Below are 115343 nucleotides of genomic sequence, written 5' to 3'. Positions count from 1 at the left end.
AGATCAATCTGCTGGCCGATGGCGGCTATAACTCCGATTTTTTAAGCGGACCGGCATATAAAAATTTCGGCGCCAGTATTGGTTTTAGCTTTACGCTGCCATTGTATGACGGTGGTCAGCGCAAGATCCAGTACCGTAAGCTGTCGTTAGAAGAGGATACCCGGCGCAGCTACAAAGCGTTTTTCGATACCCAATACCGCCAACAGATTGCCCAGTTAAACCAGCAGATTGATGGTTCTGAAAAGCTGTTAGCCCAGATAGATGAACAAATGAAATACACCGAAAGCCTGGTAAAAGTTGACACCCAACTGCTGCAAACTGGCGATGTGCGGGTAGCCGACCTGGTACTGGCGATTAACAATTATCTTGCTATAAAAAACCTTAAAACACAAACCAATATTAATAAGCTGCAGCTCATTAATCAGCTCAATTACTGGAATAAATAACATGAAATTTAAACATATATACCTGTTTGCAGGCCTTTTAACCTTGCTGTATAGTTGCAAAGGCAACACTCCTGCAGATGATGCCGGCGATGCAGAAACAGCAGCTCAAACGCCCGTAACCGTAACCACGGTTGCCGATAGTGCTATGGTTGATTACATTGACCTTAGCGCCACATCTGTTTTTCAGCAAAAAAATGTTGTTAAGGCAAATGCCAACGGTTATATCCAAAAGGTAAATATCCTGCCGGGGCACTATGTAAATAAAGGCGAGTTTTTATTCAGCATAAAAACCAAGGAAGCGCAAAGCATTGGCAACAGCATCAATGTGCTGGATACTACGTTTAAGTTTTCGGGCGTAAATAAAATAAAAGCTGCCGGCAATGGCTACGTTACCCAACTCAGTCACCAGCAGGGCGATTACGTGCAGGATGGTGAACAACTTGCAGTGATCAGTGACCGCTCAAGCTTTGTATTTGTGATGCAATTGCCTTATGAACTGCGTAGCTATGTAAAAAACAACCAGAACGTACAGCTTGTACTGCCCGGCGGTGAAAAATTGACGGCACAGGTAAGCTCATCAATGCCTGCTGTTGATTCGTTGTCGCAAACCCAGGGCATTGTGCTTAAGGTAAACAGCGCCAATCCCATCCCTGAAAATTTGGTAGCTAAAGCGCGGATCATTAAGTCGATACGCCCGCATACGCTATCACTTCCAAAATCGGCCATACTAAGCAATGAAACACAAACGGAGTTTTGGGTAATGAAGCTGATCAATCCTACTACCGCCGTAAAAACCGCCATAACCAAAGGCATTGAAGCCGGCGGCAGGGTGGAAATTTTAACCCCCAAATTTTCGGCGAATGATAAAATAGTGGTTACAGGTAATTACGGACTGGCAGATACGGCTAAAGTGAAAATTGTAGAGTGATGAAGGAAAACCAGCGCAAAAATTACTTCATAACCCATCGCAAGCCTTTAGGCCTGGTACTTGCCCTGATTATTATGGGCGGTTTGTTTGCTTATTCAAAACTGCAAACTTCGCTTTTTCCTGAAATCACTTTCCCCAAGATCAAAATCATTGCCGACGAGGGCCTGCAGCCGGTAAATAAAATGATGGTTACGGTTACCAAACCGCTGGAAAATGCCATTAAGCAGGTGCCGGATCTGCAACTGGTACGCAGTACTACCAGCAGGGGAAGCTGTGAAATTTCAGCACTGCTCAACTGGAATGCTGATATCGACCTCAGCCAGCAGCGTATCCAGTCGAGCATCGACCAGATCAAGAACGACCTTCCTGCCGATGTAAATATAAGTGTGGCTAAAATGAACCCTTCCATTTTACCGGTAAGCGGTTACACTTTGGAGAGCCATAACCTGTCCCCTATTGAATTAAGGCAGTTAGCTATATACACAGTAAAACCATTCCTTTCGCAGGTTGACGGGGTATCGGAGATCAGGGTGATCGGCGGTAAACTTAAAGAATACTGGCTCACGCTCGATCAGCAAAAAATGACTTCGTTGGGCCTCACACCTGATATTATCAGCAATACGCTTGCTACTACCAATTTTGTAAAATCAGAGGGTTATCTGTCTGATTATAAGCGCATGTACCTCACTGTTACTGATGCTACCATCAATGCCAAAGATCAACTGGAAGACCTTGTGATCAGCAACAACCGCAAAAGAATAGTACGGCTCAAGGATTTTGCAAGCATCCAGGTTAACGAAGGGATTGAGTATACCCGTATCAACGCCAACGGGCATGATGGGGTACTGATAGCTGTAGTAAAGCAGCCCAATGCCAACCTCATTTCGGTTAGTAACGATATGGCCGATAAGATTGACGCGCTGAAAAAACTACTCCCGCGGGGTGTAAGTATACGGCCATATTATGTTCAGGCCGATTTTGTGAACGAGTCGGTTAGGAGCGTGAGTGACAGCCTTTGGGTAGGTTTACTCCTGGCTATTATTGTGGCCGTGATCTTTTTACGATCATTCAAGGCAAGTATAACCATATTGATTACCATCCCGGTTACACTTGGACTTACATTACTTATCCTATACTGGCTTGGCTATACTTTTAATATCATGACGCTGGGTGCTATCGCAGCATCCATAGGGTTAATTATTGACGATGCCATTGTAGTGGTTGAGCAGATCCACAGGGTACACGAAGAACACCCGGACGAGTTGAGCAGCCATTTGGTACGCAAGGCTATTGATTACCTTTTCCCGGCCATGGTGGGCTCATCTATCAGTACTATCGTAATTTTTATTCCGTTTGTTTTGATGACGGGTGTGGCCGGGGCATACTTCAAGGTGCTTACCGATACCATGATCATAACCTTGCTGAGCTCATTCTTTGTAACCTGGATCGGTTTACCGGTAATTTACCTGCTCGTAACGCGTAAGCCTAAATTAAATACAGCAAAAGCCAGCGCAGAAGAAATACACACAGTTAAACAACAAAAGTGGGTTAGTTTCTTTATCCTGCGCCCTTATGTAAGCATTATTATTATTGCCGCGTTGGCTGCCGTAATTGTGATTGTCCCCCCATTGCTGGAGACCGGCTTCCTGCCCGATATGGACGAAGGCGCCATCGTGCTCGACTATAAATCACCTCCGGGAACATCACTGGAAGAAACCGACCGGATGTTGCGCCAGATAGAAAAACAGATCATCAAGCATCCCGATGTAACTGCCTATTCGCGCCGCACGGGTACACAAATGGGCTTTTTTATTACAGAGCCTAACAGCGGTGATTACCTCATCCAACTAAAAAAAGATCGCACCAAAGGCACCGAAGAGGTGATCAGCGATTTGCGCAAAATGGTTGAGGAAACCCAACCCGCGCTGCAGGTTGAGTTTGGCCAGGTGATATCCGACATGCTTGGCGACCTCACCACATCGGCCGAGCCTATCGAGATCAAAGTATTCGGTGATAATCAGCAAACACTACAAAACCTGTCAAGGCAGATAGCCGGGCTGGTTGAAAAAGTAAAAGGCACTGCCGATGTGCTGCCGGGTATTGTTATCGCCGGTCCTTCGGTAAGCATTCAACCTCATTACAGCAAAATCGCACAGTATGGGATTACCGCCGCCGATCTGCAAATGCAGATCCAAACCGCGCTGGAAGGTAATGTGATAGGCAGTTTGCTGGAGAAAGAACAACTTTCACCCATTCGCATGGTTTACCCGGGTAACCGCTCGCTTAACGTGAATGATATCCATAACCTTCACATATTTTTACCAAACGGCAAACTCATCCCTATAACCGAACTGGCCTCGGTTGAGCTAAGGCCTGGCGATGCGGAGATCAACCGCGAAAACCTGCAAAGCATGAATGTAGTAAGCGCCCGGCTGGAAGGCAGCGACCTCGGTACCGTAATAACGGCCATTCAAAAAACCATCCACGATAACGTAAACCTGCCAACAGGCTACCATGTGGAGTACGGAGGAGCCTACGCCCAGCAGCAGCAGTCATTTAAAGAATTGCTTATTATCCTCATAACTGCCTGTTTACTGGTTTTTGGTGTGATATTATTCCTGTTCAGGCAGTTCAGGATAGCACTGCTTATTTTAATGATTGGCATTTTAGGTATCGCCGGTAGCTTCCTGGCCTTATTTATTACCGGTACGCCGCTCAATGTGGGCAGCTATACGGGGTTGATCATGATTGTAGGCATTATTGGTGAAAACGCCATTTTCACCTTCCTGCAGTTTAAGGAAAGCGCCATCGAAAATGAAAATAAAAACATTGATGAGGCTATAACTTTTGCCATCAGTACCCGTTTAAGACCCAAGCTAATGACCGCTTTAGGCGCTATTATAGCACTGATGCCGCTTGCTTTAGGCATAGGTGCCGGGGCTCAATTGCATCAGCCATTAGCCATTGCAGTTATCGGCGGTTTTTTAGCAGCATTGCCATTATTGCTTATTGTTTTACCGGCTATGCTCCGTATATTGTACAGCAAAGGGTTTAGTACCCATTTAAATGAAATTAATGAAAGCCATAACGGTTAACACAGCATTTTTACAGATTCGGGACTTAATTTCATGGCAATAAACACTCCCGAAAAATGAAAAAGCAAATTTTGGCCGTAGCCTTGCTCATAGCAGGTATAGCTCCTCTTAAATTGAACGCGCAAACCTATGCGGCCGATAAAACCATCGCGCTTCCGGGTGACGGTGGTTACGATTACCTGGCTATCGACAAGATCAACCGCAACCTGTATGTATCGCATGGTACTGCTGTAAATGTCATTAACCTGGATACCGAAAATCCGGTTGGCGTTATTGATAACATGAAAGGCGTTCACGGTATAGCCATTGTAAATAAACTTAATCGTGGTTTCATTAGTGATGGCAAGGCAAATGCGGTAGTAGTTTTTGATCTGAAAACTTTTAAAACCATAACTACCATTGCCCTTACCGATGCTAATGGCCCTGACGCTATTATGTATGACCCCTACTCCGACCGCGTGTTTACCTTCAACGGCGAAAGTGATAATTCATCGGTAATTAACCCGGCAACACTTAAACAGGTTGGCACGGTTGCACTTGGCGGCGGCCCCGAATTTGCTGTATCCGACGGTAAAGGTAAAATCTACAATAACCTTGAAGATAAAAGCAGCCTGAATGTTATTGATAGCAAAAGCCTTAAAGTGGTTAAAAACTATCCCCTTGCCCCCTGCGGCGGCCCAACAGGCTTAGCGCTTGATGCCGCTAACCAGAAATTGTTTACCGTTTGCCGCGAAAATAAGGGGGTGAGTGTTGTTGATATCAAAACAGGTAAAGTGACTGCTACCTTGCCAATTGGTGCCGGTGTTGACGCGGTAGCTTATGACCCCGAAACCAAACTGATATTTTGCTCATGCGGCGATGGCACCACTACCATCATCAAACAAAAATCGGCTGATGAATATGAGGTGATCCAAACCCTAAAAACCGCCGAAAGGGCGCGCACCATGGCACTTGATGCCAAAACCCACAAAATTTATTTGAGCGTTGCACAGTTTGAACCCGGCACGCGCAAAACCATTCCCAATACTTTTAAGGTGCTTGTTTTTAAGCGAAATTAACATAAATTGTATATAAAATTTATATGAAATGATCGTGAAGATTTTGGTTATTCCTAATATTACTAATTAATTTTTACAAAAAAATGAACTTTTGCGCACGTTATCGTTATATTTAACGTTTTAACACTATATGATTAAAAAGACTGATTTTGTTTATTCCCAGGAGTCTGAACCTCATCGTATCCGTACAAAAAAAATCTTGAAGGAGTTTCCGCAACTGCGAAAACTTATTGGTAAAAACCCCGCAACCATATGGGCCATTATTGGTTTAGTAGCTTTCCAGGTTGTTTTAGCCTGGTTTGTACGCGACCAGTCATGGTGGATAGTTTTCGGAGCGGCTTATTTGCTTGGCGCTTTTGCCGATCATGCGCTGTTTGTAATGATCCACGAATGTACACACCAGTTGCTGTTTAAAAACCGTAACGCAAACCGTTGGGCATCCATGTTTGCCAATTTACCGCAGATATTGCCAAGCGCTATTTCGTTCGAAAAGTACCACATCAAGCATCATTCTTTCCAGGGTGTACATGAGCTTGACGCCGATTTACCAAACCGCTGGGAAGCAAAACTGATCAGCAATTCATTTTTTGGTAAAGCAATCTGGCTGCTGTTTTTCCCGGTATTTCAATTGTTCCGCCTTTCACGTTTAAGGGAAATCCATCCTTTTGACGGCTGGATCCTGACAAATTGGTTATTACAGGCAGCATTTACAACCGCAATCGCTTATTTCATGGGCTGGCATGCAGTAGCGTTCCTGCTGTTAAGCTTTTCGTTTTCGGTTGGCCTGCACCCGCTGGGCGCCCGCTGGATCCAGGAACATTACCTTACCGTTACCGAAGAACAGGAAACATACAGCTATTATGGCAACCTTAACGCGGTAGCATTTAATGTGGGCTTCCACAATGAGCACCATGATTTCCCTTCTATCCCATGGAATAAACTTCCTGAGATCAGGAAAACTGCCCCCGAATACTATGATACCTTACATTATCATACCTCATGGACAAAGCTATTCTTCCAGTTTTTGTTTGACAGGGAGATCTCGCTGTTTAACCGCATCCTTCGTAAAGACCGCGGTCGTGTAGCGTTAACAGACATTTCAAAACCAGATATCGACCTCACCAAGTCCGAAGCAACAAAGCCGGAGCTTGCAGATGTTGAAAAATAAGAAAATGAGGAAGGGCCTGAAATAAGGCCCTTTTTTGTTGGTAGTACATTGCCGACACCCGCTGCCGCAAGCGTCCCCGCTTGTGGCCCGCGTTTAGGTATACAACCTGATTAGCCTCTCGCATAGCTTAGCATGATACCCACAAGCGAGGACGCTTGCGGTAGCGATGGTTTTAATCTTGTCAACAATTCCATGAGTTTCGGAGCTGGAAATAGGTCTATGCCATTAAAAACGATAATAAAAGACCCAATTTTTAGAGATTCAAAAAACTCTTATTTTCATCAATTAGTTGACGTTGTGGCTTATTTTGCAAGACAGCACTATGAGCCTAATAACTTTATCAAAAAGAGGGGAGCAAGAAGATATTATGAATTAAGGCTACAAAATGTAACAAACAAGTTTGTAACCAGAAGACCAAGCCCTAACAATATAGTGGAGGTATAAGATAAATAAGGGGCTAACTAAAGCCCCGGGTGTATCCTACATTCCTTTACATAACCGTCGATAGGTCTTGCCACTAGGGCGTTTCAGATACGATACAAATATACTCATAATAAGAAGCTTTTTAAATAGTTATTAACACTTATCATTAAAAACAGCCTTTATTTATCAACAAAGACGTGATGATAAACAGTTTCGATTAGTTTTTTATTCCACAACTGACGCGAGTACGCAGCGTTGAGAGAAGCATGGTGTACTCTGACTTTTAAGCAATGGTACCCACAAGCCGGCACCCTTATGGTATCTATGTGTTAACACTAACTTATTAAAAGTACTGATAATTTTATTTCTAATTCAGCTTGTATCACCTCGATTAATTTTCGTATTTTGCTAATAAAATTAGCAAAATGAAATCTATAAGTGTGGCAGCCCAGCTCATGATTTTTAGCCGTTATATCGGTCAGCAAGTTATGATCGTCAGTCTTTTAAACAATAGCGAAGTCAATATTGGCGTCCTTACTGGAGTAAAACATAATGCCATAGCAATTAATATTGACGATGTAATACGCTGGATCCCGCTTTATGATAACTTTAGGCTTTGCGAAATTAAGTTACTTTTAAAACCCTTAAAAAAACTTACGCCTAAGGTTGTTTCCGCAGCAAACGAACTGCCTGTAAAAGCGTTCATTACTCCATATTACCAGCAACTGGGCTATGATATGCCTGTTTTTATTGAACCCGGGCACCCCTGCAATTGCAAATATGTTCAGGAACTTGAACTGGCCGATTACCGCACTCCTAAAGAAATATATCAACAAAATGCTTTATTACATGCCTTTGAATCGGCATAAATGTTTCATGGTACGAATATTGTGTACCATTGCCCTGTTTGGTATATAATTTTCATATAGTCGTAACAAAATCAAATAATTAATGTCAACCTCATACTAATGCGCGTAATTTGCGTTATTGTTTGCAAGAAACAGAATGAGCCGGTCAAAAAAATTAAATATACTCTTACCCATTGTATCCCTGCTTTTCATGGGGGCCTTTGCCAAGCACAGGCTGCTCGACAGGCAGGACATTACAGGCACCCTGAATGATAAAGAGATGGATGAAACGTCGGGTATTGCGGCGTCATCCATTAGTCCCGACACTTACTATGTACATAACGACAGCGGCGATACCAGCCGTTTTTTTGCTATAACAGCCGAAGGCAAACTCAAATCAACCATTTATTTTAAGGGAGACAGCACTCAAAAACTGGGTGTACAGGACTGTGAAGATATTGATGTTGGCCCCGGACCGGAAAAAGGTAAAAGCTACGTTTACCTTGGCGATATAGGCGATAACAATCAAAACAGGCCATATATTACAGTTTACCGCATGGCCGAAAAAAAATCATGGGCTACAGGTGATAAGGCCATTACAAACACACAAGCTGTACGGGCAGATTTTAAATATCCGGATGGCCCTAAAGATGCGGAAACATTGATGATTGACCCGATAGGAAAACAATTGATCATTGTAAGCAAAAGGGGTGATACCGTTGCGGTTTACACCAGTCCGTTAAAATACCAGGCCAATACAACAACAGTATTAACCAAACGCTGCAAATTGTACTTCGCGGGCTTTAAACCTTTTAAATGGATCACAGCCGGCGATATCTCTAAAGACGGGCAGCAGATCCTGCTAAAAAGTTACGACAAAGTTTACTACTGGCGCCGCCAGCATAACGAACCCATATGGGAAACCATGGTACGCAAGCCACGGGAACTTACCTACAAAGTTGAAAAACAGGGCGAGGCGATAGGCTTCCAACCCGATGGTAGAGGCTATTACACTACAAGTGAAGGAATTTTTTCGCCGGTATATCATTACGATGTGCCAAATTGATCTTTAAACTACATCATATAAAAAAGGCCTATATCTATTCGATAAAGGCCTTTTTTGCTATCAACGTCCCATCAGTGTCTCTCGCAGAGGACCCTGATGTATACGCCATGCAGATTGATATATACGCCAGATCAGCTGTTCTAAATACCCGAAACGCGGGTGAACCTCAGGGTCCTCTGCGAGAGACCCTGAGGGGGCATGAAAACCCATCCTAACAATAAAACATCTTTAAAATAAAAAGACCGCATCACTTGATTTGTGATACGGCCTCTTTTCTATAAAGAATCACTTACATTACCCGGATTAGCTTTACGCCATGCGGTGGAATTTTAAAAGTGTATTTGTGGTTAACCGCTATCAGGTATTTCTGTTCCCAAACATCGCGGGCTTTGGTAAAGCCTTTTAACAGCTTGTCATTAGCTTCCAGGTTAACAGTTTGATATTTATCAGATGTGTTAAAGAAACCTATTGCTTTTTCACCTTTGGTAAGCTCTTTTACCCAAATCTGCTGCTCATCTGTTTTAGAAGCCTGTCTTGCACCTTTGCCTAAGGCATCCTGGTCAATGGCCAGTACTTCATCATTCGTTAACAGGCTAAGCGTAAACCTGTCCAGGTGCCCCATATCGCAGCCGATTAACAGCGGCGCAGACAGCAGGCTCCATAAACTGATGTGGGTATACTGCTCATCATAAGTTAAACGGCTATTGTGCAGGCTTGGCCCCCAGCCTACTTTGCCCACAACCAGCATATCCGGATCATTAAAATGTCCCGGACCGGCGTAAGGCGAAGCAGGGTCCTGGCTAAAGCCAATATCGCTCATGCTTCTCCAGGTATCCTGGATATCGCCGGTGGTACGCCAGCTGTTACCGCCGGTTTCGGCGCCCCATTTCCAAACATCGCCCCAGCCGTACTGGCAAAAACTGAACATAATATCGCGGTTTACCTTATTTAAAGAGGTGCGCATTACTTCATATGGTTTCTTAAGCGCGGGCAGGTCCGGATGCGGAGGGGTAACTTCCGAGTAGGAGCACCAGTCGTATTTTAAATAATCAAAACCCCAGTCGGCATAAGTTTTGGCATCCTGGTCTTCATGCTGCCAGCTGCCCAAAAAGCCGCCGCAGGTGCGCGGGCCAGGCGATGAATAAATCCCGGTATGCAGGCCAAGGCTGTGGACATAATCGGTCAGCCCTTTCATATCCGGAAACTTGCTGTTAGCTACGATGGCGCCATCGGCAGCACGGTTTTCTGCTTCCCAGCCATCGTCGATATTGATATAGTTCCAGCCATAAGCACTTAGTTTCTCCGACATTTCTTTAGCCGAGATCTTTACTTTTTCGTCATTAACGCTCAATCCCCAGGCGTTCCAGCTATTCCAGCCAAGGGCCGGGGTAAGGCCGATTTTATCGCCAATGCTAATCGTTAGTGTTTTGGTTTTATTGCCTAAGCTATTGGTAACCGTAAGCGTTACAGGATAATCTCCCTTTTGGCTTACCGCACCCGAAATGATACCGGTTTTAGCATCAAGCGTTAAGCCTGCGGGCAAACCCACGGCTTTATAGGTAAGCGGCTTTTTACCGGTTGCCGGGATCAAATAAAGGAAAGGGTTGCCCGGCCTTGCCCCGTAAACATCGGCTCCGTTAATTTTTGGCCTGGGCGATGGATAAGGTGTAAGCACATAAGGCGTGGTTTCCGTTTTAACAATCTCTTTACCCGATTTTTGGTCTGTAAAAGTATAGGCTATAGTATACGACTTTTTGGCTAACCGGGCTATCACAAACGAATAGGTAAAAGGCTTGCCGGCGGTAAAGTTTACAGGGTTTGTTTTTTCGTAGATCACCGCGCCCGTTTCAGGATCGGTAACTTTAAAAGCCAAAGTACCCTGGTACTGGTACTTATTGGTGGTTACCAATTTGACTGATTTAGCCAGGCTGTTGTTTTCCTGGAAAGTAAAATCGCCATCGGTATTTACTGTAACGTGATCCATTACATCGGCCATGGCAATGGAAAAGTTATCGCCGTAAATACCGCCATCTCCCCCGGTATCATAAATGCGGATGGCCAGCACATTTTCTTTATCCCACAAAATTGCCGGATCTGAAGCCGGGATGCTATAAGTGCGCGGCCCGTAATGGCCATCTTTAATGGTTCCGCTGTGGCCGCCATATTTAGCGATAAGCTTTCCGTTTAAATACACTTCGTCATTATCATCAACACTGGCCAGGCTTAAGCGGAGACTATCCTTTAAATAGGCTTTCTCCTTAAGCGATGAAGGGATCACTACGTGGATACGGTACCAGCCGAAGCCATCGTAATTAGGGTGTCCCTGCGGTTCCCAGGAATGGGCAACATTAATGTTTTGCCAGTTTTGATCGTTAAAAGTTGGGGACGACCATTGGGCAGAATCACCCACAGCAAATTTCCAGCCTTTGTTAAGCTGAACATCCTGTGCCGAAGCGCCCAGATATATACCACCCAACAATAGCAATGCAGTAAAAATTTTCTTCATTATTATAGGTTGTTTAAAAGTGAAAAGCGAAACAGGATTTCGCCCGGTTAGTATGCAGATTTAAAGGTACAATCATTTTGAATAATTGGAAATGTATCATTAACATTTATTTAGAGATAGTCAAAAAATGCTCTTAAAAACAAATGAAAGTAAAAAAGTCAATCCGGTATTATGCACGAGGCTGTTGTAGTACAGTTTTTGCCTGTAAATCAATAGCATCACCGGCAGTAAATTTAATGTACAGTTTACGTTCTGGTTTAATATCGATTTTACATTTACCGGTGAAAACAACAGCTATGAAAAAGACTTTTTTAACCTTAGCCCTTGTAACAGTTTGTATTGCGGTTTGCTTTGCAGCAATTGCCGGAATTGCCGGAAAGTGGGAAGGCAAGCTTGAAACAGAAACCGGTGAAGTTTATCCATTGCTTTATAATTTTCAGATTGATGGGGACAAACTAACCGGAACAGCCAAAACACCTAAAGGTGATATGCCGATTGAAGACGGCAAAATAACCGGCGACAGTTTCAAATTTACCGTAAGCATCGAAGATATCCACATTGCCCATACAGGCAAATTCTATGGCGATTCGGTAGGTGTTGATATTGAAGCCAATGGCTCAAAAGTACATAGCACTTTAAAAAGAGCTCAACAACCTTAATTTCCTGATTTAAGAATTACATGATATTTATATTCCACACCATAAAATATCATATAATCATTTCATCCTATAAATCAAGGTGCTTATATTTATAAACCAAAATTCACATTTATGAAAAAAAAGATTTTTACTACTACCTTATTGGTAAGCTGCTTTATGATATGTCTTGCAGCTATAGCTGATCTTAACGGCAAATGGGCAGGCAAATTAGTTACAAGCGACGGCCAGGAATACCCACTGCTTTATAATTTTAAGGTTGATGGCGATAAACTGACCGGCACAGCCTTAACTCCGGAAGGCGACGTTGACATTAAAGAAGGCAAAACCAATGGTACCGACTTTTCATTTACAGTAGCCACCAGCGGTATCGTGATACCTCATACAGGCAAATTCATGGGCGATTCTGTTAGCGTTGAACTGGATATCAATGGCTCAAAAAGCAGTTCGGTATTGAAAAGACCAGTTGAAAAGAAATAATTTTCAAATATTATCGTCATGCTGAAACAAGTTCAGGATGCCGTATCTTAAATATTAAAAAAAGAAAAACCTTACCCACCAGTAAGGTTTTTCTTTTTTATTAAACTTAAAGGCAATAAAATTGTATATAGTTTAAATTACGGCATATAGGCATCTGCTTAAACTATATCAACAATGAAAAAAGAGTTCCTGGTGATCAGTGCGTTTGTTATTATTACCGCTTTCAGTTTTATTTCGATGGCCGATATCAACGGCAGATGGATTGGTTCGTTAGCGCTTCCGGGCGATGATCATTTTCCCTTAAGCTACACTTTTAAGGTAGACAGCGGCAAACTTACGGGTACAGCTCATGCTCCGCAGGGTGATGTAGCTATTACGGACGGCATGATCAATGGCGATAATTTCTCTTTCAGTATCCCGGTGCCGGGAGGCAGTTCGCCCCATACGGGTAAAGTTTATCAGGATTCTATTGGTATGGACCTGGTTTACAAAGGCCAGCACCTGCATGCTACGCTGAAAAGGGATAAGTCTTAAGTCGAAAGTTCTAAGTCTTTAGTCATAAGTAATGCAGCAATTTTTCAGGTCAAAAGTCAGATTATTGTATGACTTAGAACTTGCGACTATACACTTTGAACTAAATGTTGCTTATTAAACCCACAGGGCGTACCTTTGCGCCATGCTGCAACGTATTACAGCCTATTTACTCATCTTTTCACTGATCACGGTCAATTTCTCGCGTTTTTTTATTTTCGCGGGTTTTGAGCTGAACAGGAATTACATTGCCACCAAGCTTTGCGAAAACAGGAACAAACCCTGGCTGCATTGCAATGGCAAATGCTACTTCGCAAAAAAGATCAAACAGGCAGAGGACAAGCAGGCCAGCGACGAAAGGCAGTCGCAAAAGAGCCTCTTTCAGGAGGTTTATGTCATCAGCTCAACTGATGTAAAATTCCACTCCAGCCTGTTGCAGGTTATTTCAACCCCTTACACCCCCACCGTACCGGCCGATCGTCCGGCTACGATATTCCAGCCTCCGCAGTTAGGATAATCATTTCATTTTTATTGGTTTTTGATTGATGGTATGGTGTGAAAACTATGTCATTGCGCAGCGTGGCAATCGCATGCTTTACAGAGTAAGCTTTTTTATCTTTTGCTATAGGATCGTATCTGCTACGTATGATCGGATTTAAACATTCCGTCATTGCGAGGTACGAAGACAACCGACCGAAGGGAGAATGACGGGTAGAAGACACCTTTGCACTCTCCCCTCAATCAATCCACACCCTACCCTACCATTTTTACACCGGGAAGCAACTCCCGTAATACTACATAATGAAACGATATTTAATCCTATTTATAACTTTTATACTCGTTAAAACCCTGGCCTTCGGCCAAAATATACAAGGCACAGTAACAGATGCCAATACTCACGAAGCCATTGCTGGTGCATCAATTTGCAATGCCGATGCTAAAACTGGCGAAAAACTGGGCATGACTAACGCCAAAGGGCACTTTAGCATCAATGCACAAGGCGTTAACCGGCTTAAATTTGCCATGGTGGGTTACAGCGCGCGCATTATTGAAGTACCTGCCATAAAAGGCCAAAAGCTTGATGTTGCCTTAGAGCCTTCAACTGTAGATCTGCAACCTGTGGTGGTATCCGCCAGCCGCGAAGGCCAGGCCAGGCAGGACGCGCCTATCGCCATCAGTAAAATCAATTCCACCCAAATTAAGGACACCAAAGCCACTGCCCTTTATCAATTGCTGAACAAGGTTGCAGGTGTTTACATGGTGAATTTGGGTAATGAGCAGCATACCATGGCTATTCGTCAGCCTATAACTTACAATGCACTTTACCTGTATATGGAAGATGGCGTACCTATCCGCCCTACGGGCATCTTCAACCATAACTCGCTGTATGAGATCAACATGTCGGGCGTTAAGGATATCGAAGTGATCAAAGGGCCTGCATCATCGCTTTATGGCAGTAACTCCATTGGTGGCGCGGTTAACTTTATTACCCAGGGACCACCTACAGGCTATGCGGGCAATGTTTCTGTTCAGGGCGATAATTACCATTACCGCCGTGTTGATGCCGACGGCGGTTTTACCCAGGGCAAATTTGGTTTGTATGCAGGTGGATATGTAGCCCATCAAACCGATAGCTGGCAGGACTATTCTGATTTTGATAAGTACTCGGCCAATTTTAAAACTACCTATGATTTCAGTGCCAAAACAAAGCTTACCACTTCAGCTGCCTATAATTACCTCAACACCCAAACCCCGGGTAGTTTAGACAGCGCCCGGTTTTATGACCGCAGCTATGGCTCCAACCAACGTTTCACCTATCGCAAGGTAAAATCGTTTCGTGCCGGCACCCGCCTGGATCATCAGTGGAATGACAAGAACAGCACTTTTGTAACGCTCTTTTTCCGCAATAACTCTACAGCGCAATTGCCAAGTTATTATATCTCTGATGTGCGCGATGCAAATGGCGTTTACAAAAGCAGCAACGGCCAGGTAAACGATCAAAAATTCAACAGCTATGGCTTACTGGCACAGCACCGGGTTGATTTTGATTTCCTGCATTCACGGCTGATAGGCGGAGTTTACATGGATAACAGTCCGAGCTCATACTATGCCCAATATCTTGATATCACCAAAGATGTAGCTAACAACTACTACACCGGCTTCAGCAATACCGGCAGGTACATTGATAATTACAAGATCAAGTTGTTCAACACAGCGGCTTATGTCCAGTATGAAGTCAAGCCTACGGAAGCATTAAGAATAGTTGGCGGTTTACGGTACGACAGGGTTCATTACAACTTTAATAATGAGATCCCTGCCGGGCAAACCAAATACAAACAACAGGAGACCAACAATTTCAACATTGTTGCCCCCAAACTGGGCCTTACCTATAACCTGGGTAACAACAAAGGTTTTTATGCCAACTACAGCGTAGGTTTTCAACCGCCGGAAACCGGCGACTTGTACAGCTCACGTCAGCTTACCCAGCTTAAACAGGCCACTTTTGATAATTACGAAGCCGGCGGCTGGTTTTCTGCTTTTAACAAAAAGCTATATTTTGAGCTGAGTGTGTTTGATTTAGAAGGCCATAACGAAATCATTAACCAACTGCTGCCGGATAACACTACCCAGAACCAAAACGCAGGCGCAACACGTCACCGGGGGATTGAATACTCGCTTACTGTGGCCCCGGTTAAAGAGCTTACCTTCAGGTTTAGCGGTACCAATGCCAAACACACCTATGTTGAGTACAGCGAGGTGACCACCAATTACACCACCGGCACCAACACGGTGACCAACTATGATGGCAAACGCATGAACAACGCGCCGGCCTGGATTACCAACTCCGAGCTCAGCTACAAGCCGCAGTACCTTCCCGGTTTCAGGATAGCAACAGAGTGGCAGCACATCAATCAATACTACACCAACCCCGCCAATACCAAAACCTATTCAGGTTATGATATTTACAACCTGCGCCTGGGTTATGAGGTAAAAAGCAGCGTATTAAAAGGCGCGGGCATCTGGTTCAATGTGCTTAATTTAACCAATAAGCTTTACGCTACAACAGTAACCAGCAGCCAGTACGGCGATACTTATAATGCCGCGCCGCCACGCACTTACACCCTGGGCATCAGTTATTCATTTTCAAAATATTGATCAATGGCATCAGCAACAGTAAAAAGCAACTTTTATAAATGGCACCGGGTGCTGGGCTTAACGGCCCTCATCCCGGTGATTTTCTGGACACTGAGCGGGCTTTCACACCCGTTCATGTCAAACTGGTTCAGGCCTTCAATTGCGGAGGAAGTGTTTAAACCGCTACCTCAAAGCCGGATGAAACCGGTACTCAGCATTCAGCAGGTATTGGATAAAAACAATATTTCCGTTATCCGGAACTTCGGACTGGTTAACTTTAATCACAACACCTATTACCAGGTACTGGATAAAGATAGCGTGTACAATTACTACTCAGCCAATGATGGGGTATTGTTAAAAGATGGGGATAAGCTATATGCCACTTATCTGGCCCGCTATTTTACGCAGGATTCGACATCTAACATTAAAAAGATCGATCTGCAAACAACGTTTGATGGGCAATACCAGCCCATCAATCATCTTTTGCCTGTTTGGAAGATCAGCTTTGACCGTCCCGATGGCATGGATATTTATATTGAAACCAGTCAGAGCCGCATGGGTACATTTAACAACAATACGCGCAAGGCTTTCCTTTGGCTGTTTGAACAATTCCATACCTGGCAGTTTTTGGCTGATATCGGCGGCGATACTTTCCGAAATGTAGTATTACTCATCATCATGGTGGTAATGCTGTTCGCCCTCATCAGCGGCTTAACTGTTTATGGTTTAATGTGGAAAAAGTTTAAATCCGTAACTCAAAAGCGAAAAGAAAATGGCGGTGAGGACAAGCGCATCGTTCATCGTTATCACCGGCAGATAGGGCTTATTGTTTCCTTTGTGATGTTTACTTTCGTAATCAGCGGCGCGTTTCACCTTGCCGTAAAACTGAACAATACCGAAACACCAAAGCCTGATTATGGGCAGGTGATCACAAGGAAACGACTGGCTATCTCCAACCTTCAGCTTCCTGTTGCCGATAGTCTCATCAAAAGGATTGCAGTGGTTAACTTTGGTGGTAATACTTATTACCAGGTAACTGATAATAAAAAGCAGATCTCCTACTTTAACACCTTAACCGGCATAGAACAAATTAATGGAGATGAGGATTATGCCCGTTTTTTAAGTACCTATTACCATACCCACCAGGATCCCGACCAGTTTTATGGCAGGGTAAAAGTTAGCCAGGTAAAGCAGTTTGATAACGAGTACGGTTTCATCAACAAACGCCTGCCGGTTGAAAGGGTAAGTTATGCCGACGGCAGCAATTGGTATATTGAAACTACCTCATCAAAACTGGCTGCAAAAGTTGCAGGAATTGACAGGGCCGAAGGGCTTTCTTTTATATTTTTACACAAGTATTTCGGCATGACCTGGGCGGGTAAGGATATCCGCGACATAGTGAGTATGCTGGCCGCCTTAGGTGTGCTGGTAGTATCATTATTCGGGTTGGCCTCATTCATCAAAAACAAATAATCAATGAAAAAAAGCTTTATCATTTTAGCCTTAGCCGGCCTCGCCCTTGGCGCCTGCAACAGTGCGATTAAAAGCACCGGCAAAACCGACACCACCTCAACAGTAAAGAAAAAAGGAAAATACACCTGCACCATGCACCCCGATCTTACATTTGATAAACCCGGCACCTGCCCTAAATGCGGTATGGCCCTGGTTGAAAGGGATACAACGGAGGGTAAGAAATAATCGTTTTATAATTCTGTCTCCGCCCCTTCTTTACAAGGAAACATCGGGGAAACCCCGAAAAAAAAATGGGTAATGATGTATAAAACACATTTTAGAGATGGTGCGGGGGCGCGTTAGTGATAGGAGCGGATACCGGCCTTGTGGCTAATGCCTGTGCAGTATGAGCGTATAGCACGGGCCGCAGGCAACGCCCATATTTATAATATCGATCAAAAAAATATATCTAATAACGAACAACTTACAATCACGTCATTATAAGATAACGAAGCAATCCCAAACCGTACAGAGAAACGTGCATAACCACTCTGCCTCATGGGGATTGCTTCGTAATGACGCTTTTTTGTTTTGCTATCTTGCACACACTGAAAACGTCCTCAATTTCTATCCGTAACAATTACAGCTTCCACCCGTCTCATACTTACAAACAATACAACTTATATCCTGTTATACCCCCTGTTACAAATAAATCACTAATTTTGGCGCTGATGAAAAAGGTGGAAGTATTAAAAATGATTGACCTGGTTGAAGAGATCAAGAAACTTGATGATCTCATACAACAAAGCCGTAAGAAAAAAACTTCTGACTTTGTAATCAACCAGTACGAGGCGAAAAAACTTAAGCTTATTGGTTCAACCATCACTGAACTGGCTTCCGCTCCCATTCAATCCATCGAAAGCTACCAACTTATTCAAAAGATCCTGAATAAGTATTACCCCAACATTTCTGAAGACGCTCTGCTTAATGACGATGACATCAGCAAAATAGCAACCGCTATTTAATTAAAGCTGTTGTTAAAAAGGCGGGTAAATGGATGCCGTTTGCTCCAGCGATTCATCGCCTTTCCAAAACACGGTACCGGGATGAAAATGTTTCCATGAGTGCCAGTATTCCTGGTAGGCCTGAATTTTAGCAAGGCGCTGCCCTTTTTGCGTACCGGTTAAGCACAGGCCGTCCCAATCCCAAACCGAAGCGGTTTCCTCGTCGGTAAGCATGCCTTTATCATCCAGTTTAAAATGAAGGGTTTTACCGCTTACTGATGTATTCCAGGCATGATAGCTGAGGCTGTCCTTTTCAATGCCAATAAGCAGTGAACTTTTGTTCAACTCATCGTTTAGCAGGCGTTTGGCGTACATGTGGCGCCAGTCGTAAGCTTTGGCTTTGCCGTTTATGATCACACCAATTACCCAGCTTTTACGCATCAGGGAATCTTTGTTTTTTATAGTGCTGTCACGGTCGATAGCCTGCACACGGTCGTAGTTTTTCAAGTCGGCATAATCTGCGGTGTATAGCCTGTCGGGTTGTAAAATGAGCGTTTCGGGATGTTTCTGCAACCAGGCCGCGAGGGTTAATTGCTCATAAGGCAGCTCGGTTAATTGTTTTCCTTTTAACGCCCCAACAGCCGCGTTACCGGTTGCCTGGTACCACCAGGTTTTAGTGTTTTCATCTTCAATTATAGCATTGTAGTGCCTTGCTCCTACCAACCTGAAGTTTTGCCTTACTCCGTTTATAACCGGACTGTAAACCCTGCCAGTACGGCACATGGTGCAATAGGTAACCAAAACAGGTTTATTGCCTACATCGTCCTGCAGTTTATGATGATAGCCCAGGTAGATGAGCGGATAAGCTTTGGCGACACCGTTGTTTACAACACCTACTACCAGGTAGCTTAACGGCACCCTGTTTTTCAATCCATTGGCAAAAACAGCTTTTGTGGTTTCTTTAAACATGGTTTCTGCCTTATACATATAATCGGTTATGTAAAAGCTGCCTATACAAAGCACAAAAACAGCGGCTTTAACAGCCTTTTGTTTAAAAGTATTTTTAGCATAGAATTTAAATAAGTACCAAACAATGAATAGCAAGCCAATCAAACGCAGCGGCATGATCACCTTTTCGAGATAGTAACACAGGGTTATGGCATTCAGATCCTGGCTGCCCGGAAATGGCATGAGCAGGTAAGCATGAACAAGGCCGGGCAACACCAATAAAATGATACCTATCCAGAATATTTTAGCACTGTTCCATCTCATGCTTATTCAATAAATCCTCGGCATTGGGCTGTTACCTCAATAAGTTTATAATTGGTTTATAATTTCCTAATTTATAAAAATTTACATATTACAAAAAATTATCGTCCAAATAAAAACGATCAGTCATTATTGCTTTTTTCCATTCTCCACGCTTTTGATCTCTTCCTTGCGGTCTTTCTTAAAGTCAAAGCTGTTAAATTCCGGCGTTTGCGGCAGGTCAATGGTATAACTTGTCAACGTTTCAACTTCAATGGTGATATCATCTGCAAGCAAATCAATGATATGGCCGCCACCGGTTTTATCATCAGATAAAAAATGAAAATGGTAGCCGCTGATATGAGCTCCTTCCATCAGTGCAGGGATCTTAAAACCCATGAGATCGCCTTTAATGTTCTTAAAATCAAAAAAATGCTGCCTGTCAAGCATCGCCGCCAAGGGCAAATAAGGTTTATCAACCGGCGGGAAAGCCCTTGTTTTAACCATACTAAAATTTCCTTTGATGTGGATAGCGTAGATCCCGTTCTGGTTGGTTAAGATACTGTCCAGGTAGCTAAACAGTGCCGACTTGGATAAAGGCTTATTACACTTATATGTTTTTTCGGCATGAAAAAAGCAAACCACGGCATAAGGGGTTTTGCCGGTATCGGCAAGTTGGGTTGTTTTACCCGTTGACTGGGTTTGATAAAGTTTGCCGTTAAACACCATGAGCTCACCATCAAGCCTGCCCGGGGCGCCCAAACCAAAATCGCCATGTTGTTTTAATTGTTTATACGGATAATAGGAGTCATACAAGCCGCCGATAAAACCTGCCGCGTAACCTGCGCTGAATAAATTTTTATCAACTACTTTTTGTTGTGCCGATGTTTTAAGGCTTGTAAAGATCATTAAGAGCGAAAAGCATCTCAGGCATAAATTTTTCATGGAGGGAACATGTTTTTAAAGCCATAAAAGTAGTTCAAAAATTACTCCGGCATCTAACAAAGCCCGTTAAATTTTACTTTGCCCTTACGGGCATAAGAATTACAGGCCTTAAATTTGTTTAAACATTTAAAATAGAAATGATGAAAGTAGAAATATGGTCGGATGTGATGTGCCCGTTTTGTTATATAGGCAAACGGAGGTTCGAGGAAGCACTGGCCGGCTTTGAAGGCAAAGAACAAATTGAGATAGAATGGAAAAGCTTCCAGCTAAATCCCGATCTTAAAACCAATCCCAATATCAGCATTAACCAGTACCTGGCCGATATAAAAGGATGGACGCTTGACCATGCCGAACAGATGAACGAGCATGTTACCCAAATGGCGGCGCAAGCCGGCCTTACCTATAATTTCAGCAAATCGGTTGTGGCTAATAGTTTTAACGCGCACAGGTTAGCTCATCTGGCCAAAAAACATGGATTGGGAGACGCTGCCGAAGAAGCTTTGTTCAGGGCATATTTTACTGAAGGCCGTAATATTGATGATACCGAAACCCTTATTGAAATAGGTAAGTCGATTGGCCTGAACGCTGAAGAAATTAAACAAACGCTTGAAAGCGGCACCTACGCCGACGATGTAAAACATGATATTGCCGAAGCTCAATATTTAGGAGTGCGTGGTGTTCCGTTTTTTGTTATGAACCGCAAATATGCCGTATCAGGGGCACAGGAAGTGGCCGTATTTAAAGATACCCTTGCAAAAGCCTTTACCGGCTGGCAGGAAGAAAACCCCAAACCAGCATTTGATACAATCGAAGGCGAATCATGCAGCCCCGATGGCGACTGTAAATAATTGAAAAAATTGTAAACTTTTCTTAACATTATTTGTATCAAATAGTTTTTCTCCTACGTACAAAGAGCTAAAATACTTATATTTAAACCGTTAAAACCATAAACTATCACTCTTTGTATATATGAAAAAAATTTACTGTAAAGTAATTACCCTTCTTTTAATAGCAGCTTCGGTAAGTAGCTGCAAACTTGACCCTCCGCTCGGGCCGGATAAAGAAACAAAAGCAATTGCCGTTGTCCCTACCACAAATACAGGTACAGGAACCGGAACGGGGACGGGTACGGGGACGGGGACGGGGACAGGCACCGGAACGGGGACGGGGACGGGGACGGGGACGGGTACAGGAACGGGTACAGGTACAGGTACAGGTACAGGCACCGGAACGGGAACGGGAACTGGTACAGGTACCGGTACAGGAACTGGAACGGGCACAGCTGACGACGGTTCTGATTACCCGGCTGCCGCACAGGGTACTATTTCGTATAAAGTTGATGGCGGTGCCACTGTTGTAAAAAATGGCCCTACTCTTATTTCACTCGATCCGAATATTCTTTCAGATAAAGGATCGACCATGATATCGTATTTTAATATTAACAACACCTCAGATGTTTTTGATTTATCAGCCGGCACCCTTTCGGCAGGTACTTATGATATTTTAACTATGGCAGGTGAGATAGATGGAAACTTTGTGAGCGGAAAAGTTAAATTCACTACCTTGAATCATTCAAGTAATATGAAGGGAAATGCTATAGGTACTTTTAAGGCACAATTTAAAAACTTCAGTACAGGGACAACACATACGGTTGTGGGTTCATTTAATGTAAAAGGCTAACGGCCAGATAAACCAAAGGTAATTAAGAAGCGGTCATTTTTAACCTTCCAGAAGGTAAGATGACCGCTTCCGCGTTTTAGACAGCTTTAATTCACCCAAAAGTAAAAAACGATTTAGCTATTAAAATTACAATTAATTGCCTTATATTTGTGCTCATAAATACATAGTGTCAATTTGACACTATTATAATATTTTTTAACGTGATCAACTTACCCGATTCAAAAAATGCCATTAACAAACTAACGCTCCGCATTGCCGTGGGTGCTATGTTTTTTATGGCGGGGTTAAGTTTCTCCAGCTGGGCATCGCGTATTGCTACTGTTCAGCAGAATTTAGGTTTATCAGATGCCGGTTTGGGTGCCGTGTTATTTGCCCTGCCTGTAGGCCTTATGTGTTCCCTGCCTTTTTCGGGCTGGATCATCACCAAAATAGGCAGTAAAAAACTCGTTATCGCCGCGCTATTGGTTTACGCTGCCGCGTTGGTAAGTTTAGGCCTCGCACAAAATACGTTTCAGCTTATCATCTGCCTGCTATGCTTCGGCTTTGCAAGCAATTCTGTAAACATTGCGGTAAACACGCAGGCAGTAGCTACCGAGCAGCTTTACCAAAGGCCTATCATGGCCTTTTTTCACGGACTGTGGAGCCTGGCCGGTTTTACCGGGGCAGGTATAGGCACGTTCATGATAGCCAACGGCATTATCCCTTTTCATCATTTTTCGTTAATGCTGATCGTGATAGCGATTGGCGTGGCCGTAGCTGCCCGTTACCTGAAAGATGATAAAGTAACCGACTCCGGGCCTGTGTTTGTAATGCCTGATAAATCGCTCATCAAATTAGGTATCATAGCCTTTTGTTCGATGATTTGCGAAGGCGCCATGTTCGACTGGAGCGTGATCTACTTCAAAAAAGTGGTATTGGCCCCCGAGGCGTTGGTTGGCATAGGCTTTACTACATTCATGTTCACCATGGCAGGCGGCCGTTTTGTGGCCGATTGGTTTGCTCACAAATTTGGCTTAAAACGCACTTTGCAGGTTAGCGGATCACTGACCGCTACAGGCCTGTTAATAGCGGTAGCTTTCCCTTATGTTTATACAGCCATGGCCGGTTTTTTACTGGTTGGTGCAGGTGTATCATCTGTAGTACCAATGGTATACAGCGCTGCCGGTAAATCAAAAACCATGTCGCCGGGCGTTGCACTGGCTGCAGTATCAACTATTGGTTTTATGGGCTTTTTAGTCGGTCCGCCGGTTATCGGTTTTATAGCAGGAATTGCTACCCTCAGGGCCTCTTTTATCCTAATAGCCTGTATGGGAATTTCGGTAGTAGTGGTATCAACAATGGCCAAAATTGATTCGGATAATGCCAAAGAGGAATTACCTAACGAAACAACAACCGTTGATTTTAGCCCTCCTGTTCCAAATCCGCAGCAGCAGGATTAAGCAGGTATTCAAACTGCTCGTACCCGTTGTGAAAAATAAACTTCAGCCTTTCCTTCGGTAAATTAATATCCAAAGCCATCAGCGCAAGTGTTTCAGGGAGGTTATCCCTTATCAGTTTAAGATCCGTAACATGCGGCATTTCCACAAAAATATCATCCCCCTGCGGCTTGATCTCCCAACCATTTAAATGAGCGTTTTTCAATGTGCTTATCCATTTTTGCTGATAGTTATTCATAATATCCGGTTTCATTGATAAATGTTTTATGGCTGGGTTTTGTTTTAAATGTATGTAATCGACAGGCGGGGAAATCGCGTTTAAAATAATTCGATTTGTTTTACTAATCTCATACTGAAAAATTTCTACACAAATGCTTTGCAGCGCTCCACAATTAATCGAATTACACGAATCTTAAATTGATTCAATTCGTGTAATTCGATTAATCCGTAAAAATTAGTGTGAAAATTTTTCATTTATTGTTTTTCAATCCGCATGTGGTTAAAAGCGATTTCCCTGAATCGACAGATCATCTCACCCAAAAATCAAACTTAATTCCTTATTTTAGGCATCTATGAAACAAAGCTACCCTATTGATAAAATCACGCAGCCGGTAAGCAAATTCATAAACCAGGAACATACCGGCGGCATAGTGCTTTTTATCAGCGTGATCGTGGCCATCATATGGGTAAACTCGCCTTTTCAGCACAGTTACCACCAACTTTGGGAACTCAAACTATCGCTCGGTTTTGATAAATATGTTTTAAACCATCCCCTGCACCTTTGGATCAACGACGGCCTTATGGCTTTATTTTTCTTTGTGATAGGCCTCGAGTTAAAACGCGAGTTCATGGCCGGCGAACTATCCTCTGTAAAAAAAGCTTCATTACCAATGTTTGCCGCGTTGGGCGGAATGCTGGTGCCCGCTTTCATCTTTTTCCTTTTTAATACAGGTAAGCCATCGGCCCATGGCTGGGGAATTCCGATGGCTACAGATATAGCCTTCGCGCTGGCTTTACTGTCTATGGCGGGCAAACATATTCCATCCTCTGTAAAAGTTTTCCTATCAGCATTGGCCGTTGCCGATGACCTTGGCGCTGTTTTAGTTATTGCTCTTTTTTACAGCAGCCACATAGCGCTTGTACCGCTTACCATTGGGGTTTGGCTGTTGGTACTTTTACTTATCGGCAATAAAATGGGGATCAGGAGTACAGCTTTTTATTTGATCATAGGCTTCGCTGTTTGGATAGCTTTTTTACTTTCGGGCGTCCACGCAACTATTGCGGGTGTATTGGTGGCTTTTACTATTCCTGCCCGTACCCGCATCAGCGAGATCAGTTACACCCAATCTGTAAAGCAATACCTTACCGATTTTGAAAATGAGCAGCCAAACAACAGCACGCTTATAACGCCCGAACAGCACCACATTATTGATAAAATAAAAAAGCTGAGCCTTGACGCCGAAACACCGCTGCAAAAAATTGAACACACCCTGCATCCCTGGGTAGCTTTCGTCATCATGCCGCTTTTTGCTTTGGCTAATGCCGGGATTATTATTAGCCATGACTTTTTCTCGTCACTGGCCAACCCTGTTAGCATGGGTGTGGCTATAGGCCTGCTTGCCGGCAAGTTTACAGGTGTATTGCTCTTTACCTGGCTCATGGTAAAATTTGGCGCACAATTACCCGCAGGCTCATCATGGAAACAAATGACAGGTGTGGCCTTGCTTGCAGGCGTAGGTTTTACCATGTCCCTTTTTATATCGGCATTAGCCTTTGAGCATGCCGAAATGATTGACCAGGCCAAATATGGGATCCTGTTAGCGTCTTTGCTGGCCGGGATATCGGGGGTAGCTGTTTTAAGCAAAAAGCCGAAGGCTTAAAGCATAAAGCCAAAATGAATGTATTATCCACCTCCTCTATGAACCATGAACTATCATCCATGAACCGCAGGGCTACTGCTTCCAATTTGGCTTACCATAAATTCCCAGTGGCGTTATGCGGTTTTGGAAAATGGTTTGCGGGTTGTTATAAAACTTTATAAAATCACCGGCGCTGGGTTGGCCGGGGTATGGCACGTAATAATGATGATCGTTTCCGTTGCGCCAGGCCATTACGTAGGATACTTTATGCTTAGCAAGGGTTTGCAGTAATATATCCGTCCACCAGTTGGGCATGGGGACACCTTCATAGCCGGTTTCGGGCAGGCATGTTATTTTATGGTGTTTTACAGCGATGCCATCAACAATGGCAAGGCGTTGATCCAGCTTAGCTTGAAAACGCTCAACGCTTTGCATACAATAATTATCAAAGCCTATAAAATCCGCGTAAGCATCGCCGGGATAGCGTTCCAAAAACTCATCTTCCGATTCAAAATCAGCCGCCGAATATACGATGAGCAAGTTATGCAGCTTCTTTTTATCCCGCAGGTATTCGATAGTAAAACGCCACAGGGCTTTAAATTCATCGGGGGTACAGGTGTTTTTGCACCACCAAAACCAATTGCCCGTAAGTTCATGAAATGGCCGGAACAATATCGGGATAGCCTCGCCTTCCGGGCCTTTCATATCAGCTAAATAATGGGCCGCACGATCAAGACACTCAACATATACATTATGAAACGCGCCGCCGGGGATAAGATCTTTTACAGTATGCTGCGTGGTATCCCAGGCGGTTTTGCCATTGGCAGGGTTATCCATATGCCAGCAAAATGTATTGATGCCGCCGCGCGCGTAAACGTCCTTAACAAACTGCTTCTGCTGTTCAAAGGCGATTCCGTTAATATCGTGAATGCTGTCGTGCTCAATCCTGGCCAAATCCCAGCCATACAGGGCCGGGTATGATCCGGTAACACTCTTAACATCTGAGCGGCCTGGTTCATTACGCCATCCCACACCATAAGCCGGGTCATCGTGGTGACCAAATATTACCCCCACGTTAAGCAGCCGCTGCATACTGTAAAAAAGCTGCCGGGTTTCGGTTGTGACGTGTTTATCGGCAGGTTCAAACAGCTGCGCCATAGCGATTGAGCTATGGATCAGCAGGTATAAAACAGCAATCCTTCTAAAAAATTTCATCATAATCAATGCCGCTAAGCTAACCCATTCGAAGCCTTGCTTTATCGCCAATTTATCGGGCCTATACGCCTGATAATTTCAATACACGCACGGCTGTTATGATAGGGGCATTTCCAAAGCCCTGCTTTGTCCTCGCCGGGCATGATGCTGCCATCGGCCCTAACGCCCCAAACCCATTCACCATGCTGTTTATCCAGTATTTTATCTTTTATAAAAGCCCAGTTTTTAAGGGCCAAATGAAAGTATTTATCACTACCGCTAACCTGCCAGGCGTTGTAAAAACCTACCATAGCCTCGGCCTGTACCCACCAGTGTTTTTCTTTGATGAGATGATCATCCGCCGGTTCATATTCATACCATAAGCCACCATCAACATCTAAACCCTGTATAGTTGCTTCTGCTATCGTGATGCAAGTGCTCCTGACCTTCTCGATCATTTCCTGATTACCAATAACTTCAGCAGCCTCCAGTAAAAGCCATGTAGCTTCAATATCATGCCCATACGATATGGTTTCCGCCCGGCGGTTCCAATCCTCATCAAAAAACAGCAAGAGGTGCCCGGTTCCAGCATCAATAAAATGATCAAAAAAATTATTGATCAGGGTTTCAATCTGCTGTTTAAGTCCCTCATCGGCCCAGATGCGGTACAGATTGGTATAAGCTTCCAGTAGGTGCAGATGGGTGTTCATGGTCTTTTTCTCGTTGGCATCCTTAGCGCTTAGCCTAAGATCATCGAGAGGGTTCCATTCACGCGTGAAAGCTTCAAGGTAACCGGTCTTATCCTGATCGTAGCTTTTATCAACCAAAAGATGATAGAGGCCGATGGCTTCCTGCTTTACCCTTTCCGATTTCGAAGCTATATGATATTCGCTCAGCGCGTAAATGGTAAAGGCATGGGCATATACCTGTTTTTTAGTATCCGGCATATCGCCTTTGTAATCAACCGACCAATACACACCGCCAAACTCATCATCAACAAAATGAGCTTTGATATAATCATAGGCCCGCTTAGCTGCCTGTAAATAAGCTTCATCAGGATTTTGATTGTAAGCAGCGGAGAAACTCCACAGGATGCGCGCGTTTAAGACCGAACCTTTGGGAGCACCGGGAGTAACCTGGTTATCATGGTTGATCTTGCCCCAATAACCTCCGTTTACTTCATCTACAGTATAATTAAGCCAATAGTTGAGGATATTTTCCAGCTCACCTGTTAGCTCATTGCTGAAGATAGCAAGCTGATGATTTGAAACAGTATTTGATAGTTGAAGCATGTTTAAAATCTCTTTTCAGGCGCCGGCTCCCTGTAATTGGCTTAAAGCTTTATTTTTATCAATAATATTGTACACTGCCTGTACCGATGAGGCCGAACGCAAACCATCAGCCGGTGTGTTCATGGCATAGTCTATCAGCTTACCAATTGTAGTAGTGGCTACATGCATGCGGGTATCCGAGGACGCATAATAAACATAAACCGACCCGTTATCATCAGCTATCCAGCCATTACAGAACACTACATTTGATACATCGCCGATCCGCTCCTCACCTACCGGGGCCAAAAAATAACCTGCCGGTTGGTAAAGTACCTTAGTAAGGTCATGAAGGTCGGTCATAAACATGTACAACACATAACGTAAACCGGCAGCTGTATTGCGTACGCCATGCGCCAGGTGCAGCCAGCCTTTTTCCGTTTTGATTGGCGCCGGGCCCTGGCCATTCTTGGCTTCGTAAACGGTATGGTAGCTTTTATTGTGAATGATAGTTTCATGGTCAACAACCGCGTTCTCCATAGTATCGCACAAGCCAAAACCTATTCCACCGCCGGTCCCTGCGCTTATAAAACCATCCTGCGGACGGGTGTACAAGGCATACTTACCATCAACAAACTCGGGGTGTAATACCACGTTGCGCTGCTGGGGCGAGTTGGTTTTCAAATCGGGCAGGCGCTCCCATTTTACCAGGTCCCTGGTACGCGCGATACCGCAAGCCGCTATCGCCATCGACTGATCATATGACGGAGCTTCGGGGTCACGGCGTTCGGTACAAAACAGGCCATAGATCCAGCCATCTTCATGCTCGGTAAGGCGCATATCGTACACATTGGTATCGGGTTCATCGGCTTGGGGCAGCTCAACCGGATAATCCCAAAATTTAAAACCATTGATCCCATCAGCACTTTCGGCCACAGCGAAAAACGATTTCCGATCGGCGCCTTCAACCCTTGCTACCATCAGGTATTTGCCGTTAAACTTTATAGCGCCGGCATTAAAAACGGCGTTAATACCAAAACGTTCCATTAAATGAGGGTTGGTTTTAGCATCAAGATCATACCGCCACTCAAGCGGGGTATGGGCGGCAGTAAGCACAGGATATTTAAACCGGCAAAAAATACCGTTGCCTGTTTCCTCAACCTGGTTTTGCCGGTTAATCAATTGCGCTTGTTCGGCCTGTAGTTGAATGAGTCTTTGGTTAAATTCCTGCGTCATATAGTTTTCTATCAATAGTCCTTTAATTTATTCCACCACGTTTTTTTCAGTATGGTGATAGTTACCACCAGTATAGCTACGGTAACTATAAGCGATGTTTTTTGTGCCAGTATCAGGTACATGGGCAGTATGGTAAGGCAGCATTGTGTAATAGTGCCTATAACCACGTTGAACATGTTTAGCTTAAAGTTTTTGTTGGGCACAAATGATGGATCTTTCTCCATTACCAAAGCCTTGACAGGCCCCCAAAAGCCCCACGGCCTTACGGTGGTATAAAACGACCGCAACACGGTCATATCCGTTGGCGCTGTAGCGTACGAGCCGATAACCGAGCCCCCCAGCGAGATGGTAAACAGCACCGGGAACCAGTACAACAGTTGGACCGAAGGGATAATAAGCGAGAATATCATGGCTGACAAAATCCCCGAGAGCATCCCGTAAAAAAAACCGTTGGCATTAAAGCGCCACCAATGCCATTTAAGCACGTTACTGGCTATATAACCGCCATAAAGTGCCGATACTATCCATTGCAGCACACTGTTCACATCCTTTACAAAAAAGCCGAGTATCACGCCTACCGCTACCACAAAAACGCCTACCAGGTAGTTGGCGGTGATGATTTTCTTGGTAGATGCCTTTGGGTTGATGTATTTGAGGTAAATATCATTCACAATATAAGCCTGCGCCGCGTTCATGGTACCGCTAAAAGTGCTCATGAAAGCCCCAAGCAAACCGGCCAGCAGCAAGCCAACCAAACCAACGGGCAAAAAGTTGTTGATCACGGCCGGCAGGATGCGTTCAAAATCAATAGCCCCTTTGGCGTCTTTCAAATCCATTTGGTGATAAAAAAGTACACCCAGGATAGTTAAACTCACAATAAGCGAATAACGGATAGGCAGCAGGATGATATTTACAAAGCCGCTCATTTTGCTGGCCTCTTCGGGCGAGCGGGTGGAGAGGATCTTTTGCATATCATAATTAGGCGCGGGCCCGGCCACCGCCGCGAAGAGGCCTTTAAAAGTCATCATCATAAAAAACAGGCCGAACAGCGAATAACCATCTTCTTTGATTTTGTTATTTACCTCGTTGATGATCCCCATCCAGCTAAGGCCAAGATTTTTACCAAAAAAAGGGCTATACCAGCCATCGGGCACATTGAGGTGGTTGCCGCTGAGTTTGCCTGCAGCTATGAAACTGATCCACACGCAGGCTATCGTCATGATGCCGTACTTGATCATATCGCCCAGTACAATACTGTGCATACCGCCTATGATAGAGTAAAACATGGCAAACAACGTAAATATGATCCCGTATACATGCGGTACATACTGAGGCGCCACGCTGAAAGGCACATAAGCTTTAACCAAATCCCAGGGGATAAATATTTCAATGAACTTGCCCAAACCAATAAACCCATAAGCCAGGAAACCAAAACAGCTTAACAGCGCGAAAGCGATAACTACCACATTTGACCCCGTTACCCCCGGACCGGTTTTACCGAAGCGGGTTGCCAGCCATTCGGCCCCGGTAGCGGCGTTTGACCGACGCAGCCAGCGCGACAGGTACATCATTAAAAACACCTGGTTAAATACCGGCCATAACCAGGGGATCCAGATACTTTTCATGCCATAAACAAAGCAGAGGCTTACCATCCACATGGTACCGCTGATGTCGAACATATCGGAGGCATCGCTTAAACCCAGTTTATACCAGGGTAAAGATTTGCCGCCCAGCATATAGCTTTCCTTATTTTCGCGGGCCTTTTTACGGTACCATAAACCAATAAAAATGGTGCTCAGCAGGTATAAAACTATAATGGCAACATCAAGTAAGTGTAACTTCATCTTGTCTGATTTTGTCTGAACCGGAATTTTTTGAATTAAATAATTGTCAGAATACTACAATCCTGGTTTAAAAATGGCCAAATACAATAAATTCGACGAATTCATAAATTCCAAAAATTCGAGTTCAGACACCTAACTGTCATTACTCAAAAATGAATTTATTATCAGCAACTTTATAATACTTTTTTAACCTTATATTTAACTTTATCGATAGGCTGATACATTTTTAACCAGCCATAAAGCCAAATAAATACCAGTTAAATAAATACGCGGTTTCCGGTATAGGTTTCCCTGAATTCTTTGGGAATACACATTTTTTTACGCTTAAAGATCCTGTTGAAATTGGAGATATTGTTAAAGCCGCATTTATAGGCAATTTCGGCTACCGTGGTTGTAGAGTCAATAAGCATCCTGGAAGCATGTCCAAGCCTGATCTCGTTCAAACTGTCAATAAAGGTTTTGCCCGTGCGCTTTTTGATAAACCTGCTAAATGAAGCCTCGGGCATATTGGCAATTTTAGCTACTTCGGCAAGGGTGATTTGCTTGTTATAGTTAATATTCATGTGCTCAAACACTTTTTCGATGCGGCGACTGTTGTAGTAAAACTTCTCATTTGTAAAGCTTGGATCCGACAGCATTTTCATATTGCGGGAAATTGACAGGTCATGAAGAATGGACAGAAGTTCCAATACGGAGTCAAAACCACTCTTTTTATCCAATTGCATAATCCTGTCTTTAAGCGCGTAAATGGTTTCCGATGAGAAAGAAATCCCCCTTTGCGAGCGCTCGAGCATGCTTTTTACAAAACTTAACTGATTTCGTTTCAGAAACTTTTCATCAAACAGATCTTTATGAAACTGGATGGTAACCTCGGTTATATCTTCGCTTTGACATTGGTGCGTAAACCAGGCATGGTATAAGTTTGGGCCTATCAGCGCCAGCTCTACTTCTTCAATAACCTCAATATGGCCACCCACTACCCTTTTGGCCCCTTTGGCGTTGATAATTAAATTAAGCTCGTATTCGTCATGATAATGAAGCGGAAAATCAAATTTCTTTTTTACCCTCGAAAAAATAGTAAAACAATCACTTGGCGTTAGCGGAGTTATCTCCCGCATTACATTACTTGTAGTCATAAAATCCCAAAAAATAAGTTTACTAATTAATGATACTAATTTAACACTTTTATACTTTCAAAATGTCAATTAAACAATTAATTATTAATTTTCGTTACCTCATTGTGTATTATGCCCCTTACAGCACCGTAACCAATTAAAATGTGCCTGTAGGTTTAACGTTAGTTATATGGCAAAATCAAAGTTCGCCCGAGTTAATATCAAGCCATGGAAACTCAAATGAATTTGGCAGCGAGTTTTAAAAAATGCCCGGCAGTACAGTATAATATAAGGCAACTTATCAAAATTTTACACTTCATTAACTAATATTTTAGGGGCTGTACTGCGCTATATAAATTTTAACTTTTAGGTTTGCAGACAAATTGGTTTAAACATTTAACCCAAACGGTCAAAGGTTTATTTAGCCGTAATTTAATCTGTCATTAATACTGTATTGATAATTTGCCGGCAGAGATTTTGGCCGGCCTTTTGCTACAGCATTTTATAATTGATTTAGCATCAAATGTACTTTTAATGCACGGGCAAGATATAATACTTTTTTTTCATTATTTAGTTTTAAATTACCAAAAACGTTTAAATTACTACTGTAAACACTCAAAATAAAGCATCGATACCTAATACTTTTATGTCATTTTATCAATTAAACAAACTCTTTTTAAAACGATTTAAAAAGTTACCCAAAGTATCTTAAATGAAATAAACCACGGTACAGCAAACAAACACCTGCGGGTTTTGTAGAGTTACCATACGCATACACAAGTACATTTTTAATGGGCAATACGCAAAGCATAACCAGGCATACAAACAAAAGATTCGTGAAGCTTAGACAAAGCCTGAGCGACTTTTTTTTAACGCTTTACCGGATAAACCAGTTTATCATCCGTTTTTTTAAAGAAGCTTTTGTACCACCTTTTGAACTTAAGGAAGTTATACGCCAGTGTTATGAAGTAGGCGTACGTTCATTTACCCTGATATCGGTTACGGGCTTTATTGTGGGAGTTATATTTACCAAGCAATCAAGGCCTTCATTATCACAATTTGGCGCCGAATCGTGGTTGCCTTCGCTGGTATCTATAGCCATTATGCGTGCGCTTGCGCCATTGGTTACCGCACTTATAGCATCCGGAAAAGTAGGCTCAAGCATTGGCGCCGAGCTGGGATCCATGCGCGTTACCGAGCAGATAGACGCGATGGAAGTATCGGGCACCAAACCATTTAAATACCTGGTATGTACCCGCGTACTGGCTACCACGCTTACTATTCCAATTTTATCAACCTATACAGGCTTTGTGGCTTTATTTGGTGGGTATTTAAATGTAACCATGAACGAAGGCACCACCTGGACAACTTTTATACAGGAAGTTTTTGAGCCGCTAACCTTTACCGATTTTGTGGCATCGCTTATAAAATCAATTGTATTTGGCTTTACCATTGGCATTGTGGGCTGCTACCAGGGCTATAACTCCAATAAAGGAACCGAAGGCGTAGGTAAAGCAGCAAACGGCGCGGTAATTACCGCTATGTTCCTGGTGTTTATTGAAGAAGTTATTATTGTACAGATAACCGGCTGGTTCCGCTAATTTATGGAGGTATGAAAAAGGCAGCAGTACAGACAGATCATAATAACCCGGTTATCAGCATCAGGGGCTTAAAAAAAGCTTTCCAGGATTATGCCGTGCTCCGCGGTATCGACCTTGACCTTTACCAGGGCGAAAACCTTGTGGTGCTTGGCCGCTCAGGCACAGGTAAGTCGGTACTGATCAAGATCATATCGGGCCTGCTTAAACCCGATGAGGGTATGGTAAAAGTATTTGGCCAGGATATCGCTCATATTACCGAAGATGACTTACAGAAATTACGCATCCGTATAGGCTTTTCGTTTCAGAACAGCGCTTTGTACGATAGTATGACCGTGCGTAAAAACCTGGAGTTCCCGTTGGTGCGTAACAAACGTAACCTTACCCGCGGTGAGATCAATACCGCGGTTGAAACGGTGCTTGACGCGGTTGGACTTTCGCAAACCATTAACCAGATGCCATCCGAGCTTTCGGGCGGGCAGCGTAAGCGTATAGGCATTGCCCGCACGCTGATCCTGAACCCCGAGGTTATGCTGTATGATGAACCCACTGCCGGCCTCGACCCTATCACCTGTATCGAAATCAATGACCTGATTAACGAGGTGCAGCAGCGGTACAATACATCATCCATCATCATAACACATGACCTGACCTGCGCCAAGCAAACCGGCGACAGGATAGCCATGCTCTTAGACGGACAGTTTCAGCGCACCGGCACTTTCGACGAGGTGTTTAACACCACCGATAGCCGGGTGAAACCATTTTACGATTACAACTTTATTGAATAACAACAATTAGATAAGATATACCATTATCATGGATCCAGCAGAAAAAAGAAAATCGATCATAGTAGGCATATTCCTGGCACTTGGGCTCATATTGTTTATATTGGGGGTATTTACCCTGGGCGGCCAGCAAAAAGCCTTTGTTAAAAATATAAAGTTAAGCGCTGTATTTACCGATGTTGCCGGTTTAAAGAAAGGTAACGCCATTTGGTTTTCGGGCGTTAAGGTTGGTACTATCAGCAATATCAAATTTATCGGCCCGTCAGAGGTCCAGGTGTATATGAATGTTGATGAGGCTACACAGCAATACATCCGCCGCAACGCGATGGCCAAAATAGGATCAGACGGTTTGATAGGTAATAAAATTATTGTGATAGAAGGCGGAACCGCACAGGCACCGGTAATTGAAGATGGTGACGTACTGCAATCCGAAAAAATGCTCTCGACCGATGACATGCTTAAAACCCTGCAGGATAATAACCAAAACCTATTGGCCATTACTAATGATTTTAAATTATTAAGCCACAACATATTGCAGGGCAAAGGTACTGTTGGCGCGTTATTAGCCGACAGCACCATGGCCATACAACTACGAGGTGCTATGCGCAACCTGCAGGCCACCACCCAAAGCGCGGCTTTAATGGCGGTGCAGCTCGACAAGTTTAGCCGTAAAATGAACACCAAAGGCGGCCTTGCCGATAAAATGCTTACGGATACAGCTACCTTTGCTCAAATTAAACAGGCTGTAGGCCAACTGCAGCAAACTGCAGCCAATGCTTCAACGCTTACCAGCAATCTTACCAGGGCAAGTAACAAGCTTAACACTACCGATAATGCATTGGGCGTATTATTGAACGATCCCAAAGCGGCGGTGCAAACACAATCGGCCATTAATAACCTGCAGGCAGCATCTATCAAATTAAATGATGACCTGGAAGCCGTTCAGCATAACTTTTTCCTGAGAGGTTTTTTCAAGAAGAAAGAAAAAGCAAAAGCTGATAGTTTGAAGGGGAAACAGTAATTACTTAAAAACTTATTTCTATCTCCTTTTTGAGTAACTCGTGCCGTTGTTGGTGCTCTCACCAACAACTTTTTGTCTGTTTTATCTCTAATAATCACGAAATCACCATTTGCTATCCACGTAGTAATTGAGCGGCGCGGGAGTTGTTGGTGACAACACCAACAACGGCGAGAATTGCGAATCTCCCATGGAAGGGGAGACTTATAAATATTCAAGTCCCTCTCCCCCGGAGAGGGATTTAGGGTGAGGTTAAAAAAATGCGTTCCGTATCTCACCCCGGAACGCAATCTCGACAACATCTCATTGATATCGATCAACTAAACCAGGTTAAATCTCAGCCTGTACTTTATTATACACGCATATCGTGCCATTGTTTTAAATAATTAAAAACCAATATCTTAAGCAAAAACCAATTCACTCCAACTGTCTGATTTTGCACATATCATGTTCAATTACGGTCATATAATTGGTTAACGCTGGTCTTTCCCATTTTTAAATTTTATTTTCACTTTACCTCTTAATCAACTACCAGGGAAACATGACAGACAGTTTACCATATGAAACAGAAATAAATAAAACGGTTAATATCAATGCCCCGGTTTCAAAGGTGTGGGATGCCATGACAAATCCGGCATTAATTAAGCTATGGATGTCTGATTCTGCAATTGATGTGATATCCGAATGGCAGGTTGGAAGCCCAATAATTTTCCGGGGGGATCTGCACTGGACAAGTTTTGAAAACAAGGGCACTATCCGGCAATTCGACCCCGAAAAGGTTTTTCAATATAATTATTGTAGTTCGCTTTCAAACCTGCCTGATATACCTGAAAATTACACAGAAGTCCGCTTTGTATTAACCCCCATTGAAGATAAAACAATGGTTATATTAACCTTAAATAATTTTCCGGACGAAATAATTTACAAGCATGTTAATTTTTACTGGAATGTAACACTTGCTATATTAAAAAAACTGTGTGAACAATTATAAATTTAATACCAAAGCTCATGCTTTATGCTTTTTGCGTTCTGCGTTCTGCTTTCAGCTTTAATTTCAACTTATGGAAAACGACTATCTAACCAGTGTAAAAAAGCAGTTTGCTTATTACAAATCCCTCGGCGAAAAAACGTTTGAACAACTTACCGACGAACAATTATATTGGCAATACAACCCAGAATCAAACAGCATTGCCATGATCGTGAAGCACATGGCAGGCAATATGATCTCCCGATGGACTGATATTTTCACTACTGACGGCGAAAAACCCACCCGTAACCGGGAAGCTGAATTTACCCCTTCCACCCCCAACCGCCAAACAATTACCGAAACCTGGGAACAGGGATGGCAATGCCTTTTTGATACGCTTGATAAACTAACCGCCGAAGATCTCGATAAGATCATCTATATCCGCAACCAGGGCCATACGGTTATGGAAGCGATAAACCGGCAGCTGGCCCATTACCCTTACCACGTTGGCCAGATCGTTTTTTTAGGTAAGATGCTTTGCAATGAAAACTGGCATTCGTTATCTATCCCCAGAGGGCAGTCTGAAAATTACAATGCTGATAAATTTGCTCAGGAAAAGCGAAAGGTTCATTTTACGGATGAGAAATAGCTTATTCAACCCATGAATTAAAAACACGTTTTCTGGGCTGTTAAAACGACATTTTTGAATGTAGAGACGCATAATTGCGTCTCCTGCTTGCAATTTACGCTACCTGATGCGCTTTTGAAATCGGCCTGTCCTCTGAGAGACGCAATTATGCGTCTCTACAAAATTCATTTTTAAACAATTCCCGGCATCTCACGCTTGAAATCGCAGTTTTAAACATTTTCCAAATAAATTTCCGCAACCGATTAATTGCGTTTATATTTGCAATCAAACGGTTGCAAAAAAGATTTTATGAGAAGAGATGTATTTCAGGCCATTGCCGATCCTACCCGCAGGGCCATTATTAGTTTGCTTGCTTTGCAGGCTATGACACCCAATGCCATTGCCGAACATTTTCAAAGCAGCAGGCAAGCCGTATCCAAGCATATCCAAATCCTGAGCGAATGCCAGCTGGTTAATCAAAAACAAACCGGCCGCGAAATTTATTATCATTTTAACGCTCAAAAAATGAAAGAAGTGGATGTTTGGATGGACCAGTTCCGCGCCCTGTGGGAAACCCGTTTTAGCCAGTTAGATAACGTGTTACAAAACCTAAAAAACAAACAGTCATGAAAAATAACGAAGCTGTATTCACTAAAGACCTGCAAAACAAAAGGCTTAATGTGGTAAGAACTTTTGACGCGCCACTCAATTTAGTATGGCAGGCATGGACCGAAAGTGAGATCCTTGACCAATGGTGGGCACCTCATCCCTATCGTACCGAAACCAAAACCCAGGATTTTAGGGAAGGCGGTTACTGGCTATACCAGATGGTTGGCCCGGAGCATACCGAACATCCAACATGGTGCAAGGAAGAGTATAAAACCATTGTAGTCCCGCAAAAAATTGCCAATGCTGTTTCCTTTTGTGATGAAAATGCGGTAACCAATACCAATTTCCCTGTTATGAACTGGGAGAAGAATTTTACCGATAAGGGTGAGCATACTACCGTTAACATCGATATCTATTTTGATAAAGTGGAAGATATGCAAACCATTGTTGGTATGGGCTTCCAGGAAGGCTTCGCTGCCGGCTTAAGCAACCTTGATCATTACCTGAGCACAGCTTTCAAGATCAGGAAAGACCTGAAACCGGGCAATTCTGCAAGGGTTACCACCTATTTAAACTTCCCGGGGAACACTGAAGAGGCTTTAACCTTTTACAAAGAGGTTTTTAAGGGCGAGTTTACAGGTAAAAAACTTACGCGGTTCAGCGATATAGAGTTGCCGGCTGAGGTCCGGATGAACGAAGCTGATAAAAAATTGATCATCCACGGCGAACTTACCATTATGGGCGGCCACGTACTGATGGCTACCGACGCGCCGGAGAGTATGGGCTTTAAACTGCAGACCGGCAATAATATGCACATCAATGTTGAACCCGAAAGCCGCGAAGAAACCGAGCGCCTGTTCAATGAACTTTCGGCCGGTGGTGTGGTTACCATGCCATTGAGCGATATGTTCTTTGGGGCATACTTCGCAGAGTTTACTGATAAGTATGGAATTAACTGGATGTTGAATTATCAGAACGTCTGAACAGGGATTTGGGGGGATTTTTGGATTAGTGGGATTTTAATTGCGATTTTAATATAGCTTAACGTCCCATCAGGGTCTCTCGCAGAGGACTCTCTACTTGCGCTCGTTTGCAACGAGCGCTTAACGTGGCTTAGCGATTGCATCGCAACTCGCATTACAAATGCGGAACCATATTAAGCACTCATCACAGATGAGCGCAGGTAGAACTTAATTTAATAAATTCGGGTTCAGACAATTTCTCAAATCTCCTATCTCACATTTCATATCAAAATCCTATCTTTGCCCATGCAAGAAAAAATCCTCATTCTTGACTTTGGCTCGCAATTCACCCAACTTATAGCGCGCCGTGTCAGGGAGCTCAATATTTATTGTGAGATCCACCCCTTCAATCATTATCCCGAAATTGACAGCACTGTAAAAGGTATCATCCTTTCCGGCAGTCCTTATTCTGTAAGGCAGGAAGATGCGCCTCATTTCGAGTTTGAAAAATTCCACACCACACGCCCTATTTTAGGTGTTTGCTACGGTGCGCAGTATGTTGCTCATTTTCATGGCGGCGAGGTATTACCATCAAGCACCCGTGAATATGGTCGCGCCAATCTGGAATATATTAAACAAGATAATCCATTGTTTAAGGATGTTCCTGGTGGCTCACAGGTGTGGATGTCACACGGCGATACCATTGCAACCATTGGCGATAACTTTGAGGTAATTGCAAGTACCGATAGCGTTAAAGTTGCCGCTTACCAGGTTAGCGGTACCCAAACTTACGGCATCCAATTTCATCCTGAAGTTACCCACAGTATTGATGGTAAACAATTGCTGCAAAACTTTTTGGTTGACATTTGCGGTTGCAAACAAGACTGGACACCTGATTCATTCATCGAAACCACAGTTGCCGCTCTGCGCGAAAAACTGGGCGATGATAAGGTAGTACTTGGTTTATCAGGCGGTGTTGATTCATCGGTTGCCGCAGTGTTATTGCATCATGCCATCGGTAAAAACCTGCACTGTATATTTGTTGATAACGGCCTTTTGCGTAAGGATGAATTTGAGCAGGTGCTTGATTCATACCAGCACATGGGTTTAAACATAAAAGGCATCGACGCCAAACAACGTTTTTATGACGCGCTTGCCGGCTTAACCGATCCTGAAAAGAAACGTAAAGCTATCGGCCGGATGTTCATCGAAGTATTTGATGATGCCGCGCATGAGGTACAGGATGTGAAATGGCTTGGCCAGGGCACAATCTATCCCGACGTTATCGAGTCGGTATCAGTAAAAGGCCCTTCAGCTACCATCAAGTCGCACCACAACGTTGGCGGTCTGCCTGATTTTATGAAACTTAAAGTAGTTGAGCCACTTAACACTTTGTTTAAAGACGAAGTAAGGAAAGTAGGTAAAGCTTTAGGTATCGACCGTAATATTTTAGGTCGCCACCCTTTCCCGGGCCCGGGCCTGGCTATCAGGATTTTGGGAGACATCACGCCTGAAAAAGTAGCGATATTACAGGAAGCTGATGCAATTTATATAAACAATTTACGTGCTGCCGGGGTTTACGATAAAGTTTGGCAGGCCGGCGCTATATTTTTACCGGTACAGTCGGTAGGCGTAATGGGCGATGAGCGTACTTACGAAAACGTGATCTGTCTCCGTGCTGTTGAATCAGTTGACGGGATGACCGCCGACTGGTGCCATTTACCGTACGACTTGCTGGCCAAGATCAGCAACGAGATCATCAACAACGTAAAAGGAATTAACCGGGTAGTATATGATATCAGTTCAAAACCGCCGGCCACCATTGAGTGGGAATAAGTGGTTACCGTTTTTTTGTATAGCCTTGCTGCTGGCCGCGTGTTCACCCAAAACGCGGCCGGTAGCAACTACTATAAAAAAACCGACTGACACCGAAAAAAAGCCCGATAATACCTCCGAAAAACCGATCAAAGCCCCGGAGCAAAAGGTAGCTACTATAGCCATGGTCCTGCCTTTGAATCTTGAGCATTTAAATCCAGCTCAAAAATATAGCCCTATACAATTAAGCCAGGCCAATATCGCTGTTGAATATTACCAGGGATTTAAACTCGCCCTCGATTCGCTTACTGCTTACGGAAATAATTATAAGCTGCAGATCTTTGATTCAAAGGATGAGGCTATGCAGGCACATGATCTGGCTTTAAACGCGTTTGTACGTTCAAGCGATCTGATAGTCGGCCCGGTTTTCCCGGACGGTGTAAAAGCGTTTTCAGGCGCACTGTCTTATTCAAAGGGACCAATTTTATCTCCCTTATCGCCTGCCAATCCAAGCACAATTAAAAGCAAAAATTTAATCACTGCTATTCCGCCGCTTGAATATCACGCATGGGGCGCTGCCGAATACATTAACAGAACGGTTAAGCCTAAAAAAATCTTTATTCTGCGTTCGGGCTTTAACCAGGAAAATGATTACGCTGTTAATTTTAAAAAGGCTATCGACAGCTTAAGCAAAAAGAAGGTAAAGGTCACCAACGTATATGTTATACGGGGCAAACTGAGTAGCCTGCTGCCGCAGCTATCAAAAACCGAAAAAAATGTGTTTGTGATCCCTGCAACCGATCAGGCATTTTTAGGTGTAACCCTCCGGTCGTTAGATACATTGAACAAACATTACCCGGTTATGGTGTTTGGGCACCCGAGTTGGGAGAAGTTTAGCTTCCTGAAAGCGCAACTTTTACAGCGCCTGAACACGCATATCACTTCAACCGAAAAAATCAATTACAAAGCCGGGGCTACAATAACATTTTTACGTAACTATAGGCGGGCTTATCACGTTGAACCGACCGAATACGCCATTAAGGGTTTTGATGAAGGGCTATACTTTGGCAGGCAACTTTTTGCCGATAAAGGATTAGCTTCAATTGAGGGAACCGATTTTACCGGCCTGCATAACAGTTTTCATTTTATAAAAAAGCCGGGGCTGGGCTGGATCAACACCCACGTAAATATATTAATGTACACTAACTTTGAGCTAAAACAGGTAGAATGAAGGCCATAAACCAGCTTAAAACGTTTCAGCGAATTTTGGGTGAATACCCTGCCGATACGCCACTAAGTAAATTTTTACCCGGCTTTTACCGGCAAAACAAACAAATGGGCTCAACCGACAGGCGGGTAGCCAACCGGTTAGTATACAATTACTTTCGCCTGGGCAGGGCATTGCCTGATGTTTCTGAAGATGAGCGGCTGCTGGTTGCCGAATTTTTATGCAATACCCAAACCAACTCTTACCTGCAACACTTCAAACCGGAGTGGGCTGTATGTGTTGGTTTTAGTGACGATGATAAACTGGCCCTTGTAAAAACCGCCTACCCTGATTTTAAACTGGCAGATGTTTTCCCATGGAGCAGCCAGCTTTCAGAAGGGATTGATAAAGAAGCTTTTCTGAAATCATTTTTTTGTCAGCCCGATCTGTTTATCCGCGTGCGCAACGGTTATGATCATTTGGTAAAAGCCGAACTAACCAAAGCCCAGGTTGTATTTAAAGACGAAGGTAATGGCTGTTATTCGCTGCCAAATGGTACACGCCTCGAAACCATATTTCCTAAACAACACTGGTTTGAGGTGCAGGATTATTCATCGCAACAAACAGGTAATTACTTTAAACCACAGCGCTGGGATAGCTGGTGGGATGCATGCGCGGCATCGGGCGGTAAATCGCTATTACTGCATGAGGATGAGCCTAATATTAAACTGGTTGTATCCGATATCCGCGAATCTATCCTGGCTAACCTTGATGAGCGCTTTCAATTGGCCGGATTAACCAAATACCAGAAAAAAGCCCTCGACCTTACCCAAAACATTGATTCGGTGATGCATGATTATGCATTCGACGGGATCATCCTTGATGCCCCCTGCAGTGGCTCGGGCACCTGGGGACGTACTCCTGAAATGATAGCCCAGTTTGATGTGCATAAGATTGAGTTTTTCCAAAAGCTACAAAAAAGCATCGCCCAAAACGTGGTTAAATATCTTAAACCCGGTAAGCCACTCATCTATATCACCTGCTCTGCCTTTAAAGGCGAAAATGAAGATGTGGTTGACTACCTGGTAAACGAGCTTGGTTTAAAACTGGAAGAGAAAGCGGTATTAAAAGGCTATGAGCGTAAGGCGGATACCATGTTTGTGGCAAGGCTGACCCCCCCGGCCCCCTAAAGGGGGAGATCCCACTACACTGTCCAGCCAGTCAATGTCAATAAAACATTTTTTCATCGCTCTTTATTTGGCTGGGCGACAGCAAAAATCAGCAAAATGCTTTTTCAAGCTCCCCCTTTAGGGGGTTGGGGGGCTACAAATGCGTATTACTCCTGAAAAGCTTAATGGCTATAGCCAATAAAATAATCCCGAATGCTTTACGCAATACGCTCAAACCTATCGGCCCAAGCAACCTTTCCAGCCACTTTACGTTCTTAAGTACCAAATAAACCACAAGTGTGTTTAACACAATACCCACAAGTATATTCTGCGTCTGATATTGCGATTTCAAAGATAACAGCGTGGTCATGGTACCAGCGCCTGCAATAAGCGGGAAAGCCAGTGGTACGATGGACGCAGCCTGTGGTAATTCCTCTTTAAAAAAGTCGACACCTAAAATCATTTCCATGGCTATAATGAAGATCACCAGCGAGCCTGCGATAGCAAATGAAGAAATATCCAGACCTATTACAGCAAGCAGTTCATCTCCTATAAAAAGGAAGGTCACCATAAGCACAAGCACGGCTATACTGGCCTTTTCCGATTCGATGTGACCTACACGCTGCCTAAGCTGAATAATGACTGGTATGGCGCCCAAAATATCAATAATAGCAAAAAGGATCATCGTAACCGAAATGATCTCCTTAAAAATAAATGGGTGCGGCATGGTCTCTTAAATTTATTCTTTTTTCTTTAACCGGATACTTAATAGCAACGCAGCTAAAATATAGCATGAAGATAAGAAGAAAATAGCATGTACCGATAGCAAAGCTGCAAAGCCGGCCGTAACCGGACCAAGGGTTTGCCCTATGGAAGCATACGACTGGTTGATGCCCAATATTTTGCCTTGTTCTTTATGGTCAATATGATCGGCAATTATTGCGTTGAGCATAGGATTACGCAGACCGTTGAACAGGCCATAAATACAGATACCTATAACAAAAGGAATAAAATGATTGGTGAGCCCGGTTACAAACATCGCCGCAAGGCAAAGAAAAGTAGAGAGCAAAAGGATCATTGATTTAGATGAAAACCATTTGGTGAACAGCGGCACACAAAGCTGCATAATAATACCGCTCACGCCGAAACCTGCGTACAGAATACCGATCTGTGTAGGGTTGATCTTCAATACATCAACAGTAAAAGTTTGAAATGCGATAATCATGGTAAACTGCGCCATGGTGAGCATAAAGCCTGTAAATACGGCCGTGCCAATAACCGGCCGTTTAAGTGTAGTTATCAGCGAGGTAAACGAAAATTTAGTTTTTTCTGAATTCTTTTTTGTTTTATCAGGCGGGTTGGTTTCCTTTAAAAAGAACAGGCTGCAAAGTGTGCCTATAAGTGAAATGCCAGCCGCAAAAAAGAAAGGTACCTGCATACCGTACCTGTTCAGGAAGCCGCCCACGGCCGGCCCAATCACAAAGCCAAAGCCAAAGGCAGAACTTAGTATACCGAACCTTTTTGCCCTATTATCCGGCCTTGCCGTATCCGATACCATGGCCTGTGCCACAGAAACGTTTCCTCCTGTTAGCCCGTCCAAAATCCGGGCTGCAAAAAGCATGATCATACTCCTCGCTTCGGCAAACAGAATAAAGGAAATACAGGTACCTGCCAGGCTGATCACCAGCAAAGGCTTCCTCCCCCATTTATCAGACAGGGAACCCAACACCGGCGTGGCAAAAAACTGAGCTATTGAAAAGGAGGCTGTTAAAACGCCTAATGTTTCGCCGGTAACGCCAAAGGTTTTACCGTATGAGTAAAGTATCGGTACAATGATGCCGAACCCCAGGGAGTTGATGATACACACAAATACTAATACCCACAGGTTTTTATCCCCCTTCATGAAGCGGTTCTATTGGTTTACTGGTATAAAAAGAGAATGTAACAAAAAAGGTTCTGAAAATTCAGAACCTTTTTTGTTTATGATAACATTGTTATGATTACTCAACAAATTTAGGGTTGATAGGGTTATTAGCACCTTCAACTTTACCATGGCGTACATGTGAACGTTTGATACTGTAACCAAAGTAAACGGCAAAACCAATCAGTAACCAAACAATAAGCCTTGCCCAGTTTTCCCAGCCTTCGCTGGCAATCATACACAGACATATGAGGGCGCCAAGCGGGCAAACTATCATATAAGCCGGAGTTTTGAACGGGCGTTCAATGCCAGGGTCGGTTCTCCTTAAAATAAAGATACCAATACATACAAGCACAAAAGCAAACAGTGTTCCTATACTCACCATATCCCCTACATATTTATCAGGAATAAAACCGGCAAACAATGACACAAACACAAAGAATAACCATTGCGATTTGTAAGGCGTACGGAATTTAGGGTGCAGCTTTGAGAATACTTTAGGGATCAAACCATCGGTGCTCATAGTATAAAATACACGGGTCTGGCCCATCAGCATCACCAAGATTACCGAAGAGAAACCTGCAAGTATCGATACAGTAACAAATGAAGCCAACCATCCATAACCAGGCATAGCGGTTTTGATAGCGTAACTTACTGAAGCTTCTTTACCCTGGATCAGGAAATCTTTGTATGATACTAAACCTGTTAACACATGCGAAAACAGAATATAAAGTGCAGTACAAAACACTAACGATATCAAAATACCTTTTGGCATGTCTCTCTGTGGGTTCTTAGCTTCCTGAGCAGCAGTTGAAACTGCATCAAAACCAATAAAGGCGAAAAACACAACGCTTGCTCCGCGTAATACGCCAAGCCATCCATGGTTAAAGGTATCGGCATAGTCAACTACTCCGGCACTCACTTTAATTTTTCCTGCATCGGCAGGGATAGTATATGGGGTATGGAAAGCCGGGTTAATAAAGTGCCAGCCTAAACCAATGATCATCAATACAATGGCAACTTTTACAATTACGATGATATTATTCACAACTGCCGATTCTGCAGTACCACGAATCAATAACAGCGTTAACAGGAACAGGATCAGAATAGCCGGCAGGTTAACGATACCTCTTGTACCCATTTCGGCGGCGTACATACCTGCAGTGGTATTTGAGACTTCCATAAACGAGTGCGACCATGCGTATGGTATATGCACGTTAAAGAAAGTGGTTAAAAATTCATTAAAATACTGCGACCAGCCAATTGCAACTGTAGCGGCACCAAGCGCGTATTCAAGTACTAAATCCCAGCCAATGATCCAGGCAATAAACTCGCCCATGGTAGCGTAAGAGTAGGTATAAGCAGATCCTGCGATGGGGATCATACTGGCAAATTCTGCGTAGCATAATCCGGCCAGGGCGCAACCGGCGGCTGCTATAAGGAAAGAGATGGTAACTGCAGGGCCGGCATGTTCACCTGCCGCAGCTGCCGTACGAACGAAAATACCGGCACCTATAATTGCGCCGATACCGAGTGCTATAAGTGAGCCAACGCCTAAGGTTCTCTTGAGCGACTTCTCCGTCTCTGCCGAAGCAGCCATTAGTTGAGCAATCGGTTTCTTAATAAATAATTTCATTTTAAATTAGTAAGATCAGTCAAAAATTAAAAATTTACATTTCCCCAAACGTACTTAAATTTATTGAAAACATAAAGCGCCGAATGAAACAACAGTTAAGTATTAATTATCAAAATATTAAACTGTTAAATGCTATTAAATCTATAGAGAATCGGATTTTAAAGCTGAATGCAGAACGCCTAAAGTTCAAATCAAATAAACCGGCAAATCTCACAGCGAACTGCTGCTCACTGCAAACTGCTACTCAAGCAAAATGCTACTGCTCCCCTTCCCGTTTCACCAGCAACACTTCATCATTATCTAATAACAGGTAGCCGTACTCATAATTAAAAAAATAGGTCGACCCGGTTTTGGTTTGATAGATACTGGTAATATGGTCGAAATCAAAACCTTTTGCAGTAAGCTTTTTTCGGGTTGTTTTGGTTTTGCCCGTGGGATTCAGTTCTTCCAGCACACGGCGGTTACGGCGCAGAATATTATTGATATTACGCACCAGGTTATAGCTGTTACTGTTAAGCTGATTGTTATAATTATTGCGGCACAGATCATTACAAAACTTTTTGTCCGCACGGCCTTGTAACGGCGTACCGCAATCTAAACAAACTCGTTCCTGGTTCATAATGATAAAGGTAAAGATTATTCTATCCGTTTGCAAACGCTTGCAAACGGATACTATCGACTATAAACGGTTAATATCCGGTTAACTCTTTTGACTTGCCTCACCTTTGTATTGTTGATTCAAACAAACATTAAGCAATAAATATTAAAACTATGAACTCATTAAGAAACAGTGTACGCCTTGTAGGCAACTTAGGTATGGACCCGGAAGTAAAAGTATTCGACAGTAATAAAAAGATGGTACGCCTGTCCATAGCCACCAACGAAAGTTATAAAAACGATAAAGGCGAGAAAATAACCGATACCCAGTGGCATAACCTGGTTTTTTGGGGCCCGCAAGCCAAACTTGCCGAAGACCTGCTTAAAAAAGGTGATGAAGTTGCTGTAGAAGGTAAACTGGCCAATCGTAATTACACCGACAAAGATGGCATTAAACGCTACGTATCTGAGGTAATAGTTAACGAATTTTTAAAAGTGGGCGTTAAAGGCTGAAAAGCAAAGGGCGAGGCGCCTAAGACTACCGGGCATTGGCGGGTAAAGCCTGTGAACGCGGTTGGTTTGGTATCTCCAAAGGATGAATAATCCCAAGTTTCCTATACGACAGGACAACGTCATGGCTTGTTCTTATAAGAACGTATAGGAAACTTATTTTTGTTATTACTTTGATGTTCTTTGTCGTCAAATACGTCAATGGAATTCTTTCAAACACTTAGTCTTGCTGATTATGATTAGATTTACTTAGCTATCTTGAACCATGAAAGAAATTCGACTATATGGAGTAATGATGGAAGCCCATAGACTCTTCCATATAAATAAGCACTTATCAGATTGGGATTTAAGCCCTGTTGAAGGAAAAGGGCTGTATGTAAGGGGAAACGAAAATTATGGACATATTGAAATCAAAATCTACAAATCATTGGAGTACGATACCAAGATGATTTGGAATCTAAACAGTGACCAATTACCTGATGAATGGGGAGCCAAAGAGGCGGTTGAACATGCATTACGTTTTTTTATAAGTTACCTTGAAGGTATAAGAGGAGAAGACATCCCATTAATTTTTGAAGTTATTGGAGGAAGCTATCACCCCGTTGAATCAAAAGCCCGAAACTATACAACCGCCACAATATATGCTATTGTAGATTGTTTTGCGAAAAACGTTATTGAATTCAGAAGTCACCGACTGATTAAGAAAAACATATATTAAAGCGCAAGCATCTTCGCTTGAATTACAAACCACGTAAGCATAGACCCTCAATTAAAGGTATCGATCAAACGCAGAGGCTTAATCCCGAGGGTATGCGGGCGCAGATATCGTCTAAAAACGAATAACAACAAATAGTAATTAAATACTTAACGCTTGATACATGTTAAAGTTATATAAAAAAGATGCCGGGGTGATAAACTATTGGGAGACCTGGGATAAAGATGATAAAACAGGATTGATTCACTGGGGAATTGTTGGCGAAGTAGGGCAAAATGAAGAAATAGATTCAAGCTTGCTAACAAGCTTTCGAAAAAAAATCCAAACGATCATAAACAAAAAAATAGACGAAGGTTATAGACACGTTGATATAGATGACCACTACACACTTTTAATCGAATATATGATTGAAGGTATGGGGACTCCAGAAGACATTGAAAAAAGAACAAGACTTCAAAACAAAATGGACGAGGTTTTAGGATGGACAGGTCTTGGACATTGTGACGGCGGAAGTACTGGTGGCGGAACAATGGAAGTTTGCTGTTTAGTAATAGATTTTGACTTAGCTAAGACTGTAATTGAAGTAGCCTTGCAAAATACGGAATTTGCAAATTACGTTCGGATTTATGACGAAAACGAATGATAATGGCAATTAAGAAGAGCATTTGTTTAATCAGGATATAATATATAACTTACACATCAGCCTCAGAAGCCTTAATATACGCCGTTCTTTCCACAATGGAGTGTATAACTCCGTCAAGTTGCTGCGATGTTGTATCAATATGCCCGATGATCTCTTTATTGAGCGGGTTTTGAAGATCTTCATTATCAAACAAATTAACTAAACCTAAGATAGTTGCAACTGGTTTGCGCAACTCGTGCGAGCTGATATTGGCTATGGTTTGCAGCCTGTGATTTTGTTCACGTATACTATCTTCGGTCTTTTTGCTTTCTATCAGTACTCTCAGAATATTTACAGTACGCTCAATAATACTCAACTCGTCATCATTTGGCTCACGTACAGTATGGTAATAAATACCAAACACGGCCAAAACTTTGGTATTTTTTGAACTCATTACCGGCGATGACCAGCAAGCCTTAAGACCATAGGGTTTAACAAGATAAACATAATCAGCCCAAAGGGGATCGTTTTCAATATCGCTTACAATAACCTGCTTGCGGTGAAATGCCGAGGTACCGCATGACCCTACATTTGGCCCTATTGGCAAACCTTCCAGTTGGTTACTGTAAGCCTGTGGCAACCGCGGGCCTGCAAGCGTATACAATTTTTCCTGTGCGTCATCAACTTCCAAAACAGAACAAATCATATCCGGAAAGATTCTTTCAATTCCGGTAAGTAATTCAACAGCCAATTGTGCAAGGGTATATTGTGCTGTTGCATTTACCTCCAATACTCGTTTTTCGAGTTCCAATACCCTTTCCTGCCTTTTAATTTCTGTTATATCACGTATAAAAATAGCCAGATAGTCCTGATATGGATATATATTGATGCGAAGCCAACTGTTTGAATATGCATTTAAATATTGTACCTGTATTGATTTTTTGCAGGTTAATGAAAGTTGAAACTCACTCTCTACCCTTTCAGTTAAACCAAGACTTTTAATCTGCATAAAATTGGCCTGATCAAGTTGGGTTAAGCTAAGGTTAGTCATGGCCTGGAAAGCCGGATTAAAGGAAATTATATTCCAGTTGGCATCAAGTACAATAAAACCTTCATTAAGGCTTTGGATGGTATGCTGAACAATATCATCTCCCGATTGGCCTATCATACCGGCCAGCGTATTACCGCTCGAATAAATCAGGTTATCATCCTCATTCAATATCACCGACCAGATAATGCTAAAGTAACACCCGTCTTTTGCTTTAATACGGCTTTGGTAACCAACTAATTTTTTATTAAGCAGAAGGCTGTCCTGTGATTCTGCCTGGCGTTCTTTATCTGCCGGATGGCATAGCGCTGCGATATTTATGCCTGTTAATTCATCATCGCTATAGTTAAGGATGTTACGAAAAGCATGGTTGGTATGCATGATCACGCCATTCATATCCATGACAAAAAAAATATCTTTTGAATGAGTAAAGAGTGACGTAAACCTTGTGTCCATACGCGGCAGGTATAACATAGTTATAATAACTAAGTTATAAAAAATGTTTGCAATATTATCTAATATTTCAAGGGGTACTTGCTGCTACGGGTATTATTTTTCCGTTAAAAAATTTGCTCCCGGTTAAGGCAAAATCAGCGATATATTTACCCATTTCAAACGCCATTACAGGCGATTGATAACCCGGAAAAGCCTGTTCCAGCATCTCGGTTTGTGCCGATCCTAAAGCCAGGCAATTTACTTTGATCCCTTGTTCGGTTAACTCCTGTGCTAAACATTCGGTTAGCGTATGCAATGCTGATTTACTTGCTGAGTAAGCCGCCAGGCCCGGAAATTTAGCGCTCCCCTGAAATCCTCCCATGCTGCCAATATTAACAATGTGCGAGCCCGCAGGCATTAAAGGAAGCAATGCCTGGATAGCACGTACATGACCAATAAAATTGCTTTGCAACATCTCTACAAAATCCGACTCGAGTAATTCGGCAAATGGCTTATTGATAAGCACACCTGCATTGTTGATTAAAATATCAACCCGATTATCAAAATTTGATGCGATGAACTGCTGCAAACCTTCATAATCATCATGCACTATATCAAATTTTAAAGCAAACAACTGGCAATCGGGGTTTAACCCATGTGCTATCTCCAGCAAACGTTCCAGTTTATCCTGTGAGCGGGCCAGGGCTATTACCTTATGGCTGCCCGAAAGTATTAGTTCAATTACGGCTTCAAAGCCCACGCCGCTACTGGCGCCGGTTATTATGATGTTCATATGCCCCCTAACCCCCTAAAGGGGGAATGATTATTTATTATTAATTTCATTTCCCGCGCGTCCTTGCCTCGTTCTTCAGAATGACGCGTGATTTATCCTCTAAGATGATAAATCAACGCCAAACTACCAATTTTTGCTCAACCGGGTGCTTAATCAGGTAAAAGCCGTCGCTGATGAGCTTACCATATTCAGGCTCGCTACGGCCCTTTTCTTCAAGAAAATGCTTGATTTCGGCTGCTAACACTGGGTCTACACCTTCATGGTCAAGTATTTCCAGTATCTCGAGGGCACAAAGCCAGTCGTCATGATGGTCTTTTTGCAGTTGCTGCCATACATTGCCTAAAAAGCCATAATCACCATGGTTAATGCGGCAATTTCGTACCTGCAGGTAAAGCTTGTGCAATTCTTTGGTTTTATAATCATGCCGGGCGTGATGGGTTTCTGTTTTAGATTTATAAACAATGGTTTCATAAGCTTCCCTGTCGGCCGCGCCACAAAATACCGAAATGATCTCTTCGCCAACGGCCATGTCATAAACGCCCCAGGCCGGATCAAACAACACCGTTCCATTATCATCAGTAACGGTTACGTTATCAAAAGTGACCAGGCAGATTTTGCCATCCTCCGAAAGGATATTTTTAATAATGCCTTTTACGGTGATCCCGCTTTCAAAATGCAGTTCGGTTCCCAGCCCTTTTATCATACCCGCTGCTTTAAGATCATCCTCCGAAAAATCCTCCAAAGGTGTATTGTGATAGCCTTTCAATTTACCAACCGGCGAGCTGAAACCATCTTTATGATAATCTTTACCATGGCCTCTTAACTGTTTATTGCTCAGGGCCAGCGCGGTGGGGCCGGTGGTTTTTATAAAATAAGGTTTGCCGCCTGCATCTGTCTTAAAATCGGTAATGTTACCCGAAACCTGCAAGCCCGAACTGTAAACAGCCGTACAGATGTTCTTACTTTCAACAGCCTTACTTAATCCGTAAGCACCACCTTTTCTGAAAGCCATGGTATTGGCAAACTCTTCCAGCACGCTGATCAGGTTTTGAAAATCGGGGGTTACAAAAAGCTGGGGCTGTGGCTTGGTGATATCATAAGGATATTTAACAGCGTCAATAGTATACCATAGCTTTTGAACATCTTTATTCATACAGGTTGAACTTTCACCGATAGATGAAAGCAAGCCCGCGCCGTAGATTTTTGGGTGCTCCAGCGTTCCAATCAGGCCGTACTCAACCGTCCACCAGTGCAGGCGGCTCAGGAGGGCCATTTCCGATGGTTCGCCCATGTTTTCCTGGCAATAAGTTACCAGCTCTTCGGCTTTAAGTATTTCCTGTTCATCAGCATCAGGCATTTCTTTTAATATCGATAGTGCGCGGATAGCCTCATAAAGCTCAAAATCCTGTGCCGAAAACATCGCTTTAGCCCCTATCGATCCAAAATAACTCAGGTATTCATGGTAATCCTTGTCGGCAATTATGGGCGCATGCCCTGCCGATTCATGAATGATATCGGGCGCCGGGGTGTATTCAATATGTTTTAACTGGCGTATATCAGCGGCGATAACCAGCACCCGGTACGCCTGATACTCCATAAAGGCCGCCGGCGGGATAAAGCCGTCGACCGTAACAGCACCCCAGCCAATTTTGCCGAGAGCATCATTCATCTCCTGTAAATTGGGAATATGTTCAATAGTTAAACCTGCTTTTTGCAGGCCGGGAATGTACGGGTAGTAAGCGACATCCTTTAGATAACTATAATTTTGGCGCATGACATAGCGCCACACCGCATGATCGATAGGCGTATAATGCTCGTAGTGCTGGTCGACTATAAATTGTTTTAAATGACCGGGCAATGCCGCAACCTGCGGATTATTAAAATCATTAAAATGGCTCATTGATAACTGGCGATTTATAATACAACGCCAAGTTTAGCAGATGGTTGCCATGAAAACAAGTTTCAGTTTATTATTCTGAAATTAAAATAACAGCAAAATATTATTCTTCTATTGGATGATTTTCCAATTTTGGTTCTTCGCCTTTTTTAAGGCCAGCCTCAAGTCGTTTAGGAATAAGCACATAATATACACCTAATAAAGCTACAATAATTGAGATGAGATAAAATCCAAAGCTCAGGTACACAGCCATATCTTCGGCCAGGTTAAACTGCCGGGCCAGTGTAAGGAACAGCGCGTCGCGGATACCGCCGCCGCCCAAACTAAATGGAATAATTGCCGCTAACGACGAGAAAAGAAACGATAGCAGATACGGAGCAAACTTACCGTTGAAATCCTGCGCAAGCAGTAAACAAATAATGGTAAGCAATTGCATGCTTTGTACACCTATGGCTTTTAAATGTGCCTGTATAAAGTTGTGGGTGTATTCTTTAAAAAATTTACGGGCTACGGCGTAATAGATCACAGAACCAACCGATACTATACCAAGCGGCCAGGCCAGGTGATAGGGAAAACTCGGTATTAAAACAACCAGCCCCACTACAATGGCGCCTATCGCCCAAAAACCGCTAAGCCTGTCAAACAGGATGGCCCAGAACACTTTTTTTGTAGGTAAATGATAGCGTTTGTGCAACAGGTAAATTTTGTAACCATCGCCGCCGATACCGCCGGGCAATAGCACATTATAGCACAGGCCAAGAAAATACAGGCGGAGGTTAAAGCGCCAGTCTAACCGTAAACCAATGGATTTGAAATAGCTTAATAACCGCCATGATGAAAAAAACATCGACCCGATATAACAAGCAATAGCGGCAGCTAACCAGGCCCGGTCGGCATGGAGTAAGCGATATTTAATTTTAGCAAACGGCACCTTACTGAATACATAGTAAAGCAAGCCACCGGTTACTACTATGATAAGGATTACTTTTATAACGCCCCAAAGCTTACCTTTCCAGGTTTTGTGTTCGGCACCTTCGTCAATGAGATCTTCTGTTTGTGTCATTCGGCTGCAAAGCTATGTTATTTTTTTATTTCGATGTATCGGATAGTCAATTAACAAAAAAACTTCATTTTGTTTTCAGGAAACATTAAAACCAGTAAATCAGGTTATTATTTCAGGGAGGGAGCAATGTAAAATGGCAAAGGCAATCTCACACCAGTGTAATCGTACTTTCAACTGAGTGTAATCATAATATTAAATGGGTGAAATCCTTGTTACAAAGTGTTATTTTTGCGCAAATTTTTTGGAGATGAGTAAAGTAAAAGTTGGTTTAGTACAAATGAGCTGTACTGCTGATAAAGAGCAGAACCTACAGAAAGCAATTGTTAAAGTAAGGGAAGCGGCTGCTAAAGGCGCGCAAATAGTTTGTTTACAGGAACTTTTCACCTCGCTTTACTTTTGCGATGAAGAAGATTACAATAATTTTAAGCTGGCCGAAGCTATTCCCGGCCCGTCAACTGATGAGCTTTCAAAAGTTGCTGCCGAGCTTAACGTGGTGATCATTGCTTCATTGTTTGAAAAACGTGCTCAGGGTGTTTACCATAACACCACCGCTGTGCTTGATGCCGACGGAAGCTATTTAGGCAAATATCGAAAAATGCATATTCCTGATGATCCGGGCTTTTACGAAAAATTTTACTTCACTCCCGGCGATTTAGGTTACAAAGTATTTAACACCAAATTTGCCCGTGTAGGTGTACTGATCTGCTGGGACCAATGGTACCCTGAAGCTGCACGTATCACTGCCTTAATGGGTGCCGATATATTATTTTACCCAACCGCTATTGGCTGGGCTACCACTCAAGACGAAGCTACCAACGTTGAGCAATACAACGCATGGCAAACCATTCAACGTTCGCACGCTGTAGCTAACGGCGTACACGTAGTAAGTGTTAACCGTGTAGGCGAAGAAGCCGGTGTTAAGTTCTGGGGCGGTTCGTTCTTTGCAAATCCGTTCGGTGCTATTATTCACCAAACATCACACGATCAGGAAGAAGTTATAGTACAGGAGCTTGATCTGGATAAATCGGATTACTACCGCAGCCATTGGCCGTTTTTGAGGGATCGTCGCATAGATTCTTATCAGCCGATAACAAAGAGACTTTTAGATGAGGATTAATTTTTTAGTCCGAAAGTCAGCAAGTCCGGGAGTCCGAAAGAAAGAGTTTATATGAGTTTTAAGTTTGAAAAGTTAGTAGTATGGCAAAAAGCTGTCGATCTGTCGGCCGACATCCATGACCTAACCAAAACTTTTCCAAAAAGTGAGTTGTTTATTTTAACATCTCAGATAAAACGGGCTGCGGATTCTGTTTCATTAAATATTGCTGAAGGCTCGACCGGTCAATCAAATGCTGAGTTTAATAAATTTGTCGGTTATGCTTTACGGTCGGATATTGAAGTTGTAGGATGTCTTTATTTAGCACAAAAGCGGAATTTGATATCTGATGAAAATTTTGCAAAACTATATCAGCAATGCGAAGAAATTTTAGCAATGTTGAATGGTTTGCGTAACTCTCTAAAATAATCAATTATTAAATGTCATCCTTAAAAGATATATCAACTAAGTCCTCACTTACGGACTTACAGACTTTCGGACTTTCGGACTCGCCTTTGGCGCAGGGCTTTTCTTTTCCCGCCGAGTGGGCCAAACATACGGCTACCTGGCTTAGCTGGCCTCACAAAGAGGCATCATGGCCGGGCAAGATCGATACCATTTACGCGCCTTACATTGAGTTTATAAAGATTGTTACCGAAGGCGAACTGGTACGTATCAACGTGGTTAATGAGGATATGAAAGCCTCCGTAATTTTCCAGCTGCAAAACGCTGGGGTTGATCTTAACAAAATAGATATCTTTGAATTCCCGACCAATGATGCCTGGTGCCGCGACCACGGTCCGGCGTTTTTGATCAACCCGACTACAAGTCAAAAAGCTATCGTAGACTGGGGTTATAACGCATGGGGCGGCAAATACCCCCCATTTGATCTGGATGACGTAATCCCTACCAAAATAGGTAACCACTTTGGTTTGCCGATATTTAATCCCGGCATAGTAATGGAAGGCGGCTCGGTCGACTTTAACGGCAAAGGCACTATTTTAACTACCACTGCCTGCCTGCTCAACAAAAACCGCAACCCGCAGCTTAACCAGCAGCAGATTGAAAGCTACCTGCAAAACTATTACGGCGCAGAGCAGATCCTTTGGCTGGGCGATGGAATTGTTGGCGATGATACCGACGGCCATATCGACGACATCACCCGCTTTGTAAATGAAGATACCGTAGTTACCGTTGTGGAGGAAGATAAGAACGATGAAAACTATCACCTGCTACAGGAAAACCTCGAAACGCTGAAAACCATGCGCCTGCTTAACGGCAAACAACTTAACATTATTGAGCTGCCAATGCCCGACGCGGTAATTTATGAAGACACCCGCTTACCGGCCTCTTACGCTAATTTTTATATAGCTAACTCGGCCGTGATTGTGCCTACTTACCGTTCAAAGAACGATGATAAAGCGCTTGATATATTAACCAAATGCTTTTCCGACCGCAAGGTTGTAGGCATTGACAGTACCGACATTATCTGGGGCCTCGGCAGTTTCCACTGCCTCAGCCAGCAGGAACCGGAATAAAAACCTCACCCTGCCCTCTCCAAAGGAGAGGGTTCTTTTTTAATCAAAAAATGTCATTTCCTTTAGATTAGCTTCAACAAAATAATAAGGGTTATTATTATTGTTGAAGCTTTCTTTTTGCTTCTTTTTCTTTGTTAATAACCTTAGATTTTGTGGATAAAGTTAACAGCGGTAAAGGCGCATTATTGTCATTTCCAGGCTTGTAGGCCTATCGTTCGATTTACTCCTTTACCGCTTGTTTTAAACTGTGGCATCAAATAGAAATTAGAGTTTACGAGGCTCATTAGTAAGGAATTGATGTAGTTTAAAACATGTTAACTGTTTACTAACATAAACAGGGTAAAGATATGGAATTTGAATTTTTCATTGGCATCGATGTGTCCAAAAACGAATTGGACTTTGCTGTCCAGCAAGGCAGCCGGTTTTTATTCCACCAGGAAATTGCTAACGCTCCGGCAGCAATCAATACATTTCTCAAGGAGTTGGGAAAGCTTCTTGGGTTCAGCCTAAGCAAAGCTATTTTCTGCATGGAGCATACTGGTATTTATAACAACCATGCTTTGGCTTGCCTACATAAAAAGAAGGCACACATTTGCTTAGAAGCAGCTACCCAGATCAAGAACTCATTAGGGAATATCCGGGGCAAGAATGACAAGGTAGATGCCATGCGCATCGCCTGGTATGCTTATAAGGAGCGGGAAGGACTGCGTTTATGGGAGCCTAAGCGCGAAGCTGTGCAGCAACTTGCCCATCTTGCAGCTACCCGGTTACGGTTAATAACTGTTAAAAAACAGTTGAAAGTGCCACTAAAAGAGCATGTATCTTTTAGTACCAGCAAAACCAGCAAGCAGAACATACAAGCCTGTAGCCATTCCTTAAAGGCGATCGAAGGGGACATAGCCAGGACAGAGCGGGCTATTGAGGAAATTATTAAAGCGGACAAAGAATTAACCCGGATATTCAAACTGGCAACTTCAGTAAGTGGCATTGGCAAAGTAACCGCCGTACAGGTCATTGTTACTACCAATGAATTCAAGGATATTAGCGACCCTAAAAAGTTCGCTTGCTATTCAGGCGTAGCACCGTTTACAGATGACTCCGGTAAGCTTATTAAAAAGGCAAGGGTATCGCATATGGCCAACAAAAAAGTCAAAACGCTCCTACATCTTGCCGCTATAGTTGCCATACAGCATAACCAAGATCTAAAACGCTTTTACGAACGTAAGGTATTGCAGGAGAAAAAGAATAAAATGAGTGTCATTAATGCAGTTAGGAACAAACTCATATTACGCCTTTTCGCCTGCGTCAACCAAAACAGACCTTACGAAAAAAATTATCAAAAATTAGTTGCTTAAATCATAGAAATCGATAGAGCTGCGCAGGTGCGGGCAATGGCGCGAAAGAGAAATCTTATGCGCCATATATCTCACAGCAAGGTGTATAAGATTTCTCCTCACACCACCCCATGCCCCCACCGGTTCGTCGAAATGACAATTTGATTTTTGAATAAGAACCTACTCCTTCTTTTCTTGCTTCTGTGATCTTGACTTCTTGACTCTACCTTTCACCGCCTTTATCCCCTACTTTACCGACATCTCCCCTTACATCGCCAACAATTGATTGACCCGCCTGCCCTGTTGCTGTAGTTTTGGGTAACATTAAAACTTAAAGCGATGAACAACGATATAATAAACACCGAAAACAAAAGAAATGGCAAAATCATGTTAGGAATAATTTTACTGGCCGCCGGTGGTTTATTTCTGATAGATCAGCTCAATGCCTTCCTTATTCCCGACTGGCTTTTTAGCTGGCCAATGTGGTTCATAGCCTGGGGCGCTTACATGGGTGCCAAACATGACTTTAAAAAACCATCATGGATCTTTATGATACTGTTAGGCATCATATTCCTGGTAAATGATAACGTTTATAACGCCGACCGCATAACCTGGCCAATTGCATTGATGCTGCTTGGTACCTGGATAGCCATCAAACCGGCCAAACAAACCGACCGGGACTTCTGGGAAAAGAACGAAAAAGCTAAACAACACTTCGACTTTGAACAACCCAAAACCGAAGCTTAAACTCAATCATCCATCATATATCAAAGCCGGGGCATTTTTAAAAAGCTCCGGCTTTTTGTTTGTCCTCCCATCGATTTAAAAATATTATAAGTCGACATAAAACCATGGCATTTTAAAAAGTCCCTTTTTCTCCATTACACGCACCGTTGAGCCAACACTTGTATGGTAATAAAAAGATTTGGGAACTATAATATATTCCGCTTCGTGATGATCCCCCCAACTATCTATCCGGATATGATAATTAGTTGCATGCTTATAGGAGATAAATTTATCGGTTACAGTTGTAGAATAGATTTGAGCACTTGACTTATCAAAAGAACAATTAACATTGGCTACTACCCCTATAGCATAAGCTGCTGAAAATATAATCATTAGTAAAAATTGCCCGATACGTGAACTATATGTGTTATTAAATCCTTTCACTGCTAATACTCCGAGAATAACTGAACCTAAAATCAGACTTGGAACAGTTAATTTATCATAGTTAGTTATGTGATAATAATTCAGAGATTTTAAAACCAATAATAATACTCCGAGATATAAGCCCGGCATTACATTGTTATAAGCGCTGTTTCTTTTAGAAATTAATGTTACAAGCCCCTTACTGAAATAAATAATCGAAATACCAATTAAAGGAAAAACCAATAATATTGCATCAGCCGCGCTGGTATCCCTCAGAAAAAACAAGAACAATACAAAAAGTACAAACCCAACAAAGTTGTATATCCCCGATAACCGTGTTATTGCTTTAAACTTGTCTGTCCTCTCCCCTTCGCTATATCCCAAATTAGCATTATTTATTATATCATTTTTCTCCTTTTCGTAATCTTCTTTATTTAAATCCTTAAGATTAGTGCGCAACCAAGAGGTTAGGTTATTAAGATTCCCGATGCTTGAATAGTCGCGAATTTTTATTTTGGAATAGCCTGCTTCTACAGGCTCAATAACAATTACCTTATTGTTAATCCTGAAACCTTTAATATCAGCACGCAAAAGCTCTTTGGTACCAAATACGGTCGTTCTTACAATACTGTAATCAGATATTATAAGCTTACTTTTAAATTGGTTTATTAATGTTACCACACCTCCCGTTCCAAATACAACGGGGAATATAATAAGTCCATTAGTCGGTTTAGTTAGCAGGAATAATGAAAAAACAATTGCTGATGTCCCCATTGCTCCATAAAAAATTCGCCAGTATAGCGATATAGTGTATTCCTGTTTCATTTTTTAATATGATAAAGTTTAGTATGGTTATTTACTGATAAAAAACCGTCACAACATACAAATTTTTATTTTTGCCGGATGTTAAAAAATCAACCGCAACTTTTTCACCGCCAAAACATCCCCACTCACCGATTTCTTTAAATACATCGCCAGTTTTTGTTTGGCTCAACTATAATGTTACCTTAGTTTTGGATATGATTTTAATTTGCAGATAATACAATGAACAACGATATAGAACATCCAAAAGATCCCAACAAAGGCAAATCTGTTGCCGGGATCATTTTACTTGCTGTAGGCAGCATACTGCTGCTTCAGCAATTCCGAATTTTTTTCATACCCGCTCATCTTTCCCTGTGGCCTTTATGGCTTATTTTCTGGGGGATATACATAGGTGCAAAGCATAATTACAAAAAAGCATCGTGGGTATTGCTGGTAGCTTTAGGTACTGTATTCCTGATCACCCAAAACATTAACAACTCCGATCGGATAGTGGGTCCCTTAGCTGTAATTGGATTTGGTATGTGGCTGATATTAAGGCGCAACAAACATTTTGATCCGCAGCAATGGAAAAACGATTTCAAAGGAGAAAAATGGACCAACTGGGATAAAAAAGAGCCGTTTCAATTTGAGAAAGCCGAAACTGTTGACTATACCGTAAAAGAAGAAGGCGCCGAGATCCCCCCGGTTGATCCTTACGCTCAAAAACAGCAGCAATACAACACCAAATATTCCGGCGACGATTATATCGATACCGTATCCATCTTTGGCGGGGTTAACAAAACTATTCTTTCCAAGCAATTTCGCGGCGGCGATATCGTAAACATATTTGGCGGTGCCGAACTTGATTTTACACAGGCAGATATTAACGGCCGTATTATCATAGACATTACCCAAATCTTCGGCGGCACCAAAATTATTGTGCCATCAAACTGGCAGGTAGTATCTGACCTGGCGGCGGTTTTTGCCAGTGTTGATGATAAGCGCATCAGGAGCACCGCAAGTGTAGGCAGCGAGAAGGTGCTGGTACTTAAAGGGGTATCCATATTTGCGGGTGTAGATATCCGCAGTTATTAATTAATCAAGGCAGCTAATTACGAAAAGCATAAAAACATGAACTGGTACGTAGCAAAATTAGTTTTCAGGGTGATAAGCGGGGATGGTGACCATCAGGCGCAATTTGATGAGCAATTAAGATTGATCAGCGCAGATAATGAACTGGTGGCTTATGAAAAAGCTAACCGGATTGGTCACGCCAACCAGGATAGCTTCAAGAATATTGAAAAGCAAACCGTTAAATGGCAATTTATTGATGTAGCCGAGCTTAACCAGCTTGGTGAACTTACCGACGGCGCCGAATTGTATTACAACATACATGAAACACCCGATGCCGACCTGTACATTGCCTGGGCGCATCATAAGTCGGCCTTATTGGGCATCAGAAATTAAAACTTAAACCACAGAAAGCAACCTGTTTTGGAAGTTCCATCAATACAAACATCAAAACTATATGCGGCATTTGTAATATGCGGCCTGGTTTGGGCTGCGTTACAAACATATATCATTCATAGTTTTGGTTTTTTATGGTTCACCGCCGCAACAGATGGCCTGTTGAGCGCTGTATTGCTTTCATGTGCCTGCTGGCTTATCAACAATAACTTACGCTACTACCAGCCGGGTAAGGGCAGCTATATTAACCTGTTTATCTGGTGCGTTGCACTCGCGGGGATCTGCACCGCCGGTTGCCGTTACCTGTTACCGCTCATTAACAGCGACACGATTTACACCGGTTTCCTGGCCCAGTCGTTAACCATCCGCTTTTTTACCGACTTTTTAGCCATCGGATGGATGGCCATGATCAGCTTACTGTGGTTTTCACAGCTCGACCAGAAAGAAACCCTGAAACGCAAAACCGAAGCCGAGCAGTTGGCCCGCGAGGCCGAATTATATAATTTGAGGCAGCAACTACAGCCCCACTTCCTGTTTAACAGCTTAAATTCCATCAACGCGCTTATTGGCTTTAAACCAGATGAGGCCCGCAGGATGATCCACCAGTTATCCGACTTTTTGCGCGGAACACTTAAAAAGGACGATCAGCTGCAGGTTAGCCTTACCGAGGAATTGGCACATCTTAATTTATACCTCGATATAGAAAAAGTACGCTTTGGCCACCGTTTACAAACCGAAATAAGCTGCGACCCCAAATGCGGAAGTGCCATATTACCATCCATGCTGTTACAGCCTTTGGTTGAAAATGCCATTAAATTTGGCCTGTACGACACCATAGGCGAAGTTACAGTGAGCATTCGCGGTGAAATTGAGGATGGCTACCTGAACTTAATGGTACAGAACCCTTACGATCCGCAAACATCTAAACCAAAAAAAGGTACAGGTTTTGGTTTGCGGGGAGTGCAACGGCGATTATATTTGCTGTATGCCCGCAATGATTTAATGGAAACCCATGCGAGCGATGATCTGTACACTACCATTATAAAAATACCGCAACTATGAAGCGAGCTTTAATTATTGATGATGAACCTTTAGCCCGCATGGTTGTAAGGGAATACCTGCTTGATTTTAAAGACATTGAACTGATACAGGAATGCAACGACGGCTTTGAAGGCCTCAAAGCCATTCAGCAGCATCAGCCCGACCTGGTCTTTTTAGATATCCAGATGCCCAAAATTACCGGCTTCGAAATGCTTGAACTGGTTGAACAGCCCCCTGCCGTAATATTTGCTACCGCATTTGACGAATACGCCATCAAAGCTTTTGAAGCCCACGCGGTTGATTATTTATTAAAACCCTTCAGCAAAGAACGGTTTAATAAAGCGGTTGAAAAATTCCTGGCTTCAGCCACGCCAAAACCTGCTGTTAAACAAACGGAAGAGTTGCTGGAAACTGCCGCTACCCAGTCGCCCGCCCAGCATGAGCGTATTGTGGTTAAAACCGGCACCAAGGTAAAGATCATCCCCGTTGCCGATGTTGAGTATTTGCAGGCTGATGATGATTATGTAAGTGTGATCACCAAAGAAGGCTCGTACCTCAAAAACAAAACCATGAGTTTTTTTGAGCAAACCCTTGATCCTAATCATTTTGTTCGTGTTCATCGTTCCTACATCGTAGCCATACAACAAATCACCCGTATCGACCCATACGAAAAAGACGCACACCTGGCCATCCTGAAATCAGGCGCTAAAATCCCGGTAAGTAAAACAGGGTATGTGAAGTTGAAGCAGGTGTTGGGGATATAGAACCAACTGCTTATAACAAAAAAATGTCATTGCGAGGAGGGACGACGAAGCAATCGCATGCTATACAGAGCGGCTATGCATCCGTGCGATTGCCGCGCTGCGCTCGCAATGACATGGAGATTATAACCTGCATTTTTTGCCAATAAAAAATCGTCCTTCCCACATAATTTCCTTCCAACAATTCCGTTAACTATAATTATAGTTAAAAACCTAACCAATGCCTAAACCAATTACGTTGTTGTTGCTGATTCTATTATTAGCACTTCACAAAACCGAAATCCCCGACAGCAAACGGGCCACCGATGTACGTCTTAAAATATGGCCTAAACTTCAAAAAGAGCTTAAAGATAAAGGCATTGCCCCCTATGGCTCAGTGTACCTCCGTATCATTAAAGACATCAGTGTACTTGAAGTATGGGTAAAATCGGCTAATAAATACCAGCTCTTTAAAACTTATGACGTATGCACCTATTCAGGCGGGTTAGGTACCAAAACCCGCAGCGGCGACGGTAAAAGCCCGGAAGGCTTATATACCATAGAGCCCAAACAACTTAACCCGGTAAGCAACTATTACCTGGCTATTAATGTAGGCTATCCTAATGCCATTGATAAAGCTAAAGGTTATACCGGCAGCGCCATCATGGTACATGGGCACTGTGCTTCTATAGGTTGCTATGCCATGACCGATGCCCGGATAGAAGAAATTTATACCCTGGTTTACGAGGCATTTGTAGCAGGCCAAAAGCAAGTCCGTGTTGATATTTTCCCTTTCCGGATGGATGATGCAAACTTAAAGCGCTATGCGGCTTACAAACAGGATGCCTTTTGGCGCAACCTCAAACCGGCTTACGAATTATTTGAAAAACGACAGCTACCAGTTGATTATCATCTTAAAGGGAAGGAATACGCATATTACCGTTGATTTTTTTGATTATGCGGATGGGGCTCAAATATTTAGCTTGTGATCGGTGTTATCACCAGAAGTATTCGAAAGATTTTTAATTCCCTCGCTTTTTCTATTTCTTCCGAACACTTCTGGCGTTAACACACGCTTAATGTCAATCCGAACAAGTATCTGCACATCCTCCGGGAGAGGAAATTTCGGCCACCAGGCATAACATGGAGACTTTATTTACAAAGTTTACATTTTTATTTACAATCCTGGTTCTTCTGACAGTAAGGTATCAAAGTAATTTCGCTGGATCAACTTTGATATGATATGAAAAATAAAAGAAACGTTCTGTCCTGCCTGATTATACTGCTGGCAGGAGTAATTTATTTCCCCGCACAGGCCCGGCAAAAGCATGCCGAAAACGTAACCCCTTTCGCCGGACCTAACCGAATCACCCGTAATATCATACAAGATAAAAAAGGCAACATTTGGATTGCTGCATTTGATGGTATTTTTCGGTACGATGGGAAATCCTTTACCAATATCACAAGTAAAGTGAGTTCGGCCCGTTTTTTTTCTGTTTTAGAAGATAAGAAGGGCAACTTGTGGTTTGGCTCTATCGGTTCAGGTGTTTACCGTTACGACGGGAAATCCTTTCGTAATTTTACAATAAAGGATGGCCTTCTCAATAATGATGTGGTAAGTATTTATGAAGATAAAAAAGGCAGCATCTGGTTTGGCGTTTGGGGTGGAGCAAGCCGGTATGACGGAATATCATTTCGGAATTATATCATAAACGGATATGGGATGAATGAAGACCCAACAGGGAAAACATTTCCGGATAGGGCACCTCATGAAGTTAATTCAATTATTGAAGACAGAACGGGCAAGCTTTGGTTTGCAACAAGAGGCAACACCTTTGTGTACGACGGTAAAATATTTAACGTTTTCAGCCGTAATGGCAAACCTTTTACCAATGTTCGTTCTGTAATGGAAGATAAAAAGGGCAATATCTGGCTCGCCGGCAGCGATGGACTGTGGCGCTACAATGGTAGGTCATTTACCAATTTCACCCGGAAATTTGCTGGTTATGTTTACGAAGATAAAAAAGGAAACATTTGGACGAGTTCAGAAAGTGCTGATAACCCCAACAGGATACTTTCTGGTTTTAGCGCTAATACAGCGGCCTGGGCGCTTTCCCGTTACGATGAAAAATCCTTGTCTGATAAAAAGCCATCAGTAACCGAAATAACTAATAAGCCAATGGTTTTTGGGATTTTAGAAGATGATAAAGGAAATATTTGGTTTGGTGCTATAGGTGGAGTGTACCGGTATGATGGAAATACTATAACAGACTTTAAAGGGATGTAGCTGATGATCCGTCCTACACTGGCAGAAGAAAACATATTCAGCTATCATTCCATCAGCAACGCCATCAAAGCCTCTTCAACCCGCTCTTCTTCAAGCAATTGCTTAGCTTTCAAATGTAATTGCAACTCACGGGTCTGGCTGTCGCCGATGGTGGCATCAAGTACTTCTTTTATCTCCGGGGTAAGCGCAAAGGCTTCGATAGCTTCATCGTCGGGTATAGCTTCGAGGTTACCCAATTGCCCGAGGTTGTTACCTGTAAGGATCCTTGAGTTACGGATAGCATAAGGCAGTGCATCAACACCTATACCCATTTTGGTATTGGGTTTGGCTACTTTAAACAGGTTATCTTTAGTAACCCGGCAATACCAGTCGCCGCCAAGCCGGGCAACCAGGTCCATTTTGGCCTGGTTTATTTTGCCATCCGCGTCTAAAACGGCATCATTAATGTGCATCATCTTGATTTCGGCAAGCACAAGATTGCCGGCGCCATTGCCTTGTCCCAATTCAACAACCTCCTTAACTACACATTCCATTTGCACATATGATTCAGCCACGCGTGGCGGTTTTACCAATTGCGATGGCACAGGTGTTAAACCCGATTTAATAAACTCATTAACGCCCTGCGGATATTCCACACTTGAAAGCGAGGTTTGCTGCACCATATCATAATTAACAATATTGATCACGCATTCGGGCACTTCCCTGATATTTTCGAGCGTGTGTTTGGTGGTATTGTCCCTCACCCGGCGCGATGGCGAAAAAATACATATGGGCGGATTAACGCTGAAAATATTAAAGTAACTAAAAGGGCTCAGGTTTACATTCCCGGCCTTGTCAACTGTAGAGGCCAGGCAAATAGGCCGGGGCGCTATTGCAAAATTCAGGTAGCTTTGCAGTTGAACGGGAGAAAGATCGGATATGTTAATGGTTGGCATGGAGGTTGTATCATGATTTCATGTCATTGCGAGGAGGAACGACGCAGCAATCTCGTAGCCAATGCACGACGAACATGCATTGGCTACGAGATTGCCGCGCTTCGCTCGCAATGACATTTTTTTTTATTTTCTTACTTCTTTAACTTCAAGATCGAAAAATTACTATCCGCTTTTTCTATAATATTCCCCAGCATCCCTAAACCGGTAACCTCCATTTCAACCAGATCACCCGGCTGCAGCCATTGTGGTTCATAATCGGCATTATTAAGTACGCCGGTGCCATTCAGTTCAAGAAAACAGCCTGTACCAACCGTTCCTGAGCCAATTACATCACCCGGTAATACATCGCATCCATAGGCAGCACGCTCAATGATCTCGGCAAAGGTCCAGTCCATATCGGCCATATTACCTGCCGATACCTGTTTGCCGTTCACCACGCATTTCATCTCCAGGTTATAGGCATTCCCTGTATGACCAGGTTTTGCAGGTACTTTATATTGCTCCAGTTCGTCGGGCGTTACCAGCCAGGGACCAATCACCGTCGAAAAATCCTTACCCTTTGCCGGGCCAAGGTTCAGCAGCATTTCTTCCATTTGCAGGGTGCGGGCGCTCATATCATTCATGATCATATATCCCGCTATAAAACTATCGGCTTCGGCAGCTGTAATGTTACGTCCTTTTTTATTAAGCACCACCGCCACTTCCAGCTCAAAATCAAGCTTTTGAAAATGATCGGGCATACATTCAATTTCGCCGGGGCCCTGTACAGCGTTATGGTTAGTGAAATAAAATATAGGATACTGATCAAACTCGGGTATCATATCCAGCTTACGGTTACGCCTTGCCGAAGCCACATGCTGACGGAACGCATAACCATCGCGGCATGATGTTGGGTGCGGCACCGGGGCCATCAGCTCAAAAAACAGTTCCTCTTTAGCCTCTATCTTTCCCGACCGGATTTCTTCATTAACCCGCGCCGCGTGTTCCATCAATTCGGGCCCTCCCCATAAAAATTCGTTCATGTTATCAGGGATCAGCTTATCGCAGGAGTTTAAATTGTAGATGTGGCCATTAACAAAAACGCCAAGATGTTCGCGATCTTCGGTTTTATAGGATACTAATTTCATAGAGTAGCTTAATTGGTATAATCAAAGCTAATGATTTTGGTTGAGGGTTTGTTAGATGAATGGTTGATTATTGGAGAGTGAATGGTTGATTAAGTTGATTAGGTGAGTGGTTGCTTGAATAGTTGCGGTTTATGAGGTTGATTAGGTTAGAGGTTACAACTTTCGGGCACCGATCCGCTGGAGCCGATCGGTAACTGTTTCACGGCCTCTGGCCGACGAGATGATGTATACAGGCCAGAGGCCTGGGGATATTGCCACTCGGCTGGGGCCAAGCGGCGGCGTAAATTTCTACAAACCAAACCACTCACCTAATCAACTTAATCAACCATTCACCAAATCCAACCATCCCTACCTAAATTTGCATCCTAAATATAATCCCCCTAACTTAGTATCATGTTACGCGTACAAATGCATTTCCTGTTTTCATTGGGGTTAACCTCCATGAGCGATGCGTCATCCTTCAGGGATGCTGTGCTTGCCAAGATCGTGCTGGCGCAATACTAATTCATCTGTTTTTTGTTGAAAGGTTTTAATGTTGCAAGGTTGGATATTACCTTAAGCTAAGTAGGCGTACGTGTAATTCTGTCTAAACAACGCCCATTAAACTCCTTTCATCAAAACCATCTTCATTTGCTTCTGTTCAATAAATAATAAAGTTTTAATCAGGTAAAACAAACCTTGCAACATTAAAACCTTACAACCAATTAACATTATAAGCCATGCCTCTATATCATAGTTTAGGATCAATTCCGCCTAAGCGGCATACGCAATTCCGTAAGCCCGATGGTAGTTTATATGCCGAAGAGCTGGTGTCAACCGAAGGTTTTTCAAGCCTTTATTCGCTGGTATACCACGCCTACCCGCCCACCATTGTAAAAACCCTTGGCGAGCCATACAGCGTAGAGCCCAAAATAGCACGCGAAAAACACCTGAAGCATACCAGTTTGATAGGGTTTAACATACAACCCGAAGATGATTACCTGCAAAGCCGCAAACCGGTACTGGTAAACAGCGATCTGCATATTTCGCTGGCAGCACCGCGCAAAAGTATGACCGACTATTTTTACAAGAACAGCCAGGCCGATGAGGTAGTTTTCATTCACGAAGGCACAGGCACTTTAAAAACCGGCTTCGGCAATATCAAGTTCCAATACGGCGATTATTTGGTGATCCCCCGTGGCACCATTTACCAGATGGAGTTTGACGGCATGGCTAACCGGCTTTTCATTGTGGAAAGCTTTAGCCCTATCCGGCCGCCAAAACGCTACCGCAACCAATATGGTCAATTGATGGAACATTCTCCTTATTGTGAGCGTGATATCAAACTACCGGCCGATCTGAAAACTTATGATGAACATGGCGATTTCAAGATCCTGATCAAAAAGCAAGGCCTCATTTATCCTTATATCTATGGCACCCATCCTTTTGATTTTATAGGCTGGGATGGTTTCCATTACCCATGGGCATTATCCATCCATGATTTTGAACCCATAACCGGGCGCTTACACCAGCCACCACCGGTACACCAAACCTTTGAGGGTAATAACTTTGTAATCTGCTCCTTTGTGCCTCGCAAGTTTGATTACCATCCGTTGTCTATCCCTGCACCTTATAACCACAGCAATGTAGACAGCGACGAGGTTTTGTACTATGTAGATGGCGATTTCATGAGCCGCAAAAGCGTAGTAAAAGGGCAAATCACCCTGCATCCGGGCGGCATCCCTCATGGCCCGCATCCCGGCTCGGTCGAAAAATCAATAGGCAAAGAATCAACAGATGAGCTGGCGGTGATGATCGACCCGTTCAGGCCGCTGATGCTAACTGAGGATGCCATCAGGATAGAGGATGAAAATTATTATAAAAGCTGGCAATATTAACTACTAATACCATGTCATTGCGAGCGTAGCGCGGCAATCGCACGGAGGCGTATTCGCCCTGTATAGCATGCGATTGCTTCGTCGTTCCTCCTCGCAATGACATATTTAATTCAATTAAAATGACTACTCAAACTTTAGATAAACAACCAACCACAACCGATTTCCTGCCCCTTAACGGCACCGATTATGTGGAATTTTATGTTGGCAACGCCAAACAGGCTGCCCATTACTATAAAAGTGCTTTCGGTTTTCAAAACCTGGCTTATGCCGGCCCCGAAACCGGGGTGCGCGACAGGGCATCATACGTATTACAACAAGGCAAAATCAGGATTGTGCTTACCACTCCCCTGCACTCTGATCACCCTATTGCCGATCATGTTAAAAAACATGGCGATGGCGTAAAAGTATTGGCCCTTTGGGTTGACGACGCCTATGATGCCTTTGAGCAAACCACCAAACGAGGTGCCCAGCCATACCAGCAACCGCAAACCCTGACTGATGAAAACGGCGAAGTACGTACCAGCGGCATTAAATTATACGGCGAAACCGTGCATATGTTCATTGAACGTAAAAACTACAAAGGCTTGTTTTTACCGGGATATCAAAAGCTGGAAAATAATTACAACCCGGCAGATACCGGCCTACTATATGTTGACCATTGCGTGGGCAACGTGGGCTGGCATAAAATGAACGAATGGGTTAACTTTTATGAAGAGGTTTTAGGCTTCCGCAATATCCTCACCTTTGATGATAAAATGATCTCTACTGAGTATTCGGCTTTGATGAGCAAGGTGATGAGCAACGGGAACGGCTATGTAAAATTCCCGATCAATGAACCTGCCGAGGGTAAAAAGAAATCACAGATTGAAGAATACCTTGAATTTTATGAGGATGAAGGTGTACAGCACCTGGCCCTTGCAACGCATGATATTGTAGCCACCGTTACCGAGCTGCAGAATCGTGGCGTTGAGTTCTTAACCGTGCCTTCAACCTATTATGATGACCTGATCGACCGCGTTGGCCACATTGATGAAGACCTTGAGCCATTAAAACGCTTAGGTATATTGGTCGATCGTGATGACGAAGGATACCTGTTGCAGATCTTCACCAAGCCTGTTGAAGACCGGCCAACCCTGTTCTTTGAAATTATTCAGCGCAAGGGTGCCAAATCATTCGGTGCCGGTAATTTTAAAGCCCTATTTGAGGCCATTGAACGTGAGCAGGAAGCGAGAGGAAATCTTTGATTTCGGATTTCGGAATTTCGATTTCGGATTTTTAATATTGAAATTATGATTTGAAGCCGGGCATTGCCCGGCTTTTTTTTATTTTAGGAGATGAATAAATACCTACCTTTCCTGTTTCTTTTATTGAGTACATCTGCCTTTGCACAAAAGAGCTTAAGCGCCAAAGGCGATAGCTTATACGAGGCGAAGAATTTTGTTCAAGCCGGAAATTGCTACTTACAGTCGGCTAAAAAAGTCGAATTTAAGGCTTCAGCTACCAACGATTACTACAATGCCGCCTGCTGCTATGCACTTTCAGGTAAGGCCGATAGCGCAATGAAGATATTGAAATTAGCTATTAATAGCGGCTATAAAAACGCAGCACACCTCATAACAGATTCCGACCTGAATTCACTGCATCAAATGGCTGAATGGCGACCGCTGCTTAGTTCGGTAGAAAAACAACCCAAGGGATTTACCAACGATCCTCTAAAAGCCAGACTTGTAACCAGCGACATTAAAAACTTTTGGGCGGCTTATGACCGCGCTCAGAAAGACACTGCAAACCGCCGTAATATTTACAAACAATACTATATTGATCCCGGATCAGTGGGCTTGCAGGATTATTTTGCCATCAAAGTTGTGCACATGAAAAACTTTGTAAAAGGTCATGATAAAAAGTCAAAGTTTTATGCTGCTATCCGCAAAAATACTTATACAGTTGACGAGCAAAAACCGCAGATGACGGCATCGTTTGTAAAACTAAAAGAGCTCTACCCTGAGGCCAAATTTCCTGATGTATATTTCGTCATCGGCGCTTTTTCATCTGGCGGCACATCAACGGATAATGGCTTACTCATTGGCCTTGACCAGGCAGTGCGTACGCCGGATATACCGATAGATGAACTTACACTTTGGGAAAACAATAACTTCGGCAAACTTGACTACCTTCCAAACCTCGTAGCGCACGAACTTATCCACTTTAACCAGGATGGTATGTTAGACGGAGATACTACTTTACTTAAGGCTGTTTTGGTTGAAGGTATGGCCGACTTTTTAGGTGAACTGATATCAGGACACACTGCAAATGAACGCCTTCATATATGGGCAAAAGGCCGCGAAAAACAAATATGGGCCGATTTTGAAAAGGAGATGTATTTAAAGCGGGCTTATAACTGGATAGCCAATTCCAACCAGGAAACGGCCGACAAACCCGCCGACTTGGGTTATTGGGTGGGTTACCAAATCTGCAAGGGCTATTATGACAACAACACGGATAAAAAGCAGGCTATTTATGATATGCTGAATATAAAAGATTATAAAGCTTTTTATAAAAAAAGTGGCTTGAATAAAAAGTTTGGTAATTAACATACCACCATTCGAAGCCGGACGCTTGCCCGGCCTTTTATTTGCCGGCATTATTTATATTTGATATAACCAATAATCACTTTTATGAAGAAAGCTTTACTTATCATTACTGCTATTGCATTAAGCTTTAACTGCTTAGCTCAGAATACTGCTGCTTCAAAACCTGTGTACGATGCTGTCCTGGCCAAAAAGCTTGGGGCTGATGATTACGGCATGAAAAAATATGTGATGGCCTTTTTAAAAGAAGGGCCAACACAACTCAAAGATTCGGCGGCTAACATGCAGCTGCAGATGGCGCACCTTAAAAACATTGGCCGGCTTGCTGCCGAGGGTAAGTTAGTTGTGGCCGGTCCGTTTCTGGATAACCAACCCTTACGTGGAATCTTTATTTTTAATGTAGAAACCGTAGAAGAAGCCCAAAAACTTACTGAAACAGATCCGGCCATCAAAGCAGGAACTTTAGTTATGGAGCTGCACCCTTTTTATTGCAGCGCGGCGCTGATGCAGGTAGTGCCGATTCACAACACCCTCCAAAAGAAAAGCATGACCAATTAAATGGATGACGTACTATTTGTACTTGAACAGCTTAAAGAAAAAGCTGATGCTGCGTACTTAAAAGGCATGGCCCGTTTTGGTATTGATAATTCGAGGGCCTTAGGGGTAAAATTGCCGGAGATCCGCAAACTGGCTAAGATCATTAAAAAAGATCATGAGCTGGCTTTAGCACTTTGGGATACGCAAATACATGAAGCCCGGATACTGGCCTCCATGATAGCCGATCCTAAACAGGTTACCCCCGAACTAATGGACAGCTGGACCGGCGACTTTTATTCATGGGATATCTGCGACCAGGTTTGCGGTAACCTTTTTGACCGCACCCCATTTGCCATTGATAAAGCTGTTGAATATAGCAGTCATGAGCAGGAATTTGTAAAACGTGCCGGTTTCGTTTTAATGGCCGAATATGCAGTTCATAATAAAACGGCGCCCGACGAAATATTTACAAACCTGTTTCCTATTATGGAGCGGGAAGCCTGGGATAACCGGAACTTTGTTAAAAAAGCTATTAACTGGGCTTTACGCCAAATGGGCAAACGGAATAATATATTAAAAGTTAAAGCCATTAACACTGCACAAAATATATATAACCAACCCAGCAAATCGGCCAAATGGATTGCAAAAAACGCGCTTGATGAACTAATAAGAAAATAATGATTTAATATTTTCTACAAAGTTAAATCACCGGCAAATTGCCTGTAAAATAGGACATTATAAAACCCAATAATAGTTCGCCCATATTTACTAAACTGGTGGCCGCAATTTTTTACAATTCAATTACATCAAACAATTTTATGAAGGATACCTTCATTTTTTTAACACAAAAATGAAGTGTGAGCATATTTTTGTAAAATATCACTTCAATTAAGAGTAGATATGGCCAAATATTCTTCAAGCCGTAAATACCAGTAAAAGAATACATTATAAAGTATCAAAAATATTATATTTGAAGCAGGCCAAATGTGGAATAAATGATTGATAAGAAGCCACGGCCATACAACTGATGGTTATAAATTATAAAAACTTCAAATCATGGCACATGTTTTAGTCATATGCACGTGTCAAAAACAAGTTGAATTAGTGAACAGATTGTTGATATGAGTTTTTTTGAAAAGGGCAAACTTTCCGGCGATGATGCACATCTTACCCCTTTGATCAATGATCTGGATACGGGGATCTGGAAGTACAATTTCAATACAAGGGAAGTAAAATGGTCAACAGGCTTCTATACGCTGTTAGGTTATCAAGTCAATGAAATTGAATGTGATGCTTATACTTTTTTTGAACATCTGCTTTACCACGGCGATAAACCGTTTTTTTTCAACGCCATTAACAACAGGGTAGCGGAAGACACACCACCGCTCCAACTACGTTTTTTAACAAAAAAAAACGGGTACCAGTGGTTTGAAACAACTATCAGGAAACTGGACGACGAGCATGGCAGTATAGTTTACGGTTCGCTTGTAAACATCAACCGTTACAAACAAGACGACTTATTATCGGCACATAACCAAATCACCAATGATGATGCCTTTAAAACAGCACGGTTAGGCATCTGGGAAATTGACTCTCAAAACATCAATACCATTGTGCTGTCAAAACAAGTATATGACTTATTTGATCTTCAAAATCATTTAAAACTGAGCGTTGAAGAGTTTATTAGTTTTTTTGAGCCTCCGTACCGGCCTGTTTTACAAAATGCGATTAACCATACTGTTGAAGACAGCAGGCCCTTTGATATTGAGTTGCTTTTACGTTCGGCCAAAAACAATATGTTATGGCTAAAAGTAAAGGCTGTACCTGTGATTGATCACCTGGGTACATGCACATCAGTAAAAGGGGTTATCCAGGATATCGACAGCGAAAAAAGAAAGTTGCTGAAACTTGAACAGTCGATAAATTTACTGACCGACCAAAACCGCCGCCTGCAAAACTTCGCGTACATTGTTTCACATAATCTTCGTTCGCATACGGGCAACCTCCAATTTATGGTAAACCTGTTTGAACAAACCGAAACCACTGAAGAACGGGAGGAGATCTTTTCGCATATTAAAACCATCAGCGACAGCCTGGATCTGACCATCGAACACATCAACGAAATAGTTAAGATTCAAACCGAAATTACCAAAGAGCGAAAGGTGGTTGAGTTGGAACCCATGTTCAAAAACATTTGCTCGGCGTTAAAAAATAATATTGAAACCATAAACGCCCATGTTGAAGGTGACTTTACGCAATGCCGCGAGATCAGTTATATACCGGCTTACATGGAAAGTATTTTACAAAACCTGCTTACCAACTCCTTAAAATACAGTCACCCCGACAGGCAGCCCGTTATAAAATGCTATACCTTAACAGAAGGGAAACATATTTATCTCATTTTTGAAGATAACGGCCTTGGTATTGATCTTGACCGTTATGGCGATAAGATTTTTGGCATGTACAAAACATTTCATCAAAATACGGATGCCAAAGGCATTGGCTTATTTATAACCCGTAACCAGATTGAAGCATTAGGCGGAAGCATTAAAGTTGACAGTACAGTAAACGTTGGCACAAAATTTACTATCAGACTGGTATAATTAAAATTACCAAGAGATGATTGCAGAGCGAAGTCCGGCTAACACCTGGATTGTGGATGATGATAGTATTTACGTTTACGGCCTTAAAAAATTAATAAGCATAAAGGAACTGAATACCCAATTGAGCCATTTTGTAAATGGAGAAGAAGCCATTTGCGCATTGAAAAAAGCAAACGAAGACCATAACCTACCCGATGTAATATTACTGGATATTAATATGCCGGTTATGGATGGATGGGAGTTTATGCATGAATTTGCGAAAATAAAACCCCGAACGGGGAAAAAGATCGCTGTTTATATGGTGAGTTCATCAGTTGATCTTAACGATATCCACCGGGCTAAAAATATTTCTGAAGTTTCTGACTATCTGTTCAAACCTGTAAGAATAAATCAGTTAAAAGAGGTTTTTGACAACGTTTAACCGCAAGTCACCGAGCAAGAAAAAAAATACGGAACCTAAAAGGCTCCGTATTTATTATTGCTTCATTAACACCGAAGTAGAAATAAAGTATTGGGAGGTATCTTTAAATGTAAGCTGAACTTTTCCGCCTACATTGCTCACCACGCCGTATGAAACAGATTTATTGGACAAAGTAAACTTTATCCGGTTACCGCTTTGCACCCAGGAACCCGACGCAGATGCCCCCTTTTGCCCAATAATAGTGTAACTATTATCAGTCCTTGAAACATAACAATCTTCAGCGCCTACATAAGCGGCTGTCCATGTGCCATCACCTTTCAGGTTAGTTTGGTTATCACTTATGCATGGAGACACAACGTTTGTATAGGTATCTGCGTGACCGGTGGTGATGTTTATATTCGTTTCTGATATCAGCGAATACTTACCTGCATAAGCATTTACAGGTTCACCCTTTTCTTTTTTGCAAGCATTACCCGCAAGTAATACGACTATGGCCAGGCTTAAAAAATATATTTGTTTTTTCATAAACGCAGGAAACAACCGTATGCTGTTATTCAATATAGCTTTCCAGTATTTTAAAGCCGCCTGTTGTTTCCAACTCAACTTTATCGATGCTTTTTGGTAACAGGATACATTCGCCCATTTTAACCGCGTATGCCTGGTTGTTATATTTTACAGTATAACCGCCTTCAACACAAACATGGATCACAAATGAATCAAGCGCCGAATAGTCTTTCGATGTACTTTCGTCAAAATCGAGCACATTGGTAGTAAAATAAGGGCAGGTAACCAGTTTTACAGTTTCGTTCTTTTTAGGTTCGTATTGGGTTTTATATTCGGGATAATGCTTGTAATCAATAGCGGCAAGAGCTTCTTCGGTATGTAACTCACGTTTATTGCCTTTATCATCAACACGGTCAAAATCGTAAATACGATAAGTAATATCAGATGTTTGCTGAATTTCGGCAATCAATAAACCTTTGCCAATAGTATGCACCCTGCCTGCGGGTAAAAAGAAAACATCATCAGCTACTGCATCCTCTTTGTTAAGGATATCCATGATATGACCGCTGTTTAAAGCATCGACATATTTTTGCTCGGTCATTTCCTGGTTAAAACCGGTAATCAGTGTCGACCCCGGATCGGCTTCAATGATATACCACATTTCGGTTTTACCAAATGAGTTATGGCGTACTTTGGCCAGCTTGTCATCGGGGTGTACCTGTACCGAAAGATCATCATTGGCATCAATAAATTTCACCAATAAGGGGAAGATGTTGCCGAAGTGATCATAAACCTTTTTACCAACCAGCTCATCTTTGTATTGCTCTAATAAGTCGGCCAGTGATTCACCTTCCAAAGCGCCCGAAGCTACAACCGAAACATCAGATTTTACGCCTGATATTTCCCAGGTTTCGCCGCAGTTGGGCAGGCTGCCAAAATCTTTATGCAAATAGGTTTTTATCTTTTGACCGCCCCATATCTTGTCTTTATATATGGTTTTAAATTTTAATGGATATAATGCCGACATAGTGTTATGTATTTTTGCCCGCTAAGTTAGGAGTTAAATAGAAAATTGAAAACGCTAAATTGGTTTACTCAGCTTAATGTGTAACAAAAAAGCCCATACGATGATGTATGAGCTTTTTCTTATTTAAATCGCCTGTCAATTATTTACCTAAGCGTTTTTTCAGGTTCTCGTCAATTGCAGCCAAAAACTCTTCGGTGTACAGGTAATCGGTACCGTGCTCCACTTTTGGTTTAATGGTAATGGCCAAATCCTTGGTCATTTTGCCGCTTTCAACGGTTTCAATACAAACTTCTTCCAAAGCCTTGCAGAAATTGATCAGTTCTGTGTTCTTATCCAAGATGCCACGGAATTCCAAACCTCTTGTCCAGGCAAAAATAGATGCAATTGGATTTGTCGAGGTTGGCTTACCTGCCTGGTGATCACGATAGTGACGGGTTACAGTACCGTGGGCAGCTTCAGCTTCCATTACAGTACCATCAGGAGTAACCAGGGTTGAGGTCATTAAACCTAATGAACCAAAGCCTTGTGCTACAGTATCTGACTGTACGTCGCCATCGTAGTTTTTACAAGCCCAAACAAAGTTACCGTTCCATTTAAGGGCCGATGCAACCATGTCGTCAATTAAGCGGTGCTCATACGTGATACCGGCTGCTTCAAACTTTTGTTTGTAATCATTTTGATAGATCTCTTCAAAAATATCTTTGAAGCGGCCATCATATTTTTTAAGGATGGTATTTTTGGTTGAAAGGTATAAAGGCCAGCCTTTCATTAAAGCCTGGTTAAAGCAGGCATGCGCAAACCCTTTGATAGACTCATCGGTGTTGTACATCGTCAATGCAACACCATCGCCTTTAAAGTTAAATACCTCGTATGATTGCTCGGGGCCGCCATCTTCAGGAGTAAACTTAACGGTTAATTTACCTTTGCCTTTGGTTAAGAAATCGGTAGCACGGTACTGGTCGCCAAACGCGTGACGGCCAATGCAGATAGGCGCAGTCCAGTTAGGTACCAGGCGGGGTACATTGGACATAACAATAGGCTCACGAAAAACAGTGCCGTCCAATATGTTACGGATAGTACCGTTTGGCGATTTCCACATTTGTTTTAACCCAAACTCTTTCACCCTTGCTTCGTCGGGCGTAATAGTAGCACATTTAATACCAACGCCGTATTGTTTAATTGCGTTAGCTGCGTCAATAGTTACCTGGTCGTCGGTTTGGTCGCGGTACTCTATACCCAGATCGTAATATTTAATATCAAGATCAAGGTACGGGGTAATCAATTTGTCTTTAATGAATTTCCAGATTATTCGGGTCATTTCATCGCCATCCAGTTCAACTACCGGATTCTCTACTTTTATTTTTGACATGCCTGATGTGGTTTTTGTTATACAAACGGCCCAAATATATAAAATTGACTTTATCAATTTTATCAAATAACGCAATGAAAAATTATAGATTTCGTTATAATGACAATTATTAACACCGGCATTGTTGTTTTTATAAACTTTGGTGCTATTTTTATAAAATAAAACGCTTACCATAAAACAAGCTCCTTTTATACAGGTGCTGCCGTTTATTTATGATAAAATCCATACTAAAAATCTCCATTATAATCCTGCTGTGTTCTGTATCTTTTTTAGCTAAAGCCCAAATAGGCTTTGATTATGCACAATATGACGTTGGCTTTGCCGCAGGTATCAACCAGGCCAGTTCTACCGATGTGCAAACCCTAAAAACAACACCTTCTATAAATCTTAACTTTACTTACAATCAAGGCCCGTTTGTAAATTATGTATTTAATGTGGAGGTAGGCCGTTTAAAAGGCGGTTCGCCGGCTACAAGTACACAAAGGCAATTTGAAAACCATTTCAGTGCTTACTCTTTCAGGGTGCAGGTACAGGCAGGCGAATTAATTGATTACTCAAGAAGTGCTGTAGCCAATGCTTTTAAAAACCTTTACCTGTCATCGGGCTTAGGATACATTAATAATAATGTTGTAGACAGAACACAAGATGCGCTTTTATTGGAGCAGGGTCGGGAATTACCATACGAACGCAAAACAAATGAAATATTTATACCACTAAGGCTGGGTTATGAGTTTAAGCTGTTTAACAGTTACAATCAGCCTGCAGTTAAAATTGACCTCGGTTACCAGTACAATTTTATTATGGGCGATAATCTTGACGCCTACGTTGCCGGCGCGCATAACGATGCATACTCGCAGGTTACTTTAGGTTTTAAATTTGCCATTGGTGGTGTTACATCTTACCGGAAACAGATCCATTATTAAGCTTAGGCTAAATCTTTTTTGATTGATTTGCTTTTTGGCAGGATTTTTACTGCGTATATTTATATAATAAAAGCACAAACCTATGAACTACGATCAAATAGACGATGCAGGTTTCAATGATGATCTGCCTGATCGCGACGAAAACCTGAAAGATGAACTGGGCGAAACCATTGATAAGGAAGACCTGAGTTATAACCCGGACGATAATAGCTACGAATACGATGTAAAAAGTGATGACCCGGATTATGACCATCCCGACCCGTATCATACTGCCGCAAAAAACGGCGAGGATTTTAACTCCACCTATGACGAGGCAAACCCTTACGATGTAGACGGCGAATTTGACGAAGACCGTTCGCTTGAAACCGATGTAGATGAATTGGGAATGCACATTGACAACGGAGAAAGTGTTGAGATTGATCCCGTTGATGCCGCCCTTTCTCACACTCCCGAAGACGACCGCGATGACCTTGACGAAGAGGGATACCCCAAAAATGACAGGGAACCCCTGAGATAATTTATTAACTGCTGAGTTGTGGGTTTTTAATTAAGCCCGCAGCTCAGCATTCAAAACCCGGTTAATCAAAATCAAGATTAAACCGGCTTTTCAATTCCAGCAACTGCGGGTTGCGGGCTGCCATATGCTGAAACTTTTCGGGCGCGGTATAAGGCTTACGTACTACCTTTTGTTCGTCAACCCGGGCATTTACCTCGATAGTAAAATTTTTAAGTGTACTGCGCAGATAATTCAACATAACGGGCTTTTCATCCCTGAAAATATTTTCCTGCACCATATTGCCTACTATTACTTCAAAAACATAGGGCTTTAGCATGCGCGGCGCACCCGCTGTAAGAACGGTTAGCAAAGTTTTTTTACCCTCTTTTTTTGCGAATGCAGCAAAATCACTCCAGCATTGCAAAAAGGCGTCAATGGTAAAATCCTCTTTATCCTCTCCTTTTAAATATGGGTCCTCTTCTTCAAGCAATTCTTCCTGCGTTTTAACTTCACCGGTTAATGAAGGGGTGAGCGTACTTCGCAAAGGCATTACTATCTTAGGCTTTTCAGCAGGCGATGTTATTGTTTCTTTTACCTGTACAGATGGCCTTACAACCTCTTTTGGTGGGGCACTGTATACCGGTGCGGCTTCGCTCACTATAGGTACAGCAGGGCTTGCCTGCGCTCCGTTAACAGGCGTTACTGTTGAGGTATCAGGTTTTTTTTTTAGTCCCCCGTCGGTCGCGGAAGTTACAGTGAGTGGTGTGGTTGCCAGGTTAAACACCGATGGCAGGTGGCACATCTTGAGTAATGCCAATTCAACCTGGAGCCGTTGATTTTTGCTGAGCTTATAACTAATATCGCACTGGTTGGCAATATTCATGGCCGAGAGCAAAAACGACACCGATGCCTGCTGCGATTGCTGCAGGTATTTTGTTTTAATGCCTTCACTCACCTCAAGCAGCTTTAATGTCGATTGATCCTTCCCCACCAGCAGATTTCTGAAATGTTCAGAAAGCCCGGCTATAAAATGCGCGCCATCAAACCCGCGCGAAAGGATCTCGTCAAAAAACAATAATACTTTAGCGGTATCTTCCTTAAGCAGGCTCCCGGTTATATTAAAATAATAATCGTAATCAAGTATGTTCAGGTTATCGATAACCGAGCGATAAGTAACTTTGCCGCCAGAGAAGCTTACAATCTGATCAAACATCGAAAGCGCGTCGCGCAAACCACCATCGGCTTTCTGGGCTATGATATGCAGGCCGTCGGGCTCATAACCTATGCTTTCCTTGCCGGCAATTGATGCCAGGTGGTTGGCCATATCCTCAACCCTGATGCGGTTAAAATCAAAGATCTGGCAGCGCGAAAGAATGGTTGGCAGGATCTTATGCTTTTCGGTAGTAGCCAATATAAATATGGCATAATGAGGCGGTTCCTCCAATGTTTTCAGGAACGCATTAAAAGCGGCCTGCGACAGCATGTGCACCTCATCAATAATATAAACCTTGTAACGTGCCGCCTGGGGCGGGATCCGTACCTGCTCAATCAAACTGCGGATATCATCGACAGAGTTGTTTGAAGCAGCGTCAAGCTCATGAACATTAAAAGAGTTTCCGTTTTCAAAAGCCTTGCATGAAGCGCATTCGCCACAGGCTTCGCCATTGGGCTGCAAATTGGTACAGTTAATGGTTTTAGCCAGGATCCGTGCACAGGTAGTTTTACCCACACCACGCGGACCACAAAACAAAAATGCCTGTGCCAGCTGGTTATTTTTTATAGCGTTTTTGAGCGTATTGGTTATATGCTGCTGACCAACAACGGTTTCAAAAGTAGCCGGGCGATACTTACGGGCCGAAACAATGAAATTATCCACAAGTGCTAAGGTAGTGAGAAATTAGATTTGGTGAAAGAGCGGTTTTGCTAATTTTTTTACACACCGGCATCGATAACAATTATTACAAAAAGGTTTTTGAAACTTTCAGGATAACACCAAAGGAATTGTACAATAACCCGCCCCTGTCATAACCTATATCATAACCTATCTTGTAGCCCTTATTAAGCGGCCTGACACCCTCAAGATAAGCGGAAAACTGGTTAACCTGTTTAAACACCCCGTATAAACCAGGGGCTACAACATTACCTCCCGAGCCCATAAAACTATTGTTACCTGTGCTATAGTTACCTTTGTTTATTGAATACGAAAGTTTAGCCGTATAAAACCATTTATAAATATAAAGCTGTGATGCAGCGTGAAACACTGTAACCCTGTTATTGATAAAATATTCGTTCGGTGAAGATGGTAGATTGTCCCGGCCTTCTTGCCGGGTTGTAATAAATGGCGAACCGAGACCTACTGCTTTATATGACCAGCCCTGCGCATATTCATAATTATTGTAATAGTTTTCATATCCTGAATTTGTTCGTTTAGCGCCAAGAGCACCCGCCTGGTTAGCCGTGTAAAGCACCTCAAAAACTATTTTTTTCCAATAAAAATTCCCGTTATCAGGCTTGTTGTTGGTTATACTTAAACCATTTAACCCATCGGCAATGTTTGCAAGCGATGAAAGCGCCCCTTTATCATATAAGTTTTGACGATAAAGCAAAACATTAACACCATCAAACCGATATTCGGCCCCCACATCTAATGACCCTAAATGATTACCGACTTTTGAATGATGATAAACCTGCCCTATTAATACATGCCATAACGTTTCTGATCCGGTTAAGCGGTAATTGGGAAAAATGTCCTTTTCATCGCCCCATAGCGCTTCATGGTTGAAACCCAGTTGCAGCTTAAAACGCCAACCAGGCATACCTATACGTGTATATAACCAGTTTTCAAGATAATATGCTTTTGAATTGTTGACCTGGGCATGCCTGTAAGATATATCAACATTACCAATATAACCTATTGCCAGGTTAGCTTTAACAGCAAATAACTTACCTAAAACAGGTATACTATAATACTGCGGTATGCCTATTGATATTTTGGGTACGCCCAGCGCATTGCCCGAAACCGAGAATGCCCCTGAAGAAAGGGTGGAATCGGCCAAACCCACAATATCCTTTGAACGGCCAGCTTTCAATTCAAAAATACCGGCGTGGGCCTTTACAAATCCCTCAACTAAAATAAACTTGCTATTATTTCCGGCATTTCCTCTACCTTCAAAGGATGCGGCCCAGTCGTAAGTTTTTGTTGTATCATAATCTTTCCGAATTTTTCCGATTAAACTACCGGACCCACCCGATAACGGAATACTGCCAAACTGATTTGCCCTTAACCAAAATGGCACTGAATTATTGGTAGTGACAATACCCTGGGCCTCCAGGCTAATATGCACATCCTGATTTTGTGCTTTTGCTAAAAAAAAAGATAATAATATCGGCAATAAGACGACTAATTTTTTCATAACAGACAGTTTCGGCTAACGATTAATTTCAAATAACAAAAAATGATAATTTATTAAAAATAATATTATTTTTTTATTAAAATCACATCAATAATACTATTGCTAATACAAAAACAATCGTAATGTAGCAAATAAATTACATTATTCGCATTTTAACTTCAAATTAAATTTAACTACCCGTTTAAGTCAATGAAACTCAGGTCGAAAAAAATTAAATCTTGGAGAAAAAAATAGACACAAAAGAGCCTGCGTTATGATTACTACGCAATTTTGATTTAACTCAGCTCAGGGAACAAGCTGCTCTGATCACCTTTTAAGGCAACAACGGAAAATAAACAGGAATAAGCAAAAAAGGAACTTAATATGTCGCGGTCAAACAAACAAGACTTAACCACATAATATATTAAATATCATCATCAGGCAAATGATCATCATCTTCGGGGTCAGGCTCACCGATACTGCCATCAACCTGTATTTCATGCAGATCTTCTTTATCCTCAAGGATATCATCAAAATCTTCATCTTCCTGGTCGTCCCAGTCGCCTTCAAGGGGATCATCCCCTCCGCCATACATTAAGATCTCATCGAAAGTAAGCGGATTGCTTGTTCCTTTTTCGGCTTGAATAGTTGCGGGTTGCATAGCTTATGAGTTTTTAAGTAAAACCATAAGCTATGCCATAAGTTTTAGAAAAAATATTGTTTTTATCAATACAATCTCTCCCCTGTTTACAGAATATCTATCGATACTATTTCCTTTACCGTATAATACCCCTTGGCTTGCGGCAGATACACTTCCAGGTCCTTCCAGGTTATCTGCAGTTTTTTACCGGCAAGTTTAGCCGGTGAAGCATCTATAAATTTCTCAGACCCGGGAAACTGCCTGAGCCAGATAAATGATTTTTCGGCAGCCGCCTTATCTGTTATAACAATATAATTGAATCCTTTTGTATCAATCCGTTTAAATACGCCGGTAGTAACTTGCGCGCCGGTACCCTCAGCATCGTCATCCTTTCCCATTTTCATGGCCAGCTGCATAAAAGATCCACATTTTTGCTTCATCAGGTTTTTACCGATCTCCACGCCTACTTTACTCATTGCCGGTTCATCGGTTACCTCAACATTTTGCTCTTTGGCTACATCCATCAGCAAGTCGGCATGGTTTTCAAAGCACTTTTCAAAAGCATCATTGGCAGCTTGTTTGGTAGATATCTTTGCCACGTCAATTTTGGACAGTTCCTTACAAAGCGAATCAAGCAGGCGTTGCTGCGCGGGCCCTATTGTTTGTGCTTTTATTGCACCGGTTGTTGTTATAAAAAATGCGATAAAAAGGAGCAGGTTCTTTTTCATAATATTAATTTGGCTGCTAATATAGCACTGCCGGGCTAATTTGCTGTTACACACGTAGCATTTCATTTAAAAACATTTGATTGTTTCAATAATTACCCCTACATTTGCAGCCCCGTTATAGCGGGTAAATAATTAAAAATCAAGTATAATGCAACAGTACGAAATCGTGATCGTTCTAACCCCGTTGCTTTCAGAAGAGACTGCTAAAGAGGCAAATGCCAAATACAGCAAAATTCTTACTGATGGCGGAGCCGAAATTGTCCAGGAGGATAATTGGGGTTTGAGAAAATTAGCGTACCCAATCCAAAAGAAAACTACAGGGTACTATCACTTAACTGAATTTAAGGCTCCGGGTGAATTAATTAACAAATTGGAGATAGAGTTAAGGCGCGATGAGCGTGTTTTGCGTTTCCTGACCATTGCTTTGGATAAACATGCCATTGCTTACAATGACAAAAAACGCAGCGGTGCTTTTAACAAAAAACCAGCAGCTAAAGCAGAGGAGGCAGCAAACTAATGGCTAACGAACAAATTAAATACGTTACCGCTCCAAAAGTGGAGGATAACCGTAAAAAATACTGCCGTTTCAAAAAGAACGGTATCAAGTATATTGATTACAAAGACGCAAACTTTTTATTAAAGTTCATTAACGACCAAGGTAAAGTATTACCACGCCGTTTAACCGGTACTTCATTAAAGTTTCAGCGTAAAGTGGCACAGGCTGTTAAACGCGCACGCCACATCGGTTTATTACCTTACGTTACAGATTCATTAAAATAATAGGAGATTTAAGAAATGGAAGTTATTTTAAAACAAGATGTAAAAAACCTGGGTGATAAAGACGATATCGTAAATGTGAAACCAGGTTATGGCCGTAACTACCTTTTACCAAAAGGCTACGCCATATTAGCTACTGAAAGCGCACGTAAAGTTTTAGCCGAAAACCTTAAACAAGCTCAATTTAAGCAAGAAAAAATCCGCAAGGATGCTGATGCTATTGCAGCTCGTTTAGAAGGTGTTAAACTTAACATTGGTGCTAAAGCCGGCGAAACAGGCAAAATCTTCGGTGCTATCAACACTATCCAAATTGCTGATGCATTGAAAAAAGAAGGTTTTGAAGTTGACCGTCGTCGTATCACTTTTGATCAGGAGCCAAAATTTGTTGGTGAATACGTAGCCAACATCAACCTGCACAAAGAAGTTAAAGTACAGGTTCCGTTTGAAGTAGTAGCGGAATAATTATATTTCGGAATTCGGATTTAAGATTTCGGATTTTGAAAAACTTAAAAGGTGTTTTGTTAATTCAAAACACCTTTTTTTTATGATTAGAATTAAATAAAAACAAATTCGAAATCGAAAACTCGAAATCCGAAATCAAGAATATTTATTTCGGATTTCTGGAAAAAATTTAGAATTTTAGAGGGTGTTTTGCTAAAGCGAGGCACCCTCTTCTTTTATCAGGAAATATTTTATAACTGTGTTCAAATTCTTCGGCAAAAACAACCAAAAATCAACGTCGGGCAAACGGAATTCAAAATCGGATTCAAAGTTTTATGGCATCCCTAAATTGATATTCAGGATTTTTAAACTGATATTCATCCTGTTTTTTGGGTTAAGCCTTTTGGGTGTAATTGGTTACCGTTTTATAAACCCTCCTTTTACCTGGTTAATGATCGAACGCGGCTTCCAGCGTAAATCGGCAGGTAAGGAATGGAAGATAGATAAAAAATGGAAAGATTTTGACGAGATCTCCGACAATATGAAACGCGCCGCCGTTGCCGCCGAAGACCAGACCTTTTTAGAGCACCACGGCTTCGATTTTAACGCCATCGAAAAAGCTATCGAAAAAAACTCGCACAGCAAAAAACTAATTGGCGGCAGTACCATATCACAGCAGGTAGCCAAAAATGTTTTCCTTTGGGAAGGCCGTTCCATACTCCGTAAAGGTATCGAAGCTTATTTTACCATATTAATAGAAACCTTTTGGAGCAAAAAACGCATCATGGAGGTTTACCTGAACGAGATTGAAATGGGCGATGGCATATACGGTGTTGAGGCTGCTTCGCAGGCTTATTTTCACAAACCGGCCTCCGATTTAACCCGGCAGGAAGCTGCCGCCATAGCGGTGATTTTCCCAAGCCCGCTAAAATGGTCGGCCACCAACCCAACCAAATATTTAAAGCACAGGCAATACCTCATTATGAAAAATATGAAAAGGCTGGGGCCGCTGGATTTTTAGTCCCCTGCCCCCTAAAGGGGGAATGAAAATCCCTCTCCCGGTATTCCTTTTTTATTTCAGCAACGCTGTAACCTTTTGTAAATTAAGACTATCTTAACTTATATAACCACACGCCATGTTGAAACAAAGTATCAAGACCAGCCTCTGTCTGCTTGCTTTTATCTTTTTCGCAAACATTGCTGCCGCGCAGGTTAAAAGCGACACCCCCGCCCCTTTTACGGACAAAGACATGGTGCAATGGGACTATCACTCAACAGTTATTGACGAAGATTATACCATCTATGTACACTTCCCTCCGGGATACGATACCACAAAAACTAAATACCCGGTGTTGTACATGACTGATGGCGACTGGAACATGACCGTTGCCATGAACTGTTTCAACATGCTCCGGCAGGATTATGAAACCACCGAAGCACTCATTGTAGGCATTGGTTACGGCAACCGCCCAAACCAGCGCAGCCGCGACCTGAACCCCTCAACCGGCGGACCAAAGTTCATATCATTTATTGAGCAGGAAGTAATTCCTTTTATACAAAGCAAGTACCGTGTAACCGATAATAAAGCCTTATATGGCTATTCGTTTGGAGGTATGTTCACTACTATGGTATTGTTTGAGCATCCCAACCTGTTTAACATGATTTTCATAGGCGCTCCGGGCAACAGCGGCAGTGAACTGATCCCTTCGGCTAAAAAATACTTTGCCAATAATCATGACATTAACTGCAGGGTGTTTTTAGGCGTAGGTTCTTTTGAGCTCTTAACCAGCAAAAACATTCAGGATTTTAAAATCTACATGGAAAACCAGCATTGTAAAGGGCTTGATATTGCTACCGCGATCACCCCAAATGCCGGGCATGGGGCAGCATTGGCGCAAGTAATGCAAAACGCAATAAAATTTGCTTATTGCAAACAGCATAAGGCTATTAATATACCTGCAAAGCAATTGGAACAATATGCAGGTAATTACCAGATAGCAGGCGATAAAAAAAACAAATTCAAGACTTATGTTGCTGAAGGCAAACTATACTTCGTCCAAAATGATGCAATACCAATGGTAATTGTACCATATGCAAAAGCGTCGTTCTTTATGTATGAAAATGAACGGGCCGATATTACTTTCCATACAGAAGGCAACAAAATTTACATGGTGTTCAGCTTTCCAAATGAAAAACCAACCCGGCTGGATAAAATAAACTAAACCTATTCCGCACCGTCCAGGAGTGCCGTTAAATCTGGATGATACACAGGAGTCAAGAACTCGGTGACGGTAAATTCAGCAAGTTTATGCTTGTAAAAGGGATCTTCGGTAATGATCTTCTCTATTTGCTCCCTTGAGCCCGCAAAGGCCAGGATAGCTCCACCCGTGCGCGGCACCTTAGGCCCCCAAACAACAAATACCTTTTCATCATAATATTTATTAAGATGCTTCAGATGGACCTCCATATAAGCATCAATCTCTTCAAGAGGGGCGATATACTTAAGATCGATGAAAAACATAAGCGTTAAGTTTAATATTCGGTATTTGGAATTTATTTGTACTTCCAGTGCCTTGATTTACCCTCAGCAAGCCACTCAGCGGCGGTTTCCATACGCTTAAGGCGGGTAGCCTCGGTTTTGGCTTCGGTTATCCATTCAATATACTCTTTTTTCTGCGAGTAGCTGAATTGGTTAAGGTTTAACCAGGCTTGCGGATGAGCTTCTAAAAATTTCACGAAGTAGTCAGGTACTACCAGCTCGTCGCGTTGGGCGGGCGACTTTTTTTGGGAAGCCGGCCTGGGTTTATTATCTTCATTTAGGGCCATCGCCTGCTGTATAAACTCTATAAGTACTTCCTTTGGAGGAAGGTCATCAATACTGGTTAGGCGACCGAAGCTACCTGCAGCCTGATCGGCCAGGCTCAACACCTTTTGTGGATCGTATAATAGCGATGCCTTCCAAAAACCAAATGAGCAATGTTGCTTAAAAGCGGCCATATTGCAAACCACACCTTTATAATCAAAAAAAGGCATGCTCCATTTCATGGTTTCAATTATCATAGGCGAGGCTTCATGCACCACAGCTCTCAGATAGTTTAAAATTGGCTTTGCAAATTCGGGTGATTTTTCGATGTAGGCATCAATCCGGTTATCATAGTGTTCCATAATTAAAGTTAGCGATTACAACAGCTCCGGCAAAATTGATTTAAATACGCCCCGCCAAACCAGGCAGGGACAAGCTCCTACAAAAAAACCCGCTTCAAAAGAAGCGGGTCTTAAAAAATGTATCAATCATCCCTCCCCTTCAGGGGTCGGGGCATCGCTTACGAATCTATCTTAGCATATTTAGCGTTGCGCTCAATGAACTCGCGGCGTGGGGCAACTTCATCCCCCATCAACATACTGAAGGTATGGTCGCACTCGGCGGCGTTTTCAATGGTAGCACGTTTAAGGGTACGGGTTTCGGGGTTCATGGTTGTTTCCCAAAGCTGAATATCGTTCATCTCACCCAAACCTTTGTAGCGTTGCACGTGCACGCTGTCTTCCTTGCCGGCACCTTTAAGGCGCTGGATAGCGGCATCGCGCTGTACATCATTCCAGCAGTATTCATACTCCTTACCTTTTTTAACCTGGTAAAGCGGCGGCGAAGCAATATATACGTAGCCGGCCTCAACCAGCTCCTTCATGTAACGGAAGAAGAAAGTAAGGATCAGCGTGGTAATGTGCGAACCGTCCACGTCGGCATCCGTCATGATGATGATTTTATGGTAACGGAGCTTGGTTAAGTTAAGGGCTTTATCATCTTCAGGCGTACCGCGGCTTACGCCCAAACCGGTAAACATGTTCTTGATCTCTTCGTTTTCGTAAATCTTGTGCTCCATGGCTTTCTCCACGTTCAGGATCTTACCACGCAATGGTAAAATAGCCTGGTACTCGCGGTTACGGCCTTGTTTAGCGGTACCACCCGCCGAATCGCCTTCGACAAGGAATAACTCACAAAGGGTTGGGTCGCTATTGGCACAATCAGACAGTTTACCCGGTAATCCCGAGCCTGTCATCACACTCTTGCGCTGTACCATTTCACGCGCTTTACGGGCGGCGGCACGGGCGGTAGCGGCAAGGATCACTTTATTTACAATAAGGCGTGCTTCTTTAGGATTTTCTTCAAGGTAATTACCTAAAATTTCACCAACGGCCACGTCAACAGCACCCATTACCTCATTGTTACCCAGTTTGGTTTTGGTTTGGCCTTCAAACTGCGGCTCGGCCACTTTTACCGAAACTACTGCAGTTAAACCTTCGCGGAAGTCGTCGCCGCTAATCTCAACTTTTACGTTTTTCAGTAAACCTTCCTTATCAGCATAAGCTTTTAAAGTACGGGTTAAACCGCGACGGAAACCTGCTACGTGGGTACCACCTTCAATAGTATTGATGTTATTTACGTACGAGAAAACGTTCTCGCTGTAGGTGTCATTGTATTGCAGCGCAAGCTCAACCGGAATGCCGCCTTTATTACCATCTACATAAATAGGTTCAGGGATGATCGGCGTACGGGTGCCGTCCAAAAATTTAACAAACTCACGCAAACCACCCTGTGAGAAAAACTCTTCTGAACGGAAAGTACCATCCTCTAAAGTTTCGCGCTCATCAGTTAAGCTCAGGCGAATGCCTTTATTAAGGAACGAAAGCTCGCGCAAACGGCCAGCCAGGGTATCGTATTTATACTCGGTAGTGGTAGTAAAAATCTCCGGATCGGGCTGAAATGTTTGGATTGTACCGGTTTTATCAGATACACCTATCTCCTTTACATCAAACATGGGCTTACCACGCTCATACTCCTGGGTAAAGATTTTGCCTTCACGGTGAACAACAGTAGCAACATGGGTTGACAGTGCGTTAACGCAACTTACACCTACACCGTGCAAACCACCCGATACCTTGTAGGTATCCTTGTCAAATTTACCACCGGCGTGTAAAACAGTCATTACAATTTCAAGCGCCGATTTACCTTCTTTTGTATTGATACCAGTAGGGATACCACGACCGTTATCTGATACGGTTATGGAATTGCCAACATGTATAGTAACTTTTATATCATCGCAATAACCGGCAAGGGCTTCGTCGATAGAGTTATCAACCACTTCATATACAAGGTGGTGCAAACCTTTAACACCTGTATCGCCAATGTACATCGACGGACGCTTGCGCACCGCCTCTAAACCTTCTAAAACCTGTATGTTATCTGCTGAATAATTGGATTTATCCTGAATTTCTTCGCTCATATTTATTTAATGAAACAATCTTCAAAATTACAAAAAATACCCCAAATTAACGATTATTTGTGGATAAAAGTACAGTTGTGGAGAGTTGTCTGAATCAGGATTTGCAGGATTTTAGAATTGTCAGAATACTTTGTCTAAACTCGAGTTTTATAGAATTTAAAGGATTTATAGAATTTGTTGTATTTCCAACCCCGGCAATGCATTAATAATTTTAAAGAATCCAGTTCATAAGTTCCGAAATCAAAAATCCGATATTCAAAATCATTAATGGCGTTGCCTGCGGCCGGGCTATCCGCTCATACACCTGCAGGCATTACCCTCAGGCCGGTATCCGCTACTATCCCTCCTATGTTTACATCTAATATTATTGTAATGATTTTATGAGTGAAAAGAGTGAGAGCACAGCAATCCCAAACAGCCTTGAGCATGTTGAGCGTTAGATATAGCCTCACTCCTTTACTTTTTTGAGTTTGAACAGAATGTAAGGAATACGACCAGGCAGTATATCCAGGATAACCAACAGGAGGAAAAACGAAGAAAGGTTTTCACTTATAACAGTTAAAAACTTTGATCAATGGCAAGCAGATTATTAAAACAAGTAGTAGGTATTGATGTGGCTCAAAAAGAGCTGGTGGTTTCTATCGGCAAGATGGATGAGCAGGCAGTTATAACAGTTTATGCGAACAAGATTTTTCCAAACAATGAAAAAGGATTTGCAAACCTGGAAGTATGGATAAACAAGCAAAGCATCCCCCAATATCCATTAAGATATGTAATGGAGGCCACAGGTGTATACCACGAGCGCCTTGCTTATTATCTGGCCGGCAAAGGGTATGCTGTAAGTATTGTCATGCCCAACAAGATCTCGAACTTCTTCAAGACACTGGAGATCAAAACAATTACCGATAAATCAATGTCTTTTGCCATAGCCATGTTCGGACTTGAAAAGAAACTGGATAACTGGGTACAACCCAAAAGGGTGTTCAGGACCCTGCGGCAGATAACCCGTGAAAGAGAACAACTTATTGCAGAAAGAACCATGATCAAGAACCAGCTACATGCTGAACAGTCCGAAGCTTTTCCGGGGGAAGATACTATCCGCAGAATGATGGACAGGATAAAGATGATTGGTGAACAACTTAAAGAAATACTTACTGAGATTAGAACAGCTGTAGCACAGGACAAACATTTAAAACAAACACTGGCTACCATTACCACTATTCCTGGAGTCGGCTTATTAACGGCCACTGTGATCATAGCCGAAACAAACGGCTTTGAGCTGATCAGGAGTAAAAAGCAGCTGACCAGTTACGCCGGGCTGGATGTCAGGGAAAAAGAATCCGGCTCATCCGTTAAGGGCAAACCCAAGATATCTAAAAGGGGGAACAAGCATTTACGAAAAGCCATGCACTTACCTGCATTAGCGGCCATAAGACATTCAGAAAGATATAAAGCTATATTTGTCCGGATCGTATCCCGAAATAGCGTGAAAATGAAAGCTACTGTAGCAGTACAAAGAAAATTATTGGAGATGGTATACACTATATACAAAACCAACAAACCATTCGAAAAACACTACCTTCAACAGAATGCACACATATCCGAAAATAGTTAGAGCAGTCGCTTCAATTGAAGGACTGCCCTAAACAGGCTAACATAAAGCTGCCTAAGACTCAAAAATAAAAAATAACTTTTGCATATCAACACAGAATCTAACGCAAATTTACAGACCATAAAAACCTTTGAGACAAACCAACCTTTGCGGCATTAGCGCCTTAGCGTGAAAAAAATCTTCGTTTTCAAATAACGGACTGCCGCAACAAACATCATCTGCACATTCGCGTATCTGAAATCTGCACATCTGATTATCTGCACATCCGATTAGGATACTTGCAATGAAAGATTATCTTTGTCAAAATTTTATAATAATTTTCAGATTGACAGAATGAAAACCAGTGCTTCAGTTTTAACCAAACTTACTTTAGGATTAGCAATTGCAGGTAGCGTTGCGGCCTGTACTCAAAATAAAACCGCCGATAAGCCGGCTGCTGCAACCACAGCAACTCCTGATAAAGAAACTATTGTTTATGTAAACTCTGATTCTTTATTAAACAAGTACGATTACTTTAAGGATATGTCAAAACGCCTTGAAGAAAAAGGAAAAGCATCACAAACCGATCTGCAAAACCGCGGTCAGGCTTTTCAGCGCCAGGTTGCCGAATACCAGAAAAATCAGGCTACCATGCCGGCTGATCAACGCCAGGCTACCGAGCAACAGTTACAGCGTAAACAACAGGAATTACAAGGTTACTCTCAAAATGCAGGTGCCGAATTCCAAAACGAGCAAGCCTCTGAAAATGCTAAACTGTATGATAAAATTGCCGACTTTGTAAAAGGTTATGCAAAAGAAAAAGGCTACAAACTGGTGTTAACCTATTCAAAAGCCAATCCAACCGTATTGTATGGTGATCCATCGTTAGATGTTACCGTTGACGTTGCCAAACGCCTTAACGAAGCTTACGCTAAAGACAAAAAATAATATACGATTTGAAAATTTGATGATGTAGTAATTTGAAAATTACAAGTCATTTTCAAATATCCAAATTGACACATTTTCAAATTAAAACCTCAACTTCGGTTGAGGTTTTTTAATTTAGGACAATATGGAAAATACGGCACACGAAAAATTTATGCGCATAGCCATTGAGTTGGCCGAAGACAATGTAAAGCGCGGAATGGGCGGGCCTTTTGGGGCCGTAATAGTTAAGGACGGCATGATCATAGCCCGCAGCGCCAACCGTGTTGTGCCCACTAATGACCCTACCGCACACGCCGAAGTCTCGGTGATCCGTCTGGCCTGCCAGGAACTGGGAACCTATAATTTATCAGGCTGCGAAATTTATACCAGCTGCGAGCCCTGCCCCATGTGCCTGGGTGCCATTTACTGGGCCCGTATCGATAAAATTTATTACGCCAATACCAAAGCCGATGCGGCCGCGATAGGTTTCGACGATCATTTTATTTATGATGAACTGGGCTGCACCATGGAAAAACGCAAGCTCCCTTTTGTCCAAATCCTTCGTGATGAAGCGCTAACTGCTTTTAAGCTTTGGGAAACAACCGAACATAAAGATCATTATTAAATCACCCCTCTAAACGGCGTAGCCCTCATGAGCACTAAAAACAAATTAATTGCGAATAATCTCCCCTAAAGGGGAGACTTTTATAATACATTACCCGGCTTTCAGAAGCCCTCTCCCTTTAGGGGAGGGTTGGGTGGGGCTATTCCTCTTCTTTTTCTTCAAAAAAATTATCTTTCAGGTCATCAATCTCGCGCCTGTCGGCCTTAGTGGGGCGGCCCGTGCCACGATCACGCTTAAGTATCGGGGCATGGAACATTGATTTAAAGGCCTGGGTTTGTTCAACAGGGGTTATATCCTCGTAAAAATTGACAGCCGTTTTGGCGTCTACCCGGTTTTCCAACAAGCCGGTTACTTTTACAACCTTGCGTTCAATGCCTTTTGCTACCTGGTAAACATCGCCAATTTTCACCTCGTATGACGGCTTGATGTTTTTACCATCCAGCTTGATGCGGCCGGCCTTACAGGCATCAGAAGCCAGTGTACGGGTTTTAAACACGCGGATGGCCCACAGGTATTTATCTATTCTCAGTTTCTCTTTTTCGGCCATAATATTCAATTGCTTTCATACCGATTAGCCGGTCGGCCGGCTAAATTACCAATATCATTTTACGTACAAATAAAAGCATCCCTGTTCGGGAGATGCTTTATAGCTGAAACGCAACTTGCCGCGCCGCTATCCCGGCGGTGGTATAAGTATAAAGCCTCAAATTTACAGCTTTTAAAACGGCTTTGCCAGAGATTATTGTAGTTATCAAAAACCTGTTATGATCCGGTACTTTTTATAGCTTACTTGGGCAGGTCTTTTTTAATGAACTTATGATAAAGGTATTCGGCATAACCAACGCTAACATAATCCGGAAATTTCCAGTGTGGATAATAGCGCCTTTGGATGTATTTGAGTAAACTAAAAAACAAAACGCTTAAGATAAGCAGCAGTGCCACCGAAAGCAAAATAACTGCAAATAGTACTAAAGGGGTCATATTGGGAATAATTTGTTAACAGCAATAAATTAAAAGGTTAAAACAATTATACCAATATTCAGCTAAGCTAACAGATTGATATAATAAGCAGTTATACGATAAGTAAAGTGCTAATGTTTACTGTTTTATAAACTTATTTACCAGCAAACACTAACAAATAACAATAAATAAACGCTCTTTTAAAATCAAGTTATTTACCCAAAAATCCTATTATACCAACCCCGGAATTATACCTATAAGCGCCCGTTGAAATAAAAAAAAGTAAGCCTCCCCGACACTCGCTGTCCGGAAGGCTTTTGACACCTAATTAGTTTAAACGTTGGTTTCCGTTTATGTAAAATTAAAGTTTCCTTAATGTATTTTTATGCAGTATTAACTAATTGTCCGCATATTGTATAAATGTGTAATATCAAACACATAAAGGCCCAAATACTATACGCAACTTGTTATTATACTCAAAGCTTTCGCAAAGAATCCATAATACTTTGTCAAGGCCTTTTCTGCATTAGTTGCAATTAATCTTTCAACTCCCGCCGCTCTTTCATCACATTCAATCTTTTAAAACATATTTCCTTAAAAATCCTTTAATTTGCCAAAAGTTTAATTTCACCAATGCAAGATCTTAAAAAACTGATTGAAGAGGCCTGGGAAGACAGGAACCTGCTGAACTATAATGAATACACCAACGCCATTGAAACCGTTATTGACCGTTTGGACAAAGGCGAGATCCGTGTGGCCGAACCCATTGGCACACGCTGGCATGTAAATGAGTGGATTAAAAAGGCGGTTGTTTTGTATTTCCCAACCAGGCAGATGGAAGAAATTAAAACCGGCCCTTTTGTTTTTCATGACAAAATGAAACTCAAAACGGATTACAAGCAAACCGGCGTTCGCGTGGTACCTCATGGTATTGCCCGCTACGGTGCCCACCTGGCTAAGGGTGTTATCATGATGCCATCGTACGTAAACATTGGTGCTTATGTTGATGAAGGCACCATGGTTGATACCTGGGCTACTGTAGGTTCATGTGCGCAGATTGGCAAACATGTACACTTAAGCGGTGGTGTTGGTATCGGTGGTGTGCTGGAGCCTCTGCAAGCCGCCCCGGTTATTATAGAAGATAACTGCTTTATTGGTTCACGTGCCATTGTTGTTGAGGGCGTACATGTTGAACATGAAGCTGTATTAGGTGCAAACGTGGTATTAACCGCATCAACCAAAATCATTGATGTTACCCACAGCACCCCGGTTGAATATAAAGGCCGCGTACCTGCCCGCTCGGTGGTAATTCCGGGTTCATACACCAAAAAGTTTGCTGCCGGCGAATACCAGGTGCCTTGCGCCCTCATCATCGGTACCCGTAAGGAATCAACCGATAAAAAAACGTCATTAAATGACGCCCTGCGTGAAAACAACGTAGCGGTATAATTATAGATATGAGATATCAGATGTGAGATATGAGATTTTGCATGGTAAAGATTCCGGCAATACCTTTATTTCACATCTGCTATATTCCTCTGAGAATGCAGCATTTCTCACGTCTCATATCTCACATCTCATATCTAAAACATGAAGATAGGATACGATGCTAAACGGGCTTTTTACAATAATACCGGCTTAGGTAATTACAGCCGCTGGTTAATTAAAGGCATAGCGTCGCTCAATCTATCCAACCTTTTATATTTATATACGCCAAAGGCCAAAGCTAATCCACGGCTTAATTTTATTGGCGATTATCCCAGCATTCGCACAGTTACCCCAAAAAGCAAATGGTTCACTTCATGGTGGCGTAGTAAAGGAATTATCAAAGATTTAAAACGTGATGGTATTGAAGTGTACCATGGTTTAAGTCACGAGTTGCCTTCGGGAATCGAACATACCGGCATTAAGTCGGTTGTCACCATGCATGACCTCATCTTCATGCGTTATCCGAAACATTTTGGTGCAGTTAATTACCGTATTTACCTCGCTAAGGTTAAACATGCCTGCCGCGTCACGGATCAAATTATCGCCATAAGCCAAAAAACCAAGGATGACCTTGTCGACCTGCTCAGCATCGCCCCCCAAAAAATAGAAGTTATTTACCAGGGATGTGACCCTTCATTTGCAATTGAACAAACCGCCGCGCAAAAATCGGCTGTAAAAGAAAAATATAAGCTGCCCAACCGCTTTATTTTGAGTGTTGGCACTATTGAGGAACGCAAAAACCTGCTGTTAACCGTTAAGGCTCTAAAAAACATCAATGACATACCACTGGTGGTAATTGGCAAAGAAACCAAATACACAGAATTGGTTAAAACGTATATAACAGCTAATAACTTAAACCACCGGGTAATATTTCTAAAAGACGTTACCTTTGCAGAGCTACCTGCTGTTTATCAGCTGGCATCAGTATTTGTTTATCCATCACGATACGAAGGATTTGGTATACCGGTGTTAGAAGCTTTAAACTGTGGCACGCCGGTTATAGCAGCAACAGGCTCCTGCCTTGAAGAAGCAGGCGGGCCGGGCAGCCTTTATGTGAACCCTGATGATGATGCCGGTCTTGCCGAAAAACTAAACCAGGTGCTTAGTGATGATGGCTTAAGGCAAACCATGATAACCAAAGGCCGCGCTCACGCAGCTAATTTTACCGATGATAAACTAAGCCGGCAATTAATGCAGCTTTACCAAAATATTTTTAACCATGCTTAGAGACGAAGTAGCCAAGGCTTTTAAAATTGTACAAGAGGGTGGCATCATCCTTTACCCTACCGATACCATTTGGGGCATAGGCTGTGACGCCACCAATACCGAAGCCATTCAAAAGATCTATCGCCTAAAACAGCGCGATGAGGCCAAAAGCATGATCATTTTGCTGGATACTGAAAACAAGCTCGAAAGCTATATTAGCGAAGTAAACCCGCTGGCCTTTGAACTGATTGAATACGCCGAAAACCCCTTAACACTGGTAATGCCGGGCGCCAAAAACATTTCTCCGGCATTAATTGCTGCTGATGGCAGTGTGGGGATCAGGGTTGTAAAAGACACCCCTTTTTGCCAGCAATTGATCCAGCGTTTACGCAAACCTTTGGTGTCTACCTCCGCCAATATCAGTGGCAAGCCCTCGCCGCAATATTTTTCGCAGATAGACCAGGAAATTATTGACGGTGTTGATTACGTTGTTGATTTGGAGCAGCATAGCAAAGAGATCAAAACACCATCAACCATCATGAGGTTGGCCCCTGATGGCAGGTTTGAGTTTTTGCGTCGTTAACGAGTGATTAGTTAAAAAGGTATTTTTGAAGATATGTTTTAACAGAAACATTTTTATAAAATCTTTTGTTTACCCCCCTTACATATTCAATATACTGACTATCAATTGTTTAAATCAAAATAACTAAAATTGTGTTAACCCTGTTAACCCCCTGTCGTGCAGAAAGCCGGAAGTATGAGGTCCAAAGTCTGAAGTCTGAAAGTTTTGTTTATTAAGTGGGAAAATACTTAGGACTTAAGACTTTCGACTTTACCGGGGCATTTTACCAATTAATCTTACCTTTGTACCCTTATTAGCGTTTTTAAGCATCAAACTATGCAACAACACCTCAGGCATCCCGTATTTTCTGTTATATCCCGTTTAGCGGGCGAACAAAATGTACAGGCCTATGCTATAGGTGGTTTTGTGCGCGATATTTTCCTGAACCGCCCGTCGAAGGATATTGATATCGTAATTATTGGCAACGGGATAGCCTTTGCCGAAGTTGTTGCCAATACACTTAAAGTTAAACTGGCGGTTTATAAAAACTTCGGTACTGCCTCGCTCAAATACCGCGATCTGGAGATAGAGTTTGTTGGCGCCCGCAAAGAATCATACCGCCGCGACTCGCGCAAGCCAATTGTGGAGAACGGCACTTTGGAAGATGACCAGAAACGCCGCGATTTTACCATCAACGCGCTGGCCATTTCCCTCCACCCGGATACTTTTGGCGAGTTGCTTGATCCCTTTAACGGCATTGCCGACCTGCAAAACAAGCTGATCCGCACACCGCTTAATCCTAACGAAACATTTTCTGATGATCCGCTGCGCATGATGCGGGCCATCAGGTTTGCTACCCAGCTTAATTTCAGGATTGATGATATCGCTGTTGAAGCCATTAAAACCACTGCCGACAGGATCAACATCATATCGCAGGAGCGCATTACCGATGAACTGAACAAGATCATCCTGTCGCCGGTACCATCAATCGGCTTTAATTATTTGTTTGATACCGGGCTGCTGCATAAGATCTTCCCGCAAATGGTAGCCCTTTACGGGGTTGACTATGTAGATGGCAAAGGCCATAAGGATAACTTTTACCATACCCTTCAGGTACTTGACAACATCTGCGAAACTACTGACGACCTATGGTTACGCTGGGCTGCTATACTGCATGACATAGCCAAACCCGCCACCAAACGTTTTGAGCCCGGCCACGGCTGGACTTTTCATGGTCATGAAGACCGGGGCGCACGCATGGTGCCCAAGATCTTCACCCAGCTTAAGCTGCCGCTTAATGAAAAAATGAAGCAGGTTCAAAAGTTGGTGCAGCTGCATTTAAGGCCCATCGTACTTTCACAATCCATAGTTACCGATTCGGCAGTGAGGCGTTTGCTTTTTGAGGCAGGAGACGATATTGAAGCACTCATGTTGTTGTGTAAAGCAGACATCACCACCAAAAATGAATATAAGGTTAAAAAATATCGTAACAATTTTGAGCTTGTTCAACAAAAATTAAAAGACGTTGAGGAGCGCGACAGCATCCGTAACTGGCAGCCGCCGGTTACCGGTAACGATATCATGACCATGTTTGGTATAAAAGAAGGCAGGGAAGTAGGAATAATCAAAAATCAGATCCGCGAAGCCATATTGGAAGGCGAAATTCCTAACAATCGGGAGGCCGCGTTAAGCTTTACAATAAGCAAGGGCCTTGAAATTGGCTTAAAAGTTGTGACTACCCCAAATTAAATTAAAACATTATTATTTTTGTCCAAAATCTACAATAAGCAATGGCAGTATACAGGTTCAGGGTTACTTTTGAAGACTACGATGACGTTACGAGAGAAATTGATGTAAAATCAAATCAAACTTTCGAAGATCTTCACCGCGCAATTCATCAGTCAACCGGTTATAATCCGGAATTTCCTTCATCATTTTATATCAGCAATGATCAGTGGACTAAAGGTGAAGAAATAACTTACCTGCCTAACCAAAGGCGTATTGACCGTGGTGTATCATTAATGAATAAAGTAAAGCTGTTGAGTTTTATTGATGATCCGCACCAAAAATTTTACTATACATTCAATTTCGACCGCCCATTTGATTTTCATGTGGAACTGATGAAGATCATTTTAGATGAAACACCGGGCACTACTTACCCTGCCGTTGTAAAATCAGTTGGCGAAGCGCCTAAACAATTTGGCAATGCATTTAATGCTACCGTTTTACCGCCTGTTACCGAAGACTTCGACTTTTTGAACGAAATGGCCTTTAACCCGGAGGATGCCGAAGATTTTTCGGAAGTTACAGATACCGATGATCTGCCGGAAGAAAAACACAGCGGCGGCGAAGAAGAAGAGGAGGAAGATGAATTCGGCAATGAATTTAGCGATGACGAAGGCTTTGATGATGATGAAAGGCCTGGCCGCGGCGGTAGCGACGATTATTAATCACAAAAAACGAGTATATAAATTATATACTCGTTTTTTATGTTAGGCCGCCTCACTTGTTTTGTTACTTTAACCAGCTCATAATAATTTACCCCATTTATCAATGAATAACAAAAATTACTATGCCATAATTATGGCCGGAGGAATTGGAAGCCGCTTTTGGCCGATAAGCCGTACATCGCACCCCAAACAGTTTATAGATATACTCGGTACCGGTAAAACCTTAATACAAAATACCTACGAACGTTTCCTGAAAGTTTGCCCCAAAGAAAATATTTACGTTGTTACTAACGAAAACTACACCAAACTGGTAAAACAACAATTGCCAGATATGGAGGATCAGCAGATCCTTACCGAACCGGTAATGCGAAACACCGCACCTTGTGTTGCCTATGGCTGTTTTAAAATTGAAAGTCTTAACCCCGATGCTGCCATTGTTGTAGCCCCTTCTGATCAGCAGATCCTGGATGAGGATGCTTTTGTTGCCGCTATCGAAAAATCATTGCAAACCGCCGCTTCAAATGATTATCTGATAACCCTGGGCATTAAACCGTCAAGGCCCGATACCGGTTACGGATATATCCAATATACTGATAACGTTATCAATGATGAGTTTCATAAAGTAAAAACCTTTACCGAGAAACCAACCCTTGAAATAGCTAAAACCTTTATTCAAAGCGGCGACTTTTTATGGAACGCCGGCATCTTTGTTTGGTCGGCCAAAACTATTGTTAAGGCCTTTAATCAGTACCTGCCCGAAATGCACGAGATTTTTGCTGATGCGAAGCCGGTGTACAATTCGGATAAAGAGAAACCTCACGTTCACAATGTATACCAGCAATGCGTTAATATCTCGATAGATTACGGCATTATGGAAAAAGCAGATAATGTATATGTATTACCTTCGGATTTTGGGTGGAGCGATCTGGGTACCTGGGCATCAATATATGACCTTGCCGAAAAGGATTATGTAGGTAATGCCGTTATCCCTGCCGAAAAAGTGATCATGTATGACTCTTCAAACTGTATGGTAAACGTGCCGGGCGAAAAACTGGTAATATTGCAGGGGCTGCATGATTATATCGTAGTAGAATCGAACAACTCCCTGCTCATTTGCCCCCGCGACCAGGAACAGAACATCAAGCAGGTTGTGGCCGATGTAAAGAACAAGTTCGGGACGAAGTATATTTAGTTACCGACATTTTTGATATGAGTAAAGCTTAGGCTTATGAACATGACGCAGGGTAATAAAACCCTCATTGTAGTTGCCGGCCCCACTGCAGTAGGGAAAACAGCTGCAGCTATTAAGTTGGCGCAGCATTTCAATACTGTGGTGGTTTCTGCCGATTCGAGACAATTTTTCAGGGAGATGAGTATTGGTACTGCCAAACCTGATGAAAGCGAGTTGGCTGCGGCCAAACACTACTTTATCAATTCGCACTCCATATCCGAAAGTTTTTCTGTTGGCGATTTTGAAAAACAGGGGCTTGCGCTTTTAGATGAACTTTTTAAAGTACATGATAAGGTGATCCTGGCTGGAGGATCAGGTTTGTACATTAAAGCTATTTGTGAAGGCTTTGATGACTTGCCCGTAGCCGATATTTCAGTCCGTGAAAAACTAAACCAACAACTGGAAAGGGAAGGAATTACTACATTACAAAAACAACTACAACAGGTCGACCCGGATTATTACACCCAGGTCGACCTTAATAATCCTCAGCGTATCATCAGGGCGTTGGAAGTATTTGAAACCTCAGGTAAACCATTTTCATCTTACCGCAACGCTACTGTAAATAAAAGACCTTTTAATATTATCAAACTGGCACTTGATATGCCCCGCGAAAAACTATATGAGCGTATAAACCTTCGCGTCGATCTGATGGTTAAACAAGGCCTTATTCAAGAAGTAAAAAGCCTCCTGCCCTACCGGGAGCTTAATGCTTTAAATACAGTAGGCTATTCTGAGCTGTTTGATCATTTTGATGGCAAGACCAGCCTTGACGAAGCGCTTTTACTTATAAAACAAAATACCAGGCGCTTCGCCAAAAGGCAGCTTACCTGGTTCAGAAAAGATAAAGATTTTGTTTGGTTTGATGCCGGTGTTCCCGATGTTATTGACCAGATGGTCAAAGCCATTGAAACTGCCTCATAATTATTTTATTGCGGCAGCAGGCTTTGCAAATATTTGCCGTAACCACTTTTGATATACTTGTTAACTAACAGCCGCAATTGATCGTCATTGATAAACCCACGGCGGTAAGCAACCTCCTCAATACACCCGATTTTTGTTGACTGGCGTTTTTCGATCACGCGCACATATTCGGTAGCATCGCTCAATGAATCAAACGTACCCGTATCTAACCAGGCTGTTCCCTTATCCATAACGCCAACATGCAGGTTACCCTGTTCAAGGTAAAACTTGTTAACATCGGTAATTTCATACTCACCGCGGGGTGAGGGTTCAAGATCTTTAGCTATTTGAATTACCGAATTATCATAAAAATAAAGACCGGGTACTGCAAATTTCGATTTTGGCTGCAAAGGTTTCTCCTCAATTGACAAGGCCCTGAATTCGGCATCAAACTCAACCACACCGTAACGTTCAGGATCGGCCACATGATAGGCAAAAATAGCTGCGCCATCTACATCATTAAAACTGCGGATCAATTCGTTAAATCCGGTACCATAAAATATATTATCGCCCAATATCAAAGCTACTTTATCATCGCCTATAAATTGCTCGCCAATAACAAAAGCCTGGGCGAGTCCGTTAGGCTTTTCCTGTATAGCATATTCAAATTTACAGCCTAACTCTGTACCATCGCCCAACAACCGCTTAAAACCGGGATTATCTTCGGCTGTAGTAATGATCAGAATTTCTTTGATATCCGCCTGCATCAAAACCGATAGCGGGTAGTATATCATAGGCTTATCATAAATAGGCATCAGTTGTTTACTGATTGCCCTGGTTATAGGATAAAGCCGGGTGCCTGACCCTCCTGCTAAAATAATGCCTTTCATATTTGATTATACTAAGTTTTAAGTAAACGTCCCAAAGTTAGTATATAATAATGCTTCCGTAATATCAGGGCCCATTATTATACTGTTGAACAATGCTATCAGGTATAAAGTTGGTATTTATTGTTCAATATGCAAACTTATATTTTATCTGATTATTTTGAACATAAACCATGTATCAGGCAACAAGCCTTTTTCAAAAGCAAAATCCATTTAATCCCCTCAACATTAGCATAAAATTGTTATTATTGCAGTTTGAACGTTAAAAACTACTATTTAGGTGGATTTAGCGGATTTTCATTGTTAACATGCATAAATATTATCTTACTCATCTGCAGGAATTAGAATCAGAGGCCATTTACGTTATCAGGGAAGTGGTTGCACAATTTGATCGTCCTGCCATCCTGTTTTCGGGCGGGAAAGACTCTATTGTTGTAACACACCTGGCAAAAAAGGCATTCTGGCCCGCTAAAATCCCGATGCCCCTAATCCATATTGATACCGGTCACAACTTTCCTGAAACTATGGAGTTTAGGGATAAGCTGGTTGAAAACCTTGGCGTACAACTTATTGTTGGCTCAGTTCAGGAATCAATTAACAAAGGCCGCGCAGTTGAGGAAAGCGGTATCAACGCCAGCCGAAACGAGTTGCAGATAGTAACCCTGCTTGATACCATCGAAAGCAACAAAATAGATGCCGCTATCGGCGGTGCGCGCCGTGATGAAGAAAAGGCCCGTGCTAAAGAACGTTTCTTCAGTCACCGCGATGAGTTTGGCCAGTGGGATCCTAAAAACCAACGTCCCGAGCTCTGGAATATCTTTAACGGCCGCAAACGCATGGGCGAACACTTCCGTGTGTTCCCGATCAGTAACTGGACCGAAATGGATATCTGGAACTACATTCTGCAGGAAAATATAGCTATACCTTCATTATACTTTGCACACCAGCGTAACGCTGTTTACCGCGATAATACCTGGCTGCCTGCTTCAGAGTTCTTACAGCTTAGGGAGGGTGAAACTATCGAAAACAAACTCATGCGTTTTCGTACACTGGGCGATATCACCATCACCGGCGGCATCGAATCAGACGCCGATACGCTGGAGAAGATAGTTGCTGAAGTATCAGCAACCCGCAGCACCGAACGCGGTAACCGAAGTGACGATAAACGCTCGGATACATCAATGGAAGACAGGAAAAAACAAGGTTATTTTTAAATTTGATTCAATGAGCCTTCAGGCAGTCAAGCCCGGAGCAAAACATACCACCACAATGGAATTATTACGTTTTACTACAGCAGGTAGTGTTGACGATGGGAAAAGCACCCTTATAGGGCGCTTGCTATACGATTCGAAATCCATCTTTGAAGACCAGATGGAGGCTGTAAAACAATCGAGCGAACGAAAAGGGCTTCAGCATGTTGATCTTTCATTATTAACTGATGGTTTACGTTCGGAGCGCGAGCAGGGCATTACCATTGACGTGGCCTACCGCTATTTTGCCACGCCCAAACGTAAATTTATTATAGCCGATACCCCCGGCCATATCCAGTATACCCGCAACATGGTTACCGGCGCTTCAACAGCAAACCTTGCCCTGGTACTTATTGATGCCCGCAAAGGCGTGGTTGAGCAAACCTGCCGCCACTCATTTATTGCATCACTATTAAAAATACCACACATTATTGTTTGTGTAAACAAAATGGATTTGGTTGATTACAGCGAAGAGGCTTTTAACAAAGTAGTTGAACAATATGAAGCTTTTGCAGCAAAAATTGATGTCACCGATATCCGTTTTGTACCTATCAGTGCTTTAGCTGGTGACAATGTGGTTAACGATTCGGAAAACATGCCATGGTACAAAGGCGAAAGCCTGTTACATACCCTGGAGACTATCCATATTGCCAGTGATGAAAACCACTCTGATGCCCGCTTCCCGGTGCAAACAGTGATCCGTCCTCATGCGGATGAATATCATGATTACCGCGGTTATGCCGGCCGGATAGCAGGCGGCATTTTCAGGCCCGGCGATAAGATCACTGTATTGCCGTCAGGGCTAACATCGGCTATAAAATCTATCGATACCTATTCGGGTCCGGTTGAGGAAGCTTTTGCACCAATGTCGGTTTCCATTACTTTGGAGGATGATATTGATGTAAGCCGCGGCGATATGATTGTAAAAGATGACAGCGAACCGCAGGTGAGCCAGGACCTTGACGCCATGATTTGCTGGATGGCAACCCGCAGCCCGCGCCCAGGTGCTAAATATCATCTCAAAACCACCACCCGCGAGGTAATGTCGATCATTAAGGAAGTTTATTATAAACTGGATATCAATACGCTTGAAAAACAGGAAGAAAATACTGATATTAAGATGAACGAAATGGTGAAGATCCGTTTACGCACTACTCAACCCGTAGTGTTTGACGAGTATCGCAAAAACCGTATTACCGGCTCATTGATCCTGGTTGATGAATCAACTAATGAAACGGTAGCAGCAGGGACATTCCTGTAAGCTATTTGGGGAAAAACTAAAAATGCCAGGTTTGTAAGAAAAGCCTGGCATTTTATTTTTTTTAAACTCATTGTTTATTGTGCGGCAGCCAATTTTTTAATACAAGCTTTTAAGCTGTCGCGCCAGTAAGGGATCTCTATATTAAACGTAGCTTTGATCTTAGCCTTATCCAGTACCGAATATGCCGGTCGTTGCGCATTCGTTGGATATTCTGATGTGCGTATTGGGAGTACTTTAACATCAGTACATGAAATATCAAAGATGCCTTTGGCAAAGTCATACCATGACGTTACCCCTTCATTGCTATAATGATAAATGCCATATGCTTTTTTGCCAGCTGTTATGATAGTTAAAATTGCTTCTGCCAGGTCAATAGCATATGTGGGGGTGCCCACCTGGTCTGCAATCACCTTAAGCTCATCACGTTCGGCCCCAAGCCTTAGCATGGTTTTTACAAAATTGTTGCCATACTCGGAGTATAGCCAGCTGGTACGAATTGTATAGTGTTCATCAAGGATTTCCGCAATTGCCTGTTCACCCTCCAGTTTGGTAAGGCCATATACACTGATAGGCTCAGCAATGGCATCTTCTGTGAGTGGCAATGCCACATCGCCCTTAAAAATGAAATCAGTTGAGATCTGAACAAGGGTAGCACCATATGCTTTACAATGCCTGGCAAGATTTGCGGCCCCTGTTTTATTGATCGCCCGGGCCAGGTCAACTTCGTCTTCCGCTTTATCAACAGCGGTATAAGCAGCGCAATTGATAGCAAACGTTGGTTTATATTTTTCAAAAACAATATCGAGCAAATCGTCCCGCAAAATGTCTGCCTCATCTTCGGGCAGGAAATGGATATAATCTATTTTCCTGTCGGCTGCCACTTTCTTTAAGCAGTTACCCAATTGTCCTGATGCTCCAAATACGATGATATTTTGCATTTTTTAGAAGTGTTATTTTTTGATTAAACCAGGATAAAAATTAGAACCCAAAATCAGGAGCATCCTTTAAAAAGGGCAGTTCAAGGTCTTTGTCCGATACCAGCACATCGCTCCCGCTGAGCTGCCAGTCAATATTTAAATCAGGATCGGCATAATGCAGACCACTTTCTGACTCTTTGTTATAGTAGTTATCACATTTATACTGGAATACAGCTTCATCGCTCAATACAATAAAGCCATGGGCAAATCCACGGGGAATAAAAAATTGCTCGTTATTCTGTTCGGTTAAATGCACTCCATGATATTGCCCATAAGTTGCCGATCCCTTGCGCAGGTCGACAGCTACGTCTAATACTTCGCCTTTGGTTACCCTAACCAACTTAGCTTGCGAAAACCGACCTTTTTGCAAGTGCAGGCCACGTAATACACCTTTCGTTGAATAGGATTGATTATCCTGTACAAAATTGACATTGAAGCCCGTAGCATCAGCAAACCGCTGTTGATTAAACGATTCAAAAAAATAACCGCGGTCATCATTAAAAATACGTGGTTTTATTAATAAACATCCCTCAAGCGGGGTTGGTATTATAGTCATACAATATATTAAGATAACTAAAACCGGATTGCGTACCGTTTTCTATTAACGAAGATAAGGCAAAATACGTTACAGAACCCAACGGCATATATAAAAATAAGTAGTATACTTTATTAACGGACCGAAATACAAACAGTTGGCTGCTATATTATTAATGCATTGAACACCTAAGAAAGAGCTGCCAACAGCCGGCCTAATAAATCATTTATTAGGGGTTTTAAACACCAGAAGCCGGCGAAAACCGGCTTCTGGTGTTTAAGTATGACATAAATTACTTATCGTTGAGCAATCAATTCACCCTTGCTTAAAAAGTCAGCGTATGCTAATGCAATACCATCTTCAAGCTTGGTGTGATATTTCCATCCTGCATTTGCCAGTTTTGTAACATCCATTAGCTTTCTGGGTGTACCATCTGGTTTAGAAATATCGAAATTAATTTCGCCCTCATAACCAGTTACTTTTTTTACAAGCTCTGCAAGCTCTTTTATAGTTACATCTTCGCCAGTTCCTATATTAACGAGCCCCGGCTCATTATAGTTCTGCATCAAATAATAGCATGCTTCGGCGAGATCATCAGCAAATAAAAATTCGCGTTTGGGTGTGCCGGTACCCCATATAGTTACCACCGGCACCTGCTGCTCCTTAGCTTCGTGAAAACGACGGATCAAAGCAGGCAAAACATGAGAGTTTTGAGGATGATAATTATCATTATAACCGTACAAGTTGGTAGGCATAGCCGATATATAATTACAGCCATATTGAGCACGATAAGCATCGCACATTTTTATGCCTGCAATTTTGGCTATCGCATATGGTTCATTAGTTTCCTCAAGCGGACCAGTCAACAAGTAATCCTCTTTTAAAGGCTGAGGCGCCAATTTTGGATAGATACAGCTTGAACCCAAAAACATCAGTTTCTTTACCCCATTTAAATACGAGTTATGAATGATATTATTTTGAATTTCCAGATTATCGTATAAAAATTCGGCTCTGTAAGTATTGTTAGCAACAATACCACCAACTTTCGCAGCTGCAAGAAAAACATAATCGGGCTTTTCCTGCCTAAAGAATTCGGATACAGCAACCTGGTCACGAAGGTCGAGTTCTGACGATGAACGCGTTACAAAATTCGTAAAACCCTCACGTTGTAGTTTACGAAAAATTGCGGAACCAACCATGCCACGATGACCAGCTATATATATCTTTGCGTCCTTTTCCATCATAGTTTATTCAAATTGGTTTTTGATAGCATAGCCAGAATCCTTCAATAACTTTTCTCTTCTGAACAGGTCAACGTCGGCTGCAACCATTTCGCTAACAAGTCCTTTCAAGTCGTATTTAGGTTCCCAGCCCAACAATTTCTTTGATTTTGCGGGGTCACCAATCAGTAGATCTACTTCGGTTGGACGGAAATACTTAGCATCAACAGCAACTACTTCCTTACCTATTTCAACCTGAAAATCAGGATTGTTACAGCTAACAACACTTCCAACTTCATTAATCCCCTCGCCTTTAAACTCAACTGTGATACCAACTTCGGCAAAAGCAAGTCTTACAAACTCGCGAACACGAGTAGTTACACCGGTAGCAATCACATAATCAGTAGGTTCATCCTGTTGTAATATTAGGTACATAGCTTCTACATAATCTTTAGCATGTCCCCAATCGCGCTGAGCATCAAGATTACCCAAATACAATTTGTCTTGCAATCCCATTGCTATTTTGGCTGTGGCACGTGTTATTTTACGAGTTACAAAGGTTTCGCCACGCAAGGGACTTTCGTGGTTAAACAATATACCGTTGCAAGCGTAAATGCCATAAGCCTCACGATAATTTACTGTTATCCAATAAGCATACATTTTTGCCACTGCGTATGGTGAACGGGGATAAAATGGTGTGGTTTCAGATTGAGGAACAGCCTGCACTAAACCATACAGTTCAGAAGTAGATGCTTGATATATTTTTGTCTTTTTTTCAAGGCCTAAGATACGAATAGCTTCAAGTAACCTTAAAGTTCCAATGCCATCGGCATTAGCTGTATACTCAGGCGTATCAAAACTAACTTTCACGTGCGACATAGCACCTAAGTTGTATATCTCATCTGGCTGAACTTGCTGGATTATACGAATAAGATTAGTGCTATCACTCAAATCACCGTAATGAAGTGTTAACCTTATTTCGCTATCGTGCGGATCTTGATAAAGATGGTCAATCCTATCTGTATTAAACAATGAACTACGGCGTTTTATACCATGAACTTCATATCCTTTTGAAAATAAGAGTTCCGTTAAATAAGCACCGTCCTGACCGGTTATCCCCGTAATTAAAGCTACTTTTGACATATTGAATGTAATGAATATAGATTAGATGTTTCTATTGAAATTTTATTTTACCAAACCGATTATTGCGCCTTTCATACAATTAAGCCCGAAAACTTTCGAAGATATTAAAAAAAATCTTTTTTTTTAGAAAATTCAATAATTAACTCTTTTTTATCAACGGCTCTACACTTTTACATTATGTATACATAATTATCCAAAATTACCTTTTCTTAAACACATATTTATCTTCACAAGGCCCAAACGGTATGTGTGTAAATACGGCCCTGGTAATAACGCTGGGCGCTATATCATCACCACAAACAAAATCACCAATGCTTTTATCAAAGTCTTCCGCATTGTTCAAAATTGGATAACCACTAAATGCTTCTCCGAAGTTTTTAGCTCTAGAACCGGGGATTACAAGGTCAACAAATAATTTGAATTGCTGTTCGTCGCTAAGATTCAGCACATCAGTAAGGTTTACACGTGGATACTCCTCCATGACACCACCATACGATGCATTGTAGATCTTTTTATTATGCTTATCAAAAAACTTACGCCCAGCAATAAAGTAGTCGAGCATATCGTCAAGCGTAGGATTACGGTAAGCCATTCCTTTACCATCGTACCTTGGGTCAAAGTGATTAGGATCATCATCTTTCTTGCCTACCCAGTCCCGCTCATTTATTTTTGATACGTTTCGTTTCGCAAAAGTCATATCTACCCCAAGCATATAGATTTCTTCAAAACCTAAATAAGCCAATATTTGTAATCCGCCATTTACAACTGTTTTGTTTATGCCACATTTGGGTAAATCAAGTGAGTACTCCGGCTCATCCATATTTAACCAATGGATCTTCGGTGTTTCATCGAGATATTTTTTGAAATTTACATTTGATGGATGTAAGTCGGGGAAAAAAGCGTAATCAACAGCCGGCAAAATTTCCTCATTGATATCCTTGTAAATTTCCTTGAGCTTCAGATCGTCGGTAACCATATAAAAATTAGGTTTCCAATTGAGACGTTCATATAACAAATTAACGCGGTTAAAGCACATAGTATATTCACCTTTTAATAAATGTAAAGGTGTTTTATTAATACTTGGTCCTGCGCCTATAATAAAAACTCGCTGACCTTTATATTTATCTTTCAGCGACTTCCACTTTTCAATATTTACCGTATCTGTTTTCTGAAATAACCGTTTAAGCTTAACAATACTATATTTAATTAAACGCGTGGAAAATACCTTGAAGCCATCTGTAGCGATAATAGTTTTTCCCTTTTTGATTAAACTTTGCATCCTTATAAAATCTATGATCTGCTATTGGTATCAATTGTTGCAAAAACGGTTACAGCGCCACCATTACCATCTTCAACAAACAGTGGGGCAACTATAACCTGGTTAATTTTATTATTGGTCGCTAATAAAGCCATGTCTTCTATCACCAATAAAAATTTTTTATCGTCTTCGGGACACAAGAAGGCCCTATGACTAATTCGCCCTTCAGGTCTGAAATTCCATGACGTTAAAGATATAAAATCAAACCCTACACACCTAAGTGCTGGAAACTTATCCCTAAAGTAATCAGCAAGTTCCGCAGCCAATCCAGGGCTATCATTCCAATACTTATTTTCTGTACGATAATTTTCATAGCCTGTTCGTATCAATAACAATTCTACATTGATATCAATAAGCTCTTCAACTTTCTTTAAATCGTTAATTCCAATTAATACACCATTGGTACAAGGTATATCAACCAAAGACACTACGTTATAAAAGAAATCACCGGCAGGAATATCCTGGATCTTTTTTCCTGTTTCCGAGAAGTGATTGGGCGAATCAATGTGAGTGCCTATATGATTGTTTGAAAATATCCAACACGAACTATTAGCAGTGTCACCTTTTTTTATTGACGAGTTATCCCTTATAATTATCCGGTCTTTATTTCCGTATGACGGGGTACTTTGTGAAATGAGGTGCGAAAGTCGGAGAATCATAGGGTATATTTAAAACTTTGAGGTCTACTCACGATATCAGATAGCAACTTTTATAGTTATTTTCTTAATAAATTCCGGCTCGTTAATATAATGTTGAGGACCATGTCCGTCCTCAGGGAACATGATCGCAAATATGCCGTTACCGATATCAACATAAGTACCCTGGCTTGATGGATCTTTATAGAAGGTACGGTCATGCTCTTCGCTATACGGAATATTTACATTCATACCTTCAATTGGCGACCATTTAACCCTTTCAAGGCCCCTTATAGGATATTGAATGTCAATAACGTGCTTATGAGCTTCATATCCCCTTTCAAAGTTTTCAACGGTATTATATTCGCTAACAATCGCTTTTACGTTATCGTTAATTTTATAAACACCAACTTCAATATCCGGGGTGGCATTTTGTAAATATTGAAGACCAGCATATATATCCTCAGAAATGCCTTTATATGTATCAATATTCTTTAATTTATCAACTATCATTGTATAATTAGTTTAATTCGTTTGTAAAATACTCGTTTAGCCATCCAATAAATTGTTCATCCATCGGCCTTAAATCTTTGAATATTTTGCCGTAACCTTTATTAAGGATCAAGCCCAATGTTTTACCTACGTTCTTTTTGTCTTTGCTTAATGCTACCGTAAATTTATCAAGCGAGATATCAGTAATAGAAGTTCCCTCCCATACTTGTTTTAATAACTCCCTTATGTTTTGACGCACCGAATTATCAATGTATCCAAGCTTTACTGATACAAAATTGGCCATATCCATACCGTAACTTACAGCAATTCCGTGAGGTATCCGATAATTAGTTAATGATTCGATAGCATGCCCGAATGAATGCCCGTAATTAAATACAAGGCGTTCGTTTTTGTCAAATTCATCCCGCTCAATGTAGCCTTTCTTTATTTCCAGGCTTCTGTTAATGATACCGGCTAAAACTTTTTTATCTGTTAGGGCCTGCGCATATTCATTTTTAAACCTTGTAAAATCCTCTTCGCCTGATACAATAAAATAATGACACATCTCGCCCATCCCTGATTTTAGATCCCAGGTTGAAAGCGTATCCAAAAACTGGAGGTTAATAAATATCTGATTGGGTGGATAAAAGCCTCCCAGCTGATTTTTGTATTGATTAAAATTGATAGAAGTTTTACTTCCGATACAACTATCGCCCTGGGCAAGTAATGACGTAGGGAAGAAGTACCAGTCAACACCACGGTACATGATTGATGCTATAAATGCTGTAGCATCCTGGGTTATACCTCCGCCTATGGCTACCAACCTGTGGTTTTTTCTGAAACCATTATCTATCAGGTTTTCAATTATAGGCATTACCCCCTGGTAGCTTTTAACACTTTCGGAAGCATCAATACCAATGTGCCAATACAAATCAAGTACAGGCTGAAGCAGATCTTTATACAGTTCCTTTATTTTGTTATCAATAATAATTACGTCGCCCTCTTTAAGTTCATGAAGCAATACAGCTTGTGTATCATCAATAAACTGTACGCCATAATCATGAACAATCGATTTAATTTTAAAATTATACATTGGTATATCCTCCGTCAACAATTATATTTTGACCTGTTAAATAAGTATTTAAATTGCTGCTTAAAAAAAGTACAACATTGGCAATTTCTACAGGTTGAGCCATCCTGTTCATGGGGATAACTTCTGTTAGTTTCTTCAAATCCTCGGCCGAATTTGTAGTAGCTGTAAGCTCTGTAAGCGTAAAACCGGGCCCAACTGCATTTACCAGGATATCATATTTACCTAATTCAATAGCCAATGTTTTAGTAAGTCCGACAATGGCATTTTTATTCGCAGTGTAAACAGAACGCCCTGGTCTGGTAATAGCACTCCAGATAGAGGTGATATTAACAATACGGCCGTAACAGTTTTTTTTCATCAGTTTACTAACTTCCCGGCAAAGCACGTACGGCCCTTTTACGTTAACATTATGCAGTAAATCAAAATCAGCATCCGTAGTGTCTACATTGAGTGCAACCTTATTGATCCCTGCATTATTTATAAGCACATCTATCCTATCCAATTCATTTAGCCTTAACAAAAATTGCTCAACCGACTCAACCTTGGCGAAATCAAGTTGTAAATAGCTGATCCGATCAATGGTATTTTCATTATTTAACCGCTCAATTTCGACAGCGTTGGTTCCTGTTAAGATTACGGAGCAACCGGCCTCCAGAAAGCGTTCGGCTATAGCACTACCTATACCCCTTGTACCACCAGTTATGAGCGCTACTTTACCGGTTAAATCAATCTTTATGTTAGATATGCCATCCATACAGAATGATTAGTTAGCAGTAAGTGCTAAAAATTCCTCGTCGGTTGAAAGGTAGTTTACGATTATATGATTTAATATCATATGCACATCTTCAATCGGGCC

Annotated in this window: 114 protein-coding genes (2 of these 114 cut by a window edge); 70 read left to right on the top strand and 44 right to left on the bottom strand. The window is 42.3% G+C overall.

Features of this window, described 5'->3' with window-relative positions; all coding sequences use genetic code 11:
• The 8 genes from ACEN82_RS03105 to ACEN82_RS03070 all read left to right on the top strand — a co-directional run.
• On the top strand, positions 1–446 hold the end of the coding sequence (locus ACEN82_RS03105; RefSeq protein WP_413322450.1) for a TolC family protein. The gene continues 802 nt to the left of window position 1, outside the view; 446 of the gene's 1248 nt are visible here — the last part of the coding sequence; its start codon lies beyond the left edge, outside the window; it ends in the stop codon at positions 444–446.
• Between the two features lies 1 nt (position 447).
• Complete coding sequence (locus tag ACEN82_RS03100; protein ID WP_413322449.1) at positions 448–1374, top strand: efflux RND transporter periplasmic adaptor subunit; 927 nt, start codon at positions 448–450, stop codon at positions 1372–1374.
• On the top strand, positions 1374–4469 hold the full coding sequence (locus ACEN82_RS03095; protein ID WP_413322448.1) for an efflux RND transporter permease subunit: 3096 nt from the start codon (positions 1374–1376) through the stop codon (positions 4467–4469). The genes ACEN82_RS03100 and ACEN82_RS03095 overlap by 1 nt, the downstream gene beginning before the upstream one ends.
• Before the next feature lie 56 nt (positions 4470–4525).
• Positions 4526–5527: a hypothetical protein gene (locus tag ACEN82_RS03090; protein ID WP_413322447.1), complete on the top strand. Its 1002-nt coding sequence runs from the start codon at positions 4526–4528 to the stop codon at positions 5525–5527.
• A gap of 130 nt (positions 5528–5657) precedes the next feature.
• Positions 5658–6695, top strand: a complete 1038-nt coding sequence (locus ACEN82_RS03085; RefSeq protein WP_413322446.1) for a fatty acid desaturase — start codon at positions 5658–5660, stop codon at positions 6693–6695.
• 132 nt (positions 6696–6827) lie between these two features.
• Positions 6828–7139, top strand: a complete 312-nt coding sequence (locus ACEN82_RS03080) for a DUF3800 domain-containing protein (protein WP_413322445.1) — start codon at positions 6828–6830, stop codon at positions 7137–7139.
• Between the two features lie 404 nt (positions 7140–7543).
• On the top strand, positions 7544–7987 hold the full coding sequence (locus ACEN82_RS03075) for a hypothetical protein (RefSeq protein ID WP_413322444.1): 444 nt from the start codon (positions 7544–7546) through the stop codon (positions 7985–7987).
• 136 nt (positions 7988–8123) lie between these two features.
• Positions 8124–9032: a hypothetical protein gene (locus ACEN82_RS03070; protein ID WP_413322443.1), complete on the top strand. Its 909-nt coding sequence runs from the start codon at positions 8124–8126 to the stop codon at positions 9030–9032.
• A 289-nt stretch (positions 9033–9321) separates the two neighbouring features.
• Here the strand turns inward: ACEN82_RS03070 and ACEN82_RS03065 are convergent, their stop codons facing one another.
• Positions 9322–11538: a putative Ig domain-containing protein gene (locus tag ACEN82_RS03065; RefSeq protein ID WP_413322442.1), complete on the bottom strand. Its 2217-nt coding sequence runs from the start codon at positions 11536–11538 to the stop codon at positions 9322–9324.
• Between the two features lie 296 nt (positions 11539–11834).
• Here ACEN82_RS03065 and ACEN82_RS03060 point away from each other — a divergent pair, with 296 nt between their 5' ends.
• The 8 genes from ACEN82_RS03060 (at position 11835) to ACEN82_RS03025 (ending at position 18817) form a co-directional block, all read left to right on the top strand.
• Entirely contained in the window at positions 11835–12197 is a 363-nt protein-coding gene (locus ACEN82_RS03060) for a hypothetical protein (RefSeq protein WP_354486154.1), read from the top strand.
• 111 nt (positions 12198–12308) lie between these two features.
• The gene (locus ACEN82_RS03055) at positions 12309–12674 is read left to right on the top strand and encodes a hypothetical protein (RefSeq protein ID WP_413322441.1); all 366 of its coding nucleotides are present in this window, start codon (positions 12309–12311) and stop codon (positions 12672–12674) included.
• 174 nt (positions 12675–12848) lie between these two features.
• Positions 12849–13208, top strand: coding sequence for a hypothetical protein (locus ACEN82_RS03050; protein WP_188833276.1), 360 nt, complete (start codon positions 12849–12851; stop codon positions 13206–13208).
• Between the two features lie 142 nt (positions 13209–13350).
• On the top strand, positions 13351–13722 hold the full coding sequence (locus ACEN82_RS03045) for a hypothetical protein (protein WP_413322440.1): 372 nt from the start codon (positions 13351–13353) through the stop codon (positions 13720–13722).
• Between the two features lie 284 nt (positions 13723–14006).
• Positions 14007–16361, top strand: a complete 2355-nt coding sequence (locus ACEN82_RS03040) for a TonB-dependent receptor (RefSeq protein ID WP_413322439.1) — start codon at positions 14007–14009, stop codon at positions 16359–16361.
• 3 nt (positions 16362–16364) lie between these two features.
• On the top strand, positions 16365–17813 hold the full coding sequence (locus ACEN82_RS03035; protein WP_413322438.1) for a PepSY domain-containing protein: 1449 nt from the start codon (positions 16365–16367) through the stop codon (positions 17811–17813).
• Between the two features lie 3 nt (positions 17814–17816).
• Positions 17817–18038 carry a heavy metal-binding domain-containing protein gene (locus ACEN82_RS03030; protein WP_413322437.1) on the top strand — a complete coding sequence of 74 codons (222 nt, stop codon included), beginning with the start codon at positions 17817–17819 and terminating at the stop codon, positions 18036–18038.
• Between the two features lie 485 nt (positions 18039–18523).
• On the top strand, positions 18524–18817 hold the full coding sequence (locus ACEN82_RS03025) for a hypothetical protein (protein ID WP_091166807.1): 294 nt from the start codon (positions 18524–18526) through the stop codon (positions 18815–18817).
• Positions 18818–18829: 12 nt separating this feature from the next.
• Here ACEN82_RS03025 and ACEN82_RS03020 read toward each other — a convergent pair whose 3' ends face one another.
• The gene (locus tag ACEN82_RS03020; RefSeq protein ID WP_413322436.1) at positions 18830–20068 is read right to left on the bottom strand and encodes a DUF3179 domain-containing (seleno)protein; all 1239 of its coding nucleotides are present in this window, start codon (positions 20066–20068) and stop codon (positions 18830–18832) included.
• 126 nt (positions 20069–20194) lie between these two features.
• Positions 20195–20989, bottom strand: coding sequence for an acetolactate decarboxylase (budA, locus tag ACEN82_RS03015; protein ID WP_495644066.1), 795 nt, complete (start codon positions 20987–20989; stop codon positions 20195–20197).
• Positions 20990–21126: 137 nt separating this feature from the next.
• Between budA and ACEN82_RS03010 the strand changes: the two genes are divergently transcribed.
• The 3 genes from ACEN82_RS03010 to ACEN82_RS03000 all read left to right on the top strand — a co-directional run bounded on the left by ACEN82_RS03010 (position 21127) and on the right by ACEN82_RS03000 (position 24108).
• Complete coding sequence (locus ACEN82_RS03010) at positions 21127–21837, top strand: DsbA family oxidoreductase (RefSeq protein WP_413322434.1); 711 nt, start codon at positions 21127–21129, stop codon at positions 21835–21837.
• 121 nt (positions 21838–21958) lie between these two features.
• Positions 21959–22669, top strand: a complete 711-nt coding sequence (locus tag ACEN82_RS03005; protein ID WP_495644065.1) for a hypothetical protein — start codon at positions 21959–21961, stop codon at positions 22667–22669.
• Positions 22670–22869: 200 nt separating this feature from the next.
• Positions 22870–24108 carry an MFS transporter gene (locus ACEN82_RS03000; RefSeq protein ID WP_495644064.1) on the top strand — a complete coding sequence of 413 codons (1239 nt, stop codon included), beginning with the start codon at positions 22870–22872 and terminating at the stop codon, positions 24106–24108.
• On the opposite strand, the gene ACEN82_RS02995 is transcribed toward ACEN82_RS03000, so the two are convergent.
• Positions 24071–24358: a hypothetical protein gene (locus ACEN82_RS02995; protein ID WP_090528351.1), complete on the bottom strand. Its 288-nt coding sequence runs from the start codon at positions 24356–24358 to the stop codon at positions 24071–24073. The two genes, ACEN82_RS03000 and ACEN82_RS02995, sit on opposite strands and share 38 nt — an antisense overlap.
• A 319-nt stretch (positions 24359–24677) precedes the next feature.
• Here ACEN82_RS02995 and nhaA point away from each other — a divergent pair, with 319 nt between their 5' ends.
• A complete protein-coding gene (nhaA, locus tag ACEN82_RS02990) occupies positions 24678–25985 on the top strand; it encodes a Na+/H+ antiporter NhaA (RefSeq protein WP_413322856.1) in 1308 nt (435 codons plus the stop codon).
• 72 nt (positions 25986–26057) lie between these two features.
• Here the strand turns inward: nhaA and ACEN82_RS02985 are convergent, their stop codons facing one another.
• From ACEN82_RS02985 to ACEN82_RS02965, 5 genes are all read right to left on the bottom strand, one after another.
• Positions 26058–27182 (bottom strand): glycoside hydrolase family 26 protein, encoded by a 1125-nt coding sequence (locus tag ACEN82_RS02985; protein ID WP_413322855.1) that lies wholly within the window; start codon positions 27180–27182, stop codon positions 26058–26060.
• Between the two features lie 38 nt (positions 27183–27220).
• Positions 27221–28450, bottom strand: a complete 1230-nt coding sequence (locus ACEN82_RS02980; protein WP_413322854.1) for an AGE family epimerase/isomerase — start codon at positions 28448–28450, stop codon at positions 27221–27223.
• A 15-nt stretch (positions 28451–28465) separates the two neighbouring features.
• On the bottom strand, positions 28466–29662 hold the full coding sequence (locus tag ACEN82_RS02975) for a glycoside hydrolase family 130 protein (protein WP_413322853.1): 1197 nt from the start codon (positions 29660–29662) through the stop codon (positions 28466–28468).
• Positions 29663–29673: 11 nt separating this feature from the next.
• The gene (locus ACEN82_RS02970; protein ID WP_413322852.1) at positions 29674–31506 is read right to left on the bottom strand and encodes a sodium:solute symporter family protein; all 1833 of its coding nucleotides are present in this window, start codon (positions 31504–31506) and stop codon (positions 29674–29676) included.
• 257 nt (positions 31507–31763) lie between these two features.
• Positions 31764–32642, bottom strand: a complete 879-nt coding sequence (locus ACEN82_RS02965) for an AraC family transcriptional regulator (RefSeq protein ID WP_090528369.1) — start codon at positions 32640–32642, stop codon at positions 31764–31766.
• Positions 32643–33457: 815 nt separating this feature from the next.
• Here ACEN82_RS02965 and ACEN82_RS02960 point away from each other — a divergent pair.
• The 10 genes from ACEN82_RS02960 to ACEN82_RS02915 all read left to right on the top strand — a co-directional run bounded on the left by ACEN82_RS02960 (position 33458) and on the right by ACEN82_RS02915 (position 43400).
• Positions 33458–34222 carry an MlaE family ABC transporter permease gene (locus ACEN82_RS02960; protein WP_413322851.1) on the top strand — a complete coding sequence of 255 codons (765 nt, stop codon included), beginning with the start codon at positions 33458–33460 and terminating at the stop codon, positions 34220–34222.
• An 11-nt stretch (positions 34223–34233) separates the two neighbouring features.
• Positions 34234–35007 carry an ABC transporter ATP-binding protein gene (locus ACEN82_RS02955; RefSeq protein WP_091166784.1) on the top strand — a complete coding sequence of 258 codons (774 nt, stop codon included), beginning with the start codon at positions 34234–34236 and terminating at the stop codon, positions 35005–35007.
• Between the two features lie 28 nt (positions 35008–35035).
• Positions 35036–36025: an MlaD family protein gene (locus tag ACEN82_RS02950; RefSeq protein WP_354486129.1), complete on the top strand. Its 990-nt coding sequence runs from the start codon at positions 35036–35038 to the stop codon at positions 36023–36025.
• 538 nt (positions 36026–36563) lie between these two features.
• Positions 36564–37013 carry an SRPBCC family protein gene (locus tag ACEN82_RS02945; RefSeq protein WP_413322850.1) on the top strand — a complete coding sequence of 150 codons (450 nt, stop codon included), beginning with the start codon at positions 36564–36566 and terminating at the stop codon, positions 37011–37013.
• A 70-nt stretch (positions 37014–37083) separates the two neighbouring features.
• Positions 37084–37638 carry a DUF1572 family protein gene (locus ACEN82_RS02940; protein ID WP_413322849.1) on the top strand — a complete coding sequence of 185 codons (555 nt, stop codon included), beginning with the start codon at positions 37084–37086 and terminating at the stop codon, positions 37636–37638.
• A 288-nt stretch (positions 37639–37926) separates the two neighbouring features.
• A complete protein-coding gene (locus ACEN82_RS02935) occupies positions 37927–38247 on the top strand; it encodes an ArsR/SmtB family transcription factor (RefSeq protein WP_090528388.1) in 321 nt (106 codons plus the stop codon).
• Positions 38244–39209, top strand: coding sequence for an SRPBCC domain-containing protein (locus ACEN82_RS02930; protein WP_413322848.1), 966 nt, complete (start codon positions 38244–38246; stop codon positions 39207–39209). The genes ACEN82_RS02935 and ACEN82_RS02930 overlap by 4 nt, the downstream gene beginning before the upstream one ends.
• A 285-nt stretch (positions 39210–39494) precedes the next feature.
• Positions 39495–41024, top strand: a complete 1530-nt coding sequence (guaA, locus tag ACEN82_RS02925; protein WP_413322847.1) for a glutamine-hydrolyzing GMP synthase — start codon at positions 39495–39497, stop codon at positions 41022–41024.
• Positions 40981–42234 (top strand): ABC transporter substrate-binding protein, encoded by a 1254-nt coding sequence (locus ACEN82_RS02920; protein WP_413322846.1) that lies wholly within the window; start codon positions 40981–40983, stop codon positions 42232–42234. Before guaA ends, ACEN82_RS02920 begins: the two co-directional genes overlap by 44 nt.
• Positions 42231–43400, top strand: a complete 1170-nt coding sequence (locus tag ACEN82_RS02915) for an RsmB/NOP family class I SAM-dependent RNA methyltransferase (protein WP_413322845.1) — start codon at positions 42231–42233, stop codon at positions 43398–43400. Before ACEN82_RS02920 ends, ACEN82_RS02915 begins: the two co-directional genes overlap by 4 nt.
• A 133-nt stretch (positions 43401–43533) precedes the next feature.
• Here ACEN82_RS02915 and ACEN82_RS02910 read toward each other — a convergent pair whose 3' ends face one another.
• From ACEN82_RS02910 to ACEN82_RS02895, 4 genes are all read right to left on the bottom strand, one after another.
• Entirely contained in the window at positions 43534–44106 is a 573-nt protein-coding gene (locus ACEN82_RS02910) for a MarC family protein (protein WP_090528400.1), read from the bottom strand.
• A 12-nt stretch (positions 44107–44118) separates the two neighbouring features.
• Positions 44119–45282: an MFS transporter gene (locus ACEN82_RS02905; protein WP_373612762.1), complete on the bottom strand. Its 1164-nt coding sequence runs from the start codon at positions 45280–45282 to the stop codon at positions 44119–44121.
• A 97-nt stretch (positions 45283–45379) separates the two neighbouring features.
• Positions 45380–46936, bottom strand: coding sequence for an amino acid permease (locus ACEN82_RS02900; protein ID WP_112653578.1), 1557 nt, complete (start codon positions 46934–46936; stop codon positions 45380–45382).
• 256 nt (positions 46937–47192) lie between these two features.
• Positions 47193–47555 carry a hypothetical protein gene (locus ACEN82_RS02895; RefSeq protein WP_176628881.1) on the bottom strand — a complete coding sequence of 121 codons (363 nt, stop codon included), beginning with the start codon at positions 47553–47555 and terminating at the stop codon, positions 47193–47195.
• 152 nt (positions 47556–47707) lie between these two features.
• Between ACEN82_RS02895 and ACEN82_RS02890 the strand changes: the two genes are divergently transcribed.
• The 3 genes from ACEN82_RS02890 (at position 47708) to ACEN82_RS02880 (ending at position 49401) form a co-directional block, all read left to right on the top strand.
• Positions 47708–48046, top strand: coding sequence for a single-stranded DNA-binding protein (locus tag ACEN82_RS02890; protein WP_413323055.1), 339 nt, complete (start codon positions 47708–47710; stop codon positions 48044–48046).
• 262 nt (positions 48047–48308) lie between these two features.
• Positions 48309–48761: a hypothetical protein gene (locus ACEN82_RS02885; protein ID WP_413323054.1), complete on the top strand. Its 453-nt coding sequence runs from the start codon at positions 48309–48311 to the stop codon at positions 48759–48761.
• A 160-nt stretch (positions 48762–48921) separates the two neighbouring features.
• A complete protein-coding gene (locus ACEN82_RS02880; RefSeq protein WP_413323053.1) occupies positions 48922–49401 on the top strand; it encodes a hypothetical protein in 480 nt (159 codons plus the stop codon).
• A gap of 49 nt (positions 49402–49450) precedes the next feature.
• On the opposite strand, the gene ACEN82_RS02875 is transcribed toward ACEN82_RS02880, so the two are convergent.
• The 4 genes from ACEN82_RS02875 to ACEN82_RS02860 form a co-directional block, all read right to left on the bottom strand.
• On the bottom strand, positions 49451–50902 hold the full coding sequence (locus ACEN82_RS02875) for a PAS domain S-box protein (protein WP_413323052.1): 1452 nt from the start codon (positions 50900–50902) through the stop codon (positions 49451–49453).
• Positions 50903–50951: 49 nt separating this feature from the next.
• Positions 50952–51656 (bottom strand): SDR family NAD(P)-dependent oxidoreductase, encoded by a 705-nt coding sequence (locus ACEN82_RS02870; protein WP_413323051.1) that lies wholly within the window; start codon positions 51654–51656, stop codon positions 50952–50954.
• Between the two features lie 112 nt (positions 51657–51768).
• Positions 51769–53556: an aromatic amino acid hydroxylase gene (locus tag ACEN82_RS02865; RefSeq protein ID WP_413323050.1), complete on the bottom strand. Its 1788-nt coding sequence runs from the start codon at positions 53554–53556 to the stop codon at positions 51769–51771.
• Positions 53557–53656: 100 nt separating this feature from the next.
• Positions 53657–54616 carry a lysylphosphatidylglycerol synthase transmembrane domain-containing protein gene (locus tag ACEN82_RS02860; RefSeq protein WP_188833296.1) on the bottom strand — a complete coding sequence of 320 codons (960 nt, stop codon included), beginning with the start codon at positions 54614–54616 and terminating at the stop codon, positions 53657–53659.
• 247 nt (positions 54617–54863) lie between these two features.
• Between ACEN82_RS02860 and ACEN82_RS02855 the strand changes: the two genes are divergently transcribed.
• The 5 genes from ACEN82_RS02855 (at position 54864) to ACEN82_RS02835 (ending at position 59328) form a co-directional block, all read left to right on the top strand.
• Positions 54864–55733, top strand: coding sequence for a carbon-nitrogen hydrolase (locus ACEN82_RS02855; protein ID WP_413323049.1), 870 nt, complete (start codon positions 54864–54866; stop codon positions 55731–55733).
• 51 nt (positions 55734–55784) lie between these two features.
• Positions 55785–56138 (top strand): four helix bundle protein, encoded by a 354-nt coding sequence (locus ACEN82_RS02850; RefSeq protein ID WP_413323048.1) that lies wholly within the window; start codon positions 55785–55787, stop codon positions 56136–56138.
• An 11-nt stretch (positions 56139–56149) separates the two neighbouring features.
• On the top strand, positions 56150–57247 hold the full coding sequence (locus ACEN82_RS02845) for an agmatine deiminase family protein (protein WP_413323047.1): 1098 nt from the start codon (positions 56150–56152) through the stop codon (positions 57245–57247).
• A 347-nt stretch (positions 57248–57594) separates the two neighbouring features.
• A complete protein-coding gene (locus tag ACEN82_RS02840) occupies positions 57595–58602 on the top strand; it encodes an IS110 family RNA-guided transposase (protein WP_495644001.1) in 1008 nt (335 codons plus the stop codon).
• A gap of 318 nt (positions 58603–58920) precedes the next feature.
• Positions 58921–59328 carry a LiaF transmembrane domain-containing protein gene (locus ACEN82_RS02835; RefSeq protein WP_090528441.1) on the top strand — a complete coding sequence of 136 codons (408 nt, stop codon included), beginning with the start codon at positions 58921–58923 and terminating at the stop codon, positions 59326–59328.
• Between the two features lie 84 nt (positions 59329–59412).
• On the opposite strand, the gene ACEN82_RS02830 is transcribed toward ACEN82_RS02835, so the two are convergent.
• Complete coding sequence (locus tag ACEN82_RS02830) at positions 59413–60555, bottom strand: hypothetical protein (RefSeq protein ID WP_413322485.1); 1143 nt, start codon at positions 60553–60555, stop codon at positions 59413–59415.
• Positions 60556–60586: 31 nt separating this feature from the next.
• A complete protein-coding gene (locus tag ACEN82_RS02825) occupies positions 60587–60724 on the bottom strand; it encodes a hypothetical protein (protein ID WP_413322486.1) in 138 nt (45 codons plus the stop codon).
• 50 nt (positions 60725–60774) lie between these two features.
• Here ACEN82_RS02825 and ACEN82_RS02820 point away from each other — a divergent pair, with 50 nt between their 5' ends.
• The 6 genes from ACEN82_RS02820 to ACEN82_RS02795 all read left to right on the top strand — a co-directional run bounded on the left by ACEN82_RS02820 (position 60775) and on the right by ACEN82_RS02795 (position 66069).
• Positions 60775–61629, top strand: coding sequence for a LiaF transmembrane domain-containing protein (locus ACEN82_RS02820; RefSeq protein ID WP_413322487.1), 855 nt, complete (start codon positions 60775–60777; stop codon positions 61627–61629).
• Between the two features lie 36 nt (positions 61630–61665).
• Positions 61666–62001, top strand: a complete 336-nt coding sequence (locus tag ACEN82_RS02815) for a DUF4288 domain-containing protein (protein WP_090528450.1) — start codon at positions 61666–61668, stop codon at positions 61999–62001.
• 27 nt (positions 62002–62028) lie between these two features.
• Complete coding sequence (locus tag ACEN82_RS02810) at positions 62029–63063, top strand: sensor histidine kinase (protein WP_243770595.1); 1035 nt, start codon at positions 62029–62031, stop codon at positions 63061–63063.
• Complete coding sequence (locus tag ACEN82_RS02805; protein WP_091166727.1) at positions 63060–63806, top strand: LytR/AlgR family response regulator transcription factor; 747 nt, start codon at positions 63060–63062, stop codon at positions 63804–63806. Before ACEN82_RS02810 ends, ACEN82_RS02805 begins: the two co-directional genes overlap by 4 nt.
• A 217-nt stretch (positions 63807–64023) precedes the next feature.
• Positions 64024–64728 carry a L,D-transpeptidase family protein gene (locus ACEN82_RS02800; protein WP_413322488.1) on the top strand — a complete coding sequence of 235 codons (705 nt, stop codon included), beginning with the start codon at positions 64024–64026 and terminating at the stop codon, positions 64726–64728.
• Positions 64729–65025: 297 nt separating this feature from the next.
• A complete protein-coding gene (locus tag ACEN82_RS02795; RefSeq protein ID WP_413322489.1) occupies positions 65026–66069 on the top strand; it encodes a ligand-binding sensor domain-containing protein in 1044 nt (347 codons plus the stop codon).
• 44 nt (positions 66070–66113) lie between these two features.
• Here the strand turns inward: ACEN82_RS02795 and ACEN82_RS02790 are convergent, their stop codons facing one another.
• Both ACEN82_RS02790 and ACEN82_RS02785 read right to left on the bottom strand, forming a co-directional pair.
• Complete coding sequence (locus ACEN82_RS02790) at positions 66114–67004, bottom strand: flavin reductase family protein (protein ID WP_413322490.1); 891 nt, start codon at positions 67002–67004, stop codon at positions 66114–66116.
• A gap of 131 nt (positions 67005–67135) precedes the next feature.
• Positions 67136–68131 (bottom strand): fumarylacetoacetate hydrolase family protein, encoded by a 996-nt coding sequence (locus ACEN82_RS02785; RefSeq protein ID WP_091166719.1) that lies wholly within the window; start codon positions 68129–68131, stop codon positions 67136–67138.
• 719 nt (positions 68132–68850) lie between these two features.
• Here ACEN82_RS02785 and ACEN82_RS02780 point away from each other — a divergent pair.
• The 7 genes from ACEN82_RS02780 to ACEN82_RS02750 all read left to right on the top strand — a co-directional run bounded on the left by ACEN82_RS02780 (position 68851) and on the right by ACEN82_RS02750 (position 76157).
• The gene (locus tag ACEN82_RS02780) at positions 68851–70008 is read left to right on the top strand and encodes a homogentisate 1,2-dioxygenase (RefSeq protein WP_413322491.1); all 1158 of its coding nucleotides are present in this window, start codon (positions 68851–68853) and stop codon (positions 70006–70008) included.
• Positions 70009–70127: 119 nt separating this feature from the next.
• On the top strand, positions 70128–71252 hold the full coding sequence (gene hppD, locus ACEN82_RS02775) for a 4-hydroxyphenylpyruvate dioxygenase (RefSeq protein WP_413322492.1): 1125 nt from the start codon (positions 70128–70130) through the stop codon (positions 71250–71252).
• A gap of 90 nt (positions 71253–71342) precedes the next feature.
• Positions 71343–72599 carry a gliding motility protein GldB-related protein gene (locus ACEN82_RS02770; protein ID WP_413322493.1) on the top strand — a complete coding sequence of 419 codons (1257 nt, stop codon included), beginning with the start codon at positions 71343–71345 and terminating at the stop codon, positions 72597–72599.
• A gap of 84 nt (positions 72600–72683) precedes the next feature.
• Positions 72684–73154 carry a YciI family protein gene (locus ACEN82_RS02765; RefSeq protein ID WP_413322494.1) on the top strand — a complete coding sequence of 157 codons (471 nt, stop codon included), beginning with the start codon at positions 72684–72686 and terminating at the stop codon, positions 73152–73154.
• Positions 73155–73811: a DNA alkylation repair protein gene (locus ACEN82_RS02760; RefSeq protein WP_413322495.1), complete on the top strand. Its 657-nt coding sequence runs from the start codon at positions 73155–73157 to the stop codon at positions 73809–73811.
• Positions 73812–74254: 443 nt separating this feature from the next.
• On the top strand, positions 74255–75736 hold the full coding sequence (locus ACEN82_RS02755) for a PAS domain-containing sensor histidine kinase (RefSeq protein WP_413322496.1): 1482 nt from the start codon (positions 74255–74257) through the stop codon (positions 75734–75736).
• A 16-nt stretch (positions 75737–75752) separates the two neighbouring features.
• Positions 75753–76157, top strand: a complete 405-nt coding sequence (locus ACEN82_RS02750; protein WP_090528481.1) for a response regulator — start codon at positions 75753–75755, stop codon at positions 76155–76157.
• Positions 76158–76211: 54 nt separating this feature from the next.
• Here the strand turns inward: ACEN82_RS02750 and ACEN82_RS02745 are convergent, their stop codons facing one another.
• From ACEN82_RS02745 to ACEN82_RS02735, 3 genes are all read right to left on the bottom strand, one after another.
• Positions 76212–76682 (bottom strand): hypothetical protein, encoded by a 471-nt coding sequence (locus tag ACEN82_RS02745; protein WP_413322497.1) that lies wholly within the window; start codon positions 76680–76682, stop codon positions 76212–76214.
• 25 nt (positions 76683–76707) lie between these two features.
• Entirely contained in the window at positions 76708–77688 is a 981-nt protein-coding gene (locus ACEN82_RS02740) for a type I phosphomannose isomerase catalytic subunit (RefSeq protein WP_413322498.1), read from the bottom strand.
• Positions 77689–77827: 139 nt separating this feature from the next.
• Entirely contained in the window at positions 77828–79057 is a 1230-nt protein-coding gene (locus tag ACEN82_RS02735; protein WP_090529643.1) for an NADP-dependent isocitrate dehydrogenase, read from the bottom strand.
• A gap of 212 nt (positions 79058–79269) precedes the next feature.
• Here ACEN82_RS02735 and ACEN82_RS02730 point away from each other — a divergent pair, with 212 nt between their 5' ends.
• Together ACEN82_RS02730 and ACEN82_RS02725 are read left to right on the top strand one after the other, a co-directional pair.
• The gene (locus ACEN82_RS02730; RefSeq protein ID WP_413322499.1) at positions 79270–79980 is read left to right on the top strand and encodes a hypothetical protein; all 711 of its coding nucleotides are present in this window, start codon (positions 79270–79272) and stop codon (positions 79978–79980) included.
• A gap of 82 nt (positions 79981–80062) precedes the next feature.
• Positions 80063–80497 (top strand): hypothetical protein, encoded by a 435-nt coding sequence (locus ACEN82_RS02725; protein WP_112657773.1) that lies wholly within the window; start codon positions 80063–80065, stop codon positions 80495–80497.
• Between the two features lie 61 nt (positions 80498–80558).
• Here ACEN82_RS02725 and ACEN82_RS02720 read toward each other — a convergent pair whose 3' ends face one another.
• From ACEN82_RS02720 to ACEN82_RS02705, 4 genes are all read right to left on the bottom strand, one after another.
• Entirely contained in the window at positions 80559–82352 is a 1794-nt protein-coding gene (locus ACEN82_RS02720) for a DNA polymerase III subunit gamma/tau (protein ID WP_413322500.1), read from the bottom strand.
• An 82-nt stretch (positions 82353–82434) separates the two neighbouring features.
• Entirely contained in the window at positions 82435–83889 is a 1455-nt protein-coding gene (locus ACEN82_RS02715; protein ID WP_413322501.1) for a capsule assembly Wzi family protein, read from the bottom strand.
• Positions 83890–84292: 403 nt separating this feature from the next.
• Entirely contained in the window at positions 84293–84529 is a 237-nt protein-coding gene (locus tag ACEN82_RS02710; RefSeq protein ID WP_090528506.1) for a hypothetical protein, read from the bottom strand.
• 86 nt (positions 84530–84615) lie between these two features.
• A complete protein-coding gene (locus ACEN82_RS02705; RefSeq protein WP_413322502.1) occupies positions 84616–85236 on the bottom strand; it encodes a hypothetical protein in 621 nt (206 codons plus the stop codon).
• A 148-nt stretch (positions 85237–85384) separates the two neighbouring features.
• Between ACEN82_RS02705 and rpsF the strand changes: the two genes are divergently transcribed.
• The 5 genes from rpsF (at position 85385) to ACEN82_RS02680 (ending at position 88676) form a co-directional block, all read left to right on the top strand.
• On the top strand, positions 85385–85753 hold the full coding sequence (gene rpsF / locus ACEN82_RS02700; RefSeq protein ID WP_090528512.1) for a 30S ribosomal protein S6: 369 nt from the start codon (positions 85385–85387) through the stop codon (positions 85751–85753).
• Positions 85753–86016, top strand: coding sequence for a 30S ribosomal protein S18 (rpsR, locus tag ACEN82_RS02695; protein WP_022833472.1), 264 nt, complete (start codon positions 85753–85755; stop codon positions 86014–86016). Before rpsF ends, rpsR begins: the two co-directional genes overlap by 1 nt.
• A gap of 15 nt (positions 86017–86031) precedes the next feature.
• Positions 86032–86475, top strand: a complete 444-nt coding sequence (gene rplI / locus ACEN82_RS02690; protein ID WP_090528515.1) for a 50S ribosomal protein L9 — start codon at positions 86032–86034, stop codon at positions 86473–86475.
• Between the two features lie 328 nt (positions 86476–86803).
• Entirely contained in the window at positions 86804–87475 is a 672-nt protein-coding gene (gene mtgA, locus ACEN82_RS02685) for a monofunctional biosynthetic peptidoglycan transglycosylase (protein ID WP_188833523.1), read from the top strand.
• Between the two features lie 115 nt (positions 87476–87590).
• Positions 87591–88676: an alpha/beta hydrolase gene (locus ACEN82_RS02680; RefSeq protein ID WP_413322503.1), complete on the top strand. Its 1086-nt coding sequence runs from the start codon at positions 87591–87593 to the stop codon at positions 88674–88676.
• Positions 88677–88678: 2 nt separating this feature from the next.
• Here the strand turns inward: ACEN82_RS02680 and ACEN82_RS02675 are convergent, their stop codons facing one another.
• From ACEN82_RS02675 to gyrB, 3 genes are all read right to left on the bottom strand, one after another.
• Positions 88679–88975: a YciI family protein gene (locus ACEN82_RS02675; RefSeq protein WP_413322504.1), complete on the bottom strand. Its 297-nt coding sequence runs from the start codon at positions 88973–88975 to the stop codon at positions 88679–88681.
• 32 nt (positions 88976–89007) lie between these two features.
• Positions 89008–89619, bottom strand: a complete 612-nt coding sequence (locus ACEN82_RS02670) for a YdeI/OmpD-associated family protein (RefSeq protein ID WP_413322505.1) — start codon at positions 89617–89619, stop codon at positions 89008–89010.
• 158 nt (positions 89620–89777) lie between these two features.
• On the bottom strand, positions 89778–91736 hold the full coding sequence (gene gyrB, locus ACEN82_RS02665) for a DNA topoisomerase (ATP-hydrolyzing) subunit B (RefSeq protein ID WP_274986778.1): 1959 nt from the start codon (positions 91734–91736) through the stop codon (positions 89778–89780).
• Positions 91737–92310: 574 nt separating this feature from the next.
• Between gyrB and ACEN82_RS02660 the strand changes: the two genes are divergently transcribed.
• The 3 genes from ACEN82_RS02660 (at position 92311) to ACEN82_RS02650 (ending at position 94879) form a co-directional block, all read left to right on the top strand.
• Entirely contained in the window at positions 92311–93351 is a 1041-nt protein-coding gene (locus ACEN82_RS02660; protein ID WP_413323217.1) for an IS110 family RNA-guided transposase, read from the top strand.
• 330 nt (positions 93352–93681) lie between these two features.
• Positions 93682–94275, top strand: a complete 594-nt coding sequence (locus ACEN82_RS02655) for an OmpH/Skp family outer membrane protein (RefSeq protein WP_090528531.1) — start codon at positions 93682–93684, stop codon at positions 94273–94275.
• Between the two features lie 124 nt (positions 94276–94399).
• Positions 94400–94879, top strand: coding sequence for a nucleoside deaminase (locus tag ACEN82_RS02650; protein WP_090528535.1), 480 nt, complete (start codon positions 94400–94402; stop codon positions 94877–94879).
• 139 nt (positions 94880–95018) lie between these two features.
• On the opposite strand, the gene ACEN82_RS02645 is transcribed toward ACEN82_RS02650, so the two are convergent.
• Positions 95019–95426 carry an RNA-binding S4 domain-containing protein gene (locus ACEN82_RS02645; RefSeq protein ID WP_112657759.1) on the bottom strand — a complete coding sequence of 136 codons (408 nt, stop codon included), beginning with the start codon at positions 95424–95426 and terminating at the stop codon, positions 95019–95021.
• A gap of 239 nt (positions 95427–95665) precedes the next feature.
• Entirely contained in the window at positions 95666–95860 is a 195-nt protein-coding gene (locus ACEN82_RS02640; RefSeq protein WP_090528540.1) for a hypothetical protein, read from the bottom strand.
• Between the two features lie 612 nt (positions 95861–96472).
• Here ACEN82_RS02640 and ACEN82_RS02635 point away from each other — a divergent pair.
• From ACEN82_RS02635 to miaA, 7 genes are all read left to right on the top strand, one after another.
• Complete coding sequence (locus ACEN82_RS02635) at positions 96473–97288, top strand: 2,3,4,5-tetrahydropyridine-2,6-dicarboxylate N-succinyltransferase (protein WP_090528546.1); 816 nt, start codon at positions 96473–96475, stop codon at positions 97286–97288.
• Between the two features lie 141 nt (positions 97289–97429).
• Positions 97430–98554 (top strand): glycosyltransferase family 4 protein, encoded by a 1125-nt coding sequence (locus ACEN82_RS02630; RefSeq protein ID WP_413320203.1) that lies wholly within the window; start codon positions 97430–97432, stop codon positions 98552–98554.
• Positions 98547–99116, top strand: a complete 570-nt coding sequence (locus ACEN82_RS02625) for an L-threonylcarbamoyladenylate synthase (RefSeq protein WP_091166671.1) — start codon at positions 98547–98549, stop codon at positions 99114–99116. Before ACEN82_RS02630 ends, ACEN82_RS02625 begins: the two co-directional genes overlap by 8 nt.
• A 315-nt stretch (positions 99117–99431) precedes the next feature.
• Positions 99432–100844 carry a CCA tRNA nucleotidyltransferase gene (locus tag ACEN82_RS02620; RefSeq protein WP_413320205.1) on the top strand — a complete coding sequence of 471 codons (1413 nt, stop codon included), beginning with the start codon at positions 99432–99434 and terminating at the stop codon, positions 100842–100844.
• Positions 100845–100885: 41 nt separating this feature from the next.
• Positions 100886–101545 (top strand): IS1096 element passenger TnpR family protein, encoded by a 660-nt coding sequence (locus tag ACEN82_RS02615; RefSeq protein ID WP_413320207.1) that lies wholly within the window; start codon positions 100886–100888, stop codon positions 101543–101545.
• Between the two features lie 103 nt (positions 101546–101648).
• A complete protein-coding gene (locus ACEN82_RS02610; RefSeq protein ID WP_149354002.1) occupies positions 101649–102737 on the top strand; it encodes a mannose-1-phosphate guanylyltransferase in 1089 nt (362 codons plus the stop codon).
• A gap of 36 nt (positions 102738–102773) precedes the next feature.
• Positions 102774–103697: a tRNA (adenosine(37)-N6)-dimethylallyltransferase MiaA gene (miaA, locus tag ACEN82_RS02605; RefSeq protein WP_413320209.1), complete on the top strand. Its 924-nt coding sequence runs from the start codon at positions 102774–102776 to the stop codon at positions 103695–103697.
• Between the two features lie 5 nt (positions 103698–103702).
• Here the strand turns inward: miaA and rfbA are convergent, their stop codons facing one another.
• Positions 103703–104566, bottom strand: a complete 864-nt coding sequence (gene rfbA / locus ACEN82_RS02600) for a glucose-1-phosphate thymidylyltransferase RfbA (protein WP_090528569.1) — start codon at positions 104564–104566, stop codon at positions 103703–103705.
• Between the two features lie 305 nt (positions 104567–104871).
• Between rfbA and cysD the strand changes: the two genes are divergently transcribed.
• Complete coding sequence (gene cysD / locus ACEN82_RS02595) at positions 104872–105777, top strand: sulfate adenylyltransferase subunit CysD (protein ID WP_090528572.1); 906 nt, start codon at positions 104872–104874, stop codon at positions 105775–105777.
• Between the two features lie 10 nt (positions 105778–105787).
• Complete coding sequence (cysN, locus tag ACEN82_RS02590; RefSeq protein ID WP_112652831.1) at positions 105788–107074, top strand: sulfate adenylyltransferase subunit CysN; 1287 nt, start codon at positions 105788–105790, stop codon at positions 107072–107074.
• Between the two features lie 74 nt (positions 107075–107148).
• Here cysN and rfbD read toward each other — a convergent pair whose 3' ends face one another.
• The 10 genes from rfbD to ACEN82_RS02540 all read right to left on the bottom strand — a co-directional run.
• Positions 107149–108012, bottom strand: coding sequence for a dTDP-4-dehydrorhamnose reductase (rfbD, locus tag ACEN82_RS02585; RefSeq protein WP_413320212.1), 864 nt, complete (start codon positions 108010–108012; stop codon positions 107149–107151).
• A gap of 40 nt (positions 108013–108052) precedes the next feature.
• Positions 108053–108607 (bottom strand): dTDP-4-dehydrorhamnose 3,5-epimerase, encoded by a 555-nt coding sequence (gene rfbC / locus ACEN82_RS02580; protein ID WP_090528581.1) that lies wholly within the window; start codon positions 108605–108607, stop codon positions 108053–108055.
• A gap of 275 nt (positions 108608–108882) precedes the next feature.
• The gene (gene fcl, locus ACEN82_RS02575; RefSeq protein ID WP_413320340.1) at positions 108883–109827 is read right to left on the bottom strand and encodes a GDP-L-fucose synthase; all 945 of its coding nucleotides are present in this window, start codon (positions 109825–109827) and stop codon (positions 108883–108885) included.
• A 6-nt stretch (positions 109828–109833) separates the two neighbouring features.
• Positions 109834–110949 (bottom strand): GDP-mannose 4,6-dehydratase, encoded by a 1116-nt coding sequence (gene gmd / locus ACEN82_RS02570; protein WP_413320214.1) that lies wholly within the window; start codon positions 110947–110949, stop codon positions 109834–109836.
• Positions 110950–111148: 199 nt separating this feature from the next.
• A complete protein-coding gene (locus tag ACEN82_RS02565) occupies positions 111149–112228 on the bottom strand; it encodes a 6-hydroxymethylpterin diphosphokinase MptE-like protein (protein WP_413320216.1) in 1080 nt (359 codons plus the stop codon).
• Between the two features lie 11 nt (positions 112229–112239).
• Positions 112240–112926, bottom strand: a complete 687-nt coding sequence (locus ACEN82_RS02560; protein WP_413320218.1) for a cyclase family protein — start codon at positions 112924–112926, stop codon at positions 112240–112242.
• Positions 112927–112962: 36 nt separating this feature from the next.
• On the bottom strand, positions 112963–113415 hold the full coding sequence (locus ACEN82_RS02555) for a NanQ anomerase/TabA/YiaL family protein (protein WP_413320220.1): 453 nt from the start codon (positions 113413–113415) through the stop codon (positions 112963–112965).
• A 7-nt stretch (positions 113416–113422) separates the two neighbouring features.
• The gene (locus tag ACEN82_RS02550) at positions 113423–114487 is read right to left on the bottom strand and encodes an AroB-related putative sugar phosphate phospholyase (cyclizing) (protein WP_413320222.1); all 1065 of its coding nucleotides are present in this window, start codon (positions 114485–114487) and stop codon (positions 113423–113425) included.
• Positions 114480–115241 carry an SDR family NAD(P)-dependent oxidoreductase gene (locus tag ACEN82_RS02545; protein ID WP_413320224.1) on the bottom strand — a complete coding sequence of 254 codons (762 nt, stop codon included), beginning with the start codon at positions 115239–115241 and terminating at the stop codon, positions 114480–114482. The genes ACEN82_RS02550 and ACEN82_RS02545 overlap by 8 nt, the downstream gene beginning before the upstream one ends.
• Before the next feature lie 9 nt (positions 115242–115250).
• Positions 115251–115343, bottom strand: partial view of a D-sedoheptulose-7-phosphate isomerase gene (locus ACEN82_RS02540; protein WP_413320226.1) — the end only. It continues 513 nt past the right edge of the window; only the last 93 of its 606 coding nucleotides appear in the window; its start codon lies off the right edge, out of view; it ends in the stop codon at positions 115251–115253.

Source organism: Mucilaginibacter sp. Mucisp73 (assembly GCF_059491465.1).
Note: the sequence above shows the minus strand (reverse complement) of the source record. Positions and strands in the feature narration are given on the sequence as shown.

What these genes read in the sequence shown, in the direction of transcription:
- ACEN82_RS03100 (WP_413322449.1), top strand. Translation starts at nt 448, where the DNA reads ATGAAATTTAAACATATATACCTGTTTGCAGGCCTTTTAACCTTGCTG.
- ACEN82_RS03095 (WP_413322448.1), top strand. Translation starts at nt 1,374, where the DNA reads ATGAAGGAAAACCAGCGCAAAAATTACTTCATAACCCATCGCAAGCCT.
- ACEN82_RS03090 (WP_413322447.1), top strand. Translation starts at nt 4,526, where the DNA reads ATGAAAAAGCAAATTTTGGCCGTAGCCTTGCTCATAGCAGGTATAGCT.
- ACEN82_RS03085 (WP_413322446.1), top strand. Translation starts at nt 5,658, where the DNA reads ATGATTAAAAAGACTGATTTTGTTTATTCCCAGGAGTCTGAACCTCAT.
- ACEN82_RS03080 (WP_413322445.1), top strand. Translation starts at nt 6,828, where the DNA reads ATGATACCCACAAGCGAGGACGCTTGCGGTAGCGATGGTTTTAATCTT.
- ACEN82_RS03075 (WP_413322444.1), top strand. Translation starts at nt 7,544, where the DNA reads ATGAAATCTATAAGTGTGGCAGCCCAGCTCATGATTTTTAGCCGTTAT.
- ACEN82_RS03070 (WP_413322443.1), top strand. Translation starts at nt 8,124, where the DNA reads ATGAGCCGGTCAAAAAAATTAAATATACTCTTACCCATTGTATCCCTG.
- ACEN82_RS03065 (WP_413322442.1), bottom strand. Translation starts at nt 11,538, where the DNA reads ATGAAGAAAATTTTTACTGCATTGCTATTGTTGGGTGGTATATATCTG.
- ACEN82_RS03060 (WP_354486154.1), top strand. Translation starts at nt 11,835, where the DNA reads ATGAAAAAGACTTTTTTAACCTTAGCCCTTGTAACAGTTTGTATTGCG.
- ACEN82_RS03055 (WP_413322441.1), top strand. Translation starts at nt 12,309, where the DNA reads ATGAAAAAAAAGATTTTTACTACTACCTTATTGGTAAGCTGCTTTATG.
- ACEN82_RS03050 (WP_188833276.1), top strand. Translation starts at nt 12,849, where the DNA reads ATGAAAAAAGAGTTCCTGGTGATCAGTGCGTTTGTTATTATTACCGCT.
- ACEN82_RS03045 (WP_413322440.1), top strand. Translation starts at nt 13,351, where the DNA reads ATGCTGCAACGTATTACAGCCTATTTACTCATCTTTTCACTGATCACG.
- ACEN82_RS03040 (WP_413322439.1), top strand. Translation starts at nt 14,007, where the DNA reads ATGAAACGATATTTAATCCTATTTATAACTTTTATACTCGTTAAAACC.
- ACEN82_RS03035 (WP_413322438.1), top strand. Translation starts at nt 16,365, where the DNA reads ATGGCATCAGCAACAGTAAAAAGCAACTTTTATAAATGGCACCGGGTG.
- ACEN82_RS03030 (WP_413322437.1), top strand. Translation starts at nt 17,817, where the DNA reads ATGAAAAAAAGCTTTATCATTTTAGCCTTAGCCGGCCTCGCCCTTGGC.
- ACEN82_RS03025 (WP_091166807.1), top strand. Translation starts at nt 18,524, where the DNA reads ATGAAAAAGGTGGAAGTATTAAAAATGATTGACCTGGTTGAAGAGATC.
- ACEN82_RS03020 (WP_413322436.1), bottom strand. Translation starts at nt 20,068, where the DNA reads ATGAGATGGAACAGTGCTAAAATATTCTGGATAGGTATCATTTTATTG.
- budA (WP_495644066.1), bottom strand. Translation starts at nt 20,989, where the DNA reads ATGAAAAATTTATGCCTGAGATGCTTTTCGCTCTTAATGATCTTTACA.
- ACEN82_RS03010 (WP_413322434.1), top strand. Translation starts at nt 21,127, where the DNA reads ATGATGAAAGTAGAAATATGGTCGGATGTGATGTGCCCGTTTTGTTAT.
- ACEN82_RS03005 (WP_495644065.1), top strand. Translation starts at nt 21,959, where the DNA reads ATGAAAAAAATTTACTGTAAAGTAATTACCCTTCTTTTAATAGCAGCT.
- ACEN82_RS02995 (WP_090528351.1), bottom strand. Translation starts at nt 24,358, where the DNA reads ATGAAACCGGATATTATGAATAACTATCAGCAAAAATGGATAAGCACA.
- nhaA (WP_413322856.1), top strand. Translation starts at nt 24,678, where the DNA reads ATGAAACAAAGCTACCCTATTGATAAAATCACGCAGCCGGTAAGCAAA.
- ACEN82_RS02985 (WP_413322855.1), bottom strand. Translation starts at nt 27,182, where the DNA reads ATGATGAAATTTTTTAGAAGGATTGCTGTTTTATACCTGCTGATCCAT.
- ACEN82_RS02980 (WP_413322854.1), bottom strand. Translation starts at nt 28,450, where the DNA reads ATGCTTCAACTATCAAATACTGTTTCAAATCATCAGCTTGCTATCTTC.
- ACEN82_RS02975 (WP_413322853.1), bottom strand. Translation starts at nt 29,662, where the DNA reads ATGACGCAGGAATTTAACCAAAGACTCATTCAACTACAGGCCGAACAA.
- ACEN82_RS02970 (WP_413322852.1), bottom strand. Translation starts at nt 31,506, where the DNA reads ATGAAGTTACACTTACTTGATGTTGCCATTATAGTTTTATACCTGCTG.
- ACEN82_RS02965 (WP_090528369.1), bottom strand. Translation starts at nt 32,642, where the DNA reads ATGACTACAAGTAATGTAATGCGGGAGATAACTCCGCTAACGCCAAGT.
- ACEN82_RS02955 (WP_091166784.1), top strand. Translation starts at nt 34,234, where the DNA reads ATGAAAAAGGCAGCAGTACAGACAGATCATAATAACCCGGTTATCAGC.
- ACEN82_RS02950 (WP_354486129.1), top strand. Translation starts at nt 35,036, where the DNA reads ATGGATCCAGCAGAAAAAAGAAAATCGATCATAGTAGGCATATTCCTG.
- ACEN82_RS02945 (WP_413322850.1), top strand. Translation starts at nt 36,564, where the DNA reads ATGACAGACAGTTTACCATATGAAACAGAAATAAATAAAACGGTTAAT.
- ACEN82_RS02940 (WP_413322849.1), top strand. Translation starts at nt 37,084, where the DNA reads ATGGAAAACGACTATCTAACCAGTGTAAAAAAGCAGTTTGCTTATTAC.
- ACEN82_RS02935 (WP_090528388.1), top strand. Translation starts at nt 37,927, where the DNA reads ATGAGAAGAGATGTATTTCAGGCCATTGCCGATCCTACCCGCAGGGCC.
- ACEN82_RS02930 (WP_413322848.1), top strand. Translation starts at nt 38,244, where the DNA reads ATGAAAAATAACGAAGCTGTATTCACTAAAGACCTGCAAAACAAAAGG.
- guaA (WP_413322847.1), top strand. Translation starts at nt 39,495, where the DNA reads ATGCAAGAAAAAATCCTCATTCTTGACTTTGGCTCGCAATTCACCCAA.
- ACEN82_RS02920 (WP_413322846.1), top strand. Translation starts at nt 40,981, where the DNA reads ATGATATCAGTTCAAAACCGCCGGCCACCATTGAGTGGGAATAAGTGG.
- ACEN82_RS02915 (WP_413322845.1), top strand. Translation starts at nt 42,231, where the DNA reads ATGAAGGCCATAAACCAGCTTAAAACGTTTCAGCGAATTTTGGGTGAA.
- ACEN82_RS02910 (WP_090528400.1), bottom strand. Translation starts at nt 44,106, where the DNA reads ATGCCGCACCCATTTATTTTTAAGGAGATCATTTCGGTTACGATGATC.
- ACEN82_RS02905 (WP_373612762.1), bottom strand. Translation starts at nt 45,282, where the DNA reads ATGAAGGGGGATAAAAACCTGTGGGTATTAGTATTTGTGTGTATCATC.
- ACEN82_RS02900 (WP_112653578.1), bottom strand. Translation starts at nt 46,936, where the DNA reads ATGAAATTATTTATTAAGAAACCGATTGCTCAACTAATGGCTGCTTCG.
- ACEN82_RS02895 (WP_176628881.1), bottom strand. Translation starts at nt 47,555, where the DNA reads ATGAACCAGGAACGAGTTTGTTTAGATTGCGGTACGCCGTTACAAGGC.
- ACEN82_RS02890 (WP_413323055.1), top strand. Translation starts at nt 47,708, where the DNA reads ATGAACTCATTAAGAAACAGTGTACGCCTTGTAGGCAACTTAGGTATG.
- ACEN82_RS02885 (WP_413323054.1), top strand. Translation starts at nt 48,309, where the DNA reads ATGAAAGAAATTCGACTATATGGAGTAATGATGGAAGCCCATAGACTC.
- ACEN82_RS02880 (WP_413323053.1), top strand. Translation starts at nt 48,922, where the DNA reads ATGTTAAAGTTATATAAAAAAGATGCCGGGGTGATAAACTATTGGGAG.
- ACEN82_RS02875 (WP_413323052.1), bottom strand. Translation starts at nt 50,902, where the DNA reads ATGTTATACCTGCCGCGTATGGACACAAGGTTTACGTCACTCTTTACT.
- ACEN82_RS02870 (WP_413323051.1), bottom strand. Translation starts at nt 51,656, where the DNA reads ATGAACATCATAATAACCGGCGCCAGTAGCGGCGTGGGCTTTGAAGCC.
- ACEN82_RS02865 (WP_413323050.1), bottom strand. Translation starts at nt 53,556, where the DNA reads ATGAGCCATTTTAATGATTTTAATAATCCGCAGGTTGCGGCATTGCCC.
- ACEN82_RS02860 (WP_188833296.1), bottom strand. Translation starts at nt 54,616, where the DNA reads ATGACACAAACAGAAGATCTCATTGACGAAGGTGCCGAACACAAAACC.
- ACEN82_RS02855 (WP_413323049.1), top strand. Translation starts at nt 54,864, where the DNA reads ATGAGTAAAGTAAAAGTTGGTTTAGTACAAATGAGCTGTACTGCTGAT.
- ACEN82_RS02850 (WP_413323048.1), top strand. Translation starts at nt 55,785, where the DNA reads ATGAGTTTTAAGTTTGAAAAGTTAGTAGTATGGCAAAAAGCTGTCGAT.
- ACEN82_RS02845 (WP_413323047.1), top strand. Translation starts at nt 56,150, where the DNA reads ATGTCATCCTTAAAAGATATATCAACTAAGTCCTCACTTACGGACTTA.
- ACEN82_RS02840 (WP_495644001.1), top strand. Translation starts at nt 57,595, where the DNA reads ATGGAATTTGAATTTTTCATTGGCATCGATGTGTCCAAAAACGAATTG.
- ACEN82_RS02835 (WP_090528441.1), top strand. Translation starts at nt 58,921, where the DNA reads ATGAACAACGATATAATAAACACCGAAAACAAAAGAAATGGCAAAATC.
- ACEN82_RS02830 (WP_413322485.1), bottom strand. Translation starts at nt 60,555, where the DNA reads ATGAAACAGGAATACACTATATCGCTATACTGGCGAATTTTTTATGGA.
- ACEN82_RS02820 (WP_413322487.1), top strand. Translation starts at nt 60,775, where the DNA reads ATGAACAACGATATAGAACATCCAAAAGATCCCAACAAAGGCAAATCT.
- ACEN82_RS02815 (WP_090528450.1), top strand. Translation starts at nt 61,666, where the DNA reads ATGAACTGGTACGTAGCAAAATTAGTTTTCAGGGTGATAAGCGGGGAT.
- ACEN82_RS02805 (WP_091166727.1), top strand. Translation starts at nt 63,060, where the DNA reads ATGAAGCGAGCTTTAATTATTGATGATGAACCTTTAGCCCGCATGGTT.
- ACEN82_RS02800 (WP_413322488.1), top strand. Translation starts at nt 64,024, where the DNA reads ATGCCTAAACCAATTACGTTGTTGTTGCTGATTCTATTATTAGCACTT.
- ACEN82_RS02795 (WP_413322489.1), top strand. Translation starts at nt 65,026, where the DNA reads ATGAAAAATAAAAGAAACGTTCTGTCCTGCCTGATTATACTGCTGGCA.
- ACEN82_RS02790 (WP_413322490.1), bottom strand. Translation starts at nt 67,004, where the DNA reads ATGCCAACCATTAACATATCCGATCTTTCTCCCGTTCAACTGCAAAGC.
- ACEN82_RS02785 (WP_091166719.1), bottom strand. Translation starts at nt 68,131, where the DNA reads ATGAAATTAGTATCCTATAAAACCGAAGATCGCGAACATCTTGGCGTT.
- ACEN82_RS02780 (WP_413322491.1), top strand. Translation starts at nt 68,851, where the DNA reads ATGCCTCTATATCATAGTTTAGGATCAATTCCGCCTAAGCGGCATACG.
- hppD (WP_413322492.1), top strand. Translation starts at nt 70,128, where the DNA reads ATGACTACTCAAACTTTAGATAAACAACCAACCACAACCGATTTCCTG.
- ACEN82_RS02770 (WP_413322493.1), top strand. Translation starts at nt 71,343, where the DNA reads ATGAATAAATACCTACCTTTCCTGTTTCTTTTATTGAGTACATCTGCC.
- ACEN82_RS02765 (WP_413322494.1), top strand. Translation starts at nt 72,684, where the DNA reads ATGAAGAAAGCTTTACTTATCATTACTGCTATTGCATTAAGCTTTAAC.
- ACEN82_RS02760 (WP_413322495.1), top strand. Translation starts at nt 73,155, where the DNA reads ATGGATGACGTACTATTTGTACTTGAACAGCTTAAAGAAAAAGCTGAT.
- ACEN82_RS02755 (WP_413322496.1), top strand. Translation starts at nt 74,255, where the DNA reads ATGAGTTTTTTTGAAAAGGGCAAACTTTCCGGCGATGATGCACATCTT.
- ACEN82_RS02750 (WP_090528481.1), top strand. Translation starts at nt 75,753, where the DNA reads ATGATTGCAGAGCGAAGTCCGGCTAACACCTGGATTGTGGATGATGAT.
- ACEN82_RS02745 (WP_413322497.1), bottom strand. Translation starts at nt 76,682, where the DNA reads ATGAAAAAACAAATATATTTTTTAAGCCTGGCCATAGTCGTATTACTT.
- ACEN82_RS02740 (WP_413322498.1), bottom strand. Translation starts at nt 77,688, where the DNA reads ATGTCGGCATTATATCCATTAAAATTTAAAACCATATATAAAGACAAG.
- ACEN82_RS02735 (WP_090529643.1), bottom strand. Translation starts at nt 79,057, where the DNA reads ATGTCAAAAATAAAAGTAGAGAATCCGGTAGTTGAACTGGATGGCGAT.
- ACEN82_RS02730 (WP_413322499.1), top strand. Translation starts at nt 79,270, where the DNA reads ATGATAAAATCCATACTAAAAATCTCCATTATAATCCTGCTGTGTTCT.
- ACEN82_RS02725 (WP_112657773.1), top strand. Translation starts at nt 80,063, where the DNA reads ATGAACTACGATCAAATAGACGATGCAGGTTTCAATGATGATCTGCCT.
- ACEN82_RS02715 (WP_413322501.1), bottom strand. Translation starts at nt 83,889, where the DNA reads ATGAAAAAATTAGTCGTCTTATTGCCGATATTATTATCTTTTTTTTTA.
- ACEN82_RS02710 (WP_090528506.1), bottom strand. Translation starts at nt 84,529, where the DNA reads ATGCAACCCGCAACTATTCAAGCCGAAAAAGGAACAAGCAATCCGCTT.
- ACEN82_RS02705 (WP_413322502.1), bottom strand. Translation starts at nt 85,236, where the DNA reads ATGAAAAAGAACCTGCTCCTTTTTATCGCATTTTTTATAACAACAACC.
- rpsF (WP_090528512.1), top strand. Translation starts at nt 85,385, where the DNA reads ATGCAACAGTACGAAATCGTGATCGTTCTAACCCCGTTGCTTTCAGAA.
- rpsR (WP_022833472.1), top strand. Translation starts at nt 85,753, where the DNA reads ATGGCTAACGAACAAATTAAATACGTTACCGCTCCAAAAGTGGAGGAT.
- rplI (WP_090528515.1), top strand. Translation starts at nt 86,032, where the DNA reads ATGGAAGTTATTTTAAAACAAGATGTAAAAAACCTGGGTGATAAAGAC.
- ACEN82_RS02680 (WP_413322503.1), top strand. Translation starts at nt 87,591, where the DNA reads ATGTTGAAACAAAGTATCAAGACCAGCCTCTGTCTGCTTGCTTTTATC.
- ACEN82_RS02675 (WP_413322504.1), bottom strand. Translation starts at nt 88,975, where the DNA reads ATGTTTTTCATCGATCTTAAGTATATCGCCCCTCTTGAAGAGATTGAT.
- ACEN82_RS02670 (WP_413322505.1), bottom strand. Translation starts at nt 89,619, where the DNA reads ATGGAACACTATGATAACCGGATTGATGCCTACATCGAAAAATCACCC.
- gyrB (WP_274986778.1), bottom strand. Translation starts at nt 91,736, where the DNA reads ATGAGCGAAGAAATTCAGGATAAATCCAATTATTCAGCAGATAACATA.
- ACEN82_RS02660 (WP_413323217.1), top strand. Translation starts at nt 92,311, where the DNA reads ATGGCAAGCAGATTATTAAAACAAGTAGTAGGTATTGATGTGGCTCAA.
- ACEN82_RS02655 (WP_090528531.1), top strand. Translation starts at nt 93,682, where the DNA reads ATGAAAACCAGTGCTTCAGTTTTAACCAAACTTACTTTAGGATTAGCA.
- ACEN82_RS02650 (WP_090528535.1), top strand. Translation starts at nt 94,400, where the DNA reads ATGGAAAATACGGCACACGAAAAATTTATGCGCATAGCCATTGAGTTG.
- ACEN82_RS02645 (WP_112657759.1), bottom strand. Translation starts at nt 95,426, where the DNA reads ATGGCCGAAAAAGAGAAACTGAGAATAGATAAATACCTGTGGGCCATC.
- ACEN82_RS02640 (WP_090528540.1), bottom strand. Translation starts at nt 95,860, where the DNA reads ATGACCCCTTTAGTACTATTTGCAGTTATTTTGCTTTCGGTGGCACTG.
- ACEN82_RS02635 (WP_090528546.1), top strand. Translation starts at nt 96,473, where the DNA reads ATGCAAGATCTTAAAAAACTGATTGAAGAGGCCTGGGAAGACAGGAAC.
- ACEN82_RS02630 (WP_413320203.1), top strand. Translation starts at nt 97,430, where the DNA reads ATGAAGATAGGATACGATGCTAAACGGGCTTTTTACAATAATACCGGC.
- ACEN82_RS02625 (WP_091166671.1), top strand. Translation starts at nt 98,547, where the DNA reads ATGCTTAGAGACGAAGTAGCCAAGGCTTTTAAAATTGTACAAGAGGGT.
- ACEN82_RS02620 (WP_413320205.1), top strand. Translation starts at nt 99,432, where the DNA reads ATGCAACAACACCTCAGGCATCCCGTATTTTCTGTTATATCCCGTTTA.
- ACEN82_RS02615 (WP_413320207.1), top strand. Translation starts at nt 100,886, where the DNA reads ATGGCAGTATACAGGTTCAGGGTTACTTTTGAAGACTACGATGACGTT.
- ACEN82_RS02610 (WP_149354002.1), top strand. Translation starts at nt 101,649, where the DNA reads ATGAATAACAAAAATTACTATGCCATAATTATGGCCGGAGGAATTGGA.
- miaA (WP_413320209.1), top strand. Translation starts at nt 102,774, where the DNA reads ATGAACATGACGCAGGGTAATAAAACCCTCATTGTAGTTGCCGGCCCC.
- rfbA (WP_090528569.1), bottom strand. Translation starts at nt 104,566, where the DNA reads ATGAAAGGCATTATTTTAGCAGGAGGGTCAGGCACCCGGCTTTATCCT.
- cysD (WP_090528572.1), top strand. Translation starts at nt 104,872, where the DNA reads ATGCATAAATATTATCTTACTCATCTGCAGGAATTAGAATCAGAGGCC.
- cysN (WP_112652831.1), top strand. Translation starts at nt 105,788, where the DNA reads ATGAGCCTTCAGGCAGTCAAGCCCGGAGCAAAACATACCACCACAATG.
- rfbD (WP_413320212.1), bottom strand. Translation starts at nt 108,012, where the DNA reads ATGCAAAATATCATCGTATTTGGAGCATCAGGACAATTGGGTAACTGC.
- rfbC (WP_090528581.1), bottom strand. Translation starts at nt 108,607, where the DNA reads ATGACTATAATACCAACCCCGCTTGAGGGATGTTTATTAATAAAACCA.
- fcl (WP_413320340.1), bottom strand. Translation starts at nt 109,827, where the DNA reads ATGGAAAAGGACGCAAAGATATATATAGCTGGTCATCGTGGCATGGTT.
- gmd (WP_413320214.1), bottom strand. Translation starts at nt 110,949, where the DNA reads ATGTCAAAAGTAGCTTTAATTACGGGGATAACCGGTCAGGACGGTGCT.
- ACEN82_RS02565 (WP_413320216.1), bottom strand. Translation starts at nt 112,228, where the DNA reads ATGCAAAGTTTAATCAAAAAGGGAAAAACTATTATCGCTACAGATGGC.
- ACEN82_RS02560 (WP_413320218.1), bottom strand. Translation starts at nt 112,926, where the DNA reads ATGATTCTCCGACTTTCGCACCTCATTTCACAAAGTACCCCGTCATAC.
- ACEN82_RS02555 (WP_413320220.1), bottom strand. Translation starts at nt 113,415, where the DNA reads ATGATAGTTGATAAATTAAAGAATATTGATACATATAAAGGCATTTCT.
- ACEN82_RS02550 (WP_413320222.1), bottom strand. Translation starts at nt 114,487, where the DNA reads ATGTATAATTTTAAAATTAAATCGATTGTTCATGATTATGGCGTACAG.
- ACEN82_RS02545 (WP_413320224.1), bottom strand. Translation starts at nt 115,241, where the DNA reads ATGGATGGCATATCTAACATAAAGATTGATTTAACCGGTAAAGTAGCG.